Here is a 111,883-nt window from a genome sequence, read left to right on the forward strand (position 1 = left end):
CGGGGGCTTCGTGTCTGGCCCTGTGCGGTGGGGTGCGTTCGACCGACCCCACCCATCCCGCCGGGGCCCCGCTCCCGCCTTCGGGCGCCTCGACGCACTGGCCGCAATGATTGCGCTGGCGAAAAAGCCGCACCGCGCCGTCGTCCTCACCACCGCGAATGCGCTTTTGCAACGCATTCCACCGGCTGAACTCGTCGAGGCGCAGACCTTCCACGCCAAACCCGGCAACCAGATAGACATGAACGTGCTGGTGTCGCGGCTGGAGAATTCCGGCTTCGAGCGAGTGCCGACGGTGCGCGGCATCGGCGAATTTGCGGTGCGCGGCGGCATTCTCGATCTCTTCGCGCCCGGCTGGACGGAGGCACTGCGCCTCGATTTCTTCGGCGATACGCTGGAATCGATCCGCGTCTTCGACACCGCAACCCAGCGCACCATCGGCCAACGCAAATCGATGGCGCTGCAGGCGATGAGCGAGGTGGCGCTGACGCCGGAAACTATCAGCCGCTTCCGCCGCGCCTACATCGAAGCCTTTGGCGCGCCCTCCCGCGACGATGGGCTCTATGCGGCGGTCAGCGAGGGCAGGCGGTTTGCGGGCATGGAGCACTGGCTGCCGTTCTTCTATGAGCGGCTGGAAACCGTGTTCGATTACCTGCCGGATGCGCCTGTGGTTTTCGACCATCTGGCGCATGAGGCACTGGCCGAGCGGCATACGCTGATTCTCGATCATTACGAGGCGCGCAAAAAACAGGCCGACGGCGCCTTGAAGGACGCGGTGCCCTACAAGCCGGTGCCGCCGGATCTGCTCTATCTGTCGCCCGAGAACCTGATTGCCTCGCTTGGCCCGCGCGAGGCGATAGATTTCACGGCCTTCGACGCGCCCGATGCCGGCGCGAACAAGGTGTTCCATGCCGGCTCGCGCCACGGCCGCAGCTTCGTCGAGGAACGCGCCGATCCTAACGCCAACATTTTCGACGTCGTCGTCAAACACATTTCCGACGAGCGCGCTGGACGCCGCCGTGTCGTCGTCGCCGGCTGGACTGAAGGTTCGCTCGACCGGCTCGGCCAGATCCTGGTCGAGCATCACCTTGGCAATCTGAAGCCGGTGGCGACGCTTGCCGAAGCCGAAAAGCTTGAGCCGGGGCGGGCGGGACTGGCCGTGCTGCCGCTCGAATCCGGCTTCGAGACAGAGAAACTGGTCGTCGTCGCCGAGCAGGACATTCTCGGCGACCGGCTGATCCGGCGCTCGAAGCGCAAGAAGCGTGCGTCCGACTTCATCGCCGAGGCTTCGGCCTTGTCGTCAGGCGATATCGTCGTCCATGCCGACCATGGCATTGGCCGTTTCATCGGGTTGCGTACCATCGAGGCGGTTGGTGCGCCGCACGATTGCCTTGAGATCCACTATGCCGGCGACGATCGGCTATTCTTGCCGGTGGAAAACATCGAGCTGCTGTCGCGCTATGGCTCGGATTCGGCCGAGGCGACGCTCGACAAGCTTGGCGGCGGCGCCTGGCAATCGCGAAAGGCGCGGCTGAAGAAACGCCTGCTCGACATGGCCGGGCAGCTGATCCGCATTGCCGCCGAGCGGCAAATGCGGGCAGCACCGGCGCTGGTGCCGGCGGAAGGCCTCTATGGCGAGTTTGCAGCGCGTTTTCCCTATGAGGAGACCGATGACCAGCAGACCGCGATCGATTCAGTCATGGATGATCTAGGCGCCGGAAAGCCGATGGACCGGCTGATCTGCGGTGACGTCGGCTTCGGCAAGACCGAAGTTGCACTTCGCGCCGCCTTCATTGGGGCGATGGAAGGCTTTCAGGTGGCCATAGTAGTGCCGACGACATTGTTGTCGCGCCAGCATTTCAAGACTTTCTCGCAGCGCTTCTCCGGCCTGCCGATCCGCGTCGCCCAGGCCTCGCGGCTGGTCGGCGCCAAGGAATTGGCGGAGACCAAGAAGGGCATCGCCGAAGGCCAGATCGACATCGTCGTCGGCACGCATGCACTGCTCGGCTCGTCGATCTCGTTCAAGAATCTTGGTCTGCTGATCATCGACGAGGAGCAGCATTTCGGCGTCAAGCACAAGGAGCGGCTGAAGGATCTGAAGACCGACGTCCACGTTCTGACTTTGTCGGCGACGCCGATCCCACGCACGCTGCAGCTTGCCTTGACCGGCGTGCGCGAGTTGTCGCTGATCGCTACGCCGCCGGTCGACCGCCTGGCGGTGCGCACCTTCATCTCGCCCTTCGATCCGCTGGTCATCCGCGAGACGTTGCTCAGAGAACGCTACCGCGGCGGCCATTCCTTCTACGTCGTACCGCGCATCAGCGATCTCGCGGAAATCCATGATTTTCTGCGCGAATCTGTACCTGAGCTGAAAGTGGCGGTGGCCCATGGCCAGATGCCGCCCGGCGAGCTCGACGATATCATGAATGCCTTTTATGACGGCCAGTACGACGTGCTGCTGTCGACCACCATCGTCGAATCTGGCCTCGATATTCCGACTGCCAACACGCTGATTGTGCATCGCGCCGACATGTTCGGCCTGTCGCAGCTCTATCAGTTGCGTGGCCGCGTCGGCCGTTCGAAGGTGCGCGCCTATGCGCTGTTCACTCTGCCCGCCAACCGCAAGCTAACCGATACAGCCGAGCGTCGGCTGAAAGTGCTGCAGTCGCTCGATACGCTAGGCGCCGGTTTCCAGCTGGCCAGCCACGACCTCGACATCCGCGGCGCCGGCAATCTGCTTGGCGAAGAGCAGTCGGGCCACATCAAGGAGGTCGGCTTCGAGCTCTATCAGCAGATGCTGGAGGAGGCGGTGGCCGAAGTGAAGGATTCCGGCGAGGTGCAGGACGGCGGCTGGTCGCCGCAGATCGCCGTCGGCACGGCGGTAATGATCCCGGAAAGCTATGTCCCGGACCTGCAGCTGAGGCTCGCGCTCTATCGTCGTCTTGGCGATCTCGAAAACACGGAAGAGATCGATGCTTTCGGCGCCGAGTTGATCGACCGGTTCGGGCCGCTGCCGGAAGAGGTTGAACATCTTTTGAAGATCGTCTTCATCAAGGCGCTTTGCCGCAAGGCCAATGTCGAAAAACTCGACGCCGGGCCGAAGGGCGTCGTCATCCATTTCCGCAAGCGGGAATTCCCCAATCCGGTCGGGCTGGTCAAGCTCATCGGCGAACAGGGCTCGCTGGCCAAGATCCGACCCGACCAGAGCGTCGTCTTCAGCCGTGACTGGGCGACGCCCGAGAAGCGGCTGGCTGGCTCAGCGGTTGTCATGACGCAGCTGGCGCGGCTGGTGGAGAAGGCGGCGTAGCAGCGCGTCGCTGGTGCTCTGGGCACAGCCGCACCGGCACTTTCGCAGTGCCGTGCTCATTCGCCACGCGACCACTTCCGGTCTAGAATAGGAAATCGGCTTCGTGTATGGAGCCGCGACCCCATATGGGGCGGATTGGCGGGCGATGGCGTCCGTGTGAAAGAGCGTTAGGTGCTTCGATGACGAAATGGTCGCCGAATTCGTGGAGAGCTAAGCCGATCCAGCAGGTTCCTGCCTATCCGGATCTTGCCGCGCTGAGGAACACGGAAGCCCAGCTTGCCACGTTTCCGCCGTTGGTTTTTGCAGGTGAGGCACGCAAGCTGAAGAAGCAGCTTGCAGCCGTCGCTGCCGGTGACGCATTCCTTCTGCAGGGCGGCGATTGCGCCGAGAGCTTCGCCGAACATGGCGCCGACAATATCCGCGACTTCTTCCGCGTCTTCTTGCAGATGTCGGTGGTGCTGACCTTCGCCGGCGCCCAGCCGGTGGTGAAGGTCGGCCGTGTCGCCGGCCAGTTCGCCAAGCCGCGCTCGTCCGACAATGAGACCAAGGGCGGCGTGACGCTGCCGAGCTATCGCGGCGACATCATTAACGGCATCGAGTTCGACGCCAAGTCGCGCATTCCCGATCCTGCAAGACAGGAGATGGCGTACCGCCAGTCGGCGGCGACGCTCAACCTTTTGCGTGCCTTCGCCCAAGGTGGCTATGCCAGCCTGGAGAACGTGCATCAATGGATGCTTGGCTTCGTGTCCGACAGCCCGCAGGGGGAGAAGTACGAGTCGCTCGCCAACCGCATCACCGAGACGATGGACTTCATGAAGGCCGTCGGCATCACCTCGGAGACCAATTACGCGCTGCGCGAGACCGACTTCTATACCAGTCATGAGGCGCTGCTGCTCGGTTATGAAGAGGCGCTGACTCGCGTCGATTCGACTTCGGGCGACTGGTACGCCACCTCTGGCCACATGATCTGGATCGGTGATCGCACGCGCCAACCCGACCATGCGCATGTCGAATATTGCCGCGGCATCAAGAACCCGCTCGGGCTGAAATGCGGTCCGTCGCTGACGCCGGATGGCCTCTTGCAGCTCATCGACCTGCTCAATCCGGAGAACGAGCCCGGCCGGCTGACGCTGATCGCGCGCTTCGGTTCCGACAAGGTCGCCGATCATTTGCCGAAGCTGGTGCGCGCGGTGCAGAAGGAAGGCCGCAGCGTGGTGTGGTCGTCCGACCCGATGCATGGCAACACCATCGAGGCCGCCGGCTACAAGACACGGCCGTTCGACCGCATCCTGAAGGAGGTGCAGACCTTCTTCGAGGTGCACCGCGCCGAAGGCACGCATCCGGGCGGCATCCATGTCGAGATGACCGGCAAGAACGTCACGGAATGCACCGGTGGCGCCCGCGCCATCACCGCCGAAGAGCTGCAGGATCGCTACCACACCCATTGCGATCCGCGCCTCAACGCCGACCAGGCGATCGAGCTGGCCTTCCTGGTGTCCGACTTGCTCAAGAAGAGCCATCCGGTGCAGCACAAGCAGGCCGTCAACGGCTGATACGATCTGAACTGTGATGTCATTGAAGAAGCGCCGGGCGAAAACCGGCGCTTTTTGTATTCAATCCCGCCGGGTGTCGCATTTGCTCGTGCCTAACGCGCGCAAAACTGGAATCCTGCCAGGCGATGGCAATTGCATCGGGAGGCCGACATGGCTGACAGTCACAGCGGATCATGCTTGTGCGGGGCAGTGCGGTTCCAGACACGAGGACCGCTACGCGGTGTCATCTACTGCCATTGCTCGCAGTGCCGGAAGCAGAGCGGGCATTTTTATGCGGCGGCCAACGTTGCCGACCGCGACATCACAATCACCGACGCGGAGAACATCACCTGGTACGAGGCCTCTTCGTTCGCCAGGCGCGGCTTCTGCAAGACATGCGGCTCTCTGCTGTTCTGGAAGCCGAGCGATGACGGCTATGTTTCGGTCATGGCAGGGCTGTTCGACGCGCCAACCGGGCTTCAAGGAGAATGCCATATCTTCGTCGGCGACAAGGGCGATTATTACGCCATCGATGATGGGCTGCCGCAGTTCGAGAAGTCGACACCGTCGATCAAGGTGGCAGGCGACTGATTTTTGAAGGGGTCGCCTTATTCCCTTGGTCCAGCCATTGCGCTAATCCCCTGCCGGTGATTCCGAAGGGTTTTGGCATGCAGCGGCTGATCGACGCTTTTTACAATTCGTTGCGGGCGTTTCGCAAACTGGCGGCCAGCGAGGAGGCCTTCCAGCTGGAGCTGACACTGCTCGTGCTTGCCTTGCCGCTCGGCTGGTTCCTTTCGGAATCGTGGCGCGGCTATGCGTTGCTGATCGGCGCGGTGCTGCTCATGATCATGATCGAGGTGTTGAACACCGGCATCGAGGCGGCATGCGACGCGTTCAGCCGCGAATTCAACATCGATATCCAACTGGCCAAGGATTGCGGTTCGCTGGCGGTGCTGATTTCGGTGGTGATCGCTGCCGGCGTCTGGGGCGTCGCCGTCATCGAGCGGATCCTCGGGGTACCGATCTGAGGTTTCAGACACTACATGCCGTCACTGCATTTCTCGTTTTGACCATGATCTTTTCCGAAAACCGGTACCACTTTCGGGATCATGGTCTGAGGAGAACCGATATGGCCGATACCGCCGGATTTCTGCTGCTCGAACGTGAGGGCCTGCCGGACGATCTGCGCTGGCTGGTTGAAAAATTTCCACGCGAGGTCTGGCAGGCGCATGCCAACATCCACGGCATGGCCAATATGTGGCTGCAGCGGCACGACATGGTTCGCGCCGCGCCTCAACCATTTCCTCGGCAATCTCGACGGCCATCACAATGTCGAGGACCATCATTATTTCCCGGTCTTCGCCAGGGCCGAGACCCGTCTGAAGCGCGGCTTCGAGATTCTCGATGCCGATCACCACACAATCCATGAGGGACTGGAGCGCAATGCCGAGGCGGCAAATGCCTTCATCCGCACGCTTCAGGAGAGCGAAGACAAACAGCGTTTCGCCGCCGATGCCTATGCCGACGAGAACAGCCGGCTGATCGCCATGTTGACCAGACATCTTGCCGACGAGGAAGACCTGATCATCCCGCTGATCCTGGAAAAGGGTGACCGTGCGCTCGGCATAGATTGACGATCAGCTTCCCTTGCGAAGCTCCTTCTTGGCGAGGAAGTGCGACGCCAGCCAGCCGAGGATAGCCACAACGAGGCCGATTGCCAGAGCGATCAGCAACCGCTCGTGGCGGGCCAGCGCCTGGCCGACGATGTGCTCCGCGCCCAGCCCGAAGACATAACCGACAGTGCAGAACAGTGCCGCCCAGACTACCGACGAGATGGCGTTGAGGATGATGAAGCGCGCCGCGGCGATGCCCGACAGCCCGGCCGCGATTCCGCCGACCAGTCGCAGGCCATAGATGTAACGGTTCGACAGCACGAAAATGTTGGGATGAGAGGTGACAAGGCGGTAGGCGTGGCTGAAGCCCGGCCGGGCTCGGAGCCTGATCACGAATTTATGGTCGGCGAAGCTCCGTCCCAAGATGAAGAACAACGTGTCGCCACCGAAGGCGCCGAGCGCGGCTGCGAGAAACGCCTGCCACGGGACGAAGACATGCTGATGCGCAAAAAAACCGCCAAGAATTGCGGCGCTTTCGCCCTCGGCGACGCAGCCCAGAAAAACCGCGACCAATCCATATTGCTCAATGAGACGATGGATGACTTCCGTCATGAAGACGTTCGCTGCTTCGACAGAATGTCGTCGATGCGCTTCACCTGCTCGGCCAGCCGGGCGATCTCGTCTCGCATGCCGATGATCTGGCTGTGGCGCAGTTCGTCGAGCTTTTCGTGTAACGCCATGATCTCGATCTCGGCCTTGAGATTAACCTCATAGTCGTGGGCGGCGTCGATTCGATCGCGCTCCGTCTGGCGGTTCTGCGCCATCATGATCACTGGCGCCTGCAGGGCGGCAACCATGGAAAGCACGAGATTGAGAAAGATGAAGGGATACGGATCGAAGGCGGCGCGCGACAAGAGCCAGACATTGCCTGCCGTCCACAGGATCAGGAAGCCAATGAATGCCAGGATGAAGGACCACGAGCCGCCGATCCGTGCGATGGTGTCGGCCAGGCGATCTCCAAACGTCTGGTGAAAGGCGACGGCCTTGTTGGTGTCCTTGGAGATCGTGGTGCGCTCGAGCGTAGATTGCAGTACCCGGCTTTCGAGCGCGCTGAGGCCGTCCGGCTTTCGCTTCAGCCAGCGGCTTGCCAGGTCCTCGATCGTTTTGTTCATCGTCGCCTCCGTCGTCAGCGATGAGGTAGAAGCTGCCGGTTCATACGGGAAGTGGTAGATTGACGCGATGGGGTCAGGAAACAATGGTGGATTTTCAGAAAATTCGCGCCCGTGCAGCGAAGCGCAAAGGCGGTGAGGCAGCGCTGACGTCGCTGCTGGGTCCTATGCCCGACAATGCCGCGGTGGCAAAAATTGCGGACGACCGGATCCTGTCGACCATGGCCGAGCGGGTTTTTGCCGCCGGCTTTGTCTGGCGGGTCATCGAGCAGAAATGGCCGGGTTTCGAGGAAGCATTTCTTGGCTTCGAGCCGAGGCGGCTGCTGTTCCAGCCTGACGATTTCTGGCACGATCTCACAGCCGACAAGCGCATCGTCCGCAATCCGCAGAAGATCAAATCCGTACGCGACAACGCAGCCTTCGTCGCGCGCGTGTCGAAGGAGCATGGCAGCTTCGGCAAGTTCCTGGCCAATTGGCCGGCGGATGACCAGGTCGGATTGATGGCCTATCTCGGCAAGCATGGCAGCCGGCTCGGCGGCAATACCGGCCAGTATTTTCTGCGCTGGCTGGAGTGGGACGCCTTCATCGTCTCGGCCGACATGACGGCAGCGCTGCGCGACGCCGGGCTCGACCTCGCGCAGAGCCCGACATCGAAGAAGGACCTGGACAAGATCCAAGTGCAGATAAACGCCTGGGCGGCGGAAACCGGGCTGCCGCGCCGGCACATTTCGCGCATTCTGGCAATGTCGATCGGCGAGAACCATCCGCCGGAAGCCTTGCGCGAATATATGGGCGAATAGGATCGACTGTTTGGTCCAAACGAACGCCATTGCTCGACGAATTTTGCCGCGCTAAACCCACGGGCATGACAGACAAGACCGCTCCAGACATATTGCGCATCGCCGTCGCCCAGCTCAATCCGACGGTCGGCGACGTCGCCGGCAATCTTGCCAAGGCACGCGAGGCGAGGGCGGATGCCGCCCGCCAAGGCGCCGACCTCGTGCTGTTTACCGAGCTTTTCCTTGCCGGCTATCCGCCTGAGGATCTGGTGCTGAAGCCCGCCTTCCTGAAGGCCTGCGAGCGGGCGGCGGAGGATTTCGCCGGCGATACCGCCGACGGCGGCCCGGGTTTCGTCATCGGCACGCCGTTGAAGCGCAAGACCGGCACGCACAATTCGATCATCTTTGCCGATGGCGGCAAGATCCGTGCCGAACGCTACAAGCTCGATCTGCCGAATTACGGTGAGTTCGACGAGAAGCGCGTCTTCCAGGCCGGCCCCGAGATCCAGGGGCCGGTCAATTTCCGCGGCGTGCGCGTGGGAGTGCCGATCTGCGAAGATATCTGGGGCGAGGTTGCCGTCTGCGAGACGCTGGCCGAAAGCGGCGCGGAAATCCTGCTGGTCCCGAACGGCTCGCCCTATTACCGCGGCAAGGTCGACGTCCGCCACCAGATCGTCATCCGCCAGGTCATCGAATGCGGACTGCCGATTATCTATGCCAACCAGCTTGGCGGCCAGGACGAGCTGGTTTTCGATGGCGCATCGTTTGCCATAGGTTCTGACAAGACGCTGGCCTTCCAGATGAGCCAGTTCGAGGAGACGGTCAACGTCACCACCTGGAAGCGAAAGAATGACATCTGGGTCTGCTCTGACGGACCGATGTCGAAAATCCCGGAGAAGGAGGAGGCCGACTACCGCGCCTGCATGTTGGGCCTGCGCGATTACGTCAACAAGAACGGCTTCAAGAATGTCGTGCTCGGCCTTTCCGGCGGCATCGATTCGGCGATCTGCGCGGCACTTGCCGTCGATGCGCTGGGCGAGGAACGGCTGCGCGCCGTGATGATGCCTTACCGCTACACTTCGAAGGACTCGCTGAAGGATGCCGAGGACTGCGCCCGCGCACTCGGCTGCCGCTACGATATCGTGCCGATCTTCGAGCCGGTCGAGGGCTTCCTGCACACGTTGACACAGCTTTTCGAGGGCACCAAGGAAGGCATCACCGAGGAAAACCTGCAGAGCCGGGCCCGCGGCACCATCCTGATGGCGATTTCCAACAAATTCGGCTCGATGGTGGTCACCACCGGCAACAAAAGCGAGATGTCGGTCGGCTACGCGACGCTCTATGGCGACATGAATGGCGGCTTCAATCCGATCAAGGACCTCTACAAGATGCAGGTCTATGCGCTGTCGCGCTGGCGCAACGCGCATATGCCGCCGGGTGCGCTCGGTCCGTCCGGCGAGGTGATCCCGAACAACATCATCGACAAGGCGCCCTCGGCGGAACTGCGAGAGAACCAGACGGACCAGGATTCGCTGCCGCCCTATCCGGTGCTCGACGACATATTGGAATGTCTGGTCGAAAACGAGATGGGTGTCGACGACATCGTTGCGCGCGGCCATGACCGGGCGACGGTGACGCGCGTCGAGCACCTGCTTTACGTCGCCGAATACAAGCGCCGGCAGGCGGCACCCGGCGTGAAGATCACCAGGAAGAACTTTGGCCGCGACCGCCGCTATCCCATTACCAACCGGTTCAGGGATGGCGGGTAGGCGATTGGCTGCATAACGGTTTAGCCATGGCCAACCTTGAAATCAGCTTCGACCTGTCGCGGATCGATTTCCGGGCGACGTCCGACATTTTGAAGGAGAGCTATTGGGGCAGTGGCCGCAGCGACGAACAGCACCACCGCGCCTTCGCCAACTCACTGTGCGTCGGCGCCTATGTCGGCGGCAATCAGGTCGGCTTCGGCCGGGCGATCACCGACCGTACGGTATTTGCCTATCTCGCCGACATAATTGTCTGGCCGGGGTATCGCGGACAAGGCATCGGAACCCGGCTTGTCCAGGCGCTTATCGACCACCCGGACGTCAAGACGGTCACGCATTGGAGCCTGTCGACCAACGACGCCCATGCGGTTTACGAGAAGCTCGGCTTCAGGCCTTCCACCGACGGCCGCTATATGCGCTTCGACCGATGAGGGCGCACAACCCGCGATTGTTGCAAAATCGTCTCACTGCTTGGACCAGATGCGCTTTGGGCTATCTAGTGACTTGGCGCGGCGTTGAGGCGTCTCTATAAACACCTCTCCGCGATTCCCCTTCAGGAGGAACCGAATGCCAGGATTTGACATCGTTATGCGAGGCCGCGAAGCCTAGGTCTTGGTCAGCGCGCCGCGAGATAGCCTCGCGGCAAGGTTGAACCGAGGCAGGTATTTCGCCGCTGCCGGTCGCCGCCCCTCTACAGGGCCGCCAAATACGCCAAACCTCCGCATCTCCGGGCGCCTAACGGCGCCGACGCGGTATTTCAATTTCTACTTTCGTGGGATCGGGCTCGTTTGCGCCCGAATGACATCATGACTCGTTTTCGAATAGATTTGCGCGCGGGCGCCTTTCGCAGCGTTCTTGGCTTCACGCTCAGCCATTGGCGGCGTCAGCCGTGGCGGCTTGCCGGCATTATGGGCACGTTCCTGCTCTCGACCTTGGCCGACGTGCTGACGCCGCTCTATTCCGGCCGGCTGGTGGATGCCGTCGCCAGCAGTGCTGCGGCCGACGATGTTGCGTGGAACGCGGCGACAGCGGCCTTTTCGATGCTGGTGGCCCTGGCGCTCACCGGTGTCGTGCTGCGCAATCTCGCCTTCATGGCCATTGTCGAGCTGACGTTGAAGATGATGGCGGATATCGCCGCCGACGCCTTCCACCGCGTCCAGCGCTTCTCCACCGACTGGCACGCCAACAGCTTCGCCGGATCGACGGTGCGCAAGATAACGCGCGGCATGTGGGCGCTCGACCTGCTCAACGACACGATCCTGATCGCGCTGCTGCCATCGGTCGTCATGCTCGTCGGCTCGACGCTGCTGCTTGGCTGGTTTTGGCCGCTGATGGGTGCTGTCGTCGCCACCGGTTCGGTTCTGTTCATCGCGGTGACGACGATGCTGTCGCTTGGCTATGTCGCGCCCGCGGCAAGGCTTGCCAATGCGTGGGATACACGGCTCGGCGGCTCGCTGGCCGACGCGGTGAGCTGCAACGCCGTGGTCAAGGGTTTTGGCGCCGAGGAACGCGAGGAGACGCGGCTTGCCGAGGTCGTCGCCAAATGGCGCGGCCGCACGCGCCGCACCTGGATGCGCGGCACTGTCAACGGCACCACGCAAGGGACGATGCTGCTGCTTTTGAGGGCAGCGGTCATCGGGTTCTCCCTGCTGTTGTGGTCGTGGGGGCAGGCGAGCGCCGGCGACGTCGCCTTCGTGCTGACCTCATTCTTCGTGCTGCAAGGCTATTTGCGCGACATCGGCACGCATATCCGCAATCTGCAGCGCTCGATCAACGACATGGAGGAACTGGTCGACTTCCAGTCCGAACCACTCGGCATTGAGGATCGGCCCGGCGCCAAACCGATCCGGATCACCGATGGCCGTATCACCTTCGACAATGTCACGTTCCATTATGGCAGCCACCGCCTGCCGCTCTATCGCGACTTTTCGGTGGACATCGCGCCGGGCGAACGGGTTGGGCTGGTTGGCCATTCGGGCTCCGGCAAGACGACATTCGTCAAGCTGATCCAGCGCCTCTACGACGTGACTGCGGGCAATATCCTGATCGACGGCCAGGATATTGCCAATGTGGCGCAGGCGTCGCTGCGCGCACAGATCGCGATTGTCCAGCAGGAGCCGATCCTGTTTCACCGGTCGCTGGCCGAAAACATCGCCTATGCCCGGCCGGCCGCCACGCAGGCCGAGATCGAGCACGCGGCGCGATTGGCCAGCGCGCATGACTTCATCGCCAATTTGCCGAAAGGCTATGGCACGCTGGTCGGCGAGCGTGGCGTAAAGCTATCGGGTGGTGAGCGTCAACGCGTTGCAATCGCACGCGCCTTTCTTGCCGATGCGCGCATTCTCATCCTGGATGAGGCAACGTCGAGCCTCGATTCGGAATCGGAGGTGCTGATCCAGCAGGCGATGGAGCGGTTGATGGTCGGCCGCACGACGCTGGTCATTGCCCACCGGCTGTCGACGGTGCGGGCGCTGGACAGGCTTTTGGTGTTCGATCGCGGCCGCATCGTCGAAGAGGGCTCGCATGACCAACTGATCCGGCTGCAAGGCGGCATCTACCGCCGGCTGTTCGAACGCCAGGCGCTTGAGCTGACCAAAGGCATGGTGATCTGACGGTTGCGGCGCCGCGCGTCCTGATGGACGCGTGGCGCTGCAGTCTTTTCTTCGCCTTCGTCATGTTCTATGTCTGCCGCAGAGCGCGGGGGCGCGTCTTGTCAACAGCAAAACCATCCGGTACGCCCCGCTCATGACAGTTACCGTCCGTTTCGCCCCGTCACCGACCGGCCGCATCCATATCGGCAATGCGCGCACCGCTCTGTTCAACTGGCTGTTCGCCATCAAGAACAAGGGCCGCTTCATCCAGCGCTTCGACGACACCGACGTTGCCCGTTCGACGCAGGAATTTTCCGACGCCATCCTTTATGACCTGCATTGGCTGGGCATCTTCCCCGACGCCACGGAGTATCAGTCGCGGCGGGTCGAAGTCTATGATGCCGCACTGCAGAAGCTGAAGGAGGCGCGCCTCGTCTATGCCTGCTATGAGACGCCCGAAGAGCTCGACCTGAGGCGCAAGGTGCGCCGCACGCGTGGCCTGCCGCCAGTCTATGGCCGCGAGGCGCTGACGCTGGCACCCGAGCAGGTGGCGGAATATGAGGCCGATGGCCGGCGGCCGCACTGGCGCTTTCTGCTGCCCAACTTCAGCAGCGATCCGCTGCAGCCGGAGCGCACCGAAATCCACTGGAACGACCTGGTGCGGGGCGAAGAGACCGTCGACCTCGCCTCGCTTTCAGACCCGGTTCTGCGGCGTGAGGACGGCACCTACCTCTATACATTGCCTTCGGTTGTCGACGACATCGACATGGGCGTCAGCCATGTCATTCGCGGCGACGACCACGTCACCAATACCGGCGTCCAGATAGCCCTGTTCCGAGCACTTGGCGCGGAGCCGCCGGTGTTCGGCCACCACAATCTCCTGACAACGGCATCAGGCGAGGGACTTTCGAAGCGCACCGGCGCGCTGTCCATCCAGAGCCTGCGTGAGAGCGGCATCGAGCCGATGGCGATCGCTTCGCTGGCGGTGCTCGTCGGCACCTCGGAAAACGTCGTGGCGGTGCCAACGATGGCCGAGCTAGCCGAGCGCTTCGATCCGGCTGCAACATCGAAATCCGCCGCCAAATTCGACCCGGACGAGCTCTTCGTGCTCAACCGCACGCTGCTGCATCACATGCCGTTTTCCGAGGCGCGCGACCGGCTGATCGTGCTCGGCATCTCCGGCGAACAGGCCGAGCCTTTCTGGCTGGCGGTGCGCGGCAATCTCGACAGGCTGGCCGATGCGGCGATCTGGTGGCGTACGCTTCGAGACGGTCCAGAGGAGCCGGCGGAGTTTTCCGACGATGACCGCGACTTTCTTCGCCAGGCGTTCGAACTGCTGCCGGAGGAGCCTTGGAACGGCACCGTCTGGAAAAACTGGACCGGCAAGATCCGAGAGGCGAGCGGCCGTAAGGGCAAGGCGCTGTTCATGCCGCTCAGGCTGGCGCTTACGGGACAGCCTTCGGGTCCGGAGCTTGCAGATCTGTTGCCGCTGCTGGGTCGGGAAGGAACGTTGGCCCGACGACCCTGACCTTGCGCTGTTCCGGCGGCGGCAGCGACGTCGGCGAAGGCACGGGCTTGACGGCAAGGCGTCTGATCGCCTCACGGTCGAGGCCGTCTTGCGCGTTGGCCAAGGACTCCGGATCGGCGCCCGGATCAGGCCTGGCAACCGGCAGCGGAATGAACGGGGTACTCTCTACATTCGCCTCAGATTGTTCCCGGGTTGGCGGGTTGCCGGCAATGATCTCGAAATTCTGCGCGGCATTGCAGCCGCAGGCCGGCGGCCGCGGCATGTCGGACTGCTTGTAGAGGTAGGCCGTCGGCAGTTTGATATAAGGCCTGCCGGTCACCGAAGACGTCATGGACGCCGAATCGCCATTCATGCCGCGCGTGTAGAAAACCTGCATCTCGGTGCCGGGGCAGCTCGATTCGCAATTCTTCTGATCGCGCTCGAAATCGCCCAGCGAGGCAGCATTCGACATCGGGAAGAAATAGCCGTCGCAGGTCCGCACGCACATGGTGCGGAATTCGCCTCGCGGCTGCCCCAAGTCGTCGGCGTTGTTGAGCATGGTGCGGATGTTGCCCGGCTGGCTTAGCTCTTCGGCCTGGCTGGGCCCTTCAGGCTGGTCGGGCGCGCCCGGTTCACTTGCGTCACTGCCCAAAAGCTGGTCGAGCAGGTTTCGCTTGCCGTTTTCACGGCTGGCTTCGCGGACCGGCGCGGGCGTCCGCGCCGCATCATCGCGGCAGCCATTGGCGTAAAGCAACGTCAATATGCGCGCGCGATCGCGTCGCGAACCACCGCCGGCAAGGTCGGCGCGCTTGGCCTGCAGGGCGTCGAGATTGGCTGCCATGCGATCGATGGTGGCGTCGAGTGCCGCGCATGCGTTGGCCGTTGCGGCGAGACAGCGAAAAGCCGCAGCCGGCGCTGCTGGCCTGGCTGACGGCCTTTGAAATCTGCTGGCGCTGCCGGACGATTGCGTCGTCATATTTCCTGAACAAGGCCGGTTTGCCGCCGCCACCACGAGAAGCGGCGGCAAGATCGGCTTCAAGCTGGCGGCAGAGGCGCGGAGCGGGCTGCGCCTGAGTGACGGCAATGTCGCACAGTAGCAGGGCACCGAGCAGCGCGGCGGCACGCGTCAGCTTCCAACATGCGCCCGTCATCCCTCCGAAACTCCGCCTGTCTGCCGTTCTGAAAGCTACCGCGCTTGCGGTTAACCGTTTGTTTAGCATACCGCCGATTCCGGCTTCAGCCCAAATGCGCGATGGCTTGCGCCTTGTGCGGGGCTTCGATCACGACGAGTGCTGGCATGTCGACCACGCCACACGACGTATTCGGACAGAGCCAGAACCGCGACATCCTGCTGCTGCACGAAAAAGGCGTATTCGCCCAGAAGAATGCCCGGATCCAGCAATGCCCGGAGGCTTGGCATGACCGCGATTACCCGTCGAGCCGCACTGCAATTTGGTCTTTTGTGCCTGGCGATGCCGGTTGCCATGGCGCAGGAAAAGCCCATCACGCCGGATTGGGGTACCAAATTGGTCGAAGCTGCCCGTGAGCAGATCGGCGTCACCACACTCTACGATCCGACCTATACACGCCTGGCCTATCCGGGCGGGGACGTTGAGCCCGAGCGGGGTGTGTGCACGGATGTCGTGATCCGTGCCTATCGCCGCGCCTTCGATTTCGATCTGCAAGAATTGGTGCATGAGGATATGCGGGCCAATTTTGCCGCCTATCCGAAGGCTTGGGGCCTGAAAGCGCCGGACCGCAACATCGACCACCGCCGTGTGCCCAATCTTGCGGTCTATTTCGAGCGGCGCGGTGCCGCCTTGCCCGTCAGCCAAGACCCCGCCGACTATCGGCCTGGGGATCTTGTCGCCCAGATGCTGCCGGGCAATCTGCCGCATATTGCCATCGTGTCGTCCAATCGCTCCACTGTGGTGCCGACAAGAAGGCTGGTTATTCACAATATCGGCGGCGGCGCCAAAGAAGAGGACACTTTGTTTGCCTTCAGGCAGACAGGACATTTCCGGTTCAGGCCAATCTGAGAAAGCCCGCGGCTACCCCAGATCGACGATGGCTTGCGCCTTGTGCGCGGCTTCCACCACGGCCAGTGCCGTCATGTTGACGACGCCGCGCGACGTGACCGACGGAGTCAATATGTGCGCCGGGCTATCGGTGCCGAGCAGGATCGGGCCGACATGCAGCGCGTCCATCATTGTGCGCAGCGCCGTCAGTGTGATGTTCGCCGAATCGAGATTGGGGAACACCAGCAGATTGGCTTCGCCTTTCAGCCGCGAATGCGGATAGACGCGTTGGCGCAGCTGCTCCGACAATGCCGAGTCGGCATGCATCTCGCCGTCGCATTGCAGGTCTGGCGCGATGCGCGCCAGGATCGCCGCCGCCTGCCGCATCTTCATGGCGCTTGGCGAATCGCGGGAGCCGAAATCAGAATGCGACAGTAGCGCTGCCTTGGGCTCGATGCCGAAACGCTGAATCTCCTCGGCCGCCAGAACGGTCATTTCCGCAATCTCCTCGGCGGTCGGGTCGACCGAGACATGGGTATCGGTGAGAAAGATGATGCCGCGCTGCGAGATCAGCATGGAAAGCGTCGACAGGTCGCGATCCCTAATGCCGGCGCGTGGCCCGATGATCAGCGTGACGTTTCGCAAATGGCGCTCGAAACGGCCTTCGAGGCCGCAGACCATGGCGTCGGCGTCGCCGCGCTTCAGGGCAAGGGCGGCGATCACCGTATTGTCGGTGCGCACCATGGTGCGCGCCGCTTCCGTAGTCACCCCACGCCGGCCGGCAAGCTCGATCAAAAGGTCGACATAGTGGCGGTAACGCGGATCGTCTTCCGGGTTGATCAAGCCGAAATCGTCGCCCGGCTTGATGCGCAGCCCGTAGCGCTTCAGCCGCACCTCGATGACATGCGGGCGGCCGATCAGGATCGGTTCGGCAATGCCTTCCTCGAGCACGACCTGGGCGGCGCGAAGCACGCGCTCGTCCTCGCCGTCGGCATAAATGACGCGTTTGGCGCTCGACATCTTGGCCATCGAGAACACCGGCTTCATGACCAGGCCGGAGCGGAAGACGAAGCGGTTCAGCTTGTCGATATAGGCGGCGAAATCGGTGATCGGCCGGGTCGCGACGCCGGTCTCGCAGGCTGCCTTAGCGACGGCAGGGGCAATGCGCAGGATCAGCCGCGGATCGAAAGGCGAGGGGATCAGGAACTCCGGACCAAAGATCGGCGTCTCGCCGGAATAGGCACGCGCGGCAACGTCGGACGGCTCTTCGCGGGCAAGCGCTGCAATCGCTCGCACAGCAGCCATTTTCATCTCTTCGTTGATGGCGCTTGCGCCGCAATCCAGCGCGCCACGGAAGATATAAGGAAAACAGAGTACGTTGTTGACTTGGTTGGGGAAATCGGAGCGGCCCGTGCAGATCATCGCGTCGGGCCGCGCTGCCTGCGCCGCTTCCGGCATGATCTCGGGATTGGGATTGGCCAGCGCCAGGATGAGCGGCTTGGGCGCCATATGGTGCAGCAATTCCGGCTTCAGCACGCCGGCGGCAGACAGGCCGAGAAACACGTCGGCGCCGGGCAGAACGTCGGCCAGCGTGCGCGCCTCGGTGTCCTTCACATAGGGGTCTTTCCAGCGGTCCATCTCCTCGACACGGCCTTTATGGGCGACGCCGAACCGGTCGGTGACCCAGATGTTTTCGACCCGCGCGCCGAGCGAGACCAGAAGGTTGAGGCACGCAAGCGCCGCAGCGCCGGCGCCTGACGTGACTATCTTGATGTCCGAGATGGACTTGCCGGCGAATTCCAGCCCATTGAGCACAGCGGCGGCGACGATGATGGCGGTGCCGTGCTGGTCGTCATGGAAGACCGGTATGCCCATGCGGGCTTTCAACTGTTCCTCGACTTCGAAGCATTCGGGCGCCTTGATGTCTTCCAGGTTGATGCCGCCGAAGGTTGGTTCCAGCGCCGAGATCGTCTCGACCATGCGCTCGATGCCCGGTGCATCGATCTCGATGTCGAAGACGTCGATGCCGGCGAATTTCTTGAACAGCACCGCCTTGCCCTCCATCACCGGCTTGGAGGCGAGCGGACCGATATTGCCGAGGCCGAGCACCGCCGAACCGTTGGTGACAACGCCGACCAGATTGGCGCGGGCTGTATAGTCGGCAGCGGTTGCCGGATCGTCGCGGATTTCAAGGCAGGGGGCGGCGACACCCGGCGAATAGGCAAGCGCCAGGTCGCGCTGGTTGCCGAGCGGCTTCGTCGCCTGGATTTCAAGCTTTCCGGGACGGGGGTGCTTATGGAAATAGAGCGCTGCTTCGTCGAGGTCGGATCGGGCCGCCTTCTTGCTTTCGCCTGTCATGACGGCCGCCTCCTCAGTTCAGTCCGTTTGGTGTTTTGAGTCTCTTAGCATGCAGCCGAGGCTTTTCGAGAGGTGATATCTCGCAAGCGCGACGCTCTGCCTCGCATTACCCTAACTTTGCGATCTGCTGTGGAAGATGTTTGCGACGAAGTAGTGCTGCGGCGAGCTATGTCGGCGCCGGTTCGAATGATCATTATGTGTGGAGGGCGGTCGCTTAGTTCTCGACGATAAAGGTGCCGTCCGTGTCTTGGTAGACGAACAACTCGACGGCGTCGTGCTTTTGACGGTCGGTCGAGATCGCGACGAAGTCATCCCCTTCCAAGTGAAAGGTAATCTCTTGATCGGTAGATGTGACGCGTTCGATGTGCGAACCGCTTGCTGCGTCACTCATGCGCAGCGACACCTCTGAATAGGCGGTAAGGCCGGTGCCGTCGGAGAAAAGAACAGTAATCCCGTACCCTTCTTCACTTCTTCCAACGGACCGTATCGACTTGCCGATCATTCTTTCTGCGAAGGTTTTCACAGTACTCCTCCCGATCCGTCGTTAGGAGAAACAGGATCAGTCGGTGGCAGGCGAACCTTGGCTTTAGCAATCATCCATTCGACTACTTCGACGGAAACCTCGGGCTGACCTAAGGTAATCGTCATCTTTCCATCAATGTCCGAGAAAAAAATCTCGCCCACTATGTGATTGTCCTGGTCGACGAGCTCCAGGTACATGCCATCCCGTTGAACATCACTGCCAATCGTTGCTTCATAATTCCGCCCGGCCAGTTCAACCATGCCGCCAGTATCTGCGAAAGACGCAAGGCCCGCAATGGATGGAAAGCGGACGCTACAGTCCCGTCGAAAGGCGGCTCTGCAGCGCTTGCTCCTCTTCTCGCGAAAGGGGCGCGCTCTCGTCTGACAGGAAGAACAGAACCTCCAAGAGGCCCTCGTCCGCAAAGTTGAAGTCGTCGCTCATGATCAGCGCATCGGCAACATAGGCGGCGGCTTGGACCGGGAGCGTGCCGTCCGCCAGCCCGTTAACCAGCACGTCCACATGCCGACGGTCAATGATCGTATTTGGCCCCTCAGTGCTGATGACATGCCCCACGGAGCCAGGCTTGGATGCGGCGGTCACGCATTCGGTCACTTCGGCTTCAATCTCCTGCCAAAGCTCGTCCGGTAGTTTGTCGCCGTTGAGGAAGGATACGAGGGACGAGTGTTGCATTGGCGGAGCTTATGCTGATGGCTACAACGTCCGCAATGGGTCGTTTCCCGCCGTTCCCAGCGGATACCAAAGCGTCAGATACCCACTAAAACGCGCTGACATAGAGGCCGCCGTCCACCGGTATGTTCTGTCCGGTCAGATAGCCGGCATGGACCGAGCACAGGAAGGCGCAGATCTGGCCGAATTCCTCCGGCGTGCCGAGTCGCTTGGCCGGAACATTGGCCGCTGCTTGCGCCTTGCGCGCGGCGGCGGCGGCCGGATCTTCGGGCGTGCCGGCCTCGTGCGGGCCGCGCAGCCGGTCGGTATCGAGTTTTCCCGGCAGCATGTTGTTGATCGTCACATTGCGGTCGATCACCGTGCGCGCGACGCCGGCGAGGAACGAAGTGAGGCCGGCGCGGGCGCCGGACGACAGGTCGAGGCCGGGGATAGGCACATAGACCGACAGCGAGGTGATGTTGACGATGCGGCCGAAGCCGCGCGCCGCCATGCCGTCGATCACCGCCTGAACCAGTTCGACTGGGGTCACCATGTTCTGGGTGACGCCTTCGAGGATCTTTTCGCGGTCGAGCGCACGGAAATCGCGAAACGGCGGACCGCCATTGTTGTTGACGAGGATGTCGGGATCGGGGCAGGCGGCAAGCAGCGCCTTCTGGACATCGGGCTTGGATACGTCGCCGACGATTTCGGTCACCTTGACGCCGAATTTCTCGCGCAGTTCAGCGGCAGTTTTGGCCAGCACGTCGGCGTTGCGGCCATTGACCACCAGATCGCAACCTGCCTCTGCCAGTGCCATGGCGCAGCCGCGTCCCAAGCCTTTGCTCGAAGCGCAGACGATGGCCTTCTTGCCGCGAATGCCGAGATCCATGGTGGTTTTCTCCTCTGATTGCCGCGGCAACCTACCCGTATGGCTGGACCAATCGCAACCGTCATACGCTTGTTGCATAAATCGGGGCATAGCCTCACGCGAAAGCAACGGTGACAAATGATGTCCGGCGCAGAGCCCCGCACTTTCCGCAGCATGTTCATCTCCGACGTCCATCTCGGATCGAAGGCGGCGAAGGCCGAGTTCCTGATCGATTTCCTGCGCCATCACGATGCCGATATCATCTATCTCGTCGGCGACATCGTCGACGGCTGGCGCTTGAGACGGAGCTGGCATTGGCCGCAGAGCCACAATGACGTCGTCCAGAAGTTGCTGCGCAAGGCCCGCAAGGGCGCCAGTATCACCTACATCGCCGGAAACCATGACGAGTTCGCACGCCAGTTCCAGGGCGTTCATTTCGGCGGCATTGTCGTCGCCGACCGCGCCATCCATGAGACCGCCGATGGCAAACGCCTTCTTGTCATCCATGGCGACCAGTTCGACACCGTCGTCCATAATGCGCGCTGGCTGGCCTATCTCGGCGACTACGCCTATGACGCGGCGATGCTGGTCAACCGCGTCATCACGCGCCTGCGCCAGGTGCTCGGCCTGCCTTACTGGTCGTTCTCGTCCTGGGCCAAGGTCAAGGTCAAGAAGGCGGTGAATTTCATCGGCTCGTTCCAGACCGTGCTGACCGAGGAGGCGCGCCGCTCGCATGTCGACGGCGTGATCTGCGGGCACATCCACCATGCCGCGATCGAACGCTATGAGGACGTGCAATACATCAACACCGGCGATTGGGTGGAGAGCTGCACGGCGGTGGTCGAGCATTTTGACGGCCGGATGGAGATCCTGCACTGGGCGCATGTCCTGCCGGAGACTCCGGTCGGCAGCGAGGTGCTCGTGCCGATCGACATCAAGGGCAGGGCAGTCCAGGCGGCTTGACCAAATCCGGCCGCATCTCGCTTCAATCGGTTAGTCCAGCGGTTTCATCGACTTTTTCGCCGTGTTAAGCAGCGGCAGGTGTGGCGGGCCGACCCGGCTGAGTGCCGTGCCGACGGATCGCCTGTCAATGTCCTCGCTGCCGCCGCTTTCGCCCGAACAGCTCGTCAAGCCACGCCATTTCGAACTGCGCATGAGCTTGATCTTCTTTACGCTCTTCGTTCCGCTCGGGACGCATGTGCCGTATTTCCCGCTGTGGCTGCAGGCGAAGGGGTTCCATGCCGAACAGATAGCCGTGATCCTGGCCGCGCCGATGTTCCTGCGCGTGGCGACGACGCCTTTTCTTACTGCGCTGGCAGACAAAGCGAGCGACCGCGCCAATGTCTATGTTGCGCTGGTCGCCGCATCGCTGATCCTGTCCGCCGGCTACCTCCTGCCGCCGACCTACGCAACGGTACTTGCCGTGTCGCTGGCCCTGACGGTCGTCTGGACGCCGCATTCGCCGATTGCCGATTCGCTCGCCCTTTCAGGTGTTCGCCGCTTCGGCTCGAATTACGCAAGCATGCGCAAATGGGGCTCGATCTCCTATCTCTGCGCCAATCTCGCCGGCGGTTTCATCCTGTCGGCGAGCGGTGCCCAGGCTGTCCCGGTGATCATCTTCGCGGCGCTGTGTGCCGCGCTAGCCGCCGGACTGATTGCGCCGCGCCTCGGCCGTCCACGCCGCGCCTCGCCGCTTTCGGCCGCCGATATCCAGCAATCGGCACCGAAACTCCTCAACCGGTACTTCCTCTATTTTTCGACAGGCGTCGGCGTCATCACCGCCAGCCACGCATTTCTCTACGGTTTCGTGTCGATCTACTGGAAGTCGATCGGCATCAGCGATTCGGTTGTCGGGCTTCTGTGGGGGTGGGGCGTCGTCGCCGAGATATGCATGTTCGTCGTTTTCACCCGCGCTTTCGCCTCCTTCTCGGTCGTCTCGATCATGCTGATTGCCGGGATTGGCGCGATCGTGCGCTGGTTCGCCTTTCCGCTGATCTGGCCGCTTGGGCTTGGCGTTGGCGGGTTTTTCGCGATCCAGACGCTGCACGCGGTTTCGGTGGCGCTGGTGCTGATCGGCCTGCAAAAGATGATCGGTGAGACGGTCGCGGAAGAACGCACCGGGGCGGCGCAAGGCATCGCCTACTTCTCCAATGGCTTCTTCATGGCGGCGGCGACGCTGATTTCCGGTCCTCTTTACGACCGCTTCGGCGCGAATGGCTTCTTTGCGATGATCCCGATCGCCCTGACGGGCCTGGCTCTGATCGGACTTGCCGCGCGTTCAGCCCCACAGCGCCCGCTCGGGCGGTGACACCAGCGAACCTTGGTAGACGAGACCGGGAACGCGGTCGCGGGCCAGCAGCAGCGGACCGTCGAGATCGACGAAATCGGCATCCTGCGCCAACAGCACGGCCGGCGCCATCGCAAGCGATGTGCCGATCATACAGCCGACCATGACACCAAGACCCAGTTCGCGGGCGCGGTCGCGAAGCACGAGTGCAGCGGTCAGGCCACCCGATTTGTCGAGCTTGATGTTGACGGCGTCGTAAAGGCCGACAAGCGCTTCAAGGTCCTTCGCCTCGTGCACGCTTTCGTCGGCACAGATCGGTACCGGATGCGCGATGTGGCGAAGAATACCGTCATGTCCCGCCGGCAGCGGCTGTTCGATCAAGGCGATACCGTGCTCGGCGGTAAAGGCGAGGTTTGCGACGATATTGTCGTCATTCCAGCCCTCATTGGCGTCGAGAATGATTCGGCTGTCGGGTGCTGCCGCCGTCACTGCACGGATGCGCGCAATGTCGTTGTCGCCGCCGATCTTGACCTTGAGTAGCGGGCGCTGGGCGTTAGCGCGGGCCTGCGCCGCCATCGCCTCCGGCTCGGCGAGCGACAATGTATACGCCGTCTCAAGCGGTCGTAACGGAACGGTTCGTATCGTATGCGCCACCGGTGTTCCGCTGATCTTCGCTTCCAGGTCCCAGAGCGCGCAGTCGATGGCACTGCGTGCCGCGCCGGCAGGCATGGCATCGAGCAGGGCGATGCGGCTGATGCCGCGCGCGATCTCGCTGCGCATCGCCTCGATCGCGTCGCGCACACCCTCCATGGTCTCGCCATAGCGCTTGTAAGGGACGCATTCGCCGCGTCCTGTACGGCCGTTTTCGGTGATGGCGCAGGAAATCACCTCCGCTTCGGTCTTCGAGCCGCGCGAAATGGTAAAGGTCCCGGCTATCGGAAAGCGCTCGGCCTCGACCGAAATGACACGCGCCATATTTTTCTGCTCCAGCTGTGCGACAAGGAGGATATCGGCAAATCGACAGGTCGGCCCCGTCAGGCTAAACAGGACGCCATGTTGACCATCCGCAAACGCGACGCAAGCGGCCCTGCCAAGGAGCCCGACCACCAGCCGCGCATTGCGATCGGCGAGGAGGGCGACGTTCTCGGCTGCGCTTTCTCGGGAACCTGGACGACACGTACCGTTGCCCTGGTCGATGCCGAGATGCGTAAGATCGAGAAGCGCGGCGGCTTCAAGACGCTGGCGCTCGACCTTTCACAAATCGAGAAGATGGACACTGCCGGGGCGTGGCTGATCGACCGCCTGGTCAGCAGCTTCGAAAAGAAGGGCGTCGAGATCACGATGCAGGGGCAAAGCGAGATTGCCTCGATCCTGCTAGGCGCCGTCGGTGATGCGGTCAGACGCGAGCCCGAATCAGGTCCGGCAAAGCCGCCCAACTTCATCATTCGCGGGCTCGAGGCGGTTGGCCGGCGCGTTTATGAGATGCGCGACGATTTCCTGGCCGCAATGAATATCCTCGGCGCCACGATACGCGGCTCGCAGATGAAGCTTGGCCGTGGCCATGCCGTCAACATGGCGGCGATCTTCAACCAGATCGATCGCATGGGTGTCGGCGCCATACCGGTAGTCGTGCTGATGTCGGCCATCGTCGGTGCGATCGTCGCCCAGCAAGGCGCTTATCAGCTCAGCTATTTCGGCGCCGACATCTTCGTCGTCGACCTGGTCGGGGTGCTGATCCTGCGCGAGCTCGGCGTGCTGATGACGGCGATCATGATCGCCGGCCGCTCCGGCAGTGCGATCACCGCCGAGATCGGCTCGATGAAGATGCGCGAGGAGGTCGATGCGCTGAAGGTGATCGGTCTTAATCCAATCGGCGTGCTGGTGTTTCCGCGGCTGGTCGCGCTGGTCGTCGCGCTGCCTTGCCTGACGATCGTCGCCAACTTTGCCGCGTTGGGCGGCGGCATTTTGGCTGCATGGCTCTACTCCGATATTGCACCGGCAGCGTTCATCGACCGGCTGCGTGTCGCAATCGACCTCAGCACCATCTTTGCCGGCCTGATCAAGGCGCCGTTCATGGCCATGATCATCGGCATAATCGCCTCGGTCGAGGGCATGAAGGTTGGCGGCAGCGCCGAATCGCTTGGCCAGCATGTGACCGCCTCAGTGGTGAAGTCGATCTTCGTGGTCATTATCCTCGACGGGCTTTTCGCCATGTTCTATGCAGCGATCGAGTTCTGAGATGGCGCTGCCGGGCACAAACACGACCAAGGTGGCGGCGAAAGCCAAAGAAGACGAGATCGTGCTGTCGGCGCACGACGTCACGGTGTCGTTCGCCGATCAGGTCGTTCTCGACAAATTATCGCTCGATATCTGGCGCGGGGAGATTCTCGGCTTCGTCGGTGCCTCCGGTGCCGGCAAATCTGTTCTCTTGCGCACCATCCTTGGCTTGACGCGCAAGCAATCGGGAACAATCAAACTGTTCGGGGTCGACGTCGAGAGGGCAACCGAAAGGGAGCGCCTTCGCATCGACATGCGGCTTGGCGTGCTGTTCCAGCATGGTGCGCTGTTTTCGGCGCTGACCGTCCTCGAAAACGTCCAGGTGCCGATGCGCGAATATCTCGATTTGCCGAAGAAGCTGATGGACGAACTTGCCATGCTCAAGGTCGAGCTGGTCGGATTGCCGCCGGATGCGGCGCAGAAATTCCCCTCCGAGCTCTCCGGCGGCATGATTAAGCGTGCTGCGCTGGCGCGCGCTCTGGCGCTCGATCCGGATATCGTCTTCCTCGACGAACCGACTTCCGGGCTCGATCCGATCAGCGCGGCTGAGTTCGACGAATTGGTCGTCAAACTGCGCGATACGATGGATTTGACCGTGTATATGGTCACGCACGATCTCGACACGCTGTTTACCGCGTGCGACCGCGTGGCGGTGCTTGGCAACAAGAAAGTGCTGGTCGAGGGCACGACCGACGACATGCTCAGGAGCGAGGAACCCTGGGTAAAATCCTATTTCCGCGGAAAACGCGCCCGGCAACTTGATCTTGCGGCGCGCGCATAGCCATAAGTGAGCAATGGAAACCAGGGCCAACTACGTCATTGTCGGCATTTTCACGCTGGCCGCGATCCTCGCGGCTTTCGCTTTCGTCTATTGGACGGCGGCAATCGGCGAAAAGGGTGAGACGACGGTGCTGCGCGTGCGCATTCCAGGCTCCGCTTCGGGGCTCGGCCGTGGCAGCTTCGTGCTGTTCAATGGCGTCAAAGTCGGCGACGTGCGCCGTGTCTATATCGACGTCGACAATCCGACCGCTGCTATCGCCGACACCGAAATAGACCGGAATACGCCTATCACCAAGTCGACGCAGGCCGATATCGGGCTTGCCGGCCTCACCGGCCAGGCCAACATCGAACTCAAGGGCGCCGACCCCAAAGAGCCAAAACTTCTCGACGAGGCGGAAAAGGAAGGCCGTGTCGCCGAGATCGTTGCCAACCCGTCGGCGGTCACCAATCTGCTACAGACAGCGCAGAACATCTTCACCCGCGCCGACAAGGTCCTTTCGGAGCTCGAAGGCTTCACCAAGGATGTTCGCGGGCCGCTGACGCAGACCGTCAACAATGTCCAGACCTTCTCCGATGCACTGGCCAGGAATGCGGACGGCGTCGACAAGTTCCTGGCCAGCGTCAGCTCGCTGGCGGACGAACTGAAGGGTGTTTCGGGCAAGCTCGACGGCACCCTGAAGGCGGCGGAAGGGCTACTCAACGCCGTCGACAAGGACCAGATCAAGAGCATCGTCGCCAATGTCGACACGGTCACTTCCAACCTCAAGGAAACCAGCAAGCAGTTCGACACGGTCATCAAGAACGTGGACACCGCGGTAGGCTCGATCAACGAGTTCGCCCAGAAGACGCAAGGCACGCTGGCCAAGGTCGACGGCGTTCTCGACGGCATCGATCCGGCTGAGGTTCGCACCGCGCTGGCCAATATCCAGAAGGCCAGCGAAAACGCCAACGAGGCTGCCGCCGACATCGCCAAGGTGACCAACAAGTTCGCCAACCGGGCCGACGACATCGACGAAACCATCAAAGACGCGCACCAGCTCGCAGGACGCCTCAACGATGCCTCGGTGCGAGTCGACGGTATCCTTGCCAAGGTCGACAAACTGCTCGGCTCCGGTCAGGCCGACGGCGTCATGGCCGATGCCAGGGCGACGCTCAAATCGTTCAAGCAGGTCGCCGACACGCTGAACGCCCGCCTCGGCACCATCACCGACAATCTGGCGCGGTTCTCGGGACAGGGGCTGCAAAACGTCGAATCGCTGGTCCAGGACAGCCGTCGTTCGATCAACCGCATCGAAGAGGCGGTGACCGACCTCAGCCGCAATCCACAGCGGATCCTGTCCGGCGGCGAGGGTGAGGTCCGGCAGTTCGACGGCAGGGTGCGCCGTTGACTTCGGCCTGCGCCCACCGCAAGAACATAGCTTGCGGATGCGCGTTGTTTCCACGATCCGGGGGGGATCGCGTTTGAAGTCGATCAGTTCAGGCAGCGTCAGATCGAGTGGGTTCAAGACCGGAGCGGCACTGCTGGCGCTTTCGCTCGCCGGCTGCGCGGCGCTGGGCGGCAAGCCGGCGCCGCTGGATACGTTTGAGCTTTCGGCGCCGTCGCTGGAAGCGCGTGCCCACAGCCGTCGCCAGATACTCATCGCTCAGCCATCGGCGCTCAAGGCGCTGGACAGCCAGAACATCGTCATTAAGCCATCGCCGCGATCGATCCAGTATCTCAAGGGCGCGCAATGGGCCGACCGGCTGCCGATGATCGTACAGGCGCGGCTGGCAGAGACGTTCCAGCGCTCGGGCAGCTTCACCGGCGTCGGCAAGCCAGGCGAGGGGCTGGCGATCGACTATCAGGTGATCGTCGAGATCCGCTCGTTCGAGGTGCGTGTCGACGGTGGCGAACATGCCGAGGTCGAGCTGTTCGTGCGCCTGTTGAACGATCGCAACGGTGAAGTGCGCGCTTCGAAGACGTTTAGCGCAATCGCGCCCGTTTCGGGCAATGGCAACCAGGCCTATGTCGGCGCGCTCGATGCCGCGTTCGGCGATGCGGCAGGGCAAATCGTCCGCTGGACGGACACCGTGATCTGACACAGCCGGAACTGCCGGCACGGCACTCTACAGCGCCAATGGAATTCAGTACGGCATGAAAAAGGCGGGAAATCCGCCTTTTCGTTTGTTCTCTGTCGCCCGCTTAGTGCAGGCGGCCGCTGGCGTGGGCCAGCATGGTGTAGACCTTGCCGGTATCCGACGTCAGGTAGGTCTGCGCCATGATGTTGTCGCGGTCGTTGCGCGACACGTCCTTGAGCAGCTTTTCGAAATCGTCGCAGTAACGATCGACAGCAGCGCGGAACTCCGCCTCTGACTGATATTTGCGGCGGATCTCGTCGAACGTCTGCTGGCCCTTCAGCGTGTAAAGTCGGCGCGTGAAGACGTCGCGCTCGCCGCGCCGGTAGCGGTTCCACAGCTCGATCGAGGCATCGTGATCGATGGCGCGTGCGATATCGACCGAGAGCGAGTTCAGCGATTCCACGACATGAAGCGGCGAACGCGCAGCGGGAGCCGGGCGCGGCGCTTCGGCAGGCGCTGCCGGCTTGGCGTCGTCTTCGCGTGATGCACCGGTCAGGAGGTCACGCACCCAACCGCCCTGCGGCGTGCGGCCGTTGGGGTCGCGCTGGCGCGGCGCTTGGTCTGCGGGACGTTCGAGGTCGAGCGTGCCGCGCAGCGCCGTCTCGCCCGAAGGCGCCTGTGGTGCACGGCGCTGTTCTGGAGCCGGAGCCGGGCGACGTGGCGGTTCGGCGGGGCGTGCGGCAGGCGCTTGCGGCGTCGGACGCAGGTTGCGCTGTTCCGAACTGTCGGTGCTGCGGCCAGATTTGGCAACGATTTCAGAAAGTTCCTTCAGCGCGTTGATCTGCTCTGAAACGGCACGGCGGATAGCCGTGGTTGATTCCTTTGCCTCTTCCGGCATCTCGATGACGCCTTTCTTGAGCTCGGCGCGGGTGAGGTCGAGCTCGCTCTTGATCGAGCCGGCGGTACGCCGCATCTCCTCGGTCGCATCAGCAAAGCGCTTGGTGGCCGAATCGACCACTTCGGAAATCGCGGTACGGATCTTGTCGGCGGATTCCAGCGTCTTGCCTTCGGCGTTCTGCAGCGTCTGGCCGACCAGATTCTCGAACGAGCGCATGACCCTTTCGAGATCTTCCGATTTCTTGACAAGGCCGACCGCGAGGTCCTCCAGTGACGATTGCCTTTCGAGCGTGTGCTCGAGATTGCTCTGGGCCGAGCTCAACAGGTCCGAGGCACTGGAAAGCAACCGGCTGTGCTCGTCGAACTTGGTGGCGATAGAGGCAACCTCGCGCAAGGTCGAGGACGACAGCTCGGTGAGCCGCGTCGTGTTCGAATCGACCAGGCGCGCCGAGCTGGCGAAGGTCTGCGCGGTCTTTTCGGTAGTCGCTGCGAAGCTTTGCGTGCTGCCGGTCAGGCGTTCGTCGACCTGGCCGAGATTGGTCGCCGCCTGCTCGATCAACTGACCGAGCTGCGAGCTGGAGGTGGTCATGCGGCCGATGAGGTCGGCAACGCTGTCGGCAAGCGTCGAGCGCGCGCCTTCGACGGCCGACAGGGTTTCGGCCGTACGGCTGGCGAGGGCGTCGACGAGGGCGGCGTTTTGAGTGCGCAGCTTCTCGGTCGCACGTTCGGTGACCTCTTCCATGCTCTTTTGCAGCTCGGAGCCGCCCTGGGCGAAGCGCTCGACCAGAGGCCGTGCCGTCTCGTCCAGGATTTTCGATATTTCGGCCGAACGTGCCGCAAGCATCGTATTGAGCTCGCGAGTATTGGCACCGATGGTCTTTGCAGCGTCATTGGTGCTCTGGCCGATATGCTGGCCGACCGCGGTGAAGGTTTCGGCGATCGAGTTGGCGCGCGAGACCAACTGCGCCTCGGCATTCGAGACCTGTTCGTTGAGCTTTTGGCCCATTGTCTCGGCGGAGTAGGCGAGGCGGTTCTCGACGCTGGCGACCTGCTCCTCGACGCGGACCGCTGTGGCGGCGGCACTCGATGCCAGGCGTTCGTCGGCACCGGCAAGCAGTTGCTCGATTTCACGGGCATGGACGGCGAGTTCCTGGCCAGTCTGCCTGGCGCGTTCGGCAACCCGCTGCTCGGTGCTGGTGAAGGCACCGACAATGGTGTCGGCATGTTCGCCGATGGCGGTGCTGCTGTCGGCAATGCGGGACACCAGACGATGATCCGCCTCCTCGAAGATGCGGCCGATCTCGGACGCACGGGCCGAAAGTGCTTCGGAGCCTTCGGCAATGCGCGAAATAAGTTGCTGGTCGGCGGCATCGAAAATGCGACCGAGATCCGACGCGCGTGCCGCGAGCGCTTCGGCGGATTCGCCGATGCGCACGCCCAGCCGCTCGTCGGCCGTTTCGAAATTGCGCAGGATGTCGCCGGCACGTGCCGCCAGCGACTGGGCCGTTTCGATGGCGCGAGAGACCAGCCTGTGGTCCGCCGCGTCGAAGGTGCCGGCAATCTCTGTTGCTCTGGCTGCCAGCTGATCGGCCGTTTCCTGGGCACGCGCGAGCAAGCTGTTCGACGTGTCGTCGACGCGGGCAATCAGTGCGCTCGACGTATCCTCGGCGCGGGCGGCGAGGCGACGATCCGCCTCTTCAAAGGTGCGGGCGATGTCCTCCGCCCTGGCGAGCAGGGCGGCCGAGGTCTGCTCGGCGCGCTCGGCGATCTTGCGGTCGGCATCGCTGAATGCCGCGCCCGCCTGCTCATGCAGCGCGCTGGTAACTTCCATGACCTTCTCGCGCAGCGCGCCGGCGACGAAGACCGCGCTTCTTTCGAGCACACTGCGCACGTTGTCGACACCCGTCGACAGCGCCCGCTCCATTGTGCTGGCGCGCTCTTCAATGATGCCTGTCTGCCGGCTGAACGCCTGCTCGATCTTTTCTACGTCCGCAGCGATCGCATCGGAGATGTCGGTGCTCCTGGCGGCGATCTGGTCGATATGGCCGGACAGCGAACGGTCGACATCCTTGCGCGTTTCGGCGAGCCTGGAGAGATCGTCCTGCAATGCGCGGGTCAGCATGTCGCGGCCCTCGCTCAGCTTGCCGACATGACCGGCGACGATCTCGTCGACTTCGCTGCGGCTCATTGCAAGCCTCTCCAGATCGGCTTCCAACGCGCGCCTGAGGATGTCGCGGCCTTCCGCCAGTTTCTCAACCTGGCCGGCAACCAGCCCATCGATGCTCGAGCGGCTTTCCGCCAGCTTGGCGAGATCGTCCTCGAGCGCCTTCGACAGGGTCGAGCGGTCCTGGACGAGCTTCTCTGCGTGGGTTGCGACAAGGCTGTTCACGTTGCCGAGATCGGCTTCCAGCGCACGCGAAAACTGCGCGCGATTGTCGGTCAATAGCTGCGACTGATCGGCGATGGCGCCCCTGATCGTGCTGAGATCGGCCTCCAAGGCGCGCTTGAGGATGTCGCGGCCTTCGGCCAGCTTCTCGACCTGGCCGGAAACCAGTCCGTCGATGCTCGAGCGGCTTTCGGCCAGCTTGGTAAGATCGTCTTCCAGCGCGCGCTTGAGGATGTCGCGACCCTCGGCCAGCTTCTCGACCTGGCCTGCGACCAGCCCGTCGATGCTCGACCGGCTCTCTGCCAGCCTGGCAAGATCGTCCTCGAGCGCCTTCGACAGGGCCGAACGGTCCTCGGCGAGCTTGTTCATATGTTCGGAGACGACGCCCCGCACGGTCTCGAGATCGGTCTCCAGTGCCCGCGACAGCTGACCACGATCCTCCGCCAGCTTCTCGGATTGGCCGGCGATGACATCCTTGACAGTGCTCAGATCGGCTTCGAGCGCACGCTTGAGGATGTCGCGGCCCTCTGCAAGCTTTTCGACCTGGCCGGCAACCATCACATCGATGCTCGAGCGGCTTTCGGCCAACTTGCCGAGATCGTCTTCGAGCGCCTTCGAAAGGGTCGAACGGTCTTCGGCGAGCTTGTTCATGTGATCGGAGACAACGCCCCGCACGGCCTGCAGGTCGCTCTCCAGTGCCCGCGACAGCTGGCCACGGTCTTCCGCCAGCTTTTCGGACTGGCCGGCGATGACGCCCTTGATCGCGTTCAGGTCCGATTCCAGCGCGCGCTTGAGGATGTCGCGGCCTTCGGCCAGCTTCTCGACCTGGCCGGCAACCAGCCCATCGATGCTCGACCGGCTTTCGGCCAGCTTGGCAAGATCGTCTTCAAGCGTCTTCGAAAGCAGGCTGCGGTCATCGGCGAGCCTGCCAGAATGATCGGCGATCAGGCTCCTGATGTCGGACAGGTCGTTATCGAGTGACTGGGAAAGGCCGCTGCGGTCTTGCGCCAATTTCGCCGAATGCGCCTCGATGAGGCCATTGATGCCGGCGATGTCGGCTTCCAGCGCGCTGGCGAGTATGGCGCGACCCTCGGCGATCTTTTCGACCTGACCGGCGACGAGGCCGTCGATGCTGGCGCGACTCTCTGCCAGCTTGCCGAGGTCGGCCTCGAGCGCGCGCGAAAGGATGCTGCGGCCTTCGGCGAGCTTGCCGACGTGCCCGGCAACCATTTCATCAATTATCGTACGAGCTTGCACGAGTTTTCCGGAGTCTTCGTTCAAGGCCTGGGCAAGCCTGTTGCGACCCTCTTCAAGGCTTTCGAGATGGCTGCCCAGCGAAGCGTCGATCGCTGCGCGCGATTCGTTGACCTTGCGCAGATCCTCTTCAAGGGCGCGCGAGATCAGGCCGCGGCCTTCGGCTAGCTTCTGCACCTGGTTAGCCACCGCTGCGTCGATTTCGGCGCGACCTTCGGCGAACTTCGCCAGATCGGCCTGCATTGCCGCCGCCATCCGGTCGCGGCTTTCGGAAAGCTTGCGGCTGTGGTTCTCGACGGCTTCCTCGATGCCGGCGCGAGCATCGGCAAGCCGCTGGATGTCCGTATCGAACGAACGCGATACGACATGGCGCGCCGCTTCCATGCGCCCGGCAAAATCGCCGGCGCGGGCTTCAAGCATGGTCGAGGTCGATGAAATGATGTCGGCCATGTCGGCGCCGATCTGGGTCTTGCCCTGATCGATCATCGCCGACAGCGTCTCCTTGCTATCCTGGAAGGTGTGGGCGATTTCGCGGGCGCGCTCGACCAGCGTCTCGTTGATCTGGCGTGCGCGAGCCTCCAGCGCGGCGTTGAGCTTCTGCGTGCCGGTGTCGAGCGCCTCGGCGCGGGTCTGGAACTCGCTGATCAGCGCCTGGCCACGTTCAGCAAGCGTCCGCTCGATGCCGTTGAGGCTGGCTTCGAATTCCGAATTGAGTGTGCGGGCGGCACCGCCGAGCAGCGACACCATGCCGCTCGTGCGGTCGTCGAGCAGGTCGGTCAGTGACCGCGTCAGGCCATCGGTGGTGTCCGTCAGCTTGGCGATCCGGGTGTCGAGCAGGCTGGCGAAGGCCTCGCCCGACGTCGACAGCCGATCGGTGATCGATTCGAGCCGGCCTTCCACCGAATCGAAGATCGACAACGAGCTTCCGTTGATCCTGTCGATCAGCGTATCGCCGGATTCGTTGATCGTCATCGACAGCTTGGTCGAGGCGTTGAGAATGCTGTCGCGAATGATATCGCTGGCGGCGTTGATCTCGTCTTTCAGTGTCTCGTGGGCGCCGCTGATCGAGGCGCGCACGCGCTCGGCATGGGTGACGACCGCTTCGCGCTCGCTGCCCAGCCCGTCGACCAGCGAGCGGATGCGGGACTCGTTCTCTGAATAGGAGCGCTCGATCTGGTTCACCTCGCTGTGGACCAGCGTTTCGAGCTCGACGGCACGCGCAAGCGTGCGTTCGATGCCTTCGCCCATGGCTGCCACCTCCCGGCGAACCGCTTGGCCGATCATCATGACGCGATCCTGGGCAAGATTTTCCGGCTCGGCCAGACGGAAGGCCACCTCGGTCATCGACTGCGCGGCAAGGCGCATCTCCTGAGCGCGGCGAATCATCACTGCGAATGCCCAGAACAGGATGACGGGCACGATTGCCGCGACCGCCAGGCCGATCAGCTCCGGACGGGCGAAAAACTGATCGAAGGTGCGGATGTTCCAGATGCCAGGTCCGAACAACAGGTTCGCAAGGCCGCCAGCGCCGGCGATCCAGGCCAGCGAAACGAAAGCCACGACCCAGTAGATCGTGTTCGAGGCGCGCCGATTGAGGGTGTGCAGGAGCGTCTTATAGTCTTTTTGACGATCGTCGTTGGCCGGCGAGAAAGCTGCCGGCTGCGAGCCATTGCGCGTTGCGACAGGACGCAACTCAGCCGGCTTGGCCTTTGGCGCGGGTTTTGCGATCTGGCTTTGATTGGCGGCAGGTGCCGCGTTCTGGGTCTGGTCCGGGGCAGGCGCTTCGTTCTGGCTGCGACCTTCGCGCGCCAACTCGTCGGCGGCTTGCGATATTTGCGCTTCGAGATCTTCCATGGATGCAGCCATGTCGAAGTCGCCGCCGGCATCGCCGCTCAGATCGATATCAAGTGCCTTTTCAAGTTCCCTGGCTACGTCGCTGTCGAGCGTTCTTGTCGTCGTTGGTTTCTTCGCCATGCCTTCGCTACCCTGTACAAGCTGCCGCGGGACTTATGGTTCTGCTTATTGATTCTGCCTAGCGTGTCCCGCGCAGGAGGCTGAAAATGGACCTGTCGTATCGTAATGACACAGCCGGGTAAAGAAAACATGCATTCCGCCCGATACGTAAAACTTTAAATATAAGGTTAACACAGCCGTGATTCCGGCGCCGTTATCGCGACATTTTTCCGGGCCAATCATTAACCCGTTGTCCACCGGATACGCCTAGTTTTTGCGGCGGTCGAAGAACGGAGTCTCAAAGTGATACGTGGCGAAAACGGCATTGCCTTCTCGATGCCCGGCGGCGACGTGTCGGGGACAGCCGGGGCGCGGCCGATCGACCTGGCGCATCTTGCGCGCCAGACGATGGGCGATCGGAGCCTCGAGCAGGAGGTGCTGGCTCTGTTCGTGCAGCAGGCGCTGTCGGTGCGCGACAAGATCGTCGAAGCGGATGTCAGGCAGCGGCTGCTATTGGCACACGGGCTCAAAGGCTCGGCGCGCGGGGTCGGCGCCTTCGCCATTGCCGATTGCGCCAGCGCGATCGAATGCCGGCCCGAAGACGCCAGCACGCTGAAGCGGCTTGGCTCGCTGATCGAAGAAGTGCGCGACTTCGTCGCCGCCATCAGCCGATAGGACTTATCCCAAAGACGCCACGCACGGGCGCTTTCGCGCCGCAGTTGACTTGTCCGGCAGAGTGATTATGTCGGCTCAGACTCCCTTCAGGTGACAAATGACCAAGCTGACCTTCATCGCCCATGACGGCACGCATTTTGACGTGGATGCCGAAAACGGCTCGACCGTCATGGAAAATGCGATCCGCAATGCGGTGCCGGGAATAGAAGCGGAATGCGGCGGCGCCTGCGCCTGCGCGACCTGCCATGTTTATGTCGACGAAGCCTGGACGGCGGAGGTCGGCGAGCCGGAAGCCATGGAAGAGGACATGCTGGATTTCGCCTACGAGGTCCAGCCGAACTCGCGGCTGTCATGCCAGATCAAGGTGCGCGACGCCCTCGACGGGCTGGTCGTGCGCGTGCCGGCCCGCCAGGGCTGAAGCCGATTTTTGCGGCTGCCGCTTGGCAGCGGACCAATGGTCATGCAGTGTCGCGCCGTTTTCCCATAAAGGCGCATGCTTCATGACCGCTATCACCAAGACGGACGTACTCATTGTCGGGGCAGGGCCTGTCGGCCTGTTTGCCGTATTCGAGCTCGGCCTCTTCGACATGAAGTGCCATCTGATCGACATCCTCGACCGGCCCGGCGGGCAATGCGCCGAACTCTACCCGGAAAAGCCGATCTACGACATTCCGGCTTGGCCCTCGATCTCGGCGCAAGGCCTGGTCGACAAGCTGCTTGAGCAGATCGCGCCGTTCAAGCCCGAATTCACCTATAGCCGCATGGTTTCGAGCCTGGAAAGATTGGAGGACGGCAGCTTCCGCGTCATTACCGACGAAAACGAGGTGTTCGAAGCCAAAATTGTGGTGATTGCCGCCGGCGGCGGTTCGTTCCAGCCGAAGCGCCCGCCGATTCCAGGCATCGAACCCTATGAAGGCAAGAGCGTGTTCTACTCGGTGCGCCGGATGGAGGACTTTCGCGGCCACGACCTCGTCATCGTCGGCGGCGGCGATTCGGCGCTCGACTGGACGCTGAACCTGCAGCCGGTTGCCAAGAGCGTGACGCTGGTGCACCGGCGGCCCGAATTCCGTGCAGCGCCCGACAGCGTCAACAAGATGTATGCCATGCAGGAGATGAAGCAGCTGGAATTCCAGGTCGGACAGGTGACTGGCCTGACCGGCGCCGACGGCCAGCTCGCCTCCGCCACCATCAAGGGGCCGGAGGGCGATATCAAAGTGCCGTGTACGCGGATGCTGCCGTTCTTCGGCCTGACGATGAAGCTCGGCCCAATCGCCGAATGGGGCCTCAACCTCCACGAGAACCTGATCCCGGTCGACACCGAAAAATTCCAGACGTCGGTGCCCGGCATCTTCGCCGTCGGCGACATCAACTGGTACCCCGGCAAGCTGAAGCTGATCCTGTCGGGCTTCCACGAGGTCGCCTTGATGGCGCAAGCGGCCAAGCGCATCGTCAGCCCCGGCGAGCGCATCGTTTTTCAGTATACGACCTCGTCAACCAGTCTGCAGAAGAAGCTCGGCGTGATCGACTGAGCCTCGCCATATTTTCGTCGGGCCGGTCTACTCCGCCAGGGCTGGAGCCACAGCCTCGGCATGGCCGCGAAGCGTTTTCTCCGGCATCAGCCAGAGCGTGATGAGCGACAACAGCAAGATCGCGGCCGCGGCAAGAAAGATCATCACGAACGGCATGGCCGAGGCGATATGGCCGGCCGGCTGCGTGCCTTCGCTGGCCAGCGGCAGCCCGTAACCAAGGGCGACGGCACCGAGCATAGCGACGCCAAGCGCGCTGCCCAGCGAGCGCAGGAAGGTGAGAACGCCGGTCGCTACGCCAAGGTGCATGCGATCGACGGCGTTCTGGACCGAGACGGTGGCAACCGGAAAGGTCGTGCCTGTACCCAGGCCTACGCAGGTCGTCAACACCTCGACGAGCAAAAGTGAGGCATGCCCGGCGACCAGGCTGAGCACGCCGAGGCACAGGATCGAGAAAACAGTTCCGATCATGGCAATGCGCTTATAGTGGAAAAAGCGCGGGATCATTCGCGCGCTGAATGTCGCACCGGCCACCGTGCCGAGCATCAGCCCAAGCAACGCGGTGCCCGATTGACTGACCGACAGGCCGACGACCGATTGCAGGTAGACCGGCAGATAGACCGACAGGCCGACATTGGCGGCCTGCAGTAGGAACATCGACAATGTGCCGGCGAGAACGATCGGATTGCCGAGCACTTCGAGCGAGATCAGCGGTTCGGCCGCGCGCATGAGCCGCAGCGCGAACGCGCTCCAGAACACCGCCGAGCAGGCGAGCAGTCCAAGGATTTCAGGCGACAGCCACGGATACTCGCTGCCGCCCCAGTTCAAGGCAAGCAGCAGCAGCGAGGTGGCCGCGACCAGAAGCAGCGCGCCGAGGCCGTCGATGCGGTGATGTTTTGCGGCGATCGGCAGCTTCTTGAGCGGGTTGTTGATGATCGCCATGGCCAGCAGGCCGAGCGGAATGTTGATCCAGAAGATCAGCGACCAATGCAGATGTTCGGCGAAGGTGCCGCCGAGGAGCGGCCCCGCGATGCTGGCGACGGCCCATGTGCCCGAGATCCAGGCGGCGTATCGGGCCCGCTCGCGCGGCGGCACGAGGTCGCCGATCACGGTCTGCGTCAGGGCGAACAGGCCGCCGCCACCGGCGCCCTGGATCGCCCGGCCGACAACCAGGACCAGCATGTTAGGGGCCGTGGCGCTGACCAGCGAGCCGGCGAGAAAGATCAGGATTGCAGCATAGACGGTCGGCCGGCGACCATAAATATCGGAGATCTTGCCGTAGAGCGGCGCCACGGCGGTCGCGGTCAGAAGATAGCCGGTCACGATCCATGGCAGATATTCGGCATGCCCGAGCAGACGGGCCATCGTCGGCATCGCCGGCGCGACGATGGTCTGGTCGAGCGCCGCCAGCAGCATCGACAAAAGCACGCCGCCGATGATGGCGTTTTTCTCGGTTTCGGTCAGCGGCGCGCTGGTTTCCACCATCGTTTGCTTGTCGACAGCCTGGTCCATATCCGTTCATCCATTATGCCTGCGTGCACGTCCGCGACGGGCTGGGAAGCATCTAGGTACGCCGATTGGCGTTTGCCGGAGGCTGATCCCTGCGAACCTGGCATATGTCGTTCGCTATAGGCCGATTTCGACAGCGGCTCGAAAGTTTTCCGAAGCTGGCACTATGTTTCGGCAAAATTGGCTTTGTCCGACGACGCGGAGTTCAGCCGGGAGCGAGCCGGCCGTTCTCAATGCGCTCGATGCGATAGTGCAAAAGCCGCAGGATGCGGCTTTGGAAATTGGCGCTTTCGACGCGATCGAAGCGCATCTGGTCCTGGTCGTGTTTGGCAAGCATGGCCGCAGTGATTTTTGCGGCCTTGGCCTTTGCCAGTTCGCAGGTCTTTTCCGGGTAGCTCGCCTTCAAGGCGTCTTCTAGTTCGCGGCCGTGGTTCTTGGCAATCTCGACGTGGCGTTCCTCATGGCGCTTGATGTCGGCGGACAACGTATCCCAGAACAGCCTGACGCCGGCATCGGCTTTGCGCGGGCGGCGCCACTCAGGAAGGATGACCTTGACCTTGACGGTGACGACAGCGTCGGCAATCCAGCACGAGCCCGGCTTTTGCGCATAGCTGACGCGGGTGGTGAACGCCATCTGGGTAGCTCCCGGATGCCGCGACCCGGTGCTTTTCACCTGAGGCCCGAGTTTCGACAGCTGGGTCTCGATGTCGTCGAGCGTCCTGCCGCCGATCGGGAAATAACTATATGTCTTGACGAGAGTTGCAGCGCCGGCCGGGAATGCGGTCAGAGCGAGCATCAGGGCGCAGAGGAGGGATCGTTTCATCGTGTTGCCTCTTTCCCCACCTTGCTTTACCGCCGTCCTCGGCGCAACGGAATTGATCCCCCGCCACGCCGCGAGATCGAACATGGTTGATGGGCAATGATGACAGGGCGATGGCAATTGGCGCACGGACGCCATCTCGACCTTGGCGGCAAGGCCGTGGTCGTCGGCATCCTCAACATCACGCCGGACAGTTTTTCCGACGGCGGCCTGTTCGATGCGCCGGAAAAAGCAGTGGCCCAGGCGCGCCGCATGGTCGAGGAGGGGGCCTCCGTCATCGATGTCGGCGGAGAATCGACACGTCCCGGGGCGTCTGCGGTCTCCGCAAAGGAAGAGCAGGCTCGCATATTGCCGGTCATCGAGGCGCTCGCGACGTCTGGCGGAACGCTGATCTCGGTCGATACCTATCGCGAGGATACGGCCCGGCTTGCCGTCCAAGCCGGCGCGCATATCGTCAATGACGTCTGGGGCCTGCAGCGCGAACCGGGCATTGCCCGCGTCGCGGCCGAAACCGGCGCTGGCCTTGTCGTCATGCACACGGGACGGGACCGGCAGAAACTGCCCGACGTGATTGCCGATCAGCTCTTCTTCCTCAGGAAGTCGCTAGAAATCGCGCGGCGGAGCGGTGTTGCCGACGATCATATCGTGCTCGATCCGGGCTTCGGCTTCGCCAAGGAGACGGCAGCGGAAAATCTTGACCTGATGGCACGGTTTTCCGAGCTTCATGCGCTGGGTTTTCCACTGATGGCCGGCACATCGCGAAAGCGCTTTATCGGCACCGTCACCGGCCGCGACGCAGCCGCAAGAGGCGCCGGGACCGCGGCCACCAGCGTTATCCTGAGGCTCAAAGGCGCGCATCTCTTTCGCGTCCACGATGTCGCAATCAACGTGGATGCGCTGGCCATCGCCGATGCTATGCTGGCACGTGAGATCGGGGAAAGCTGAGCCATGTATGTCATCCGCATGAAGAACTGCGCCTTCTTTGCCCGGCACGGTGTGCTGGACGAAGAAGAGACGCTCGGCCAGCGCTTTTATGTCGATGCGGCACTCACGGTGGATCCCGGGCAGGCGCTGGTCGAGGATTCCATCGAGGACACCGTCAATTACGGCATCGCCTTTGCGGTCATCGAGAAGATCATTACCGGCGAACGGCGCTTTCTGATCGAAGCGCTGGCGCTCGAAGTGGCGAGGGCGCTGACGGCGCGGTTTCCGCAGATCAAAAAGGCCGAAATCACCGTGCGCAAGCCAAACGCCCCGGTGCCGGGTGTGCTCGATCATGTCGAGGTGACCGTTGTCTGGCCAGAATAGTAATAACAACAACACCGTCTATCTCAGCCTTGGCGGCAATCTCGGTGATCCGGCGAAGTCGATGGCTGCGGCACTGGGCATTCTGGATGCCAACGAGAGAACGCGCGTCGTTGCCGTTTCGTCGCTCTACCGCACGCCGCCCTGGGGCAAGCTCGATCAGCCGGATTTCCTCAACGCGGCGGCCGAAATCTCGACCGCGCTCGCGCCACGGGCTTTGCTCGACCTTTGCCTCGACGCCGAGCGAAAACTGAAGCGGGTGCGCGAGGAGCGCTGGGGTCCACGCCTGATCGATATCGACATTCTGGTGTTCGGCGACCGCATCATCCACGAGACCGGACTGGAGGTGCCGCATCCGCGCATGCTGGAGCGCGCCTTCGTGCTGGCGCCGCTGGCAGAAATTGCGCCGGAGCTTGTGGTCGACGGCAAAAGCGTATCGGAACGGCTGGCCGCCGTCGACACATCGGGCATTGAACGGCTGCCGTCAGGCCGGGATTGGTGGAAAACCTGACGCTGCCGCCATCGGTGCCTGAAATCAGCCGGAGAACCCACCTCCGTCGAGGAACATTTGTTCGTCCGGTGTCGTCTCGCGGCCAAGCATCCTGTTTCGATGCGGAAAGCGGCCGAAGCGCTGGATGATGTCGCGATGCTCGATCGCATATTTCAGATAGATCGGGGCTTTGGCGGCGGTAAGCTCTGCCGATTTGAGCTGATCGGCGAGGTCCTCCGAATGCTCATAGGGCAGATAGAGAAAAACGCGGAGCTCTTCGTCGAGTGCCAGGTCATGGCCGGCAGCGATCGCTTTCCCGGCGAAATGCCGCGCCAGCGGGTCCGTGGCGTACATGTGGCCGGTGGCGCGAAAGCAGTTTCGCGGAAACTGGTCGAGCAGGATCATCAGTGCCAGCGACCCTTCGGCGTGTTCGGACCAGCCGTCGCATTCGCGGCGGGCGGCGGCAAAGTGCAGATCGAGAAACCGGGTGCGGAAGTCGGCATCAAAGGCGTCGTTCTTCTCGAACCACGCGTCCTCCCCGGCGTCGCGCCAGAATCTGGTGATGGAGACAGCGCGCTCGTCCAGTTCGTTCATCATTCGCGTCTTTCCAACGTTTAATCGGCCGGTTCGGATTTCTGCAGCACGCCGGCGGTCTCCTCGTTGAGCGCCTGGCCCACGCGCCGTGGCGTGCTGAGCGGCGTCGGGATGGGGGTGCCGATATTGCCTTTGAGGAAGCGCCGCCCGGCGCGGATGCCTTCTGCCTGTTGAAGTTCGAAACGGGCAGCATCGCGGCGGCGGACGTCCTCGACTACCTCGGCGACCTCTTCCGGATCGACGCCGAGAGCTTCCAGTGTCGAGCCGCCGAAGACAAGCGCCGATTCGAACGTCTCGCGGAGCTGATAGTCGACGCCGGCACGAATGAGCTGCAACGCCGTGCCGCGGTCGAAAGCCCGCGCCAGCACCGTCAGCAACGGAAACTCCGCCTTGATGAGCTCGGCGATGCGCACGGCGGCATCGGGCTTGTCAACGCAGATCAGCACGGCGCGTGCGCGCCCGGCTCCCGCGGCACGCAGGATGTCCAGCCGCGTGCCGTCGCCGTAATAGACCTTGAAGCCGAAATCGGCCGCTGCCTGGATCATCTCGACCTCATTGTCGATGATCGAGACGTCGATGCCGCGCAACAAAAGCGGCTGGCTGGCGATCTGGCCGAACCGGCCAAAGCCGATGATCAGCACGCTGCCGGTCAGGCCGTCGGCGACATCGACGCCTTCAAGCGATTGCTCGTCGCGTGGCGTCAGATACCGCAATGCTATGATCGCTAAGGGCGTCAGCACCATGGAAATGATGACGATGGCGGTCAGCATCGCATTGGCCTGGCTATCGATGATACCGACAGCCGCCGCTGCGGAATAGAGGACGAAGGCGAATTCGCCGCCTTGCGCCATGAAGACCGCGCGCTCGAGCGCTTCCCGGTGGCCGGTTTTGAGAATGCGGGCGACGATATAGATGCCGATCGCCTTCATCATCATGTAGGCGACGACATAGATGGCAATGAGCTGCCAGTTGACGACGACCACATGCAGGTCGAGCGACATGCCGACGGCGAGGAAGAACAGCCCGAGCAGAATGCCGCGGAACGGTTCGATGTCGGCCTCCAGCTGATGGCGGAAGGTCGATTCCGACAAAAGCACGCCGGCCAGGAAGGCGCCCATGGCCATCGACAGGCCGGAAAGCTGCATGGCGAGCGCCGACCCGAGCACGACCAGAAGGGCGGCTGCGGTCATCACCTCACGGGCGCGCGCATCCGCCAGGATACGGAAGAACGGATTGAGCAGATAGCGTCCTGCAAGCACCAGCCCGACGATCGCGGCAAGGCCGATGCCGACCTCCGTCAACCGATCCGACAGGCTCATATCGGCGCCGCCCGGCGCGAGGAAGGCGATCAGCGCCAGCAATGGCACGATGGCCAGGTCTTCCAAAAGCAGGACCGAGACGATGCGCTGGCCCTTGGGCGTGGCCAGTTCGCCGCGTTCTTCCAGCAATTGCATGACGATTGCCGTCGAGGTGAGTACGAAACCGGCGCCGGCGACGAAGGATTGCGCGATCGGGAAACCTCCCGCAAGGCCGACGCCGGTCAGCAGGACCGCGCAGACGCCGACCTGCAGCGCGCCAAGCCCGAAAATCTCGCGGCGCAGGCCCCATAGCCGTGACGGCTGCATCTCCAGCCCGATGATGAACAGGAACAGGACGACGCCGAGTTCGGCGACATGAAGAATGGCTTCCGATTCGGAAAAGATGCGCAGCCCGAACGGACCGATCACGACGCCGGCCGTCAAATAGCCGAGGATGGAGCCAAGTCCCAAACGCCTGAAGATCGGCACCGCAACGACGCCGGCGGCGAGCAGCGCCACCACCTGGATCAGATCGCCGTTCGATGCCTCTGCCGCCATGCCTGCCGTTCCGCTCTCTTGCAACAAGCGGCCAAGATAGGGGCTTCGGGGCGGATCGAACAGTGCGAATCCGGCGCGTTGTGAAGGCGATATTGCAGGCGCACTGAACAGGATAATGGGCTCCCGCGCGTTGCTTGTTCCAGCAATCCGGCGCTAAGGACGCCCGGCTTCGGCCAGTGAAGGGCGAGCGACGATCAAGTCGCGGCCCTTTTTTGAGGAGATGACTGACATGAAGACGTTTTTGCTGCTTGCCGTTGGCATCGCGGCACTTGCCGGTTCTGCCTGTTCGAAGGCGCCGGAGTGCACGACCGAGATGCTGACCAAGAAGGCCCAGGACATGACTGCGGCACTTCAGGCTGCGATTACCAAAAATCCGGCCAAGGCAGCCGACCTCGGGGCCAAGGTCCAGGCGGTCACAACCAAATATCAGAGCGGCACGACAGCGGCTGAGGCCTGCAAGGCCTATGACGAAGTGATTGCCGCGATCAAGGACTGAGCGCCCATTTGCATGTCAAAGAGGGCGGCGCCGTTTGTCTGCCGCCTTTTTTCATGCCGGGGCTCAGTTCGGAGAGATGGAGCCAACTTCTACCGTATCGACCCGCTTCAACTTCATGCCGATGACCGGGACCAGCTGCTGGTCGACGCGCACGGCAACGGTCACCGTCATCGAATTGTCGTCGGGGACAAGCGCCTGCATCACGCCGCGCAACTGATTGCGATTGATGGTGAAAACCACCTTGTGCACATCGACGACATTGCCGCCGATAATGTCGAGGCCGGAGCCGGCGGCCCCGCCCATAAAGCTGCCCTTGTAGCCCTGCCGGCCCTTGTGTTCGATCGTTGCCGACATCTGCTGGGTGAACATGCCTACCCGGCAGCCGCCGTCGAGCGACATGCCGACCTTGCCGTCAGGCGTCGAGCCGATGAAGCTGCAGGTGAATTTCGTGCCCTTGTATTTGCCGGCAACGATTTCCCCGGGGCCGACCCATTTGCCTTCGACCGATCGAAAGAACTGCTTGTCCGGTTCCGCCGCCGAGGTCTTTCCGGCAATGCCGACGGTTGAGACAAGCGCGAGCGCCACGGGCAGCCCGCTGGACAGAATAACGCTTTTCATCGACGACACCCGGCAACAAAGAGACTGGTTTGGACGCTTCCGACCATGGACAAGATTGGTTAATGCTTTGTCACCCCAAGGCAATAGTCACGTTCCGGAAGCGGATGTTTCTTTTTCTTTCTTTGCTGCAAAGGAGGTCAGCGCGGAGAGGAAATCGCCCAATCCGGGCCGCCTGACCGCGTAAAAGGGCAGGGGCCTTGCGGTTTCCATCGCTGCAATGCCGATGCGCGCAGTCATCATGCCGTTGACGACGCCTTCGCCGAGCTTGGCCGAGAGCCGGGCGGCAAGGCCGTGGCCGACGATCTGCTGGACGAAACTGTCGCCGACGGCGATCGACCCGGTGACCGCGAGATGGGCCAGAACGCTGCGCGCCAGGCGAAAAAAGCCAAGCGTGCCGGGGCGGCCGCCATAAAGCTCCGACAGCCGGCGAATCAACCGGCCGGCTTCGAACACGACATAAGCGACGTCGACCAGCGCGCGGGGGCTGACCGCGGTCACCAGGGAGACGCGCTTCGCCGCTTCGAGGATCATCACCCTGGCGCGGGCATCGAGCGGGCCGAGTATCTCGATCTCGGCCAGCCGTACCAGATTGCCGCCGTCAATGATCTCGCCGCGCAATTCGGCCAGCGAGCGCCTGCCGGCCGCGGTTTCAGGCTTGGCCGAGACAAAGACCGACAACTCGTCGACCACGGCGCGGGCGGCCTTCGGATCGTCACGGGCAATCGCATCGAGCGCCCGCTTCTGCAACTTTTCGACCTCGGCAAGGCGGGCAATCGCCATGAATTCGCGCACGAGGATGATCAGAAGCGCCAGGATGGCGATCGCGGCCATAGCGGCAGCCAGCCAGCCCAGCCACTCGGCGCGCTCGAACAGGTCGCGAATCAGCTGGTCGGTCCAGAGGCCGACGGCGAACGAAACCAGAACGCCCAGCGCGCCGAAGAACAGGCTGCCAAGCGGCGAACGTTTTCGCGGCGCAATCGCCGGCGGCGGTTCGGCAGCGACGATATCAGCCTCGTCGAAGACGTCGATCTCCGCCGGTGTGACCACGGCAAGATCCGCCGTCACGGTACGCGGCTTTCGCGCCGGCGCGGCCTCGGACGCAGCATGGTGAGCCGTCGAATCTTCCTTCTGCTGGGGCTCCGGCTCTATGCGAAAGGCCGCCGGTCTGCGGGGCGCACTCATGCGAGATGATCTCCGATCAGGAACTGCAGCGCGCGGTCGAGCCTGATATGCGGCAGCGACAGCGTGACGCCCTCGGCGGTGCGCTCGAGTTTCGGCGGGCGAAAGCGCACGAAGCGGATCGCGGGGTCGTCATTGTTCTGCCGGCGGGCCGATTCGGAAACGTCGAATAACGCATCAACTTTCTCCGGCAAGTCCCCGGGAAATATGGCTGTTTCGGTCTTTCCGTCAAAGGTTTCGCCGTTGATTTTTTCGCCGCGCAATGGCGTGCCGATAATGACCGGCAAAGTCTCGCGGCCCTGCTTGACCGTGCCTTCACGGGTCGCGCGCATGGCCGCCATGGCGACGACGTCGACGTCGGTGCCGGTGAAATTCGCCCGCGCCACGGCTCGGTCGGCTAGCCGCCGCACGATGGCCTGCAGGCGGTCGTGGCTTTCGTGGTGCAGATGGTCGGCCTTGGTCGCGGCCACCAATATGCGGTCGATGCGCCTCGAAAACACGTCGGTCAGGAAGTTGCCCCGGCCGGGCCGGAAACAGGACAGGATTTCGGTGACCGCGCGCTCCAGATCGGCCATCGCACCGGGGCCGGCATTCAATGCCTGCAATGCGTCGATGAGCACGATCTGGCGGTCGAGACGCGTGATGTGTTCGCGAAAGAACGGTTTGACGACATGCGTCTTGTAAGCCTCGTAGCGCCGCTCCATCATAGCCTGCAGCGATCCCGAGCGGGCGCGCCGGCCGCCCAGATTCGGCAGCGGCGCGAAGGTGAGAGCGGGCGAGCCTTCAAGATCGCCGGGCATCAGGAAGCGGCCGGGCGGCAAGGTCGAAAGCGCCCGCTCGTCGAGTTTGCAGGCCTTGAGATAGGCCGCGAAGCTCTCAGCGAGACGGCGCGCCGTCATCTCGTCGGCCTCGGCGTTGGGGTCGACCGGATTGGAGAGCGCCCGCCATTCCCGCGAAAGGTCGACACGCACCGGCAACACGGCCATCTCGAAGGCCTCACGCGAAAAATCGGCGTAGGACTTGCCGAGCAGCGGCAGGTCGAGCAGCCATTCGCCGGGATAATCGACGATGTCGACCGACAATTTGCCGGCGGAAAACATGCGGCTCCAGCCAGAGGCCGATTCGTATTCGATGGTGAGCCTCAGTTCGGAAATCGCACGCGTCGAATCCGGCCAGATGCGGTCGTCGACAAGAGCTGCGATGTGATCCTCGTACAGGAAGCGTGGTACCGCGTCGTCCGGCTGCTCTTCGAGAAAAGCCCGGGCGATGCGCCCAGATTTTTGTGCCTCAAACAGCGGCAAGCGTCCGCCATGGACCAGATTGTGCACAAGGGCCGAGATGAACACCGTCTTGCCGGCGCGGGACAGCCCGGTCACGCCAAGACGCAGCGACGGAGCGAAAAGCCCGGCAGCGCGGCCTGACAACGTATCCAAGGCAATCTTCGCCTCGTCGGTGAAAGTCGTCAGCGATGATGCCAAAATCTGTTCTCGCGGGCCGGTCAGGATCCGATATAGGCTTTGATGGGCGGCTTTGAAATGGCCTCAGATATCGGCAGGCGTCAGGAAGGCTTCGAGATAGCCGGCGCCCGGCGCAGCCTCGGCAAGACTGCCGTAGAACCGGACCACCGCAAGTGCGGAGGTCGGGAAGCCGTGGTTCAGCATGGCCCGCGCGGTCTCGTCGCCGTCGCCTGAGAGCGCCATGGCGAGATCCTCGATCATCGGATTGTGGCCGATGACGAGCAGGGCCTCCAGCCCGCCATTCTGCCGGATGGCAGTGAGGTACGCGGCGGCATCGTCGCTGTAGAGGGTGTCACAGAACAGCACCCGGCCCGTGTCCGTATGGCCAGCCAAGCTTTCCAGCGTCTGGCGGGCGCGCTTGGCGCTTGAGCAAAGGGTGCGGGCCGGTGCGTATTTGCGGGAACGCATCAGCACGCCCATCGCTTCGGCATCGGCGAAGCCGGATGGATCGAGCGGGCGGTCGAAGTCAGCCACGCCAGGCAGCGCCCAGCCGGCCTTCGCATGCCTCAGCAGGTAAAGTCTGGTCACCGGATCCCCGTTGTGCCGGGCACCGAACCCGTCAGCACGCCGCAGGATTTGCCATCAGAAGAGCTCCGTGCGCAATGGCAAGCGACCCTCAAGCATAGCGAATCATGTACGAATTCGGTCGTATTCTTCGCAAAAAGGGCATCGCCGATGGTGGTTTGTCCGAGACTAACAATTGCGTGAAACTGTCGTCGATTGACCTTGTGCAGCTTTCGGTCCGCGAATATATAGGCGCCAAATTTGGGGTTTGTTGGGTGAGTCGAATGAACGACATCGTTACCGCCGATTACGTACCCTCCGAAGACGAGCCGTTCATGAACGAGCGGCAGAAATCCTACTTTCGCATGAAGCTCGTCACCTGGAAGAACGACATCTTGCGCGAAGCGCGCGAAACTCTCGAAATCCTGCAGCAGGAAAACGCCAACCACCCCGACCTCGCCGATCGCGCCTCCTCGGAAACCGACCGCGCCATCGAACTTCGCGCCCGCGATCGCCAGCGAAAACTCATCTCCAAGATCGATTCGGCCCTCCAGCGCCTTGACGAAGGCACTTACGGTTATTGCGAGGAGACGGGCGAGCCGATCGCGCTGAAGCGGCTCGACGCGCGCCCGATCGCCACCTTGTCGATCGAGGCACAGGAGCGCCATGAGCGGCGCGAGAAGGTCTACCGCGACGACTGAGTCGCCGGGAAAAACAGCGGCATCGGTAAAGCGTTCAAAATGGCCGGTTTTCCGGCCATTTTCATTGGCCGTTCGCTATCGGCCTATCTTTTCTGATTGGACAACTCGCCGAGGAGCTTCGTCATCTCGTCGTCGAGAGAGGGCGACGCCTTCGCCACCGGCTTGCTCGGCGTTTGGCTGAAGCGTGGCTCGTCGAGGGAAACCTCCAGCTCCTTCATCAGCGCATCGTCAATCGACTCGTGCTGTGCCGGCGGCTCGTATCTTGCCGGGGGGTCCTGCCTTGCCGGCGGCTGCGCATGCCGCGAGGCATTGGCGTTGACGGATCCATAACTTGGCAACGGCGTGACGTTCGATGCCGGTTTCGGCGCCGGCGCCGGCATTGTTGCCGGCATCGTCGCCGTCTGGCCGGCTCGGACAGGGGTCGCGGTTACGCCTGCCGGCTGCGGTGGCGCTTGCCTCGCCGGCGCGGCTGTGATCGAAGCCGACCTTGCTGCCGGCTGGTGGCCGTTGTCTCCGGTCAATGCCGGGCGCCGCAGCGCCGAGAGCCTGATGTCGCGCTCGACGACGACGTCGGTCGGACCACCGATCAAGAGCAGGTGCTCGATATCGTCGCGGCGCACCAGCACCAGCCGCCGGTGACTGTCGACCGCTGTGGCATCCATGACAGCCAGCCGCGTCTTGCGGTTCCTGCCGCCGGCGACGAATGTCCCGAACGTCAGGCTGCGGACCAGCCTGATGATAAGAAGAATGATGAGCAGAAGGACAAGTACTGCAAACGTCCATAGGATTGCTGCGGCATAACCAGGACCCGCCACGCCATCCAGCCATTGCAGCATTGGTTCCCCCAAAATCAGCTTTCGAAGAGAGGCGACACTAGACTGTTGCGGCAGGCCACCGCAAGTTGCCTTTCACGCTTCGTGAACAGCTTGAAACGCCGGGAGCCGAACGGCGTCATTTTTAACGGACATCTGCAGCCGGGCCTTTTCCCAACCCTGAGAATATGATTCAACCGACACCGGAATTCACGAGCAGGGGGCACATGGCCAAGGAAGCGCGCGGCGATTTCTATCCGGTACCTATCGTCGACCAGAACACGCGGCCGGGAGCGGTCACCCGGCTCATCGTCTTCATCGTCGTCCTGACTGGGGCAGCGATCGTCTTCGGCCTTTTCCGCGAGCGCCTTGGCGATCCATTCCTGCTCGGCATGCTTGGCGTGCTGGCGATGATCGGCGTCGGCTTTCTATTCGCCACTGCGATCGGCTTCGTGCACATCACGCCGCGCTCGACAAGCGACGAACTGTCGAAAGCTTTCGTCGATTCGATGTCGCAAGGTCTCCTGGTCACCGACACCAAAGGCCGTATCATCTACGCCAACCGGACCTATGCCGATATGACGGGTGCCGAGTCGGCCGCCGACCTCAAGACCGTCGAAGGTTTGCTTTCAGACGTTCCCGAGGCCTCGGTGACCATATACCGGCTGGCGTCCGGCCTGCGTGATGGCCAGCCTGGCGACGGCGAGTTTCGGCTCGCGCAGTCCATTCGGCCAGGCGCCGAACCGGGCGCTCGCTGGTACCGCGTTCGGGCCCGCGCCTTCAGCGTTCCCGGCCAGCGGCTGCCCATGCTTGCCTGGCAGCTTGCCGACATCTCGCAGGAACGGGCCGAGCAGGAGCGGTTCTTTCTCGACCTGCAAAAGGCGATCGATCACCTCGACCATGCGCCGGCCGGTTTCTTTTCGGCCGACCAGGAAGGCCGCGTCACCTATATCAACGCGACCCTTGCGGAGTGGCTGGGCATCGACCTGGCCAGCTTCACTCCCGGCGCCATCACGCTGCCGGAGATCGTCGCCGGCGACGGCATGGCGCTGGTCCGTTCGGTCAAGGCCGACGCTGGTACCACGCGCAATGCCGTTATCGACCTCGATCTGACGACGATGACCGGCGAGGCGCTGCCGGTGCGCTTCATGCATCGTGTCTCGGCCAGCCGAGAGGGGCTCAACGGCCCGACTCGCACCATCGTGCTCAACCGGACGCAAGGCGAGGACGCTTCGGCCGACCTCCGCGCATCGGAAATACGCTTCACGCGGTTCTTCAACTCGACGCCGATGGCGATAGCCGGCGTCGACCATGCCGGCCGCATCCTGCGCACCAATGCGCCGTTCCTGTCGCTGTTTTCCTCGGTCGTCGACCGCGATGCGGTCGATCGGCGTGTGCGGCTGGATACGGTGATCCACGAGCGCGACCGGCCGGCTTTCGCCGCGGCCTTTGAAAAGGCACGCCAGCAACAGGCTGACATCGAGCCGATCGATACGGTGCTGCCCGGCAATGAGGAGCGCCACATACGCTTCTACGTCAACGCGGTCGCAGACGGTACCGGTGGCGAGGGCGCCGAGGAATCGGCCATCGTCTATGCCGTGGAGACCACTGAGCAAAAGGCCCTCGAGGGCCAGATGGCGCAGAGCCAGAAGATGCAGGCGGTCGGCCAACTCGCCGGCGGCATCGCGCATGATTTCAACAATGTGCTGACCGCCATCATCATGGCCTCGGACCTGCTTTTGACCAACCACCGGCCGTCCGATCCGTCGTTCCCGGACATCATGAACATCAAGCAGAATGCCAACCGGGCGGCCTCGCTGGTGCGGCAGTTGCTGGCCTTCTCGCGCAAGCAGACGCTGCGGCCGGAGGTGCTCAACCTGACCGACGTGCTCGCAGATCTAAGGATGCTGCTTGCCCGGCTGGTCGGCAACGACATCAAGCTCAAAATCGACCATGGCCGCGACCTGTGGCCGGTCAGGGTCGATATCGGGCAATTCGAGCAAGTGGTGGTCAATCTGGCGGTCAATGCACGCGATGCGATGCCGGCCGGCGGCGAGCTCACCGTACGCACCCGCAACGTCAGCGCCGGAGAGTGCAAGACCTTTTCCTACCGCGAACTTACTCCGGCCGACTATGTGCTGGTCGAGGTCGAGGACAGCGGCAGCGGCATCGCGCCTGATGTGCTGAAAAAGATCTTCGAGCCCTTCTTCACGACAAAGGAGGTTGGCAAGGGAACCGGCCTCGGCCTGTCCATGGTCTATGGCATCATCAAGCAAACAGGCGGCTTCATCTTCTGCGATTCCGAAGTCGGCAAGGGATCCGTGTTCCGCATCTTCCTGCCGCGGCACATTGCGGAGGCAAGGAAGGCGGGCGAGGCTGGAGAAGTGCCGGCCGCCCCTGCCAAGATCGCCGACTCAGCCAAGGATCTGTCGGGCTCGGCCACGGTGCTGCTGGTCGAGGACGAGGACGCCGTGCGCATGGGCGGCATGCGGGCGCTGAAATCGCGCGGCTACACCGTCCACGAGGCGTCGTCGGGCGTCGAGGCGCTTGAAGTCTACGAAGCGCTCGGCGGCAAGGTCGACGTCGTGGTGTCGGACGTGGTGATGCCGGAAATGGATGGCCCGACGCTGCTTGGCGAATTGCGCAAACGGCAGCCCGACATCAAGTTTATCTTCGTGTCCGGCTATGCCGAAGACGCGTTCGCCAAGAACTTGCCGGCCGACGCGCATTTCGGCTTCTTGCCGAAGCCGTTTTCGCTCAAGCAATTGGCCACGATCGTAAAGGACATGCTGGAATCCTGACCCTTCCAACGCTCCGCTTGCGCAATGTCGTGAGACTGCCATGATTGCAGGCGAAACGGGCGACGGGTTTTGGAAGCATGCCGTGACGCCACACAACGAGGCTAGCAAAGGCGACTACGCAAGCACGGTGCTGCTGCCGGGCGACCCGCAGCGCGCTGAATGGATGGCGGAGACCTTTCTGGAAGCGTCGCGCTGCGTCAACCGCCGCCGCGGCGCGCTCGGCTTTACCGGGTTGTTTCGCGGCAAGCCTGTCAGCGTCCAGTCCACCGGCATCGGCGTCCCGTCATTCCTGGTCTACGTGCACGAGCTGCTGGATTTCTACGGTGCGAAAACGTTGATCCGCACCGGCACCTGCGGCGGCCTGACCGCCGAGATGGCGCTGCGCAGCCTGGTGATCGCACAATCGGTGCGCGGCGAAAATGCGGAGAGCGGCCAGGTTTTTGGTCTCTATCGTGCCGATGCCGGCCCCGATCCTGCATTGTTGGCCCAGGCGTTGGCCCGGGCTTCGGAACTCGGGATCGACCATCGGGCCGGGCTGACGATCTGCAGCGACATTTTTTATCATCCGCTGGGGCGCGAACGCTTTGCCGAAGCACAGGCACAGGGGGCGCTCGCCGTGGATATGGAAACCAGCGCACTCTACCGCATTGCGGCCGATTTCGGCGCCCGGGCGCTGTCGATCCTGACCGTCGTCGACAATGTGGCAACCGGCGAGCAGACCGACTATTCCGAACGCCAGGGCCTTTTCACCGATATGACCCGGCTGGCGCTCGACATGGCGGCGGAGAGCTAGGCGGCTTCTACTTCGGAGTACGGAACCTCGCCAGGTTCCGTACTTTTCAACGCTTCGTGCAGGTCGAGGCGGTAAAGGCGCCGTCTGGCTGCTTCATGATGATATCGAAGGACGGGGTGGTTCCGCTTTCCAGCGTCGCCTGCGTAAGCGAGATCGAGTTGCCGCCACTGGTGTAGCCGCCCAGCGGACCCAGCCAGGTGATCACGCCGTCTGCATCCATCTGGTAATTGTAGCTTTGCGGCGCGATGCCGAAGCTCACCGGACCGCTATAGACGTTTCCCTTGATGGTGATGTCGCCGAGGCTGAGGAACATGCCAAGCAGATAGACTTCGCAATGATAGGAGCCGTCCGGCAGCTTGCCGTCGCTGAAGCCGGCGCGCGCTACGGTCGTCGCCGCCAGCAGAAGCATGGCGGTGAAAATGCAAGAAGCTCTGAAGGCCATGGAGTCCCCCGTTAAGGGTTCGAACTTGCCTCATTTCGCTGCGGCGCTGCAATCCTCGCCAGCGCTCATATGATGCTGCTCAAAATTCGGGCATTGGCCTATATGTGAGTAAAACTTAGGCTGATACGAGTGATCTTTTCTCATTTCAAACCTGGCAGGGGAGGTTCATCTCCTGCGGCTAATACATTAACCGACTGACAGGGCTGGGAAATCTCAAACACTCCGATCTTTCGCCGGTGATTGGCACAGCCGTTGCATGGTCCTGTTCCGATGCAGTTAACCAGCTTGGGAGTTTAAAAGTATGAGGGGCAGTTTCTCGACAATAACAAAAATGTTTTCGGCCGGCGTGGTCACCGCCGGCCTGCTGATGAGCATTCCCGCCAGGGCGGCCGACGACACCATCAAGGTCGGCATCCTCCATTCGCTGTCGGGAACCATGGCGATCTCGGAGACGACGCTGAAGGACGCCATGCTGATGCTCATCGAAGAGCAGAATGCCAAGGGCGGCCTGCTCGGCAAGAAGCTCGAGGCGGTGGTCGTCGATCCGGCTTCCAACTGGCCGCTGTTCGCAGAAAAAGCGCGCGAGCTGATCTCGAAGGACAAGGTCGCCGCGGTGTTCGGCTGCTGGACCTCGGTGTCGCGCAAATCGGTGCTGCCGGTGTTCAGCGAGCTCGACAACATCCTGTTCTACCCCGTCCAGTACGAAGGCGAGGAAAGCGAGCGCAACGTGTTCTACACCGGTGCGGCGCCGAACCAGCAGGCCATTCCGGCCGTCGATTATCTGATGAGCGAGGATGGCGGTTCGGTGACGCGCTGGGTTCTCGAAGGCACCGACTACGTATACCCGCGCACCACCAACAAAATCCTCGAGGCCTATCTGAAGGCCAAGGGCGTCGCTGCGGAAGACATCATGGTCAACTACACGCCGTTCGGCTTCTCCGACTGGCAGACCGAAGTCTCGGCGATCAAGAAATTCGGTTCGGCCGGCAAGAAGACCGCCGTCGTCTCGACCGTCAACGGTGACGCCAATGTGCCGTTCTACAAGGAACTCGGCAACCAGGGCATCAAGGCCGAGGATATTCCGGTCATGGCCTTCTCGGTTGGTGAGGAAGAGCTTGCCGGTCTCGACACCGCGCCGCTGGTCGGCCATCTCGCCGCCTGGAATTATTTCGAGAGCGTCGACACACCCGAGAACGCGAAGTTCATCGCCGACTGGCACAAATTCATCAAGAACGACAAGCGCACCACCAACGACCCGATGGAAGCCCATTATATCGGCTTCAACATGTGGGTGAAGGCGGTCGAGAAGGCCGGCACCACCGATCCGGACAAGGTCATCGACGCCATGGTCGGCGTCTCGGTGCCGAACCTGACCGGCGGTTATTCGACGATGATGCCGAACCATCACATCACCAAGCCGGTGCTGATCGGCGAAATCCAGGCCGACGGCCAGTTCGAAACCGTCTCGCAGACGCCCGGCCTGGTGATGGGCGACGAGTGGTCCGACTATCTGCCTGACTCCAAGGACCTGATCTCCGATTGGCGCGCGCCTCTGTCCTGCGGCAACTTCAACGTTGCCACCGGCAAATGCGGCGGCAAGGGAACCAACTGATCCTCCCGGTCTGTCCTCCCAGACCCGCAAGCCTCCGGGCAGGCTCCTCCTCCAGCCTGCCCGGAGGCGACATTCAATCTTCAAGAGCCACCAGAAACCAATGATCCTGATCCGCGCGATTGGCCTGATGCTGCTCCTTCTCCTGGGGACGCTGCTGCCGTCGAACGCCAGCGAAGCAGATCTGCGCGTGGTCATCGCCAAATTCGCCACCGCCGCCAATTTTCCGGCGATAGAAGCCGTGGTGCGCGAGCTTGCGGCTTCCGGCGATCCAGCCGTGGAACGGTCGCTTGCCGCGCTTGCGGAGGGCAGCCTTTACGTGCGCAAGGCCGATTCACTGGTCTTTGTCGGCAAGGAGAGCGGCGACGGCATCGAGCTGCTCGATGCGCTCACCGGCGAAAGATCGGGCGAAGCTGCCAAGGCCGACATCACCAAGATCAAGGTCAACAACACGCTGCGCCGCGTCATTCGCGATGCATTGGGCACACTGACGCTTGGCTCCAAGGATCCGGCCGTGCGCATTGCCGCTGCCGACACAATGTTCAAGACGCCGGACGCGGCAAACATCGAGCCGCTCGACACCGCCATCGCCAATGAGAGCGTGGCAAGCGTCAAGGCGCTGCTAGAACAGGCCCGCGCCGCGTCGGTTCTCGTTTCAGACAGGCCGGAGGCCGACAAACTGGCGGCGATCGCGCTCATCGGTGCGCGCGGCGACCGCGATGCGGTGTCGCTGCTCACGTCGGTAGAGGCCAATTCCGAAGGTGCGGTGAAGGACGCGGCGACGGCTGCGATCGCCAACATCAATTCGACGCTGGCGCTGTGGGATGCCGGCCAGAACGTCTGGTACGGCATATCGCTTGGATCGGTGCTGCTGCTGGCGGCGATTGGCCTGGCCATCACCTTCGGCGTCATGGGCGTCATCAACATGGCGCATGGCGAGATGGTCATGCTCGGCGCCTACACGACCTTCGTCGTGCAGGAGGTTATCCGTAATTCCTTTCCCGGCCTGTTCGACTGGTCGCTGGTCATCGCCCTGCCGCTGGCCTTCCTGGTGGCGGCGCTCGTCGGCCTTGTCATCGAGCGCGGGCTGATCCGCTACCTCTACGGTCGGCCGCTGGAAACCCTGCTGGCGACGTGGGGGGTCTCGCTGATCCTGCAGCAGGCCGTACGCACCATCTTCGGGCCGACCAACCAGGAGGTCGGCAACCCGTCATGGATGTCCGGCTCGTTCAATATCGGCCAGCTTGCCGTGACCTGGAACCGGCTCTGGATCCTCGTATTCGCGCTCGGCGTGTTCGCTGTGCTGCTCTACGTGATGAAACGCACGCCTTGGGGGCTGCAGATGCGTGCCGTCACCGCCAATCGCCGCATGGCCGCCTCGATGGGCATCAGGACGCCGTGGGTGGACGCCCTGACGTTTGCACTCGGCTCCGGCATTGCCGGCATCGCCGGTGTCGCGCTCAGCCAGATCGACAACGTCTCGCCCAATCTCGGCCGCGGCTACATCATCGACAGCTTCATGGTTGTCGTTTTCGGCGGTGTCGGCAATCTCTGGGGCACGCTGGTCGGCGCCTTCTCGCTCGGCATCGTCAACAAGTTCCTCGAGCCTTATGCCGGAGCGGTGCTCGGCAAGATCGTCGTCCTGGTGCTGATCATCCTGTTCATCCAGAAACGCCCGCGCGGTCTGTTCGCGCTAAAGGGCAGGTCGGTGGAAGCATGATCACGGGACGCTTCTTTGCCGCCGGCGCCGACCGCCGCGTCGCCATCACCATCTTCATCCTGCTGGCGGTTGCAATCGTCGTGCCGCTGCTCAATCTTGCGGTCTCGCCGACAAGTGCGTTTTACGTGCCGTCCTATATCGTCGCGCTCACCGGCAAATACCTCTGCTATGCACTGCTCGCCTTGGCGCTCGATCTCGTCTGGGGCTATTGCGGCATCCTCTCGCTCGGCCACGGCGCCTTCTTCGCACTCGGCGGCTATGCGATGGGCATGTATCTGATGCGCCAGATCGGCTCGCGCGGCGTCTACGGCAATCCGCTGCTGCCGGATTTCATGGTGTTCCTTAACTACAAGGAACTGCCATGGTTCTGGTATGGTTTCGACCATTTCTGGTTTGCCGCGATCATGGTGCTTGCGGTGCCCGGCCTGCTCGCCTTCATCTTCGGCTGGTTTGCCTTCCGCAGCCGCGTCACCGGCGTCTACCTGTCGATCATCACCCAGGCGATGACCTATGCGCTGCTGCTTGCGTTTTTCCGCAACGACATGGGTTTCGGCGGCAATAACGGCCTGACTGATTTCAAGGACATTCTAGGGTTCAACGTGCAGGCCGACATGACGCGGTCGGCGCTGTTCGCGGCCAGCGCCGTCATGCTGGCGTTTGCCGTCTTCGTCACCTGGGCAATCGTCGGTTCCAAGTACGGCAAGCTTCTGATGGCGGTGCGCGACGCCGAAAGCCGCACGCGCTTTCTCGGCTGGCGGGCGGAGAACGTCAAACTGTTCGCCTTCACCGTGTCGGCGGTGATGGCCGGCATCGCCGGTGCGCTTTACGTGCCGCAGGTCGGCATCATCAACCCTGGCGAATTCGAGCCGTCCAATTCGATCGAGGTGGTGGTGTGGGCGGCCGTTGGCGGGCGCGGCACCATCGTCGGGCCGATCATCGGCGCGCTTCTGGTCAATGCCGGTAAATCCTGGTTCACCGGCGTGCTGCCTGAATTCTGGCTGTTTGCGCTGGGCGGACTGTTTGTCGCCGTCACGCTGTTCCTGCCCAAGGGCATCATCGGCATGTGGGATTCCTGGCGCGGCAACGCCAAGGCGCTGCGGGCGGCCTCGGTTGCCGAGGAAGTCGGCATCGATCCCGATGCGCCGGTGCCGCCGAAAACCGACCGCTCGGCGGCGAGAAGGCCGGGCGACTGGTCGGCCTCCGGCGCCGAACCGCAGCCGGCGGAGTGATGGCCTGATGTCGAAGAGCAACACCATCCTCTATCTCGACGGCGTGTCGGTTTCCTTCGACGGGTTTCGCGCCATCAACAACCTTTCGCTGGTGCTCGACAAGGGCGAGATGCGGGCGATCATCGGCCCCAACGGCGCCGGAAAGACGACGATGATGGACATCGTCACCGGCAAGACGCGGCCCGACGCGGGTGAAGTTTTCTTCAACGGTGAGGTCGACCTAACCAAACACGACGAGGCCGAAATCGCCATGATGGGCATCGGCCGTAAATTCCAGAAGCCGACCGTCTTCGAAAGCCACACTATCGAGGACAATCTGATGCTGGCGCTGAAAGGCCCGCGCTCGATCTTCCCGGCACTGTTCCATCGTCGCTCGGCCGCGGACGTGCGGCAGATCGACGACATCCTCGGCATCATTCGGCTTGGCGACAAGCGTGACGAACTCGCCGCCAATCTGAGCCACGGCCAAAAGCAATGGCTCGAGATCGGCATGCTTCTGGCGCAGGATCCGAAGCTGCTGCTGGTCGACGAACCGGTTGCCGGCATGACTGACGCCGAGACCGAGGAAACCGCGCGGCTGCTCAGGGACATCGCGCGCGACCATTCTGTCATCGTCGTCGAGCACGACATGCATTTCGTGCGCGAGCTCGGCGTCAAGGTCACCTGCCTGCACGAAGGCTCGGTGCTTTCCGAGGGCAGTCTCGACTTCGTTTCGGCCGACGAGCGCGTCGTCGAAGTCTATCTGGGGAGATGAACATGGTCTGGCGCGTTCCGTTCCATCATTTCGACCTTTCGTTCTTCACGCGTTGGAGAAAGCGCTGACCATGCTCGAAGTCTCCAATGCCACGCTGCACTACGGCGCTGCCCAGGCGCTGCGCGGCGTCTCGCTGAAGGCCGGCGCCGGCAAGATCACCTGCGTGCTCGGCCGCAACGGCGTCGGCAAGACCAGTTTGATGAGATCGATCGTCGGCCATCACCGGCTGACGAGCGGAAGCGTTGCCTTCGAGGGGAAGGCGCTCGACCGGAGCGCGGCGTATGATCGCGCCCGGTCGGGCATCGCATTCGTGCCGCAGGGCAGGGAGATATTTCCGCTGCTTACGGTGCGGGAAAACCTCGAATCGGGTTTTGCGCCGTTGAAGCGCGCCGATCGCAACATTCCCGGTCATGTCTTCGAATTGTTTCCGGTGCTGAAGCAGATGCTCGCGCGCCGCGGCGGCGATCTTTCCGGCGGCCAGCAGCAGCAGCTTGCCATCGGCAGGGCGCTGGTGATGCGGCCGAAGCTGCTGGTGCTCGACGAGCCGACCGAAGGCATCCAGCCGTCTATCATCAAGGACATCGGCCGCGCCATCCGCTATCTGCGCGACCAGGCCGGTATCGCCGTGCTTCTGGTCGAACAATATCTCGACTTCTGCCGGGAATTGGCCGACGAGGTCAACATCATGGACCGCGGTCAGATCGTCCATACCGGCCCCGCCGAGGATCTCGACCGGGCGGACGTCCGCAAATTCCTGACTGTCTGAATTCTTATTGATTCCGTTACTTTGCAACTCTGGCGCGCTGCAGATTGCGTGCTAGATTTTGCTTGGCCTTGGTGAGTCGGCCGCTTTCCGTACCAGTTTCAACTTGGCAGATCAGGGGAAGGCGCGGCTGCGTCCGCACGCTTGCGCGCAAGCCCTTCCAGCGATCTGTTGTCGTCCAACATTTCGGGTGCTTGGGAGCCAGGGCCAATCAATGGAGCGCTATGTCGAGGACTACCAGAAACGACGGCTCACGGAGCGCGTCGATATCCTAACAGCCATCAACATTCTGAAATCGCAGGGGTATGACCACGACGAACTCATCGCGGAGATCACCAAGGTCTTCTATGTCGATCTCGATGCCTTTAACGAGATCGTCAGGGTTGATCGGCGTCCGGACGAACGCGCCGCATAGCCGGTAATTGAGGGCCCGGCCAGGCAGACCACCGACAGCGGGGCGTCAGCCTGCGACCCGCTTCATCAGCGCGATGGCGCCGAATGGAGCGCGGACCTTGCCCTCTGTGATGAAGTAGACGAACACATCGCGTGGCTTGACCGGCGCGTCGGTTGAAGGATCGGCGCGCGACAGGTCGGCCGGCACCTTGCCTTCCGCCCAGGTTTTTGCGCGCGCCGCCCATTCGTCGAGCGCCTTTGGCGTATAGCAATCGGGATTGTCGTCGCTGCCGGTCTGCAGCCGCGCATAGATGAAATCGCCGGTAACGTCGGCAATGCCCGGATATTTGGCGTGGTCGGCATAGACGATGGCGGCCTTGTGCTTTCGCGCCAAGGCGGCGAACTCCGGCACGACGAAGCTGTCGTTGCGCACCTCGACCGCGTGGCGCAGCGCAACGCCGTCCTGCTTTTCCGGCAACAGCTTCAGGAAGGCCTCGAAATCGTCCGGGTCGAATCTCTTGGTCGGCGCGAACTGCCACAGGATCGGCCCGAGCTTGTCGCCAAGTGCCGCGACGCCCGACCCGAGGAAGCGCATGATCGATTCCCCGGCCTCGCCGAGCACGCGGCGGTTGGTGACGAAGCGGTTGCCCTTCAGCGAATAGACGAAACCATCCGGCGCCTCGTTGGCCCATTTGACGAAGGTCGGCTCCTTGAAGCTCGAATAATAGGTGCCGTTGACCTCGATAGTGGGCACCTGCCGGCTGGCATAATGCAGTTGCTTGGCCTTCGACAATTTGTCCGGGTAGAAGGACGTGTCCCACGGCTCGAAGGTCCAGCCGCCCATGCCGGCGCGGATTGTTCCTGATTGAGTCATGGTCGTCCTCCCGGTTTGCAGAAAAGGATCACGCGATGGCGGTCGTCTCGACGGCTTTCGCCATGTCGACGATCGTCCATCCTGGCCGATATGGATTGGGCCGGCGACCCGTTTCGCGAAAGCCGTAGCCTTATACAACGAAACGTTCCGTTCCATTCTGGCATTGGTGTAGAGTCGGATTTCAGGCAAGCTCCACAGGCGCGTCCGTTGCTCGGCCCAGTCGAGCAGCCCGATGCCGAAACCCTTGCCCTGAAAGGCGGGCGCAACGGCGACGCTGAAGATCATTGTATGGTCCGCATGTCGTTCGAGAACGATCAAGCCGGCCGGCTGTCCGTCCTGCTCCGAAAGCCAGACCTCGCCGCGTTCTATGCGCGGCGCATAGTCCTCGGTGACGAGGATCGGCGGCGCTCCGAACAGGGCAGTGTAGGGCGCGTAGGCGTCGGTGGTGAGCGAGATCACCGTGGGGAGATCATCGGCCCGAGCGGCTCTCATGATCAAAACTGGCCCGCGCCGGCAGCGGCCGCAATCACCTTGTCCATGCCGGCCGCTATCGCGGCGACGGCATTGCGACTGGCGTCGCCCAAGCCGTGGCGCTCAGCGAGCCAGTGCGCGTCATTGTAGGAGAGCCAGACCTTGCCTTGCTCGTCCTCCCAAGCCAGTGCCTTGACCGGTAGATCGATGCCGGCAAGCTGCCGGTCCTGCATCAGCGGCGTGCCGCCTTTCGGGTTGCCAAAAATCAGAAGCTGGGTCGGACGCAGAGAAGCTTCGACACTGCGCGCACCGGCGGCGTGGTCAATGCGGGCGAAGACCAGCAATCCTGCACGTTCCACAGTGCCGACCAGGCGATCGATCGTTTCGGCCACGCCGAAGCGGCTTTGGACCGTGATGAGACCGTTCTTTGCCATCACTCCGCCGCTTCGCGCTTGCCTCCGGGGCGCCGCTCCAGCAATTCCCTCAGGAACTGCCCGGTATAGCTGCGTTTTTCGCGAACGATGTCCTCAGGCGTGCCGGACGCTACCAGCTCGCCGCCGCCGTCACCACCTTCGGGGCCAAGATCGAGCACCCAGTCAGCGGTCTTGATCACCTCTAGATTGTGCTCGATGACAACGACCGTGTTGCCCTGGTCGACCAGCTCGTGCAGCACTTCAAGCAGCTTGGCGACGTCGTGGAAATGCAGGCCGGTGGTTGGCTCATCGAGAATGTAGAGCGTCTTGCCGGTCGCCTTGCGCGACAGTTCCTTGGCAAGCTTGATGCGCTGCGCCTCGCCGCCCGACAAAGTCGTTGCCTGCTGGCCAACATGGATGTAGCCGAGGCCGACCCGTTTCAGCGTCTCCAGCTTGTCGCGCACACCGGGCACGGCGGCGAAGAAATCGACGCCTTCCTCGACCGTCATGTCGAGAACGTCGGCGATTGATTTGCCCTTGAACAGGACGTCGAGCGTCTCGCGGTTGTAGCGCTTGCCGTGGCAGACGTCGCAGGTGACGTAGACGTCGGGCAGGAAGTGCATCTCGATTTTGATGACGCCGTCGCCCTGGCAGGCCTCGCAGCGGCCACCCTTGACGTTGAACGAGAAGCGGCCCGGCTGGTAGCCGCGCGCCTTGGCCTCCGGCAGGCCGGCGAACCAGTCGCGGATCGGCGTGAAGGCGCCGGTATAGGTGGCAGGGTTGGAGCGCGGGGTGCGCCCGATCGGCGACTGGTCGATATCGATGACCTTGTCGAGGAATTCCAGCCCCTCGATTCGGTCATGCTCGGCCGGATGCTCGCGCGAGCCCATGATGCGGCGCGACGCCGCCTTGAACAGGGTCTCGATCAGGAAGGTCGACTTGCCGCCGCCGGATACGCCGGTGACGGCGGTAAAGGTGCCGAGCGGGATTTCGGCGGTGACGTTCTTCAGGTTGTTGCCGCGCGCGCCGACGACCTTCAGCCGGCGGTTCTTCTTGGCCTCGCGCCGAACCGCCGGCGTCGCCACTTCGAGCTCGCCCGACAGATACTTGCCGGTGATCGAGGCGGGGGTCGCCATGATCTGCTGCGGCGTGCCCTGCGCGATGATGTGGCCGCCATGGATGCCGGCCGCCGGGCCGATATCGACGACGTAGTCGGCATGCAGGATGGCGTCCTCGTCATGCTCGACGACGATGACCGTGTTGCCGATGTCGCGCAGATGCTTCAGCGTGTCGAGCAGGCGGGCATTGTCGCGCTGGTGCAGGCCGATCGACGGCTCGTCGAGCACATAGAGCACGCCGGTCAGGCCGGAGCCGATCTGCGAAGCCAGCCGGATGCGCTGGCTCTCGCCGCCCGACAACGTGCCGGAGTTGCGCGACAGCGTCAGATAGTCGAGACCGACATCGTTGAGGAAGCGCAGCCGCTCGCGGATTTCCTTGAGCACGCGCACCGCGATCTCATTCTGCTTGTCGTTGAGCGATGCAGGCAGGTCGGTGAACCACTGGTCGGCCTTGCGGATCGACAGCTCGGTGACCTCGCCAATGTGCTTGCCGGCGATTTTGACCGCGAGCGCCTCGGGCTTCAGCCGATAGCCGCGGCAGGCCGGGCAGGGCGTGGCCGACATGAAGCGCTCGATCTCCTCGCGCATCCAGGCGGATTCCGTTTCCTTCCAGCGGCGCTCGAGGTTGGGGATGACGCCCTCGAAGGTTTTCGTCGTCTTGTAGGAGCGCAGGCCGTCATCGTAATGGAAGGTGATTTCGCGCTCGCCGGTGCCGTGCAGGACGGCTTGCTTTGCCTCCTCGCTCAAATCCTTGAACTTGTCGCCGAGCTTGAAGCCATAGGCAACGCCCAGCGCTTCCAGCGTCTGCGCATAGTAGGGCGAACTCGACTTCGCCCAAGGGCTGACGGCGCCGGCCCGCAGCGAGACATTCTCGTCGGGCACGACCAGGCTGGCATCAATGGCGCGTTGGCTGCCGAGCCCGTCGCAGGTCGGGCAGGCGCCGAACGGATTGTTGAAGGAGAATAGCCTGGGCTCGATCTCGGGAATGGTGAAGCCGGATACCGGGCAGGCGAACTTTTCCGAGAACAGCATGCGTTCATGCGTCTCGTTCTTCGATTTGTTGACCGAATCCTCGCCGGTCTGGCTGGCGTCGAGCGGCTTGTCGGCAAATTCCGCCACCGCCAGCCCGTCGGCCAGCTTCAGCGCGGTCTCGATGGAATCGGCGAGCCGCGTCGCCAGATCGCCGCGCACGACGATGCGGTCGACGACGACGTCGATGTCGTGCTTGTACTTCTTGTCCAGCGCCGGCACGTCGGCGATCTCATAGAAGACGCCATCGACCTTGACGCGCTGAAAACCCTTCTTCTGCAGCTCCAGCAGCTCCTTGCGGTACTCGCCTTTGCGGCCGCGCACCATCGGCGCCAGGATGAACAGCCGGGTGCCTTCCACGACTGCAAGCACCCGGTCGACCATCTGCGAGACCGTCTGGCTCTCGATCGGCAGGCCGGTGGCCGGCGAATAGGGTACACCGACGCGGGCGAACAAAAGCCGCATATAATCGTAGATCTCGGTGACGGTGCCGACCGTCGAACGTGGGTTCTTCGAGGTGGTTTTCTGCTCGATGGAGATGGCTGGCGACAGGCCGTCGATCTGGTCGACGTCCGGCTTCTGCATCATTTCGAGGAATTGCCGTGCATAGGCCGAAAGGCTCTCGACATAGCGGCGCTGGCCCTCGGCGTAGATGGTGTCGAAGGCAAGCGACGACTTGCCCGACCCCGACAGGCCGGTCATGACGATCAGGCTGTCACGCGGCAGGTCGAGATCGACATTCTTCAGATTGTGTTCGCGTGCCCCGCGAATGGAGAGATATTTATGGTCGGCCATCGCCGGTCGCCGCCTCAGAATCTGGAATTCGTGGGATGGGCGGGTTTTCCCGACCACCCCCTATGTAGGCAATTTCGCCGCCTTTTCGAGAGACGCCACAACTCTCGACCAAAGCGTTTAACCGCCTTTCGCGCGAACGGGCAAGCGGAAAGAACAAAGGCCGAACACGCTCCTGACAAAAGCTGCCCGTGGGGCCGGCTTCCCAAAACGTCTCGCGATCACATTTTTCGGTAATCGGCTATTCAAGGTTGACGTCCCTGCACCGTGGGGGCAGACTCCAGACGTCAACGAAGCCGGCCGTCTTTCGATGGCCTCGCGGCCTGGGGCTAGCCTGCGAGACGCCGCGGGTTATGCGATGAGCGCTTCGACGACGACAGTCGCAACCAACAGAAGGAGAGCAGAGGCATGACTCCACCGGATTGTTCGTTGAGGCTCCACGTGTCGCTGGAGCCGCGGCAGGTATAAGTGGCCAGGGTCAGGCGTTTTCGCTGCCCGCCAAACGGACCTGCTGATCCCCATAAAATCAGAGACTGCTAGTCGGATCGTCGGCTGAATGCCGCGAAGCATCCGAAATAAAATGCCGGCAGTACACTCCCGGCAATTTGGATTTCAGATCCAAGAAGCCCCGTCAGTTGCAAACGCAATGGCGGGGCTGTTCGTTTGAAGCGCAATATTTGTGGTTCACACCAGGCGAGCTTAGCGGCTGGAGGGCCTGATCCCGCCGGTAGCGACATCGATGGTGATGCTACCGGAAATCCGAACGTCGGTATCGCCAATCTTGAAGGTGCCGTTGCCGCTGCCTGGAGCCATATCGTCAGGCTCAGGCCGCGGCGCTGGCTCGGCGATGCGATAATCGCTGGTCACACCGGGCAGGGCGCCCTTTTGCGAAGACATCGAATTATCTTGGGCAAGTGCCATACCCACCAGCATGTTCGTGCCGGCTACGGTAGCGATAGCAAGGCATAACAGGCTGGACGAGCGGCTGGCGGTCATCGCCGGACTATAGTGCCGCGATAGCGGCAAGACCAGACCGATGTCGCTGAAATTGCGGGCGCTCAATCGCGTCAGTTCCGTCCGCCGGCCCGGCTCGTTCATGCGGCCTGCTTGCGAGTGTCGAAAACATGGTCGACGAGGCCCCAATCCTTGGCCTCCTGCGCGGTCATGAAAAAGTCGCGGTCGAGCGTGCGTTCCACTTCTTCGTAGGTGCGGCCGCAATGGCGGGCGTAAAGATCGGTCATGCGCCGCTTGGTGCGAAGGATGCCCTCGGCATGGCGCTGGATATCGGAGGCTTGGCCCTGGAAACCGCCGAGAGGCTGATGCAGCACGATGCTGGTGTTGGGTAGCGCGATCCGCCGCCCCGGTGTGCCGGCCATCAAAAGGAACGAGGCCATCGAGGCGGCGAAGCCCATACAAACCGTGGAGACCGGGCAGCTGATATACTGCATCGTATCGTAGATCGCGAAACCGCTGGTCACCACGCCACCCGGCGAGTTGATGTAGAGCGAGACCTCCTTGTCGGGATTGTCGGATTCCAACGACAGAAGCTGGGCGCAGACCAGCGCCGAGGTGCCGTCGTCGATCGCCCCGTTGATGAAGACGATGCGCTCGCGCAGCAGCCGCGAAAAAATGTCGAAGGCGCGTTCGCCGCGGCTCGACTGCTCGATCACCATTGGCACCAGATTGGCAAGGCCGCTCATCGGTTCTCTCCGTTGACTGTTGTCGTTCAGGCCGCGCGCAGGAAGAGGCGCGGCGTGTTTGCGGCGATCTGCTTGTGTCTGGGAGTGCGCGCTTCAAACGAAAGCCGGCAACCGGCGCCTGCCATCGCGATCTCCGGCACTGCTGCCCGAGCAAAACCATCATGGACGATGCGCAGATGCGTGCCGCCGGAAACGGTGCGGTCGAGCGTAAAGGTGACGATGCTGTCCACTGGGCTGTCGTTCATTGCGCTGTCCAGGGGGCTGCCGGGCGGCACCTGCGTATCGCCGGGCGCCGGCCGCTCCCGCCAGGAATAGCGCAGCAGCCGTCCGGGATCCGCGTCGAGGATTTCGCACTCGATCGGCGCATTCGGCGCTTTAAAGGCAAAGCGGTTGCCGATTTCGGGCTTGATGTCGTTCGGCATCATCCAGGCCGCGAGCAGGTCCGGCACCGTCAGCGCCCGCCACACCTTTTCCGGCGGTTCGGGCAGCTCGCACTCGAACTCGATCTTGTCTGCGGCCATTTCGGCGCGTTCTGTGCCTCGGCTGGTCATTGGTCCATGTCCTTCAAAACCGTCTTGAGTCTTTCGATGCGCTCTGGCCAGAACGCACGGTAGCGTTCGATCCAGCCGAGCAGTGGCGCAAGCCCCTTCGGATCGACGCGGTAATAGGCATTGCGACCGGCCCGGCGCTCGACCACGAGGCCGGCGCCGCGCAGCACTGCGAGATGTTGCGATACCGCCGGCTGCGATACCGGTATGCCAGTGCGCAGTTCCGACACCGTCATCTCGCCGTCGGCGAGCCGCTCATAGACGGCGCGACGCGTTGGATCCGCTAGTGCCCGAAAAATGTCTGCTTCGATCATGCCGAAAGCATAAGTCAATACTTATCGGTTTGGCAAGCCGTGTTTTTTAAGACAGGCGGTGTTTTTTAAGACAGGCGAGGTTTTACAAACTCGCTGGAGGCCAGCGTCTCACCATGTCGGGGGATCCGTTGAACGTCGCCTCGAAAACTGGTGACGCGAGCACAGCATGAATATGAAGCAATTCGGAGCCGACGTTTCGGAAGCCATGTTGCCTGTGCGCGGCAACAACAAGCGACTGTCCGGCAGTCAAGACGAGATGCTCTTCGTCGATCCACATCTCGGCCCTGCCAGCGATGACGGTAAGCACTTCCTCGACCGGGTGCCAATGTGTCGGGGCGCCAACCGCGGGTTCGACCCATTGTTCGAATATGCAAAGTTGAGTTGCGCCGTTGCAGGCCGAGACATGCATGCGGGTCTTTACTCCCGTCCGCCATTCTTCTTGCGGCTGATCGTCGTGCGCAACCATCTTCATGCGTTCGCCTCGATCCCATGGTCTGTGGAAATTCGACGCCAAGACACTACTTCTTACTGACAACTATTGACAGTGCAGGGCCTCTCCTATAGAACGAAAAGAGAACAAAAACCTTGTGGGAAAAGGCAGCGACGACAGGCAGGGATTGTCCATAGCCTGTAAGGTGCGGCGACAAAAATTCGGTTTCGGATGAGCGCGGAGAAGTATCATGGCGGGTAGCGTCAACAAGGTCATTCTGGTGGGCAACCTCGGGGCGGACCCTGAAATCCGCCGCTTGAATTCGGGTGACCCGGTCGTCAACATCCGCATCGCGACGTCGGAAAGCTGGCGCGACAAGACATCCGGAGAGCGCAAGGAAAAGACCGAGTGGCACAATGTCGTGATCTTCAACGACCAGATCGCCAAGGTGGCCGAGCAGTATCTGAAGAAGGGCATGAAGGTCTATGTCGAGGGCCAGCTGCAGACGCGCAAATGGCAGGACCAGACCGGCAATGACCGCTATACGACCGAAGTCGTGTTGCAGAAATTCCGCGGCGAGCTGCAGATGCTCGATGCGCGGGGCGAGGGCGGCGGCCAGGTCGGCAACTATGCCGGTGGTGGTGCGAGCCGCGGTTCCGATTTCGGCCAGTCCGGCCCGGGCGAAAGTTTCAATCGCGGTGGCGCCAACAAGGGCGGCGGCGGTGGTTCGTCGCGCGAGCTGGACGACGAAATCCCGTTCTGATTTCTCGGGGCGGACTGCCCTTGCGACGAAAAGCGCCGGCACCTTGGCCACGAAATGGCGTCCCGAAAATCTGTCTTGGATTTTCGGGACGTTGTGCGTTTGAGCGGTGAAAGGACGTATCAGGTGAAGGCAAGGGTCAAATGGGTCGAGGAGCGCACTTTCGTTGGCGAGTCCGCCAGTGGGCACAAGCTGGTGCTAGGCACTGCGTTCGGGCCGGAGGGCAAGACGCCGGGGCCGAGCCCAATGGAACTGGTGCTGATCGGCACTGGCGGCTGCTCGGCCTATGACGTGGTCCATATCCTCGAAAAGGGGCGCGAGGCGGTCGAAGATTGCGTGGTCGAACTCGATGCCGACCGTGCAGAAGCCGATCCCAGGGTGTTCACCCGCATTCACATGCATTTTGTCGTCAAGGGCCGGGCGCTATCACACGACAAGGTGAAGCGGGCGATCGGGCTTTCGATCGAGAAATACTGCTCGGCCTCGGCAATGATGGCCAAGACTGCCGAGATTACCCACGACTTCGAAGTCATTGAAACGACAGCGAAGTAGGGCTGTTCCTACGTCGCCATCAGCGCCTTGATGCCGTCGGCGACGAACTGTACGGCGAGCGCCGCCAGGATGACGCCGAGCAGCCTTGTCAGGATCGAACGGCCGGTTTGGCCGAGGATACGGTCGATGCGCTCTGACAGCACGAACACCAGGTAGGTGATGACGAGGCAGATGGCGATGATGCCGACAAGGGCTGTCTGCGCGCCCAAACCCTGAAACGAGCTTGAGAGCAGGACGGTCGCCGAAATCGCGCCGGGACCGGCAATAAGCGGGATCGCCAGCGGAAAGGCGGCGATGTTGTGGATCATGTCCCTGGTGATGGCGACGTCGCCGATCTTCTCCTTGCGGTCCTGCCGGCGCTCGAACACCATTTCGAAGGCGATGAAGAACAGCAGAAAGCCGCCGGCGACGCGGAAGGCCGGCAGAGTGATGCCGAAGACTGACAGGATCGACGCGCCGGCGATTGCGAACAACGCCATTACCAGGAAGGCGATGACCGAGGCGCGCACGGAGACCTGGTTGCGCTCCTCGCGGTTCATGCCGCGGGTCACGGCGAGGAAGAGCGGCGCCAGGCCGGGCGGATCGATCGTCACCAGTATGGTGACGAAGGCGTTGAACAGGCTGTCGAAGCTCGGCATGCTGACCCTCCCCGCCGGCAAAGCCGGATAACGGGATTGGTAGAGCAAAGCGGAGGCAGTGGAAACCGTGCGGATCAGGGGCTGACGGCCCGGCGCGCCAGAAACTCGACTTCGAGACGCCAGGTGGCGCCGTCGTCCTGTGAGCGTTCGCCCAGCCAGCGGAACGAATTTTCGGTGATGCGCGAAAAGCTCCAGCGCACAGCAGATCCGGTGCCGTCTGCGCCTTGCTGGATGATGGTGTCGCCCTCGGCACGGCCGAGCTGGCGGCTGTAGTACTGATTGCGCGGATCGCTCCAGAAGATGTGCCAGGCGTCAACGCCGGGATCGTAGACGCGCAACGTTGTGCCATAGAAGGTCCATTTGCCGAGCGAGGGCGAGGGGCCGGCGTCACGGGCAGGCAGGATCCATACGTCCTGGATCGCGCGGCCTTCGAGCGCCCAGCCGAAATGCACTTCGCCGCGCCCGGTCAGCACCTGACCGTCCTCGAGATGGCGCGTGGCGTCGAACGTCCAGGCGCCGACGAAGCGGCCATAAAGATCCAGTTTCTCGGCAAGGGCCGGTACGGGCCCTTCGCTATGCAGGGCCTTGGCAAAGGAATTGGACATGGCTTCGCTCTCATCTTGTCAGGAGGGCAAGCATAGAGGCCGACAGGGGTTCTGTGCTTGGGAAAAGTTGCTATGTTTCGGCGATGACGACGAGCGCGCACAGGCTGGCGTCGGGCCGAGGCTGGCAGGTGTCGGATGTCATCTGCACCGCCAGCGCCGCCGACAGGCCATTCGAGGAGGAGCATCGGGATTTCTGCGTTGCCGCCGTAACCAACGGCACCTTCCGCTATCGTGCGCGCGAGGGCACGGCGATGCTGGCGCCGGGCGCGCTCCTGCTCGGCAATCCCGGCACATGCTATGAATGCGGTCACGAGCATGGCGCCGGCGACCGCTGCCTCTCCTTCCATTTCGGACCGGCCTATATGGAGCGGATCGTCGCCGACGTGCCGGGCACGAAGACGCTCGATTTCGGCACGCCGCGCCTGCCGCCCTTGCCGGCGCTGGTGCCGCTGCTTGCCGAAGCGGAGGCGGCGCGCGAGATGGCCGACACCGGCGCGTTCGAGGAACTCGCCCTGCGCATTGCCGGTGCCGCGGTGACAGCGGCTTGCAGCGCCACGGATCGGGGACGGACGCCGAGCCGCCGTGACCAGAAGCGTGTTGCCGAAGCGGTGCGGCGCATCGAAGTCGATGCCGACCGGCCGATCTCGCTTGCCGAACTCGCCGACGAGACCGCCACCAGCCCTTACCATTTCCTGCGCACCTTCCGGCACGTCGCCGGTATGACGCCCTACCAATTCCTGCTGAGAGCGCGGCTGCACAGGGCAGCCGTGCGGCTCCGGACGTCGGATCAGACGATTTCGGCGATTGCCTTTTCGGCGGGATTCAACGATCTATCAACCTTCAATCGTCGTTTCCGGCGGCTGATGGGCGAGGCGCCGGGTACTTATCGCGCCCGCCGGCGACGCCCGTGAAAGGGTGCCACGGCCATATCGTCGCAATTGGTTTATCCTTTTGAATTTGCCGCTAAAAACCACACTGGAAAACTGCCGCGATTGTTGGAGTTTCAGGCTGGCTTCCTATATAAGCACCAAGTGATTCCTGATTAGATTGTGATCCGATTTGACCGACCAAAAAACACCGCGCGGCGCCGACGGCGGCCCCACCGGCATCGAGCCGATATCCATCATCGAGGAGATGCAGCGCTCCTATCTCGATTACGCCATGAGCGTGATCGTCAGCCGCGCGCTGCCGGACGTGCGCGATGGCCTCAAGCCGGTGCATCGCCGCATCCTCTACGCCGCCTATGAGAGCGGCTATCACTGGAACCGCAAATATGTGAAATCGGCACGCCCGGTCGCCGACGTGATGGGTAAATACCATCCGCATGGCGACGCCTCGATCTACGACGCTTTGGTGCGCATGGCGCAGGATTGGTCGCTGCGCGTGCCGCTGATCGACGGGCAGGGCAATTTCGGCTCGATCGACGGCGATCCGCCGGCGGCGATGCGCTACACGGAATCGCGGCTGACCAAGGTCGCGCATGAGTTGCTGGAAGACATCGACAAGGACACCGTCGATTTCCAGGACACTTACGATGCGTCGGGCAGCGAACCGAAAGTCCTGCCGGCGCGCTTTCCGAACCTGTTGGTCAACGGCTCCGGCGGTATCGCCGTCGGCATGGCCACCAACATTCCGCCGCACAATCTGGGCGAGGTCTGCAACGGCGCCATTGCCCTCATCGATAATCCAGCGATCGACCTTCCGGCACTGATGGAGATCATTCCGGGGCCGGATTTCCCGACCGGCGGCATCGTGCTCGGCCGCTCCGGCATCTACAGCGCCTATTCGACCGGCCGCGGCTCCATCGTCATGCGCGGCCGCGTCAACGTCGAGGCGCGCGGCAACGATCGTGAATCGATCGTCATCACCGAGGTTCCCTATCAGGTGAACAAGGCGTCGATGATCGAGAAGATGGCCGAGCTGGTGCGCGACAAGCGCATCGAAGGCATTTCCGACATTCGCGACGAGAGCGACCGCCAGGGCTACCGCGTCGTCATCGAACTGAAGCGCGACGCGGTCGCCGATGTCATCCTCAACCAGCTTTACCGCTTCACCCCGCTGCAGACGTCCTTCGGCGCCAACATGGTGGCACTGAACGGCGGCAAGCCGGAATTGCTGACGCTGACCGACATGCTGAAGGCGTTCGTCGCCTTCCGTGAGGAGGTGATCAGCCGGCGCACAAAATTCCTGCTGCGCAAGGCGCGCGACCGCGCCCATGTGCTGGTCGGCCTTGCCATCGCTGTTGCCAACATCGATGAAGTCATCAAGCTGATCCGCAGCGCTCCGGACCCGCAGACGGCGCGCGAGCAGTTGATGGAGCGGCGCTGGCCTTCGGGCGACGTGGAATCGCTGATTCTTCTGATCGACGACCCGCGCCATCGCATCAACGAGGACGGTACCTACAATCTCTCCGAGGAGCAGGCGCGCGCCATCCTCGAACTGCGGCTGCAGCGCCTGACCGCGCTCGGCCGCGACGAGATCGCCGACGAGCTGAACACGATCGGCGACGAGATCAAGGACTACCTGGACATCCTCTCGTCCCGCGCCCGCGTCCAGCAGATCGTCAAGGACGAGCTCATCGCCGTGCGCGACGAGTTCGGCACGCCGCGCCGTACCGAGCTCGCCGAGGGCGGGGCGGACATGGAAGACGAGGACCTGATCCAGCGCGAGGACATGGTCGTCACGGTCAGCCATTCCGGCTACATCAAGCGCGTGCCGCTATCGCTCTACCGGGCGCAGCGCCGCGGCGGCAAGGGCCGCTCCGGCATGTCGACCAAGGAAGAGGATTTCGTCACCCGGCTGTTCGTCGCCAACACGCACACGCCGGTGCTGTTCTTCTCCTCGCGCGGCATCGTCTACAAGGAAAAGGTCTGGCGCCTGCCGATCGGCAACCCGCAATCGCGCGGCAAGGCGCTGATCAATATGCTGCCGCTCGAACAGGGCGAGCGCATCACCACGATCATGCCGCTGCCGGAGGATGAGACGAGTTGGGGCGAGCTCGACGTCATGTTTGCCACCACGCGCGGTACCGTGCGTCGCAACAAGCTGTCGGACTTCGTCCAGGTCAACCGCAACGGCAAGATCGCCATGAAGTTGGACGAGGAGGGCGACGAGATCCTCGGCGTCGAGACCTGCACCGACAATGACGACGTGCTTTTGACGGCAAGTTCCGGCCAGTGCATCCGCTTTCCGGTCAGCGACGTACGCGTCTTCCAGAGCCGCAATTCGGTCGGCGTGCGCGGCATTGCGATGGCCGATGGCGACCGGGTGATCTCGATGGCGGTGATCGAGCATGTCGATGCGCCGCCGGCGGAACGTGCCGCTTACCTCAAGCGGGTGGTGGCCGAACGCCGGCTCGCTGCTGACATCGCGGCCGGCGAGGAGGAAGAAATCCAGCTCACCAATGAAGAGGTCGGCGAAGAGGCGGAGCTTTCCGACGACCGCTATGAATTCCTCAAGGCGCACGAGCAGTTCGTGTTGACGGTGACGGAATATGGCTACGGCAAGCGTTCATCGTCCTACGATTTCCGCCTGACTGGCCGTGGCGGCAAGGGTATTCGCGCCACCGACGTCTCGAAAACGGCTGAAATCGGCCGCCTGGTGGCGACCTTCCCGGTCGGCAATGACGATCAGATCATGCTGGTTTCGGATGGCGGCACCGTTATCCGTGTTCCAGTGAACGGCATTCGTTTCGCCAGCCGCGCCACCAAGGGCGTTACCATCTTCAATACCGCAGAGGGCGAGAAGGTCGTTTCGGTGGAGCGAATTTCAGAACCGCAAGCGGATGAAGAGATCGAAGAGAGTGTCGATGCTGAAAGCGGCGCTGTTGCCGATGCCGAAGGTAGGGAGCCCGATACTTCCGTCGAGTGAGTTTGCCACGACGACGCCAGCCCTATGAGCCGACGTGTGAAGACACCCCGCAATCTAGAAGTGGCGATAAGGCTTGCGGTTGCCGAAGCCTTCGAACCGCTTGGTATTGGCCTTGGCGCGGACGCGCTGTGCTTCCTGATGCAACCCGAATACGGTAGCGATCAGCATGGCGACGGTCATTGCGGTGGCGAGGATGTAGATCAGCATGTGCGTGTTCTCCTGCGCCTAACAACGATTAGATGGGTGTTTGGTTTCATCTTCTGCAGCGGCAACTTAGTGAACACTGCGTGAAGCTGTTGTGAGCGGCACATTCATCTGTCGTTCACGTCGGCCAAAAGGTTCACGGGGCGGGCTGGCGATCGGATTTGCCTTTAGGGGAGAGGCTCGCTAGAAGCACCTGCCATGACCGAACGCATCGCCCTTTATGCCGGCTCTTTCGACCCGCTGACCAACGGCCATCTCGACGTGCTGAAGGCGTCGCTGGCCGTGGCGGATACAATCTATGCGGCGATCGGCATCCATCCCGGCAAGAAGCCGTTGTTTTCCTTCGAGGAACGGGTTGGCCTGATCGAAACGGCCGCGAAGGCGGAATTCGGCAGCGACGGTGCGCGTATCAAAGTAGTCGCCTTCGACGGGTTGGTGATCGATGCGGCCAGGAAGCATGGCGCCTCGATCATCATCCGCGGCCTGCGCGACGGCACCGATCTTGACTATGAGATGCAGATGGCCGGCATGAACGAGACCATGGCGCCGGAGCTGCAGACCGTGTTCCTGCCCGCCAGCCCTTCAGTGCGCACCATTACCGCCACACTTGTGCGCCAGATAGCTTCGATGGGAGGCGACATCCGCCCCTTCGTGCCGGCGGCCGTGGCCGGCGCGCTCACCGCCAAATTCGCGAAATAAATGCATGTCACCCAAAAGTGGAACCCGGCTTTGGGTAACGACATGCATGAACGAAGATATTCGGAGAAAGATCCCATGCAGCTGAAAAAGCTTGCCTTCTTGCTTGCCGTGCTTGCCGGTCTTGTGACCGCATCCGTGTCGGCCTTTGCCGCCGATCCGGAAAACACCATGATCGTAACGCTGAAGGACGGCGACGTGACCATCGCGCTGAGGCCCGACCTTGCGCCGAAGCACGTCGCGCAGATCAAAAAGCTGGTGCGCCAGGGCGCCTACGACAACGTCGCCTTTCACCGCGTCATCGACGGCTTCATGGCGCAGACCGGCGACGTCAAGTTCGGCAACATGAAGAGCGGCTTCAATGCCGACGCTGTCGGCACCGGCGGCTCCGATCTTCCTGACCTGCCGGCCGAATTCTCCAGCACCGAGCACTACCAGCGCGGCGTGGTCGGCATGGCCCGCTCCGACGATCCGAATTCCGCCAATTCGCAATTCTTCATCATGTTCGCGCCGGCACCGCCGCTCGATGGCCAGTACACCATCGTTGGCAATGTCGTCAGCGGCATGGAGCTGGTGGACCACATCAAGAAAGGCGACGAGGCGCAGAACGGGACGGTGACCGACCCCGATCGCATGATCAAGGTGCGCATCGCCGCGGACGGCAAGTAACCCCAATTGTTCAAAAGGATATTTCTGACATGGCCGAAATCAAGGACCGCGAGAACGCGCTTATCATGGACACGACCAAGGGCAAGGTCGTCATCGAATTGTTTCCAGATCTGGCGCCCGGCCATGTCGGCCGTATCAAGGAACTGGTACGCGAAGGCGCCTATGACGGCGTGGTCTTCCACCGCGTCATCGACGGCTTCATGGCGCAGACCGGCGACGTGAAGTTCGGCAATTCCAACAAGCCGTCTTTCGCGCCATCGCGCGCCGGCACTGGCGGTTCCGACAAGCCCGATCTGAAGGCCGAGTTCTCCAACGCCAACCACGGCCGCGGCACCTGCTCGATGGCGCGCTCGCAGAACCCGAACTCGGCCAATTCGCAGTTCTTCATCTGCTTCGACGATGCCGCCTTCCTCAACCGCCAGTACACGGTATGGGGCCAGGTCATCGAAGGCATGGACAACGTCGACAAGATCAAGCGCGGCGAACCGGTGCAGGATCCTGACAAGATCGTGTCGCTCAAGGTCGCGGCCGACGTGAAATGACGGGCCGGGCTGTCGCGGCCATCGCATTTGTGCTCGTCGCGGCTGCCACCCCGGCGCTGGCGACGGAATCGATCGTCTGCAGCGCCGACGGCGGCGCGGCATCGATTGATGTTTTGATGGGACACACGGCCGTCATTGCGGTCGCGCGTGTGTGGCTGGATGCCGGCGGCAAGACATGGACCACGGACGGACAGGCAGGCTCAACGAAAGTCATCGTTGGACAGGCATTCGAAGACGACGAGCGCATGCTGATCGATCTCACTGATGAGGGCCTCAGCTCGATCGTCGCCAAATTGCGGCTGGTCAAGGCCAGCGAGCAGTCCAGCTTCGCAATGGGCGGTACGCTGAGCATAGACAGTGTCGGCGCCTGGGCGGTGACCTGCCCGGAACCTTGAGGCGGGGATTTCTTGCGCGTCGACCTTTTCGACTTCGATCTGCCGGAGGAGCGCATCGCGCTTCGCCCAGCCGAGCCGCGCGACAGTGCCAGGATGCTGGTGGTCAGGCCGGGTGAGGGGCTCGAGGACCGGACGGTGCGCGACCTGCCGTCCCTGCTCAAGGCCGGTGATGTGCTGGTCTTCAACGACACTAAGGTCATTCCGGCGCAGCTGAAAGGCATCAGGCGGCGCGGCGAAGCAGCAGCGCAGGTCGAAGCCACGCTGCATATGCGGATGGCGCCCGACCGGTGGCTAGCCTTCATGCGTCCGGGCAAGCGCATCGCCGCCGGCGATCGCATCCATTTCGGTCATGACGCCAATTCCTGCTTTCTCGGCCAGCTCGACGCGACAGTGATCGAGAAGGGAGAAGGTGGCGAGGTGCTGCTCGGCTTCGACCTGTCAGGTCCGTTCCTCGACGAGGCGCTGCACGCTGTCGGCCACATTCCGCTGCCGCCCTACATCGCCTCCAAGCGTGACGACGACGAACGCGACCGCAGCGATTACCAGACCATTTATGCCAAGGAGGAGGGCGCCGTGGCCGCGCCGACGGCAGGGCTGCATTTCACGCCGGAGCTGTTTGCGACGCTCGACGCCAAGGGCATAGAGCGCCGTTTCGTCACGCTGCATGTCGGCGCCGGCACGTTCCTGCCGGTGAAGGCGGACGACACCGCCGACCACAAGATGCACGCCGAAACCGGTTCGGTCAGCCCGGAAACCGCCGAGGCGCTGAATGCGGCGAAAGCAAAAGGAGGGCGCATTATCGCCGTCGGCACGACATCGCTGCGCTTGTTGGAGAGCGCGGCTGGCGAGGACGGCAGGCTGGCCGCATGGTCAGGCCCGACAGACATCTTCATCACGCCCGGCTATCGCTTCAAGACCGCAGACATGCTGATGACCAATTTCCATCTGCCGCGTTCGACGCTGTTCATGCTGGTTTCGGCCTTCTGCGGTTTGCAGACGATGCGGGCGGCCTATGCGCATGCCATCGAGAATCGCTACAGGTTTTATTCCTATGGAGACGCAAGTCTTCTGTTCAGGGAGGATAGTAATGGACGATGACCTGGAAACCTTCGACCGGGAAGCCTTGATCGACGAGGTCAGGAAACTGCGCGCCGGCATCCGCCAACACCGCGACGCCACCGGCCATGATCTGTGCTGGCATCATCCCGACCTCTGGTCACTTTTGCCCGAAAAGACCGAGCCGGCGATTGCCGTGCCGCCGTGGCCGAAATTCATGCGCGGCTGCATCCGCTACCGGCAATCACTCGACAAGCAGGCCCCGGACGCGCCGGTATTCGACAAGGAGTTCGATGGCTAGGGAATTCAATGACTGACGCATTCACCTTCAAGGTGCTGGCGACCGACGGCAGGGCGCGGCGTGGTGCAATCACCATGCCGCGCGGGGAAATCCGCACGCCTGCCTTCATGCCGGTCGGTACCGGCGGCACGGTGAAGGCCATGTATATGGATCAGGTGCGCGGCGTCGGCTCGGACATTATCCTCGGCAACACCTACCACCTGATGCTGAGACCCGGCGCCGAGCGCGTGGCTCGGCTCGGCGGCCTGCATGAATTCGCCCGCTGGCCGCATCCAATCCTGACCGACAGCGGCGGCTTCCAGGTGATGTCGCTGTCGAAGCTGCGGAAACTGACCGAGAACGGCGTTACCTTCCGTTCGCATATCGACGGCGGCGCCTACGAGATGTCGCCGGAGCGTTCGATAGAGATCCAGGGGCTGCTCGATTCCGACATCCAGATGCAGCTCGACGAATGCACGGCGCTGCCGGCCAAGCAGAACGAGATCGAGCGTGCCATGGAGTTGTCGTTGCGCTGGGCCGAGCGTTGCAAGACGGCATTCGGCGAGCAGCCCGGCAAGGCGATGTTCGGCATTGTGCAAGGCGGCGACGTGCCGGATCTGCGGCTGCGCTCGGCGCAGGCGCTGAAGGCAATGGAGCTGAAGGGCTATGCGATCGGCGGGCTGGCTGTCGGCGAGCCGCAAGCGGTGATGCTGGAGATGCTCGACATCACTTGCCCGGAGCTGCCGGCTGACCGGCCGCGCTACCTGATGGGCGTCGGCACCCCGGACGACATTTTGAAGTCGGTGGCGCGCGGCATCGACATGTTCGACTGCGTGATGCCGACGCGGGCAGGGCGCCACGGCCTTGCCTACACACGGCGCGGCAAGGTCAATCTGCGCAACGCCCGCCATGCCGACGATCCGCGTCCGCTCGATGAGGAAAGCGACTGCCCGGCCGCACGCGACTATTCGCGGGCCTATTTGCACCATCTGGTGCGCTCGCAAGAGGCGCTTGGGGCGATGCTCCTGACCTGGAACAATCTGTCCTATTACCAGCAGCTGATGCGCGACATTCGTGAAGCGATCGAGGCTGGCAGGTTCGCCGAACAAGCCGAGATCATCACGCAGCAATGGGCAAACGGTGACCTCGCCGTCCGGTAGGCATGCTCGCCAGGAATCCGGCTCCAGGGAGGAGTTGCCCCTGCCATGAACTGTTTTGAAACGACTGCCTAATAAGCATTGCCGGACGACATCGGGCGAGGATCAAGAACCTGTTCGTTTCGGGGCAAGTTTCAGTTCCTGGCACGACGGTGCGGACGAACGGCATCGCTTCGCCTTCGTCTTCGTCCTCCGTGGCGGTCCAGCAATGGACGGCGGGGTCGTTGCTTGCCGCTCTGATGATCGCCGTGACCGGTCTGGTCTTGCGCTTGCTTGGCGCGCGCGGCGACCTTTGGCTGGACGAGATCTGGAGCTTTGCGCTGATCGAGCCGCTGACGTCGATCGACCAAATATTCTGGCGCGTCAATCACGACAACAATCATTTCCTCAACTCGGTCTATCTCTATCTCATTGGCCCCGATGCTTCGCCGCTGATCCAGCGAGGTCTGTCGATAGCATTAGGTATTGCGACGATCGCTGCGGCGGCAGCGAGCGCCGCATCGCGCGGACGAAGGGCGATGATTGCCACAAGCCTGTTGTTTGCCATGAGCTACCCCATGGTCCATTACGGCTCGGAGGCGCGCGGCTATGCCGGCCTTGTGCTGTTCACGCTGCTTTCGGTGGTTTTTCTGGAGCGCCGGCTCGACAATAGACGGTGGTCTGGTGCGGCCTTGGCAGCGGCGATCCTTTTCGGCTTCCTGTGCCACCTCACCATGATCGGAATGGTGGCGGTCCTCGCAATCTGGACCGCCTGGGTCGCCTGGCAGCGTACGGCGAAGGTCGGCCGTGTCGTTGCGGACCTGGCGTCGATCTTCCTGCCGGGCTTGCTTGCCGTGCTGCCGCTGGCTGTCGGCGTGTTTGTCGGCTGCAGGCTGTTCGGCTTCAGTGTCGGCGGTGTTTCGCCGTTCTCGATTGCCGCCTTCGCGCAGGGCTATGGCGGGATGATCCGCTCTCTGTTCGGGCTGCCACCCTGGTTCGGCGACGGGCCCTACATCGTTGCCGCCTGCGGTCTTGTCGGCCTCTCCGCCGGTGTCTGGCGCGGTCGTCGAGCCAGCCTTTATGCCATCGGGATTATCGGACTGCCTTTGCTCATGGCGGCGGCGCATCTGCCCAACCTCGAGTTCCCACGCTATTTCATCATCAGCGGAACATTGCTGCTGCTCTGGGCCGGCGAGATGATTGGCCACGGCCTGGATGCTCGCGGGACTGCAAGGCTACTTGCGATGGGAGCGCTGGCGATCGTGGTGAGTGGAAGCATTTCGTCGCTGCTTCAGTTCTATCAATATGGACGCGGCTCCTACGCCGCTATCGTCGATGAAATGACCAGGAATGGCGCAACCACCTATGCCAGCGACGGCAATTTCCGTACCCCCATTGTCGTCGACTATTTTGCGGCGCGAATGGATCGTCGGGCATTGCTGGTTCCAGACGACGGGATGTGCACCGAACGGCCCGCCTGGCTGGTCCTCGAGGGGGACGTGGACAAACAAGCCGAACATGTCGAACCGACGGCCGCATGCACTCTGGCCTATGAACGGGCCGATGCGTCGAGGCATTGGGGGTTTTCAGGCCTGAGCTGGACGCTCTACCGGCGACAGGATTGAAACACCCCTTTAGGTGCTGAGCGACGTGGACGCACGCAGGCTGCAGCCGGTGATCCGAAAGCTGCCGTCAGGCTGTAGTTCGAGCGTGTAAACCGCCTCGTAGTCCTTGCCATCCGGGCCGACGATGAGCACTTGCTGGATGATCGAGGTCGGGCTCGTCTCGCGAACCTTGCCGAAGGAGTAGGTCTGCGGTTGGCGCACCGGCGGATAGCCTTTTGTCACCATGTCCATGAAGGTATCGACGGTCGGAAAGATGCGTTTCACATTCGGTGCGGCAAAGCTGTAGGCCGTCATTCCATCATTGGCGATGAAGGCCCTCAACTGCCCATCGATGACCGTCTGCGCCGCTTTGACTTCGGCATCGCCAGCGAAGGCCTGGGATGCGAAAATGAATGGAACGACTGCGAATGCGAAAAACGCGCGGCGCATGGTCTGTCTCCGTTGTCCCTGAGAAATCGCTGCCTGAAGGTACATGATACCATACGCTTTGCAGTGCTTCAGGGTTTCAGCCGAGCGCAAACATTCGGCGTGGCAGTCCGTGTCCGAGCCGAGAAAGCATTGTCGGGGCGAGACAGCCTGAGCGATTGCCGATGCTTGAAAGCCGGGCGGCAGTCTGCCACAAGGGCCGCTCGATTAGAGCGTGCGATGTTGGGCAGGACCAGGCAATGAAGGCATTTTTCGTGCAGATAAAGTGCGATCTGGGCAAGGCCTACGACGTTGCCAGCGCCCTGGCCGATGCCGAGATTGCTTCGGAGATCTACTCGACAGCCGGAAACTACGACCTGCTCGCCAAATTCTATGTCGACGACGAGGAAGACATCGGCCACTTCGTCAATGAGAAAGTGCAGATTCTCCCGGGCATCAAGGATACGTTCACGGTCGTCACCTTTCGCGCGTTTTGATCTCCATCCGACATTTGCCCGGACACCAGGCAAAGCCTGATCAAGGCCCTATTGGTGCTGCCTTAATTTTAGGCAAGTGCGATATACTGATCGCCGGCGCCCAACAAATCACCGATTGCGCTTGATTTTCTCCAGCGAGGCCAGTGAAATGGCGCCACAGGGGAGTATGCGATTGGCAGCGTTCGATGAAATGCTTCCGGAAGTTTCCGGGCTGAGAAAACCGTATTCGGCTTACGATCGCTGGCTGAAGGAACAGGACCCGGCCAGACTTACCGAGAAGATGCAGGACGCCGAACGCGTCTTTCGCAAGACAGGCATCACTTTCGCCGTCTACGGCGAGCAGGAAGCATCGGAGCGGCTGATACCCTTCGATATCGTTCCGCGCATCATTTCGGGCAATGAATGGCGACGGCTGACGCAAGGCATAGAGCAGCGCGTCCAGGCGCTGAACGCCTTTCTCGACGACATCTACCATCGCCAGGAGATCTTGCGCGCCGGCCGGGTGCCGAAGGAGTTGATCGCCAAGAACGAGGCGTTCCTGCCCGAGATGATCGGCGTGCGGCCGCCGGCCGGCGTCTACACCCACATCATCGGCGTCGACATCGTACGCATCAGCGAGAACGAGTTCTACGTGCTGGAGGACAATGCGCGCACGCCGTCCGGCGTCTCCTACATGCTGGAGAATCGCGAGACGATGATGCAGCTCTTCCCCGAGCTGTTCCAGCAGATCAAGGTGCGGCCGGTTGAGAATTACCCGCAGCTCTTGCGCCAGTCGCTGGCGGCAGTGCGGCCGCAAAGCACCAAGGGCGCGCCGACCATTGCCGTGCTGACGCCGGGCAGCTTCAACTCAGCCTATTTCGAACATGCTTTCCTTGCCGACCAGATGGGCGTGCAGCTTGTCGAGGGGCAGGATCTGCGCGTCGTCGATGGCCATGTCGCGATGCGCACCACCGAGGGCTACAAGCAGATTGACGTGCTTTACCGGCGTGTCGACGACTCGTTCCTCGATCCGCTGACCTTCCGCCCCGACTCGGCACTTGGCGTGCCGGGCATTATGGACGTCTACCGCGCCGGCAACATCACGATCGCCAATGCGCCGGGAACCGGCATCGCCGACGACAAGGCGATTTATTCCTACATGCCCGAAATCGTCGAATTCTATACCGGCCGCAAGGCGATCCTCGGCAACATCCCGACCTGGCGCTGCTCGGAGCCGGACAGCCTGAAATACGTGCTCGAACACATTGACGAATTGGTGATCAAGGAAGTCCACGGCTCCGGCGGTTACGGCATGCTGGTCGGTCCGGCGGCGACCATGAACGAATGCGAGGATTTTTCCAAAAAGCTCGCGGCAAAACCGTCGAACTACATTGCTCAGCCGACGCTGGCGCTGTCGACCTGTCCGATCCTGACGGACAAGGGGCTGGCGCCGCGCCATGTCGATCTGCGCCCCTATGTGCTGGTTTCCGACCGTATCCAGATCGTGCCCGGCGGGCTGACCCGAGTAGCGCTCAAGGAAGGCTCGCTGGTCGTCAATTCCTCACAAGGGGGCGGCACGAAAGATACGTGGGTGTTGGATGATTAGAGTGGAAGTAGTGAATAGTGAATAGTGAATAGTGAATAGATAAGGATATGGGTCGTTAATGTTGGTGAAATGCCCTGAAGTGAAGCGCGCGGAATCGTGCCCTGGAATCTGGATAGTCACCATTCACCATTCACCTTTCACTATTCACCACAGGACCGCCTGACATGCTTCTCGGCCGCACCGCCAACGGGCTCTACTGGATGAACCGCTACATCGAGCGGGCGGAAAACATGGCGCGATTGGTGGATGCCGGCCTGCGCATGGCGCTGACTCGTACTCAGAACGCTTCGGAGGAGTGGAATTCGGTGCTGCTCAGCGCCGGTTCGGACGCCAGCTTCACGCAGAAATATTCCGACTACACCGCCGCCAATGTCGCCGACTATCTGCTGCGCGACACATCGAACCCGTCGAGCACGATGTCGTCTATCGAAACGGCCCGTAACAATGCCCGCATGGTGCGTACCGCACTGACGCGTGAAACCTGGGAAAGCATCAACGAAGCCTGGATGTCGCTGAAGCGGATGCTGGCCAAGCCGATCGACGAGCGCGACCTGCCCAACGCGCTCGACGCAATCAAGCGCGAGACGGCGCTGATCCGCGGCTCGTTCTACGGCACGATGCTGCGCAACGAGATTTTCGATTTTTCGCAGCTCGGCACTTATATCGAACGCGCCGACAACACCGCGCGCATCCTGGATGTGAAATACTACGTTTTGTTGCCGTCGATCTCCTGGGTCGGCTCGACGCTCGACAACTACCAGTGGGAATCGATCCTGCGCTCGGTGTCGGCGCACCGTTCCTATCGCTGGGTCTATGATGCCGACTACAAGCCGAGCAACATCGCCGATTATCTGATCCTCAACGTCCGCATGCCGCGCTCGCTGACCTTTTGCTACCGCTTCCTGACGGAGCATCTCAAATTCCTGGGTGACGACTATGGGGAGCGCCACGCCTGCCATGCGACGGCTGCCAAGACCCAGGCCATGCTGACGGCCGGGTCGATCAAGGATATTTTCGATGCCGGCCTGCACGAATTTCTGGCCAATTTCATCCGCGACAACACCAGGCTCGGCGACGAGATCGCGCAGGATTACCGGTTCTATTGAGCATGACCCTAAAAAGCGGAAACCGGTTTTCGGAAAAGCTCATGCTCCAGGGACGAGTGCGATGCGGCTGAAGATCACCCACCGGACGGAATACCGCTACGATGCGCCGGTGCATTATCTGTTGCAGCGTTTGCGGCTGCTCCCGGTGAACGGGCGCACCCAGACGGTACTGTCCTGGGCGCTGAAGATCGAAGGCGCACGCGAGGAAGTGCGCTTCACCGACCATTTCGGCAATGATACCCGGCTGTTGAGCGTCGAGGGCGAGCGCGACTTCATCACCGTCGAAGCAGCCGGCGAAGTGGTGACGCGCGACACCGCTGGCGTCTGCGGACCGCACCAGGGTTTCGCGCCGCTCTGGCTGTTCGGCCAGGAAACGCCGCTGACGATGATCGGCAGCGGCATTCGCGAGCTTGCTGCCTCGGTCGGCAAGGGTACCGACATCGAAAGGCTGCACCGGTTGATGGCGGTGATCGGCGAGCGCGTCGCTTATACGCCGGGCAGCACCAACGTGACGACGCCGGCCGAAGAGGCCCTGGCGCTCAAGACCGGCGTTTGCCAGGACCACAGCCACATCTTCGTTGCCGCGGCGCGTGCCATGGATTTTCCGGCCCGCTATATCAGCGGCTACCTGATGATGGATGCGGCCATCGAGCAGGTGGCAAGCCACGCTTGGGCCGAGGCGCATGTCTCGGGCCTCGGCTGGGTCGCCTTCGATGTCGCCAACGGCATTTCTCCGGACGAGCGCTATGTGAAGGTGGCGACCGGCCGCGATTATCGCGACGCCACGCCGGTATCTGGAATTCGGCTGGGACAGGCGGAAGAACAGCTTGCGGTCACCGTCACCGTGGAGCAGTAATCCCCGGCAAGATTGTTGCCAAAGAGATTCGATGACCTATTGCGTCGGCCTGAAGATCGATCGCGGGCTCGTGTTCATGTCGGACACGCGCACCAACGCCGGCATGGATTCGATCTCGACCTTCAGGAAGATGCATGTCTGGGAAGAGCCGGGCGAGCGCGTCATCGTTTTGATGTCGGCCGGCAATCTGGCGACGACCCAGGCCGTGGTCAGCCTGCTCGACGAACGCACCAAGGCAGTGGCGGAGCGCCGTGCCACGCTGCTCGAAACGCCCTCCATGTACCAGACAGTCCGGTTGGTCGGAGACACCGTCAAGGAGGTCATCGCCAGTTCGTCGCCGGCTGGCGAAAAGGCGGATTCCTACTTCAACGCCTCCTTCATCCTCGGCGGTCAGATCAAGGGCAGCGCGCCGCGCCTGTTCATGATCTATCCGGAAGGCAATTTCATCGAATCGACCGACGACACGCCGTTCTTCCAGATCGGTGAGACCAAATACGGCAAGCCGATCATTATCCGCGCTTATGAAAGGACGATGAGTTTCGCCGAGACGGTGAAGTTGCTGCTGGTGTCGTTCGACTCGACGCTGAAGTCGAACCTGTCGGTCGGCCTGCCGCTCGACCTGCTGTTCTATGAAAAGGACACTTTCAAGGTCGGCCTCAAAAAGCGAATAACCCAGGACGATCAATATTATCGTACGATCTCGGATAGCTGGTCGAACGCGCTGAAGACCGCCTTTGCCAGTCTGCCTGATTTTCCCGAATGAAAACCTTCGTTTTTCGTGCTCTTTGATCGCGGCTCGATGAGGCGCCACGGAGGCGAAGAAGATGAATAGCAACGAATTCCGCGAGTGGTCGCTGCGAGCGGCTGAATGGGGCGTCGACTACAGAAACAGCCTTCGCGAGAGACCGGTGCGGCCGCTTGTCGAGCCGGGCGAAATCTTCAAAAGCGTCGATGCCGCGCCGCCGGAAGACGGTGAAACGATGCAGGCAATCTTCGCCGATTTCGAACAAAAGATCCTGCCTGGCATGACGCACTGGCAGCATCCGCGTTTCTTCGCCTATTTCCCGGCCAATGCGGCACCGGTCTCCGTCGTGGCCGAGTATCTGGTTTCCGCGATGGCTGCGCAATGCATGCTCTGGCAGACCTCGCCGGCGGCAACCGAGCTCGAGACGCGGGTCGTCGATTGGATGCGGCAGGCGCTTGGTTTGCCGGAGGGATTTTCCGGCGTCATGCAGGATTCGGCTTCATCGGCGACGCTTGCCGCCGTGCTGACCATGCGCGAGCGCGCGCTCGACTGGCAAGGCAACAAGAACGGCTTGCAAGGGCAGCCGGTCGTGCGGATCTATTCTTCCGACCAGGTCCATACTTCCATCGACCGGGCGATCTGGGTGTCGGGGATCGGCGAGGCGAACCTCGTGCGCATTCCGGTCGCCGGACGCTTCCGCGCCATGCAGACGGCGGCTCTGGAAGCCGCGATCGTTACCGACCGCGAAAACGGCATGCTGCCGGCGGGCATCATCGCCAGCGTCGGCGGCACAAGTACCGGCGGCACCGACAATGTGGCGGCTGTTGCCGAGGTGGCGAAGCGGCACGGGCTCTACCTGCATGTCGATGCCGCATGGGCCGGCTCCGCCATGATCTGCCCCGAGTTCCGGCATTTCTGGACCGGCGCCGAAAATGCCGATTCCATCGTCTTCAACCCGCATAAATGGTTGGGGGCACAGTTCGATTGCTCGATGCAGTTCATCCGCCAGCCGGAAGACCTGGTCCGCACGCTGGCGATCAAGCCCGAATTCCTCAAGACGCATGGCCGCGACGGGGTCATCAACTACTCCGAATGGTCGGTGCCGCTCGGCCGAAGATTCCGCGCGCTGAAACTTTGGTTCCTGCTGCGTGCGCATGGCTTGGAAAATCTGCGGACCATGATCCGCAACCATGTCGCCTGGAGCGAGAGCCTCGCCGCGCGGCTGGCTCGGGAACCGGATTTCGAGATCGTCACGGAACCGATGCTGTCGCTATTCTCATTCCGCCATCTCGCGGCTGCGGCCATCGACTCTGACGAGCGCAATTTGCGGTTGGTCAGCGCGATCAACGATGACGGCCGCATTTACCTGACGCAGACCCGGGTGGACGGGCAGGTGGCGATCCGCTTTCAGGTCGGGCAGTTCGAAACGACTGCGGCGGACGTCGATACTGCTTTCGAGGTCATCACTGAGATCGCGCGAGGGCTGAGTTGATACCCTCGTCGAGATTGCGCCGGAGCTTTTCTCTCTGCAGTCGCCCGATTTTCATTAGCCGGCCCATACCTGTTCATGGCTTTCGTTTTCAGCTATAGACGAGAAAAACGAAAATGAGAGGTTGCTAGATGTATCTGTCGCCGCGTCATTCCGAAATCATCCAGATGGCCAAGGACCATGGCCGCGTACTGGTCGAGGAACTGGCGACGCATTTCAACGTGACGCCGCAGACGATCCGCAAGGATCTCAACGATCTCTGCGACCAGCGGCTCTTGTCCCGCATCCATGGCGGGGCATTGTTCCCCTCCGGCATCGAGAACATGGAATATGAGGCTCGGCGCAAGATCGCCGCCGAGGAGAAGGAGGCGATCGGCCGCGCAGCAGCCCGGCTGATCCCCGACAACGCGTCTCTGTTCATCAATATCGGGACAACGACGGAAGCTGTCAGCAAGTCGCTGCTCGATCACAGCGGCCTGATGGTCATCACCAATAACATCAATGTTGCCAACAGGATGCGCATATATCCTTCGATCGAGGTGGTGATCGCTGGCGGTGTCGTGCGCGGTTCCGACGGCGGTGTGGTCGGCGAGGCCGCGGTCGATTTCATCAGGCAGTTCAAGGTCGATTTTGCGGTGATCGGCGCCTCGGCCATCGACCATGACGGCGCACTGCTCGACTTCGATTTTCGCGAGGTGAAGGTGGCTCAGGCGATCATCGCCAACGCCCGACATGTGATCCTGGTGTCGGACCAGACCAAATTCGAGCGCACCGCGCCCGTCCGCATCGGCCATCTGTCGCAGGTCAACACCTTTATCACCGATCGTTGCGACATCCCGTCGGTGCGTAAGATCTGCCGGGAGGCAGAAGTTCAGCTGATCGAAACGTCGCTATCCTAGAGATGCCGTTGCGGCATCTTCCGCCTATCATATTTCGTTTGACATTCGTTATCATTTCGAAATAATTCCTCTACGGTTTCGCAAGAACCCAAAAATGCTGCAATGCGAAATCGAGGGAGGATTCTTTGAGCGCATCACCGATTCATGACATTTTCGTCATCGGTGGCGGCATCAATGGCTGCGGCATCGCCCGCGATGCCGTTGGACGTGGCTTTTCGGTTTTTCTTGCCGAGATGAACGATCTGGCCAGCGGGACCTCTTCCGGCTCGACCAAACTGATCCATGGCGGCTTGCGCTATCTCGAATTCTACGAATTCCGTCTGGTGCGCGAAGCGTTGATGGAACGCGAGGTCCTGTGGAAGAACGCGCCGCATATCATCTGGCCGATGCGCTTCGTGCTGCCATACGCCAAGGGACTGCGTCCGGCCTGGCTCATCCGGCTCGGGCTTTTCCTCTACGACCATATTGGCGGGCGCAAATTGCTGCCGCCGACGAAAACGCTGGACATGGCCAAGGATCCGGCCGGCAAGCCGCTGAAGCCGCTGTTTCGAAAGGCGTTCGAATATTCGGACGGTTGGGTCAACGATGCCCGGCTGGTTGTGTTGAACGCCCGCGACGCTGCCGAGCGCGGCGCAACCATTCGAACCCGAACAAAGGTCGTCAGCGCACGCCGCGAAGGCAATCTCTGGACGGTCAGGCTTGAAAATGTGCGGACCGGCGATACCGAGGAGGTCAAGGCGCGGCTGCTGGTCAATGCCGCCGGCCCGTGGGTCGATCAGGTGCTGTCGGCCACCGTCGGCTTGAACGACGTGCACAATGTCCGCCTCGTACAAGGCAGCCATATCGTCGTGGGCAAGAAATTCGACGACCCACGCGCCTATTTCTTTCAGAACAAGGACGGGCGCATCATTTTCGCCATCCCTTACGAGGACGAGTTCACGCTCATCGGCACCACCGACCGTGACTATCCCGGCGATCCGCACAACGTCAGGATCAATGACGCCGAGATCGACTATCTCTGCGCTGCGGCAAGCGAATATTTCGCGCAGCCGGTCAAGCCGTCGGATATCGTCTGGACCTATTCCGCGGTGCGACCGCTCTACGACGATGGCGCCTCAAAGGCGCAGGAAGCCACCCGAGACTATGTGCTGAAGGCCGATGGAGGCGAGGGTGCCGCCCCGATCGTCAACGCCTTTGGCGGCAAGATCACGACCTACCGCCGATTGTCGGAATCGATGCTCGAGAAGATCGAGGGTTTTCTCGGCAAGCGCGGCAAACCATGGACGGCAAACGCGCCGCTGCCCGGCGGTGACTTTCCCGTCACCGGCTTCGATGCCGAGGTGGCGAAACTGAAAACGGCGTACCCGTTCCTCGACGCCCGGCTGGCCCGCCGGTTGACCCGGCTCTACGGCACCCGCGCAAGGAAGCTGCTGGGCCTCGCCAAGTCGAACGTCGATCTTGGCCGCAACTTCGGCGCCGATCTCTACGAAGCCGAGGTGCGCTACCTCGTCGAAAACGAATGGGCGATGACTGCCGAGGATGTATTGTGGCGCCGGACCAAGCGCGGCCTGCGTCTCAGCCGTGAGCAGGCGGCAGTGCTCGACGAGTTCATGCGCGGAATAAGCCGGCAGCACGTAGCGGCTGCCGAATAGGAACGGCCGACTGATGCAGAAAGCCTGGGAGGAGGCATCATGCTTGAACTGAGAAACGTGACGAAGACGGTGGGTGCAGCGGAACATATCCGCGACGTCTCGCTGACGCTTCAGCACGGCTCGCTCAACGTCCTGCTCGGGCCGACGCTCTCCGGCAAGACCAGCCTGATGCGGCTGATGGCGGGCCTCGACGTGCCGACCTCGGGCTCGGTCTGGTTCGATGGCAAGGATGTCACCGGCATGCCGGTGCAAAAGCGCAACGTCGCCATGGTCTACCAGCAATTCATCAATTATCCGGCGATGACGGTCTACGAAAACATCGCCTCACCGCTGCGGGTGGCCGGCACGGATCAGGCAACGATCGACAGGGAGGTGCGCAATGCCGCCGCCCTTCTCAAACTAACGCCCTATCTCGACCGGACGCCTCTCAGTCTGTCGGGCGGCCAGCAGCAGCGCACCGCGCTGGCCCGCGCCATCGTCAAGAATGCCAGCCTCGTGCTGCTCGACGAGCCGCTCGCCAATCTCGACTACAAGCTGCGTGAAGAATTACGCGCGGAACTGCCGAAAGTCTTCGCGGCCGCCGGTACAATCTTTGTTTATGCCACGACCGAGCCGCACGAGGCTTTGCTGCTCGGCGGCAACACGGCAACGCTTTCCGAGGGCAGCATCACCCAGTTCGGGCCGACCATCGAAGTGTTCCGCAAACCGGTCGATCTGGTGACGGCGAGAACCTTCGCCGATCCGCCGCTCAACACCATCGTGCTTGCCAAGAAGGGCCTGGATTTCCTGCTCGAGGGCGGCGTGAAATTGCCGGTGCCGGCGGAACTCTTCGGCATTGCCGATGCGATCTATACGATCGGCTTCCAGCCGCATCATCTGTCCCTCGATCGGCCCAACGCCGCCGCAGTGCCGGTGCGCGCAAAGGTGACGATCACTGAGATCACCGGATCGGAAAGCTTCATCCATCTCGATTTTGCCGATGCGCGCTGGGTCATGCTGACCCACGGCATTCGCGACTTCGAGCCGGACGAGGAGGTCGAGGTGTTCATCGACCCGCGCCACATCATGGTCTTCGACGAGCACGGCCGCGCCGTGGCCGCGCCGAAGCTGGCGGCCTAGGAGGAAGCGATGGCGCGCATCGATGTCAATCATATCCGCCACTCCTATCTGCAGAACCCGCGCACGGATGCCGATTTCGCGCTGAAGGAAGTGCACCACACGTTCGAGGATGGCGGCGCTTATGCGCTGCTCGGCCCATCCGGCTGCGGCAAGACCACGCTGCTCAACATCATTTCGGGATTGCTGCATCCCTCGCATGGCCAGCTGCTGTTCAACGGCAGGGACGTGACCAATCTGTCGACCCAAGAGCGCAACATTGCGCAGGTCTTCCAGTTCCCGGTGATCTACGACACGATGACCGTCTACGACAATCTGGCATTCCCGCTGCGCAATCGCGGCGTGCCGGAGGCCGACGTCGACCGCAAGGTGCGCGAGACGCTGGAGATGACCGGGCTGGCCGATATGGCCAAACGAAAGGCGCGCGGACTGACCGCCGACCAGAAGCAGAAAATCTCGCTCGGACGCGGGCTGGTGCGCTCCGACGTCAATGCCATCCTGTTCGACGAGCCTTTGACCGTCATCGACCCGCATATGAAATGGGTGCTGCGCTCGCAGTTGAAGCAGCTTCACCGCCGCTTCGGCTACACCATGGTCTATGTCACGCACGACCAGACCGAGGCGTTGACCTTCGCCGACAGGGTGGTCGTCATGTATGACGGCGAAATCGTGCAGATCGGCACACCGGCGGAGCTGTTCGAGCGCCCGCGCCACACCTTTGTCGGCTATTTCATCGGCTCGCCCGGCATGAATGTCATGCCGGTGGCGATCGACGGCAAGACAGCGAAGCTGGGCTCGCAGCAGATCGAACTGCCGGGCGTGCCCAAGGCGGGCGGCGGCGCCATCGAGCTCGGCATCCGTCCCGAATATGTGCGCCTGGGCAGCCAGGGCATGGCCGTCCGGGTCAGCAAGGTCGAGGACGTCGGCCGCCACAAGGTGGTCCGTGCCAATCTCGAAGGACGCGAGATCGCCGCCGTCATCGGCGAGGACGAGACAGTTCCGGCTGATCCGAAGGTGCGGTTCGACCCGGCCGGCATCAACATCTATGCCGATTCCTGGCGCGTCGAGATGGGAGCCTGAAGTGGAAAAGACCTGGAACAACAGAGCCTGGTTCCTGGTGCTGCCGGTGCTGCTGCTGGTGGCGTTCTCGGCGGTCATACCGCTGATGACGGTCGTCAATTATTCGGTGCAGGACACTTTCGGCAATAACGTCTTCTTCTGGGCCGGCACGGAATGGTTCGAGGAACTGCTTTCCTCCAGCCGCTTCTGGCAGGCGATGATCCGCAACCTTGTCTTCTCCTTCATCATCCTGGCGATCGAAGTGCCGCTCGGCATCTTCATTGCGCTCAATATGCCGAAGAAGGGTTGGGGCGTGCCTGTTTGCCTTGTTTTGATGGCGTTGCCGCTGCTGATCCCGTGGAACGTCGTCGGCACCATCTGGCAGGTGTTCGGGCGCAACGACATTGGCCTGCTCGGCTATTACGTCAACGCGCTCGGCATCGACTATAATTATGTGCAAGACCCATATGACGCCTGGGTCACGGTCATCATCATGGACGTCTGGCATTGGACCAGCCTCGTCGTTCTGCTCTGCTATGCCGGCCTGGTCTCGATCCCGGATGCCTTTTATCAGGCGGCCAAGATCGACGGTGCCTCGCGCTGGGCGGTGTTCCGTTACATCCAGCTGCCGAAGATGAACCGCGTGCTGCTGATCGCCGTGCTGCTGCGCTTTATGGATAGCTTCATGATCTACACCGAACCGTTCGTGGTGACCGGCGGCGGACCCGGCAACTCGACGACCTTTCTTTCGATCGATCTCGTCAAGACGGCGCTCGGCCAGTTCGACCTCGGCCCGGCGGCGGCGATGTCGCTGGTCTACTTCCTTATCGTCCTGTTGTTGTCATGGGTGTTCTACACCGTGATGACCAATTACGACGCGGAGCGCTGAGATGAGCCGCGCTGACGAAAGAGCCGACAGAGTGAGCGAGACGACAGCTTCGGAAGGGCTTGCCAGCCCGCTACGGCAGGACGAGATCGCACGGCTGATGCGCCGTCGCGGCGAGGAGTCGCGCTGGTGGTGGATCGTGCCGACGCTCTACATCATCGTTCTGCTTTTGCCGATCTACTGGCTCATCAATATGAGCTTCAAGACCAATGGCGAGATCGTCTCGTCGCTGACGCTCTACCCGCACGCACCGACATTGGCGAATTACCGCACCATCTTCACCGACGCGTCCTGGTATTCGGGCTACATCAACTCGATCACCTATGTGGTTATGAACATGGTGATTTCGGTGGCTGCGGCACTGCCTGCTGCCTATGCCTTTTCGCGCTATCGCTTCCTCGGCGACAAGCATCTGTTCTTCTGGCTGCTGACCAACCGCATGGCGCCGCCGGCGGTGTTCGCGCTGCCATTCTTCCAGCTTTATTCGGCCTTCGGCCTTATCGACACCCACATCGCCGTGGCTCTGGCGCATTGCCTGTTCAACGTGCCGCTGGCGGTGTGGATCCTCGAAGGCTTCATGTCGGGCGTACCCAAGGAGATCGACGAGACCGCCTATATTGACGGCTATTCGTTCCCGCGCTTCTTCATCAAGATCTTCATGCCGCTGATTGCGAGCGGCATCGGCGTGGCGTGCTTCTTCTGCTTCATGTTCTCGTGGGTGGAGCTCTTGATCGCCCGTACGCTGACGACAACCGATGCCAAGCCGATCGCCGCGACCATGACCCGCACCGTTTCGGCCGCCGGCATGGATTGGGGGCTGCTCGCCGCAGCCGGCGTGCTGACGCTGATTCCCGGCGCGCTCGTCATCTGGTTTGTGCGCAACTACATCGCCAAGGGCTTTGCCCTGGGGAGGGTATGATGGAGCAGGTCGACAGAAGCCCATGGTGGTGGGCCGTGCTGCTTCTCGCCCTGGTCGTCGTGGCCTGGGTGGCACTTCAAATCGATTTCGTGGCAATAACGGTAGGCTTCAGCGATCCGGCTAATATCCGCCTGTGGGGATTTAACTTCTCGTCCAACCTCGATTTTTCGTGGATGGCCTGGACGTGGCCGACCGCGGCCTTCTTTGGAACCATCTTTCTGCTGCTTTGCGGCATGGCGGCGTGGGAATACTTCTCGCCGGGCGGCAATCCGCGCGTCGGCGTGCTGCGGTTCGAAACGACGCGCGGCGACCGCCTGTTCCTGTCGCTGCTTGGCAGCGCCTTTATCCATCTCGCTTGGCTGGGTCTAGTCGGACCCAATCTGTGGTGGGCTCTCGCTCTCTCCGTGGTCTACGCCGTCGGCGTGTTCCGCTACGTATAGAGGGGGAAACTGTTGGAACGGCGGCGTGCCGGCCGCCGATCCAGATCGCACTTTGAACTTTAACAGTGGAGGAAATACATGCGACGGCAATTCTTGACATCAACAACTGCGCTTGTCCTGTTGCTCGGGGCAAGCAATGCCTATGCCGGAATGGACGAGGCCAAGGCCTTCCTCGATAAGGAAATCGGGCCCCTTTCGACGCTTTCGCGCGCCGACCAGGAAGCCGAGATGCAATGGTTCATCGATGCCGCGAAACCTTTCGCCGGCATGGATATCAAGGTGGTTTCCGAAACCATCGCCACGCATCAGTATGAATCGCAGGTGCTGGCGCCGGCCTTTACGGCCATCACCGGCATCAAGGTTACGCATGACGTCATCCAGGAAGGCGACGTCGTCGAGAAGATCCAGACCCAGATGCAGACCGGCCAGAACCTCTATGACGGCTGGGTCAACGATTCCGATCTGATCGGCACGCACTGGCGCTACCAGCAGGTGCGCAACCTGACCGACTGGATGGCAGGCGACGGCAAGGATGTCACCAACCCGAATCTCGACCTGAAGGATTTCATCGGCACTTCGTTCACCACCGCGCCCGACAAGAAACTCTACCAACTTCCCGACCAGCAGTTCGCCAACCTCTACTGGTTCCGTTACGACTGGTTCAACGACGAGAAGAACAAGGCGGACTTCAAGGCCAAATACGGCTACGACCTCGGCGTGCCGGTGAACTGGTCGGCCTATGAGGACATTGCAGCGTTCTTCACCGGGCGTGAGATCGACGGCAAGAAGGTCTACGGCCATATGGACTATGGCAAGAAGGACCCGTCGCTCGGCTGGCGGTTCACCGACGCCTGGCTGTCGATGGCCGGCAATGGCGACAAGGGCATTCCGAACGGTCTGCCCGTCGACGAATGGGGCATCAAGGTCGACGAGAATTCGCGTCCGGTCGGTTCCTGCACGGCGCGCGGCGGCGACACCAATGGTCCGGCTTCTGTCTATGCCATCCAGAAGTACCTCGATTGGCTGAAGGCCTATGCACCGGCGGAAGCCCAAGGCATGACCTTCTCCGAATCGGGGCCAGTTCCGGCGCAGGGCGCGGTTGCCCAGCAGATCTTCTGGTACACCGCCTTCACCGCCAGCATGGTCGACGCCAGCGCCAAGGCGGTGCTGAACGACGACGGCACGCCGAAATGGCGCATGGCGCCGTCGCCGCATGGCGTCTACTGGAAGGACGGCATGAAGCTCGGCTATCAGGACGTCGGTTCCTGGACGCTGATGAAGTCGACGCCGACCGACCGCGCCAAGGCCGCCTGGCTCTACGCGCAGTTCGTCACCTCGAAGACGGTCGACGTGAAGAAGAGCCATGTCGGCCTGACCTTCATCCGCGAGAGCACGATCCACGACAAGAGCTTCACCGAACGTGCGCCAAAGCTCGGCGGCTTGATCGAGTTCTACCGCTCGCCGGCGCGCGTCCAGTGGTCGCCGACCGGCACCAACGTGCCGGACTATCCGAAGCTGGCACAGCTCTGGTGGCAGGCGATCGGCGATGCTTCGTCGGGTGCCAAGAGCGCGCAGGAAGCGATGGACTCGCTCTGCGCCGAGCAGGAAAAGGTGATGAGCCGCATCGAGAAGTCGGGCGTCCAGGGCGATATTGGTCCGAAGATGGCCGAAGAGCATGACCTCGCCTACTGGAATGCGGACGCGGTCAAGAAGGGCAATCTCGCTCCTCAGCTCAAGATCGAGAACGAGAAGGAAAAGCCGGTCACCATCAACTACGACGAGCTGGTGAAGAGCTGGCAGCAATAGGACCGTTTGATGCGGGCGTCCGCGCCCGCATCGCCATACTCAGGGGAGGCGGCATGTTGCCGTCTCCCCTGTTTGCGTGAACGGCTCCGCGCCATCTGGCGTCGAGACATTGCAGCACCTTTGAACTCGCTTCGACGGGAGAGAGAATGACCGGATATATCCTTGCAATCGACCAGGGGACGACATCGAGCCGGGCGATCCTGTTCGACGACAAGATGATGGTCGTCGGCAGCGGGCAAAAGGAATTCACCCAATATTATCCGGCCTCCGGCTGGGTCGAGCACGATCCCGAGGATATCTGGTCGAGTGTCGTGGAAACGGTGAAAGCCGCGCTGAAGACAGCCGGCCGCAACGCAGCGGAAGTCGCCGCGATCGGCATCACTAACCAGCGCGAAACCGTCGTCATCTGGGACAAGGAGACCGGCAAGCCGATCCACAACGCGATCGTCTGGCAGGACCGCCGCACCGCGCCGCTATGCCAGAAACTGAAGAAGCTGGGGCTGGAGAAGAAATTCACGAAAAAGACCGGCCTGCTGCTCGATCCCTATTTCTCCGGCACCAAGATCGCCTGGATGCTGGACAAGGTGAAGGGCGCCAGAAAACGCGCCGAGAAGGGCGAACTGCTGGCTGGCACCATCGACAGTTTCCTGATTTGGCGCCTGACTGGCGGCAAGGTCCACGCCACTGACGCCACCAATGCCTCGCGCACACTGGTCTACAACATCGAACAAAACGCTTGGGACGACGAGCTGCTGGCCATTTTCGGCATACCTGCAAGAATGCTGCCGCAGGTGAAAGATTGTGCCGATGATTTTGGAATCACCGACAAAAGCCTGTTTGGTGCAGAGATCAGAATCCTCGGTGTGGCCGGCGACCAGCATGCGGCGGCGATCGGCCAAGCCTGTTTCGAGCCAGGCATGATGAAATCCACCTACGGCACCGGTTGCTTCGCGCTGCTCAACACCGGCAGCGATCTGGTTCGTTCGAAGAACCGGCTTTTGACCACCATCGCCTACAGGCTGAACGGCAAGACCACCTACGCTCTGGAAGGCTCGATCTTTATCGCGGGCGCCGCCGTGCAATGGCTGCGCGACGGCATCAAGGTAATCGGCAAGGCCGAGCATAGCGGCAAATTGGCAGCGGAAGCCGATCCGACGCAGAACGTCTATCTGGTGCCTGCTTTCGTCGGGCTCGGCGCGCCCCATTGGGATGCCGAAGCGCGCGGCGCCATCTTCGGGCTGACCCGCAATTCGGGGCCGGCGGAATTTGCCCGCGCGGCACTGGAATCCGTTGCGTTCCAAACACGCGACCTGCTTGACGCCATGCGCAAGGACTGGAAGGCCGCCTCGGCCAAGACCGTGCTCAGGGTCGATGGCGGCATGGTGGCGTCGGACTGGACCATGCAGCGGCTGGCCGACATTCTCGATGCGCCGGTAGACCGGCCGACAATTCTCGAGACGACCGCGCTTGGTGCGGCATGGCTGGCCGGCTCGAAGGCCGGTGTCTGGCCGAAGGCGCGGGAATTCGCCAGGAGTTGGGCGCTCGAGCGCCGGTTCAAGCCGGACATGGATGCTTCGACACGTGCGGCCAAGCTGGCCGGTTGGCGCCACGCTGTGCGCAGGACGCTAAGTACGCAATAGGCAGGGATGCCCCGATGCCCCGGGATTCGCACTAATGAAAAACCCGCGCCGTTTCGGGCGCGGGCTTGCAGCCTCTAATCTGGGACTCAGTAAGGCGACCGGCACTGCCGGCGCGGACCGTAGTTGGGCTGGTAAGTGTTGTCAGAAGCGCGATAGCTCCGATAACGGTCATAGCACCACTGCACGTGGGCATCGCCACGATACACACGATTCTGGTTGACGATCGCGCCGGTAATCAGCGCTCCGGTAGCAAACGCAGCCAGCGGGAACCAGAAATCGCCGTGACGGCGATAGCCGCGACGATATTCGCGATAGCCGCGATGGCCGCGCCAATACATGCCGTCGTCACGCGCAAAACTGCGCCGGGAGAAATCGCGACGCGAGAAATCGCGATTGAAACTCCGGTGCCTCCGCCACGGCTCGTACTGGACGGTCTGGACATTCGAGGTGAGCCCCGGGGCCGGGGGCGCATAGCTGGGCTGAGCGTTGACTGGCACGATCTCCGCTGCAGCGAATGAGATCGAAAGAGTGGTCGCCAGCAGGCCCGACATGATCCTATTCATGGTCTTCTCCTTGAAACGCATGTCCCTTATCGCGGGAAACGGGCAGGCTGCGCAAATTGTTCCGCCAAAAATCCCAAGTTGCTGATCCGCAAAGGTTCTTCCGATTCGTTGCTTGCGCTTGTCCCGCAAAGCGCGAGCTTCGGTCTTGCGCGAGAACGAGGCCGTTCCGTCGACGCCGAAGCGCTCCGCAAGGCATGATGACACTGCAGGACAGTCCGGTTTGCGAGCCGTCTTTTTCCGGTTGACCGGCAGAGGCACTCTCCCTATGTTCCGCGCAATTTCGAGGGCGGCCTTTCTGAGCCCGCGGGAGCGCGTAGCTCAGCCGGTAGAGCAACTGACTTTTAATCAGTAGGTCATGGGTTCGAATCCCATCGCGCTCACCAAAATCAAGATTGCCCAACCCGGAGACATAGGTAACAGATTGTACCTAAGACATGGGTGACAACCTCGTGCCGAACGCATGCAGTGGCTTTAGCCGCCCGCTCCATCGTCCATCATCGTGCCGGTGAGCGCCTCATAGGCTCTGCTGCACAGCTGTGAATGCGGACAATCCTTCACGATAAGCACTGGCGCCACGGTGAGAACTGCTGCGGCAAGGATTTGCAGGCAAGGACCGACGGCGCTTACCTTCCTGCCCAACACGCCGGCCAAGAAAAAGTAGAGACCCTGGGCCATGCAGGCTGCGGTCAGAATGCCCCGAAGCGTGCTGGTCGCTCTTGCGAAGGGCGTTATGTAGCCATCAGGAAAACCCAGCATGCCGAGATCGGCGGACCATTGCAGCGCCAGCATGACGCTCAGCGCTGACCAGATGAGGGCCGTCGTGCGAGTGAACAGCGTCTGCTTTGGTTTGTTGCTCGGATCGGCCATCGGGATCACGTCGGAATTGCGTGCCGGGACATGCGCAAGCTCTCGGTCAAATCAGCGAGACATTACCGCCGGCATGGCGCGTCGAGGCGCTCGGCCCGACGCCAGTGGCGGTAGACGAGATCATCCGCCACACCGGCCTGCATCCCGCCCAAGTGTTCATGGTGCTGCTGGAGCTCGACCTAGCCGGACGGCTCGAGCCGCCCGACTTTTCGGCAACGCCGCCGCCGCGCGAGGACGACCGCGACCGCGTCGGCTCCTCAAGCGGCGATGTCCTTGGGGCCCAGGCGCCGACCAGCGGGGCGATCGCACTGGTGATATCGGCGGCCTCGGTGACAAGGGTTGCGCCGTCCTTGAGCAGGCCATTGGCGCCGGCAGCGCGCGGATCGAGCGGCGAACCGGGAACGGCAAAGACCAGCCGGCCCATCTCGCCGGCAAGCCGGGCGCTGATCAGTGAGCCGGAGCGCTGTGCGGCCTCGACCACCACCAATCCCAATGCAGCACCGGCGACGAGCCGGTTGCGGCGCGGAAAATCCTGTGCGCGCGGCTGCCAGCCAAACGGCATTTCGGAAATGATGGCGCCGCCGCACTCGGCGATCTCGTCGCACAGGCCGGCATTTTCGGGCGGGTAGGGCAAATCGAGGCCGCCGGCGAGCACGCCGATTGTGCCAGTCGCAAGGCTGCCATGGTGCGCGGCCGTATCGATGCCGCGCGCCAGGCCGGAGACGATGCCATAGCCGTCGCGGCCGAGATCCGCCGCCAGCATCCGCGCCATTTTGATGCCGGCCAGCGATGCGTTGCGAGCGCCGACGATGGCGACCGCTGGCAAGCGGAACACCGCGCTATTGCCCCTGACCGCGAGCAGCGGCGGCGGATGATCCATGCTTTTCATCAGCGGCGGATAATCCGCCTCGCCGATGCCGACGAAGCGGGCGCCAGCCCGCCGGGCGGTCTCCAGCGCCGCCTCGGTCTCGGCAATGGACGGGATGCGGACGATTTTTTTGGCGCCACCCGAAATCATCAGCTCGGGCAGCATCGATAGCGCTGCTTCGGCCGAACCGAACCGGTTGATCAGGTCGCGAAAGGAAGCCGGGCCGACATTCGGCGTGCGGATCAGACGAAGCCAGCTCAGCCGCTGCCGGTCGCTGAGGCGCGGCCCGGCGTCGGGCTCGCTCACTCGTTGGCCCCGATCTTACCCTCGGTGCCGGCAAGCAGCCGCGCAATGTTGGCGCGGTGCTTTACGATGACGATTAGGCTCATCGCCGCGAAAAGCCCGGCAATCTGCGGCGTGCTCAGGAAATACAGCGCCATGGGCACCACGACTGCTGCCGTCAGTGCCGCAAGCGAGGAGAAGCGGAACAGGAAGGCCACCGCCAGCCAGACGACGGCGAAGATCAGCGCCGCCTGCCAGGCAAGGCCGATCAGCACGCCAAGGTAAGTGGCGACACCCTTGCCCCCCTTGAAGCCGAGCCAGACCGGAAAGAGATGACCTAAAAACGCGCCGAAGCCGGCCCAAAGTCCGAGCTCGGGCGCAAAGCGGCCTGCGATCAGCACCGCCGCGGTGCCTTTAAGGGCGTCGAGCAGAAGCGTGGCCGCGGCCAAGCTCTTGTTGCCGGTGCGCAGCACATTGGTGGCGCCGATGTTGCCGGAGCCGATGTTGCGCACGTCGCCGAGGCCGGCGGCACGGGTGATCAGCAGGCCAAACGGGATCGAGCCGAGAAGATAGCCGAACACCAATGCCAAGACGGGACTGTAAGCCATTGTTCCCCCGAACTTTCCTTGGCTGAGCGGATTTTAAGCCGTGACGCCTGTTTTCGTCCTAGGCCGAAAACACTGTGCGGCCCGCCACCATCGTTTGCAAGACCTTGCCTTGCAGTCGTGCGCCTTCGAAACAGGTGTTTTTCGAGCGTGAGCGGATGCCGCTCTCGCTGACGACCCATGGCTCGTCCAGATCGACGAGCGAAAGGTCGGCCAATGCCCCCGGTTTCAGCGTGCCGCCGGGCAGGCCGAACAATCTTGCCGGCGCGGTCGACAGTGTCTCGACCAGCCGGAGCAGCGTCACGTCGCCATTGTGATAGAGCCGCAGCGCTGCGCCTAGCAGCGTTTCCAGGCCGATGGCGCCGGCCGCGGCATCGGCAAAGGGAAGGCGCTTGGTGTCGACGTCCTGCGGGTCGTGCGAGGAGACGATGAGATCGATGGTGCCGTCCTTGATCGCTTCGATCATCGCCAGCCGGTCTTCCTCCGCGCGCAGCGGCGGCGTCAGCCGGAAGAAGGTGCGGTACTCGCCGACATCATTCTCGTTGAGCGACAGATTGTGGATCGACACGCCTGATGTGACATTGGCGCCATCGGCTTTCGCGCGTGCTACCGCGCTTGCCGCCATAGCCGTCGAAATCTTGGCAGCGTGATAGGCGCCGCCGGTCAGCCGAGCCAACGCGAGATCGCGCTCCAGGGGGATCGATTCGGCTTCGCGCGGAATGCCGGCAAGGCCAAGCCAGCTTGCGTAAAGGCCTTCGTTCATCACGCCGGCCGAAGCGAGGTCGGCGTCTTGGGTTTCATGCGCGATGACGCCACCGAAATCGCGCGCATAGGTCAGCGCGCGGCGCATCACCAGCGCGCTGGCAATAGAATGCCGGCCATCGGTGAAGGCGACCGCGCCGGCCTCGCGCAGCAGGCCGAATTCGGTCATCTCGCGGCCTTCCAGCCCCTTGGTGATCGCTGCTGCCGGCAAGATGTTGACGATTGCGGTGTCCTTGGCGGTGCGCAGCACGAACTCGACCAGTGCGACATTGTCGATCACCGGGTCGGTATCGGGCATCATGACGATTGAGGTGACGCCGCCGGCCGCCGCAGCGATGCTCGCCGAAGCAATGGTCTCCCGGTGTTCACCGCCGGGTTCGCCGATGAAGACGCGCGCGTCGATCAATCCGGGGATGATAGTCTTGCCGGCGCAGTCGATGATGGTGGCGCCGTCGGGCGCGCCCTGGTTCAAGGCCGCCTTGCCGGCGGCAACGATTTTGCGGCCTTCGACGATGACGGTGCCGACCTCATCGACGCCGCGCGACGGGTCGACGATGTGGGCCCGGCGGAAGACCGTTATGCTCATCAGGCGCGGCCCTCGTGGTTTCGACGGGGGTCGAGCAGCGCTTCCATAACCGCCATGCGCACGGCGACGCCCATCTCAACCTGTTCCTGGATAACGCTTTGCGGGCCGTCGGCGATCTCGGAGGCGATCTCGACGCCGCGGTTCATCGGGCCGGGATGCATGACCAGCGCACCGTCCTTGGCCGCCTTCAGCTTCTCCGCGTCGAGGCCGAAATAGCGGAAATATTCGCGCACCGACGGTACGAAAGCGCCTTCCATGCGTTCGCGCTGCAGGCGCAGCATCATCACCACGTCGGCGTCCTTCAGACCCTCGGCCATGGAACGGGTGACGATGACGCCCATCTTCTCGATGCCGGCGGGCAAAAGCGTCGAAGGGGCGACGACCCTGACCTGGGCACCAAGCGCGTTGAGCAGGATGATGTTGGAGCGGGCCACGCGCGAATGCAGGATGTCGCCGCAGATCGCCACGATCAGCTTCGGCAACGGACCCTTGACGCGGCGGATAGTCAGTGCGTCGAGCAGCGCCTGGGTAGGGTGCTCATGGGCGCCGTCGCCGGCATTGACCACCGAACAGCCGACTTTCTGGGCGAGAAGTGCTGCCGCGCCGGCCGATTGATGGCGGATGATCAATATGTCGGGACGCATGGCATTCAGCGTCATCGCCGTATCGATCAGCGTCTCGCCCTTTTTCACCGACGAACTCGCTACGGACATGTTCATGACGTCGGCGCCGAGCCGTTTGCCGGCCAGCTCGAATGACGATTGCGTACGGGTCGAGGCTTCGTAGAAGAGATTGATCTGGGTGCGGCCGCGCAGCGTCGATGTCTTCTTGTCCGACTGCCGCGAGATGGCAACGGCCCTGTCCGCCCGGTCGAGCAGAAGCTCGATGTCGGCAGGGGAAAGATCGCGGATGCCCAGAAGATGGCGGTGGGGATAAAGCGGCAGGGACGATGCGTCGGTCATCTCAAGTCGCTGCTATAGGGGGGAGGCTCCGCGGCTGCAAGCACCGGCTTGGGATTGGATTGGTTCTCCCCGGTATTTTCGTCGCGCGCCGCTGGCCATAGGCTATAAACCGCCTTGGCTTTGGATTCGCAGCCTTCAGGTGATAAGGACGAAGCGTGACTGACGACGTGACCAACCAGCCGCCGCCGCTGGCCGGCGGCAACGCCTGGCGGGGCGATCCGTTGCTGATCCAGCTTGCCGAGCGCTTTTCCGATCCGGTGCGCAAGGACCTCGACGGGCTTGGCCGTTTCGTTCTGACCCATGAGGCGCAGGAACTGGCCCGTCTTGCCAATGTCGAGATGCCGAAGCTCAGGACCCATGACCGCCAGGGCCGGCGCATCGACCAGGTCGAGTTCCATCCCGCCTATCACGCGCTCATGCGCCGCTCTGTTGCCAACGGGCTGCATTCGTCGGTCTGGGAGAATGGCGACGCCGAGATCGGCCGCCGCCACCAGGTGCGCGCTGCACGCTTTTACCTCACGGCTGAGCTCGAGACCGGACATCTCTGCCCGATCACCATGACCAGCGCTTCGCTGGCAGCGCTGATGGCCAGCCCGAAGCTGTTTCGCGAATGGGCGCCTCGGGTGACGACGCGCAAATACGATCAAAGCCAGAAGCCTCCAGTCGAAAAAGCCGGGCTGACGCTCGGCATGGGCATGACCGAGAAGCAAGGCGGCACCGATGTCCGTGCCAACGTCACCAGCGCCGAGCGCGCCGGCAGCGGGTTTTATCGCCTGACCGGCCACAAATGGTTCATGTCGGCGCCGATGTCGGATGCCTTCCTGGTGCTCGGACAGGTGCCGGAGGGACTGTCGTGCTTTCTCGTTCCCCGCCTGCTCGGCGACGGATCCGGCAACGGTTTCCGTTTTCAACGGCTGAAGGACAAGCTCGGCAACCGATCCAATGCCTCGTCGGAGGTGGAATTCGTCAATGCCATCGGCGAGATGGTCGGTGAGCCCGGCGCGGGCGTGAAGACGATCATGGACATGGTGACCCTGACGCGGCTCGACTGTGCCGTCGCCTCATCGGCGATCATGCGGGCCGGACTGGCCGAGGCTGTCCACCACACGCGCCACCGCAAGGTGTTTGGAACCAATCTGATCGAGCAGCCGCTGATGCAGCGTGTGCTGGCCGATATGGCGCTCGACGTTGCCGCCGCTACCGCGCTGTCGTTCCGGCTGGCGCGCTCCTTCGACGAGGCGGCCGGCGACCGCGGCGAGGCGGCCTTCGCCCGCGCCATGACGCCGGTCGTCAAATACTGGGTCTGCAAGATTGCGCCGCCGCTGCTCTATGAAGCGATGGAGTGCCTCGGCGGCAATGGCTATGTCGAGGAGGGGCCGCTCGCCCGCTACTATCGCGAAGCTCCGGTCAACGCGATCTGGGAGGGATCCGGCAACGTCATGGCGCTCGATGTGCTACGTGTGCTGGGGCGTGCACCCGGCCTGTTCGATGACGTGCTGGCCGGCATCGACCGCGATCTCGGCGCCGGCGGACGCGGCACCGTCGGCGTGCTCAAGGCGGCAATGCAGGTCGCTGCAACCGACGAGGGCTCGGCGCGGCTCTTGACCGAGCAATTGGCATTGTCGGCGGCGGCAGCAGAGCTTCGCAGGCTGGGGGCAGGGCGGATCGCCGACGCCTTCGTCGAAACGCGCCTCGCCGGCCAGTGGCGCAATACCTATGGCATGATCGATTCCCGCCATGATGCGCGCATGATCATCGATACGCTCTACCCGCCGATCAACTAAGGGCCGTCGCCCAATTCGCTGCCGCTCTCGCGACCCTGTGGATGATCGTTAACCTTAACGAATGGTTTCCATTGCGGCGGCCGATGGCAAAGCCCAGTGTTATGGTTAAGGCAAGGATTGTTCAGCTTGAGCGGCTTTGCCCTGCGAAGCAGGAGCGTCATGCGGCATATTCTGAGCTCTTTTCTGGCATTGCATTGGGCGGCCGTTTTCGCCCTGCTGGCGTTCATTTGCATCGACGGGAATCGAGGCGTGGCGACGGCCCTTGGCGTACTGGGCGTTCCCGTCCAGAACACTCGATCTGCCGATCTCGAAAACGCCGTCGTCGTGGCGCCGCTCGCCGTGGCACTGCTTGTCGTCGCGGTGCTGTTCTGCTGGGCCTTTGTTGAAGCACTGACCAGCGACACGACCAACCCGGATCCCGCCGATAGCGTCATGCGAATCGCCTTCATTTCCGCCTTGGGCGTGCTGTCGCTGATCGTCATCGGCGGCGCCGCGCAAGGCATCAATGGGCTGTTCATGATTGTCGCGGTGCAATTGGCGGCACTTCTGGCGTCCTATGTCGCGGTGCTCGCGGAGCGGCGGTCGACCGTTGCCGCGGCAGCTCCAGGGACCGGCGAAATCCGAGCGGCCGCGCATGTCATGGCCAAGGCAGCGGCGCATAATTCCTCGCTTGCCCGCATTTCCGGCCGGCTGGATTCGAGGGATGACCGCTGATGCGCACCTTGTTCGCGCTGTGGGCGGCTCCGCTCCTCTTGTTTTGGGGCTGGTTCTTTCTGTCGCTCAACGACATCAATTTCGGCTATGTCGTGCTGAGCCGCCAATTACACGATCTCGTCTTCCAGCTCTATGGACAGATGCTCGGCGTTGATCCGGCGCTTATTCCGGGGATGGTGGCGAAAGCTTGCGTGTTCGATGGGCTGCTGCTGGTGGCGTTCTGGGCATTTCGCCGCCGCAAGGCGATTGGTGGCTGGATCACGGCGATGCGCAACCGCTATTTCGACCAGGCATCGACGCCGAGCGCCTGAAGCCGGTCGAGAACACCCTGGAGGATAAAAGCGGCCGCAGCAGAATCGATCTTGCCGGCGCGTTTCTTGCGGGAAAAATCCATCTCGATCAGCGTCCGCTCGGCCGCCACCGTCGACAGTCGTTCGTCCCAAAAGAGGAAGGGCAGATCGGTCAATCCAGCCATATTGCGGACGAAAGCGCGGGATTTTTGGGCGCGCGGGCCTTCGGAGCCGTCCATGTTGATGGGGAGGCCGATCACCACGGCCCCGGCATTCTCCTTCTGCAACAGAGCGAGCAGCACTGCGGCATCGAGCGAGAATTTCCTGCGCATGATGACGGGGCGCGGGTGGGCGAACGACAAGCCGCGGTCGGAAACCGCCACGCCGATTGTCTTGTCGCCGAGGTCGAGACCGGCCAGGGTCTTGCCGCCGCCGAGCCGGGCCGGCAACTCCTCGATGGTGATGATGCCCAACGGCTTTTCCTTTGACCGCGACGCCGCACGTCCTATACGCGCAAAGCGTGCGCGGCACTTTAATTTCGCCGTCGGCGTTCTATCCTCTACCGAAGCAAAAATCGAGGAAAGCATTGATGAAACTGACCTGGTACGGACATTCGGCATTCCGAATCGAAATCGAAGGCGCGAAAATCCTCATCGACCCCTATCTGGTCGGCAATCCATCATGGACGGGCGGCTGGGAAGGGCCGGCCGAAGGGATCACGCACGTGTTGCTCACCCATGGCCACAGCGACCACATCAGCGGCGCCATCGAAGTGCTCAAGAAGAGCAGCGCGATGCTGGTCGCCAATTTCGAGATTTGCATGTACCTGGTCGGCAAGGGCGTCGGTGACAAGCAGATCAATCCCGGCAATATCGGCGGCACTGTCGATTGCGGCGGCTTCACCACCACCTTCGTTCAGGCTCTGCATTCATCGTCCTTTCCGGGCGAGGGTGGCCAGAATACCTATCTCGGCAATCCGGGTGGGCTCGTTCTGCACTTTCCCGAGGACAAGACGCTTTATCATATGGGCGACACCGACATTTTTTCCGACATGGCGCTGATCAACGAGTTGCACGAACCGAAGATCGGCATCGTGCCGATCGGCGACCGCTTCACCATGGGTGGCGCGGTAGCAGCCCTTGCCTGCCAGCGTTTCTTCAAGTTCGAGACGGTCGTTCCCGCTCACTTCGGCACATTTCCGATGATCGATCAGACCGCCGACAAATTCGTGGCCGGGCTGGATGGATCGGGTGTGAAAGTTGCGTTGCCGAAGATCGGCGAGACGATTACGCTGTAAAGAAAGCCGGTCCGGAACAATACGATGCGCTTGAGAAATTCTCTTTGCCTTTCCATGCTGGTTGCCGCGTCGCCGACGCTGGCCGCAGAAAATTTCATCGAGGGCGTCTATCTGCAATCGGAGGACCTCTGCGCGCAGGCCAAAAAGGATACGCTGCAGACGGTGATCGAGGGTGGCAATATCGTGCTGTCGGCAAATGGCCTGGAAAGCATCGAATATAATTGTGAATTCCTGCAGATCACCAAAGCGACACGCTCACCAAGCTGGGCGGTGATCGCTATATGCCAGGAGCCGGGCTACGTCTTTCCCGATGTTCTCTCACTGACACAGATGAGCCCGAAGCAGATCGACCTGGTATCGGTTCGGCCTGCCGCCGACGAAGGCGAGCAGAGCGGCAACGGCGGCAGTTATTTCCTCTGCGACGGCGTGGCGATGCCATAGGGCAGTTGATGGCACGATGCATGTTGCGCGGCACGCGCCGCGCCGCTATAGCGCTGGTTTTCCCCGAGGCACAAACATGTCCGTTGATATAAAAACCGTGAAGCGCGTCGCGCATCTTGCCCGTATTGCGGTGAGCGAGGAGGATGCAGAGCGCATGACCGGCGAATTGAACGCCATTTTGGGCTTTGTCGAGCAGTTGAACGAGGTCGATGTTTCCGGCGTCGAGCCGATGACCTCAGTCACGCCGATGGCAATGAAAAAGCGCCAGGACGTCGTCACCGACGGCGGCAAGGCAGCCGACATCGTCGCCAATGCACCGGCGACCGAAGAGAATTTCTTCCTTGTGCCGAAGGTCGTGGAGTAGCAGGCTGATGGCAATCGACATCGCGGCTGAGACGCCGCTGCAGGACGATGTGCGTGGGCTGGTCGAGGAGCTCAACGCCACATTGCTGGAGCTGACGCCGCCGGAGCATTGCTACCATTTGACGGTCGAGCAGATGGCGGACCGCGACACGACCGTCTTCATCGCCCGGGACAACGGCCTTGCCATCGGTTGCGGCGCACTGAAGCGCCACGATGCTGTCGTAGGCGAGGTCAAGCGCATGTATACGCGACCTTCGCATCGCGGCCACAAGATCGGCGCGAAGATTGTCGAGCGTATCGAGGCGCTGGCGCGCCAAGAAGGGCTTAAGCGTCTGGTGCTGGAGACGGGCGACCGTCATCCCGCCGCCTGGACCGTCTACGAACGCGCCGGTTTTTCGCGTTGCGGGCCGGTGCTGAATTATCCCGATTCCGAGTGGTCGGTGTTTTACGAAAAGAGCCTTGCCTGATGAGCGACCTGACCCAGCTGACGATTTCGCAGGCCCGCGCCAAATTGCGCTCCAGGGAGATCACCGCCACCGAAATCACCGAGGCTTATCTATCGGCGGTCGAGCGAGCCAATCCGGCGCTCAATGCCTACGTCGTGGTCACCGACGACAAGGCGCGCGACATGGCCAAGGCCTCCGACGCGAAACTGGCCAAGGGCGAGGGCGGGTCGCTCGAGGGTATCCCGCTCGGCATCAAGGATTTGTTCGGCACCGAAGGCGTCCACACCCAGGCCTGCAGCCATGTGCTGGACGGCTTCAAGCCGCGCTACGAATCGACGGTCACCGCCAATCTGTGGGCGGATGGCGCCGTCATGCTCGGCAAGCTCAACATGGACGAGTTCGCCATGGGCTCGTCCAACGAGACCTCGTATTACGGGCCGGTCATCAACCCGTGGCGGCGTTCGCGCCTCGACACGGTGGTGATGCCGACGACACATCAGGGCGAGGGCGGCTTCGTTTCGGCGGGCGGCACCAGGACCGCGCGCACGTTGGACAATGCCCAACTGGTGCCGGGCGGTTCGTCCGGTGGCTCCGCATCAGCGGTCTCGGCCTTCCTCTGCGCCGGCGCCACCGCCACCGATACCGGCGGCTCGATCCGCCAGCCCGCCGCCTTCACTGGCACAGTCGGCATCAAGCCGACCTATGGCCGCTGCTCGCGCTGGGGGATCGTAGCCTTCGCCTCGTCGCTCGACCAGGCCGGGCCGATCGCGCGCGACGTGCGCGATGCCGCGATCCTGTTGAAGTCGATGGCTTCGGTCGACCCGAAGGACACGACGTCCGTCGACCTGCCGGTGCCGGACTACGAGGCGGCGATCGGCCGCCCGATCAGGGGCATGAAGGTCGGCATTCCCAAGGAATATCGTGTCGACGACATGCCCGCGGAGATTGAGGCGCTGTGGCAGAAAGGCATTGCCTGGCTGCGGGATGCTGGTGCCGAGATCGTCGATATCTCGCTGCCGCATACCAAATACGCGCTGCCGGCCTATTACATCGTGGCGCCGGCCGAAGCCTCGTCCAACCTCGCCCGTTACGACGGCGTCCGCTATGGCTTGCGCGTGCCCGGCAAGGACATTGTCGATATGTATGAAAAGACCCGCGCCGCCGGCTTCGGGCGGGAGGTCAAGCGCCGCATCATGATCGGCACCTATGTGCTTTCCGCCGGCTACTACGATGCCTACTATCTACAGGCGCAGAAGGTTCGAACCCTGATCAAGCGTGACTTCGAAAATGTGTTTGCAGCAGGCGTCGACGTCATCCTGACGCCGGCAACGCCTTCCGCCGCCTTCGGCATCGCCGACGAGGACATGGCCGCCGACCCGGTCAAGATGTATCTCAACGACATTTTTACGGTGACGGTGAACATGGCCGGCCTGCCCGGCATAGCGGTTCCGGCTGGGCTCGACGCCAAGGGGCTGCCGCTCGGCCTGCAGCTGATCGGCCGGCCCTTCGACGAGGAAACGCTGTTCCAGACTGCCCATGTCATCGAAAAGGCGGCCGGCACATTTCAGCCGGAAAAATGGTGGTAAGATCGTTTCTCATCTGAGGGGGGTGAGGGATGTTCTTCTATGTCTCCAAGGTTCTCGGGTTCTTCGTCGAGCCGTTGAATCTCGCGATCTTCCTGCTGCTGGCGGGGCTGGTCGCGGCGATGTTCGGGCGGCGACGGTTGGCGACCGCCGGCAGCGCTCTTGCCTTCCTCATTCTGGCGGTTTCGACATGGAGCCCGCTCGGCCCCATGATGCTCAATCGGCTGGAGGAACGCTTCCCCAGGCCGCCGCTGCCGGAAAAGGTTGACGGTATCATAGTGCTTGGCGGCAGTCTGGATGGCGCTGTCAATCTGGTGCGTGGCGGCTATGAAATGAACTCCAGCGGCGACCGGATGGTCGAGGCGGTCGTGCTGGCGCGGCGCTTTCCGACAGCGAAAGTCGTTATCTCCGGTGGCAGCATCGAAACGTTCCGCGGCGGCGAAGGCGATGCAGATACCGCGCCGCGTCTTTTTGCCGCTTTCGGCGTGGCGGCCGATCGGCTGATCCTCGAGAACAAATCCCGCAGCACCTACGAGAACGCTGTCTTTACCAGGGAACTGGTGACGCCGAAATCGGGCGAAACCTGGTTGCTGGTGACCTCGGCCTTCCATATGCCACGCGCCAAGGCGCTGTTCGACAAAGCCGGCTTTTCGACCGTTCCGTGGCCGGTCGACTATCGCACTTCCGGCAAGGAAAGCATCGGCACCTTGCCTTATCCCGGCGACCGGCTGGAGGTCACCACTGTTGCGATCCGCGAATGGATAGGGCTCACCGCCTATTGGCTGTCGGGCCGCATCGATCGGCCTTTCCCCGGACCGGGCGGCTGACCGAGCACCACCTGCCGCGCCGCCGAGAAAAACTGGCGGCGCACCAGTACCGCCAGAAGCAGCAGCGTCGATAGCACGAAGACGGTGGGATCGACGAACCAACCGAGATAGCCGATCGAGAAGAACACGCCGCGCAGGCCCGAATTGAAATGCTTTCCGGCCAGCATGTTCATGCGCGCGGCACGCCACACCGCCGTTTCGGTGACCGGATTGCGCGACGCCTCGCCATGTGGAATCGGCACGGCGCCGATCAGGATCGAGCAATAGTTGAACAGCCGGTAAGCCCAGCCGAACTTGAAGAAGGAAAAGGCCAGGATCAGCACCAGCCCGAACACTTTTGTCTGGAAGGCCGCGCGTGAGGACGTGGCGCCAAACGGCAGGTCGCTGAGCACGGTCAGAACCTGATCGGAGGCGCCGAGCAGGGCAAAACAGCCGCCGATCGCAATCAGCGAACTGGAGGCAAAGAAGGCGGTCCCCTGTTGCAGCCCGCTCATGATAGCGGTGTCGACGATGCGGATCTCGCGTTCGGCCATGGTCCGCATCCAGGCCTCGCGCTGCGCGTTCATAGCCCTCGTCAGCGACATGCGGCTGACCAGCATTCCGTCGGCGGCGAGCGTATGCAGCACCCACGCGGCAAGGAAGAACCCCAGCGCCGCAAGGTCGGCCATCGATAGATGAAAGGAATCGCTCATGCGTTGCTTTTACCACAGGCGGAGGGGACGCTTCGATGGCCGAAGCTGGAATGTCGCTGCCGGAGCAAACGAGGTCGGCAGGCGCAGCGCGGCGGTCCTTAAAACAGCGGAAAACATCATGGGAATTCCTATATGTAGATCTCAACAGGGTCCCAGGAGAAAACGCCCACGTGTTCCTTTCGGTTTTCGACTTGTTCAAGATCGGCATCGGCCCATCGAGTTCGCACACGATGGGGCCGATGACGGCCGCGCGGCGGTTTCTCGACGAGATTGCGGGAGACGACTGGCCGCGCCCGGCCGGCGCCAAGGTCGACCGGATCGCGGCCAGCCTGCATGGCTCGCTCGCCTATACCGGCATCGGCCATGGCTCCGATCGTGCCGTGGTGCTCGGCCTCGCCGGCCAGACGCCGCAGACGGTGGATCCCGACCTAGCAGACGGCAT

Annotated in this window: 108 protein-coding genes, 1 tRNA gene and 4 pseudogenes (1 of these 113 cut by a window edge); 71 read left to right on the forward strand and 42 right to left on the reverse strand. The window is 62.4% G+C overall.

The features are described from left to right. Positions 1-106 precede the first annotated feature (106 nt). The 4 genes from mfd (at position 107) to NKI25_RS20830 (ending at position 5,864) form a co-directional block, all read left to right on the forward strand. Positions 107-3,304 (forward strand): transcription-repair coupling factor, encoded by a 3,198-nt coding sequence (gene mfd / locus NKI25_RS20815; RefSeq protein ID WP_352999246.1) that lies wholly within the window; start codon positions 107-109, stop codon positions 3,302-3,304. A 179-nt stretch (positions 3,305-3,483) separates the two neighbouring features. Next, on the forward strand, positions 3,484-4,857 hold the full coding sequence (locus tag NKI25_RS20820) for a class II 3-deoxy-7-phosphoheptulonate synthase (RefSeq protein ID WP_352999247.1): 1,374 nt from the start codon (positions 3,484-3,486) through the stop codon (positions 4,855-4,857). Positions 4,858-5,007: 150 nt separating this feature from the next. Then, entirely contained in the window at positions 5,008-5,427 is a 420-nt protein-coding gene (locus tag NKI25_RS20825) for a GFA family protein (RefSeq protein ID WP_352999249.1), read from the forward strand. 77 nt (positions 5,428-5,504) lie between these two features. Continuing rightward, positions 5,505-5,864 (forward strand): diacylglycerol kinase, encoded by a 360-nt coding sequence (locus NKI25_RS20830; RefSeq protein ID WP_352999251.1) that lies wholly within the window; start codon positions 5,505-5,507, stop codon positions 5,862-5,864. A gap of 11 nt (positions 5,865-5,875) precedes the next feature. Here NKI25_RS20830 and NKI25_RS20835 read toward each other — a convergent pair whose 3' ends face one another. After that, on the reverse strand, positions 5,876-6,067 hold the full coding sequence (locus NKI25_RS20835) for a hypothetical protein (protein WP_352999253.1): 192 nt from the start codon (positions 6,065-6,067) through the stop codon (positions 5,876-5,878). On the opposite strand from NKI25_RS20835, the pseudogene NKI25_RS20840 reads away from it, so the two are divergent. Then, positions 6,008-6,470: pseudogene (locus NKI25_RS20840) on the forward strand (hemerythrin domain-containing protein). The gene NKI25_RS20835 and the pseudogene NKI25_RS20840 sit on opposite strands and share 60 nt — an antisense overlap. Before the next feature lie 3 nt (positions 6,471-6,473). Here NKI25_RS20840 and NKI25_RS20845 read toward each other — a convergent pair. Both NKI25_RS20845 and NKI25_RS20850 read right to left on the reverse strand, forming a co-directional pair. After that, a complete protein-coding gene (locus NKI25_RS20845; RefSeq protein ID WP_352574954.1) occupies positions 6,474-7,061 on the reverse strand; it encodes a DedA family protein in 588 nt (195 codons plus the stop codon). Further along, on the reverse strand, positions 7,058-7,621 hold the full coding sequence (locus tag NKI25_RS20850; protein ID WP_023680015.1) for a DUF1003 domain-containing protein: 564 nt from the start codon (positions 7,619-7,621) through the stop codon (positions 7,058-7,060). Before NKI25_RS20850 ends, NKI25_RS20845 begins: the two co-directional genes overlap by 4 nt. A gap of 83 nt (positions 7,622-7,704) precedes the next feature. On the opposite strand from NKI25_RS20850, the gene NKI25_RS20855 reads away from it, so the two are divergent. From NKI25_RS20855 to gltX, 5 genes are all read left to right on the forward strand, one after another. Further along, positions 7,705-8,418 carry a DNA-3-methyladenine glycosylase I gene (locus tag NKI25_RS20855; RefSeq protein ID WP_023680014.1) on the forward strand — a complete coding sequence of 238 codons (714 nt, stop codon included), beginning with the start codon at positions 7,705-7,707 and terminating at the stop codon, positions 8,416-8,418. 65 nt (positions 8,419-8,483) lie between these two features. After that, entirely contained in the window at positions 8,484-10,166 is a 1,683-nt protein-coding gene (locus tag NKI25_RS20860) for an NAD+ synthase (RefSeq protein WP_352594483.1), read from the forward strand. Positions 10,167-10,192: 26 nt separating this feature from the next. Continuing rightward, positions 10,193-10,594, forward strand: coding sequence for a GNAT family N-acetyltransferase (locus NKI25_RS20865; RefSeq protein ID WP_352455666.1), 402 nt, complete (start codon positions 10,193-10,195; stop codon positions 10,592-10,594). A gap of 375 nt (positions 10,595-10,969) precedes the next feature. Further along, positions 10,970-12,775, forward strand: a complete 1,806-nt coding sequence (locus NKI25_RS20870) for an ABC transporter ATP-binding protein (RefSeq protein ID WP_352594482.1) — start codon at positions 10,970-10,972, stop codon at positions 12,773-12,775. Positions 12,776-12,908: 133 nt separating this feature from the next. After that, positions 12,909-14,282 carry a glutamate--tRNA ligase gene (gltX, locus tag NKI25_RS20875; protein WP_352594481.1) on the forward strand — a complete coding sequence of 458 codons (1,374 nt, stop codon included), beginning with the start codon at positions 12,909-12,911 and terminating at the stop codon, positions 14,280-14,282. Here gltX and NKI25_RS20880 read toward each other — a convergent pair. Then, positions 14,200-15,412, reverse strand: a pseudogene (locus NKI25_RS20880) (DUF2865 domain-containing protein). The gene gltX and the pseudogene NKI25_RS20880 overlap by 83 nt on opposite strands. Before the next feature lie 267 nt (positions 15,413-15,679). Here NKI25_RS20880 and NKI25_RS20885 point away from each other — a divergent pair. Continuing rightward, positions 15,680-16,300 carry a DUF1287 domain-containing protein gene (locus NKI25_RS20885; protein ID WP_352999259.1) on the forward strand — a complete coding sequence of 207 codons (621 nt, stop codon included), beginning with the start codon at positions 15,680-15,682 and terminating at the stop codon, positions 16,298-16,300. Between the two features lie 12 nt (positions 16,301-16,312). Here the strand turns inward: NKI25_RS20885 and NKI25_RS20890 are convergent, their stop codons facing one another. The 5 genes from NKI25_RS20890 to NKI25_RS20910 all read right to left on the reverse strand — a co-directional run bounded on the left by NKI25_RS20890 (position 16,313) and on the right by NKI25_RS20910 (position 20,715). Continuing rightward, the gene (locus NKI25_RS20890; RefSeq protein WP_352999261.1) at positions 16,313-18,637 is read right to left on the reverse strand and encodes an NADP-dependent malic enzyme; all 2,325 of its coding nucleotides are present in this window, start codon (positions 18,635-18,637) and stop codon (positions 16,313-16,315) included. A 214-nt stretch (positions 18,638-18,851) separates the two neighbouring features. Beyond that, the gene (locus tag NKI25_RS20895; RefSeq protein WP_352568772.1) at positions 18,852-19,160 is read right to left on the reverse strand and encodes a hypothetical protein; all 309 of its coding nucleotides are present in this window, start codon (positions 19,158-19,160) and stop codon (positions 18,852-18,854) included. Next, positions 19,157-19,420, reverse strand: a complete 264-nt coding sequence (locus NKI25_RS20900) for a hypothetical protein (RefSeq protein WP_352568771.1) — start codon at positions 19,418-19,420, stop codon at positions 19,157-19,159. Before NKI25_RS20900 ends, NKI25_RS20895 begins: the two co-directional genes overlap by 4 nt. A 52-nt stretch (positions 19,421-19,472) precedes the next feature. Next, positions 19,473-19,772, reverse strand: coding sequence for a hypothetical protein (locus tag NKI25_RS20905; RefSeq protein ID WP_352999263.1), 300 nt, complete (start codon positions 19,770-19,772; stop codon positions 19,473-19,475). Positions 19,773-19,935: 163 nt separating this feature from the next. Continuing rightward, the gene (locus tag NKI25_RS20910; RefSeq protein WP_352448726.1) at positions 19,936-20,715 is read right to left on the reverse strand and encodes an SDR family oxidoreductase; all 780 of its coding nucleotides are present in this window, start codon (positions 20,713-20,715) and stop codon (positions 19,936-19,938) included. A 120-nt stretch (positions 20,716-20,835) separates the two neighbouring features. On the opposite strand from NKI25_RS20910, the gene NKI25_RS20915 reads away from it, so the two are divergent. Continuing rightward, positions 20,836-21,657 (forward strand): UDP-2,3-diacylglucosamine diphosphatase, encoded by an 822-nt coding sequence (locus NKI25_RS20915; protein ID WP_352568769.1) that lies wholly within the window; start codon positions 20,836-20,838, stop codon positions 21,655-21,657. A 127-nt stretch (positions 21,658-21,784) separates the two neighbouring features. Next, on the forward strand, positions 21,785-23,002 hold the full coding sequence (locus tag NKI25_RS20920; protein WP_352540619.1) for an MFS transporter: 1,218 nt from the start codon (positions 21,785-21,787) through the stop codon (positions 23,000-23,002). Here the strand turns inward: NKI25_RS20920 and dgcA are convergent. Continuing rightward, positions 22,973-23,956 carry an N-acetyl-D-Glu racemase DgcA gene (dgcA, locus tag NKI25_RS20925; RefSeq protein ID WP_352999265.1) on the reverse strand — a complete coding sequence of 328 codons (984 nt, stop codon included), beginning with the start codon at positions 23,954-23,956 and terminating at the stop codon, positions 22,973-22,975. The two genes, NKI25_RS20920 and dgcA, sit on opposite strands and share 30 nt — an antisense overlap. A gap of 78 nt (positions 23,957-24,034) precedes the next feature. Here dgcA and NKI25_RS20930 point away from each other — a divergent pair, with 78 nt between their 5' ends. From NKI25_RS20930 to NKI25_RS20945, 4 genes are read left to right on the forward strand one after another with little or no spacing between them, the layout of a single operon-like run. After that, positions 24,035-25,219 (forward strand): ABC transporter permease, encoded by a 1,185-nt coding sequence (locus NKI25_RS20930; RefSeq protein WP_352593552.1) that lies wholly within the window; start codon positions 24,035-24,037, stop codon positions 25,217-25,219. A gap of 1 nt (position 25,220) precedes the next feature. Beyond that, positions 25,221-26,039 (forward strand): ABC transporter ATP-binding protein, encoded by an 819-nt coding sequence (locus NKI25_RS20935; RefSeq protein ID WP_352999267.1) that lies wholly within the window; start codon positions 25,221-25,223, stop codon positions 26,037-26,039. A gap of 13 nt (positions 26,040-26,052) precedes the next feature. Next, positions 26,053-27,426, forward strand: coding sequence for an MlaD family protein (locus NKI25_RS20940; protein ID WP_023679998.1), 1,374 nt, complete (start codon positions 26,053-26,055; stop codon positions 27,424-27,426). A 37-nt stretch (positions 27,427-27,463) separates the two neighbouring features. Continuing rightward, on the forward strand, positions 27,464-28,117 hold the full coding sequence (locus NKI25_RS20945; RefSeq protein ID WP_352502487.1) for an ABC-type transport auxiliary lipoprotein family protein: 654 nt from the start codon (positions 27,464-27,466) through the stop codon (positions 28,115-28,117). A gap of 103 nt (positions 28,118-28,220) precedes the next feature. On the opposite strand, the gene NKI25_RS20950 is transcribed toward NKI25_RS20945, so the two are convergent. Further along, complete coding sequence (locus NKI25_RS20950; RefSeq protein WP_352999270.1) at positions 28,221-34,607, reverse strand: kinesin; 6,387 nt, start codon at positions 34,605-34,607, stop codon at positions 28,221-28,223. A 285-nt stretch (positions 34,608-34,892) separates the two neighbouring features. Here NKI25_RS20950 and NKI25_RS20955 point away from each other — a divergent pair, with 285 nt between their 5' ends. The 3 genes from NKI25_RS20955 (at position 34,893) to NKI25_RS20965 (ending at position 36,790) form a co-directional block, all read left to right on the forward strand. Further along, entirely contained in the window at positions 34,893-35,261 is a 369-nt protein-coding gene (locus NKI25_RS20955) for an Hpt domain-containing protein (protein WP_352593565.1), read from the forward strand. Positions 35,262-35,358: 97 nt separating this feature from the next. Next, positions 35,359-35,679, forward strand: coding sequence for a 2Fe-2S iron-sulfur cluster-binding protein (locus NKI25_RS20960; protein WP_023674833.1), 321 nt, complete (start codon positions 35,359-35,361; stop codon positions 35,677-35,679). An 82-nt stretch (positions 35,680-35,761) separates the two neighbouring features. After that, complete coding sequence (locus NKI25_RS20965; protein WP_352999272.1) at positions 35,762-36,790, forward strand: NAD(P)/FAD-dependent oxidoreductase; 1,029 nt, start codon at positions 35,762-35,764, stop codon at positions 36,788-36,790. A 27-nt stretch (positions 36,791-36,817) separates the two neighbouring features. Here NKI25_RS20965 and NKI25_RS20970 read toward each other — a convergent pair whose 3' ends face one another. Beyond that, positions 36,818-38,299, reverse strand: a complete 1,482-nt coding sequence (locus NKI25_RS20970) for an MDR family MFS transporter (RefSeq protein WP_352568757.1) — start codon at positions 38,297-38,299, stop codon at positions 36,818-36,820. Between the two features lie 202 nt (positions 38,300-38,501). Continuing rightward, a complete protein-coding gene (locus NKI25_RS20975) occupies positions 38,502-39,119 on the reverse strand; it encodes a DUF922 domain-containing Zn-dependent protease (RefSeq protein WP_023674836.1) in 618 nt (205 codons plus the stop codon). 96 nt (positions 39,120-39,215) lie between these two features. Here NKI25_RS20975 and folP point away from each other — a divergent pair, with 96 nt between their 5' ends. From folP to folK, 3 genes are read left to right on the forward strand one after another with little or no spacing between them, the layout of a single operon-like run. Continuing rightward, positions 39,216-40,061: a dihydropteroate synthase gene (folP, locus tag NKI25_RS20980; RefSeq protein ID WP_352593540.1), complete on the forward strand. Its 846-nt coding sequence runs from the start codon at positions 39,216-39,218 to the stop codon at positions 40,059-40,061. Between the two features lie 3 nt (positions 40,062-40,064). Next, the gene (folB, locus tag NKI25_RS20985) at positions 40,065-40,424 is read left to right on the forward strand and encodes a dihydroneopterin aldolase (protein ID WP_352568755.1); all 360 of its coding nucleotides are present in this window, start codon (positions 40,065-40,067) and stop codon (positions 40,422-40,424) included. After that, positions 40,408-40,932 carry a 2-amino-4-hydroxy-6-hydroxymethyldihydropteridine diphosphokinase gene (gene folK, locus NKI25_RS20990; RefSeq protein ID WP_352455684.1) on the forward strand — a complete coding sequence of 175 codons (525 nt, stop codon included), beginning with the start codon at positions 40,408-40,410 and terminating at the stop codon, positions 40,930-40,932. The genes folB and folK overlap by 17 nt, the downstream gene beginning before the upstream one ends. Positions 40,933-40,956: 24 nt before the next feature. Here folK and NKI25_RS20995 read toward each other — a convergent pair whose 3' ends face one another. Further along, positions 40,957-41,508, reverse strand: coding sequence for a DUF924 family protein (locus NKI25_RS20995; protein WP_502894566.1), 552 nt, complete (start codon positions 41,506-41,508; stop codon positions 40,957-40,959). 17 nt (positions 41,509-41,525) lie between these two features. Beyond that, the gene (locus tag NKI25_RS21000; RefSeq protein WP_352636778.1) at positions 41,526-43,361 is read right to left on the reverse strand and encodes a monovalent cation:proton antiporter-2 (CPA2) family protein; all 1,836 of its coding nucleotides are present in this window, start codon (positions 43,359-43,361) and stop codon (positions 41,526-41,528) included. Between the two features lie 229 nt (positions 43,362-43,590). Here NKI25_RS21000 and NKI25_RS21005 point away from each other — a divergent pair, with 229 nt between their 5' ends. Then, positions 43,591-43,857 (forward strand): hypothetical protein, encoded by a 267-nt coding sequence (locus NKI25_RS21005; protein ID WP_352568752.1) that lies wholly within the window; start codon positions 43,591-43,593, stop codon positions 43,855-43,857. A 63-nt stretch (positions 43,858-43,920) separates the two neighbouring features. On the opposite strand, the gene NKI25_RS21010 is transcribed toward NKI25_RS21005, so the two are convergent. The 4 genes from NKI25_RS21010 to NKI25_RS21025 form a co-directional block, all read right to left on the reverse strand. After that, positions 43,921-44,475 carry a hypothetical protein gene (locus NKI25_RS21010; protein ID WP_352568751.1) on the reverse strand — a complete coding sequence of 185 codons (555 nt, stop codon included), beginning with the start codon at positions 44,473-44,475 and terminating at the stop codon, positions 43,921-43,923. A gap of 87 nt (positions 44,476-44,562) precedes the next feature. Next, positions 44,563-45,657 carry a YcjF family protein gene (locus tag NKI25_RS21015; RefSeq protein WP_352568750.1) on the reverse strand — a complete coding sequence of 365 codons (1,095 nt, stop codon included), beginning with the start codon at positions 45,655-45,657 and terminating at the stop codon, positions 44,563-44,565. After that, on the reverse strand, positions 45,654-47,132 hold the full coding sequence (locus NKI25_RS21020; protein ID WP_352568749.1) for a YcjX family GTP-binding protein: 1,479 nt from the start codon (positions 47,130-47,132) through the stop codon (positions 45,654-45,656). The genes NKI25_RS21015 and NKI25_RS21020 overlap by 4 nt, the downstream gene beginning before the upstream one ends. A gap of 63 nt (positions 47,133-47,195) precedes the next feature. Further along, entirely contained in the window at positions 47,196-47,699 is a 504-nt protein-coding gene (locus NKI25_RS21025; RefSeq protein ID WP_352568748.1) for a SixA phosphatase family protein, read from the reverse strand. Positions 47,700-47,959: 260 nt separating this feature from the next. Here NKI25_RS21025 and dksA point away from each other — a divergent pair, with 260 nt between their 5' ends. Next, complete coding sequence (gene dksA / locus NKI25_RS21030) at positions 47,960-48,376, forward strand: RNA polymerase-binding protein DksA (protein WP_023674847.1); 417 nt, start codon at positions 47,960-47,962, stop codon at positions 48,374-48,376. An 83-nt stretch (positions 48,377-48,459) separates the two neighbouring features. On the opposite strand, the gene NKI25_RS21035 is transcribed toward dksA, so the two are convergent. Continuing rightward, entirely contained in the window at positions 48,460-49,212 is a 753-nt protein-coding gene (locus NKI25_RS21035; RefSeq protein ID WP_352785283.1) for a hypothetical protein, read from the reverse strand. A 203-nt stretch (positions 49,213-49,415) separates the two neighbouring features. On the opposite strand from NKI25_RS21035, the gene cckA reads away from it, so the two are divergent. Together cckA and NKI25_RS21045 are read left to right on the forward strand one after the other, a co-directional pair. After that, positions 49,416-51,989: a cell cycle histidine kinase CckA gene (gene cckA, locus NKI25_RS21040; RefSeq protein WP_023674849.1), complete on the forward strand. Its 2,574-nt coding sequence runs from the start codon at positions 49,416-49,418 to the stop codon at positions 51,987-51,989. An 82-nt stretch (positions 51,990-52,071) separates the two neighbouring features. Continuing rightward, on the forward strand, positions 52,072-52,782 hold the full coding sequence (locus tag NKI25_RS21045; RefSeq protein WP_023674850.1) for a purine-nucleoside phosphorylase: 711 nt from the start codon (positions 52,072-52,074) through the stop codon (positions 52,780-52,782). A gap of 46 nt (positions 52,783-52,828) precedes the next feature. On the opposite strand, the gene NKI25_RS21050 is transcribed toward NKI25_RS21045, so the two are convergent. Beyond that, positions 52,829-53,224, reverse strand: coding sequence for a hypothetical protein (locus tag NKI25_RS21050; RefSeq protein ID WP_023674851.1), 396 nt, complete (start codon positions 53,222-53,224; stop codon positions 52,829-52,831). A gap of 301 nt (positions 53,225-53,525) precedes the next feature. Here NKI25_RS21050 and urtA point away from each other — a divergent pair, with 301 nt between their 5' ends. The 6 genes from urtA to NKI25_RS21080 all read left to right on the forward strand — a co-directional run bounded on the left by urtA (position 53,526) and on the right by NKI25_RS21080 (position 59,714). Continuing rightward, complete coding sequence (gene urtA / locus NKI25_RS21055) at positions 53,526-54,836, forward strand: urea ABC transporter substrate-binding protein (protein ID WP_352782852.1); 1,311 nt, start codon at positions 53,526-53,528, stop codon at positions 54,834-54,836. Between the two features lie 100 nt (positions 54,837-54,936). Further along, complete coding sequence (urtB, locus tag NKI25_RS21060; protein WP_352999275.1) at positions 54,937-56,553, forward strand: urea ABC transporter permease subunit UrtB; 1,617 nt, start codon at positions 54,937-54,939, stop codon at positions 56,551-56,553. Continuing rightward, on the forward strand, positions 56,550-57,782 hold the full coding sequence (gene urtC, locus NKI25_RS21065; RefSeq protein WP_352999277.1) for an urea ABC transporter permease subunit UrtC: 1,233 nt from the start codon (positions 56,550-56,552) through the stop codon (positions 57,780-57,782). The genes urtB and urtC overlap by 4 nt, the downstream gene beginning before the upstream one ends. A gap of 7 nt (positions 57,783-57,789) precedes the next feature. Continuing rightward, the gene (gene urtD, locus NKI25_RS21070; protein WP_023674855.1) at positions 57,790-58,536 is read left to right on the forward strand and encodes an urea ABC transporter ATP-binding protein UrtD; all 747 of its coding nucleotides are present in this window, start codon (positions 57,790-57,792) and stop codon (positions 58,534-58,536) included. A gap of 70 nt (positions 58,537-58,606) precedes the next feature. Further along, the gene (gene urtE, locus NKI25_RS21075) at positions 58,607-59,302 is read left to right on the forward strand and encodes an urea ABC transporter ATP-binding subunit UrtE (RefSeq protein ID WP_126041867.1); all 696 of its coding nucleotides are present in this window, start codon (positions 58,607-58,609) and stop codon (positions 59,300-59,302) included. A gap of 211 nt (positions 59,303-59,513) precedes the next feature. Beyond that, complete coding sequence (locus NKI25_RS21080) at positions 59,514-59,714, forward strand: hypothetical protein (protein WP_023674857.1); 201 nt, start codon at positions 59,514-59,516, stop codon at positions 59,712-59,714. Positions 59,715-59,759: 45 nt separating this feature from the next. Here the strand turns inward: NKI25_RS21080 and NKI25_RS21085 are convergent, their stop codons facing one another. The 9 genes and pseudogenes from NKI25_RS21085 to NKI25_RS21125 all read right to left on the reverse strand — a co-directional run bounded on the left by NKI25_RS21085 (position 59,760) and on the right by NKI25_RS21125 (position 67,423). Then, positions 59,760-60,566 (reverse strand): DUF72 domain-containing protein, encoded by an 807-nt coding sequence (locus NKI25_RS21085; RefSeq protein WP_352666515.1) that lies wholly within the window; start codon positions 60,564-60,566, stop codon positions 59,760-59,762. A 28-nt stretch (positions 60,567-60,594) separates the two neighbouring features. Continuing rightward, positions 60,595-61,064 (reverse strand): annotated as a pseudogene (locus tag NKI25_RS21090) (GNAT family N-acetyltransferase). After that, positions 61,061-61,471, reverse strand: a complete 411-nt coding sequence (locus NKI25_RS21095; protein WP_352593519.1) for a DUF302 domain-containing protein — start codon at positions 61,469-61,471, stop codon at positions 61,061-61,063. Before NKI25_RS21095 ends, NKI25_RS21090 begins: the two are co-directional and overlap by 4 nt. Then, the gene (gene uvrA / locus NKI25_RS21100) at positions 61,471-64,392 is read right to left on the reverse strand and encodes an excinuclease ABC subunit UvrA (protein ID WP_352646465.1); all 2,922 of its coding nucleotides are present in this window, start codon (positions 64,390-64,392) and stop codon (positions 61,471-61,473) included. Before uvrA ends, NKI25_RS21095 begins: the two co-directional genes overlap by 1 nt. A 696-nt stretch (positions 64,393-65,088) precedes the next feature. Next, positions 65,089-65,487: a hypothetical protein gene (locus tag NKI25_RS21105; protein WP_352593513.1), complete on the reverse strand. Its 399-nt coding sequence runs from the start codon at positions 65,485-65,487 to the stop codon at positions 65,089-65,091. Then, on the reverse strand, positions 65,484-66,089 hold the full coding sequence (locus NKI25_RS21110; protein ID WP_352502501.1) for an ATP-dependent Clp protease proteolytic subunit: 606 nt from the start codon (positions 66,087-66,089) through the stop codon (positions 65,484-65,486). The genes NKI25_RS21105 and NKI25_RS21110 overlap by 4 nt, the downstream gene beginning before the upstream one ends. A gap of 26 nt (positions 66,090-66,115) precedes the next feature. Beyond that, entirely contained in the window at positions 66,116-66,610 is a 495-nt protein-coding gene (locus tag NKI25_RS21115; RefSeq protein WP_352646467.1) for an SRPBCC family protein, read from the reverse strand. Positions 66,611-66,636: 26 nt separating this feature from the next. Next, positions 66,637-66,951, reverse strand: coding sequence for an ArsR/SmtB family transcription factor (locus NKI25_RS21120; protein ID WP_352448759.1), 315 nt, complete (start codon positions 66,949-66,951; stop codon positions 66,637-66,639). An 82-nt stretch (positions 66,952-67,033) separates the two neighbouring features. Further along, the gene (locus tag NKI25_RS21125) at positions 67,034-67,423 is read right to left on the reverse strand and encodes a cupin domain-containing protein (RefSeq protein WP_352646470.1); all 390 of its coding nucleotides are present in this window, start codon (positions 67,421-67,423) and stop codon (positions 67,034-67,036) included. Positions 67,424-67,631: 208 nt separating this feature from the next. Between NKI25_RS21125 and NKI25_RS21130 the strand changes: the two genes are divergently transcribed. Both NKI25_RS21130 and NKI25_RS21135 read left to right on the forward strand, forming a co-directional pair. Further along, a complete protein-coding gene (locus tag NKI25_RS21130) occupies positions 67,632-68,144 on the forward strand; it encodes a single-stranded DNA-binding protein (protein WP_023674867.1) in 513 nt (170 codons plus the stop codon). Positions 68,145-68,267: 123 nt separating this feature from the next. Beyond that, entirely contained in the window at positions 68,268-68,693 is a 426-nt protein-coding gene (locus NKI25_RS21135) for an OsmC family protein (RefSeq protein ID WP_352455706.1), read from the forward strand. An 8-nt stretch (positions 68,694-68,701) separates the two neighbouring features. Here the strand turns inward: NKI25_RS21135 and NKI25_RS21140 are convergent, their stop codons facing one another. Next, the gene (locus tag NKI25_RS21140) at positions 68,702-69,331 is read right to left on the reverse strand and encodes a MarC family protein (protein ID WP_023674869.1); all 630 of its coding nucleotides are present in this window, start codon (positions 69,329-69,331) and stop codon (positions 68,702-68,704) included. A 74-nt stretch (positions 69,332-69,405) separates the two neighbouring features. Next, positions 69,406-69,936: a hypothetical protein gene (locus NKI25_RS21145; RefSeq protein WP_352593502.1), complete on the reverse strand. Its 531-nt coding sequence runs from the start codon at positions 69,934-69,936 to the stop codon at positions 69,406-69,408. Positions 69,937-70,019: 83 nt separating this feature from the next. Here NKI25_RS21145 and NKI25_RS21150 point away from each other — a divergent pair, with 83 nt between their 5' ends. Beyond that, positions 70,020-70,847, forward strand: coding sequence for a helix-turn-helix transcriptional regulator (locus NKI25_RS21150; protein WP_352593499.1), 828 nt, complete (start codon positions 70,020-70,022; stop codon positions 70,845-70,847). A 148-nt stretch (positions 70,848-70,995) separates the two neighbouring features. After that, positions 70,996-73,806 (forward strand): DNA gyrase subunit A, encoded by a 2,811-nt coding sequence (gene gyrA / locus NKI25_RS21155; protein WP_352620072.1) that lies wholly within the window; start codon positions 70,996-70,998, stop codon positions 73,804-73,806. A gap of 54 nt (positions 73,807-73,860) precedes the next feature. Here gyrA and NKI25_RS21160 read toward each other — a convergent pair whose 3' ends face one another. Further along, positions 73,861-74,013, reverse strand: coding sequence for a hypothetical protein (locus NKI25_RS21160; protein ID WP_352455711.1), 153 nt, complete (start codon positions 74,011-74,013; stop codon positions 73,861-73,863). Between the two features lie 195 nt (positions 74,014-74,208). Here NKI25_RS21160 and coaD point away from each other — a divergent pair, with 195 nt between their 5' ends. The 8 genes from coaD to NKI25_RS21200 all read left to right on the forward strand — a co-directional run bounded on the left by coaD (position 74,209) and on the right by NKI25_RS21200 (position 80,409). Further along, on the forward strand, positions 74,209-74,709 hold the full coding sequence (coaD, locus tag NKI25_RS21165; protein ID WP_023674874.1) for a pantetheine-phosphate adenylyltransferase: 501 nt from the start codon (positions 74,209-74,211) through the stop codon (positions 74,707-74,709). Positions 74,710-74,784: 75 nt separating this feature from the next. Beyond that, entirely contained in the window at positions 74,785-75,375 is a 591-nt protein-coding gene (locus NKI25_RS21170; RefSeq protein WP_352471695.1) for a peptidylprolyl isomerase, read from the forward strand. Between the two features lie 29 nt (positions 75,376-75,404). After that, a complete protein-coding gene (locus NKI25_RS21175) occupies positions 75,405-75,917 on the forward strand; it encodes a peptidylprolyl isomerase (protein WP_023674876.1) in 513 nt (170 codons plus the stop codon). Beyond that, positions 75,914-76,312, forward strand: coding sequence for a hypothetical protein (locus tag NKI25_RS21180; protein ID WP_352568726.1), 399 nt, complete (start codon positions 75,914-75,916; stop codon positions 76,310-76,312). Before NKI25_RS21175 ends, NKI25_RS21180 begins: the two co-directional genes overlap by 4 nt. A gap of 12 nt (positions 76,313-76,324) precedes the next feature. Beyond that, the gene (gene queA / locus NKI25_RS21185; protein WP_352999280.1) at positions 76,325-77,410 is read left to right on the forward strand and encodes a tRNA preQ1(34) S-adenosylmethionine ribosyltransferase-isomerase QueA; all 1,086 of its coding nucleotides are present in this window, start codon (positions 76,325-76,327) and stop codon (positions 77,408-77,410) included. Next, positions 77,400-77,669, forward strand: a complete 270-nt coding sequence (locus NKI25_RS21190) for a hypothetical protein (protein WP_352999282.1) — start codon at positions 77,400-77,402, stop codon at positions 77,667-77,669. Before queA ends, NKI25_RS21190 begins: the two co-directional genes overlap by 11 nt. 8 nt (positions 77,670-77,677) lie before the next feature. After that, positions 77,678-78,808 (forward strand): tRNA guanosine(34) transglycosylase Tgt, encoded by a 1,131-nt coding sequence (gene tgt / locus NKI25_RS21195; protein WP_352448774.1) that lies wholly within the window; start codon positions 77,678-77,680, stop codon positions 78,806-78,808. Between the two features lie 221 nt (positions 78,809-79,029). Further along, positions 79,030-80,409: a glycosyltransferase family protein gene (locus tag NKI25_RS21200; RefSeq protein WP_352999284.1), complete on the forward strand. Its 1,380-nt coding sequence runs from the start codon at positions 79,030-79,032 to the stop codon at positions 80,407-80,409. A gap of 9 nt (positions 80,410-80,418) precedes the next feature. On the opposite strand, the gene NKI25_RS21205 is transcribed toward NKI25_RS21200, so the two are convergent. Continuing rightward, complete coding sequence (locus NKI25_RS21205) at positions 80,419-80,838, reverse strand: DUF4864 domain-containing protein (RefSeq protein WP_352999286.1); 420 nt, start codon at positions 80,836-80,838, stop codon at positions 80,419-80,421. A gap of 236 nt (positions 80,839-81,074) precedes the next feature. Here NKI25_RS21205 and NKI25_RS21210 point away from each other — a divergent pair, with 236 nt between their 5' ends. The 15 genes from NKI25_RS21210 to glpK all read left to right on the forward strand — a co-directional run bounded on the left by NKI25_RS21210 (position 81,075) and on the right by glpK (position 97,509). Next, on the forward strand, positions 81,075-81,311 hold the full coding sequence (locus NKI25_RS21210) for an Lrp/AsnC ligand binding domain-containing protein (RefSeq protein WP_023674883.1): 237 nt from the start codon (positions 81,075-81,077) through the stop codon (positions 81,309-81,311). A gap of 172 nt (positions 81,312-81,483) precedes the next feature. Further along, positions 81,484-82,896 carry a circularly permuted type 2 ATP-grasp protein gene (locus NKI25_RS21215; RefSeq protein WP_352999288.1) on the forward strand — a complete coding sequence of 471 codons (1,413 nt, stop codon included), beginning with the start codon at positions 81,484-81,486 and terminating at the stop codon, positions 82,894-82,896. A 164-nt stretch (positions 82,897-83,060) separates the two neighbouring features. Next, complete coding sequence (locus tag NKI25_RS21220; RefSeq protein WP_352999290.1) at positions 83,061-84,002, forward strand: alpha-E domain-containing protein; 942 nt, start codon at positions 83,061-83,063, stop codon at positions 84,000-84,002. A gap of 61 nt (positions 84,003-84,063) precedes the next feature. Next, entirely contained in the window at positions 84,064-84,858 is a 795-nt protein-coding gene (locus tag NKI25_RS21225) for a transglutaminase family protein (RefSeq protein WP_352999292.1), read from the forward strand. Positions 84,859-84,889: 31 nt separating this feature from the next. Next, positions 84,890-85,621 carry a proteasome-type protease gene (locus tag NKI25_RS21230; protein WP_254817354.1) on the forward strand — a complete coding sequence of 244 codons (732 nt, stop codon included), beginning with the start codon at positions 84,890-84,892 and terminating at the stop codon, positions 85,619-85,621. A gap of 61 nt (positions 85,622-85,682) precedes the next feature. After that, positions 85,683-87,095, forward strand: coding sequence for a pyridoxal phosphate-dependent decarboxylase family protein (locus NKI25_RS21235; protein WP_352455719.1), 1,413 nt, complete (start codon positions 85,683-85,685; stop codon positions 87,093-87,095). A 128-nt stretch (positions 87,096-87,223) separates the two neighbouring features. After that, complete coding sequence (locus NKI25_RS21240; RefSeq protein ID WP_352999294.1) at positions 87,224-87,991, forward strand: DeoR/GlpR family DNA-binding transcription regulator; 768 nt, start codon at positions 87,224-87,226, stop codon at positions 87,989-87,991. A 125-nt stretch (positions 87,992-88,116) separates the two neighbouring features. Then, the gene (gene glpD, locus NKI25_RS21245; protein ID WP_352697699.1) at positions 88,117-89,643 is read left to right on the forward strand and encodes a glycerol-3-phosphate dehydrogenase; all 1,527 of its coding nucleotides are present in this window, start codon (positions 88,117-88,119) and stop codon (positions 89,641-89,643) included. A 39-nt stretch (positions 89,644-89,682) separates the two neighbouring features. Continuing rightward, the gene (locus NKI25_RS21250; RefSeq protein ID WP_254817350.1) at positions 89,683-90,762 is read left to right on the forward strand and encodes an ABC transporter ATP-binding protein; all 1,080 of its coding nucleotides are present in this window, start codon (positions 89,683-89,685) and stop codon (positions 90,760-90,762) included. 9 nt (positions 90,763-90,771) lie between these two features. Next, on the forward strand, positions 90,772-91,839 hold the full coding sequence (locus NKI25_RS21255) for an ABC transporter ATP-binding protein (protein ID WP_352455722.1): 1,068 nt from the start codon (positions 90,772-90,774) through the stop codon (positions 91,837-91,839). Position 91,840: 1 nt separating this feature from the next. Next, complete coding sequence (locus tag NKI25_RS21260; RefSeq protein WP_023674893.1) at positions 91,841-92,707, forward strand: carbohydrate ABC transporter permease; 867 nt, start codon at positions 91,841-91,843, stop codon at positions 92,705-92,707. 1 nt (position 92,708) lies between these two features. Next, positions 92,709-93,623, forward strand: coding sequence for a carbohydrate ABC transporter permease (locus NKI25_RS21265; RefSeq protein ID WP_352455723.1), 915 nt, complete (start codon positions 92,709-92,711; stop codon positions 93,621-93,623). Positions 93,624-93,796: 173 nt separating this feature from the next. Continuing rightward, positions 93,797-94,063: a DUF2160 domain-containing protein gene (locus NKI25_RS21270; protein ID WP_352999305.1), complete on the forward strand. Its 267-nt coding sequence runs from the start codon at positions 93,797-93,799 to the stop codon at positions 94,061-94,063. A 78-nt stretch (positions 94,064-94,141) separates the two neighbouring features. Further along, complete coding sequence (locus NKI25_RS21275) at positions 94,142-95,869, forward strand: ABC transporter substrate-binding protein (protein WP_352682868.1); 1,728 nt, start codon at positions 94,142-94,144, stop codon at positions 95,867-95,869. Positions 95,870-96,015: 146 nt separating this feature from the next. Beyond that, positions 96,016-97,509 (forward strand): glycerol kinase GlpK, encoded by a 1,494-nt coding sequence (glpK, locus tag NKI25_RS21280; protein WP_352999297.1) that lies wholly within the window; start codon positions 96,016-96,018, stop codon positions 97,507-97,509. 86 nt (positions 97,510-97,595) lie between these two features. Here the strand turns inward: glpK and NKI25_RS21285 are convergent, their stop codons facing one another. Then, on the reverse strand, positions 97,596-98,072 hold the full coding sequence (locus NKI25_RS21285) for a BA14K family protein (RefSeq protein ID WP_352593562.1): 477 nt from the start codon (positions 98,070-98,072) through the stop codon (positions 97,596-97,598). 307 nt (positions 98,073-98,379) lie between these two features. On the opposite strand from NKI25_RS21285, the gene NKI25_RS21290 reads away from it, so the two are divergent. After that, a tRNA-Lys gene (locus NKI25_RS21290) sits at positions 98,380-98,455 on the forward strand. Between the two features lie 88 nt (positions 98,456-98,543). On the opposite strand, the gene NKI25_RS21295 is transcribed toward NKI25_RS21290, so the two are convergent. The 5 genes and pseudogenes from NKI25_RS21295 to NKI25_RS21315 form a co-directional block, all read right to left on the reverse strand. Then, positions 98,544-98,939, reverse strand: coding sequence for a hypothetical protein (locus NKI25_RS21295; protein WP_352593467.1), 396 nt, complete (start codon positions 98,937-98,939; stop codon positions 98,544-98,546). Positions 98,940-99,126: 187 nt separating this feature from the next. Beyond that, a pseudogene (gene dprA, locus NKI25_RS21300) lies at positions 99,127-100,113 on the reverse strand (DNA-processing protein DprA); the annotation flags it as partial. Then, a complete protein-coding gene (gene plsY, locus NKI25_RS21305; protein WP_023674901.1) occupies positions 100,110-100,697 on the reverse strand; it encodes a glycerol-3-phosphate 1-O-acyltransferase PlsY in 588 nt (195 codons plus the stop codon). The pseudogene dprA and the gene plsY, both read right to left, overlap by 4 nt. A gap of 58 nt (positions 100,698-100,755) precedes the next feature. Then, positions 100,756-102,042 carry a dihydroorotase gene (locus tag NKI25_RS21310; protein WP_023674902.1) on the reverse strand — a complete coding sequence of 429 codons (1,287 nt, stop codon included), beginning with the start codon at positions 102,040-102,042 and terminating at the stop codon, positions 100,756-100,758. Beyond that, a complete protein-coding gene (locus NKI25_RS21315; protein ID WP_023674903.1) occupies positions 102,042-103,004 on the reverse strand; it encodes an aspartate carbamoyltransferase catalytic subunit in 963 nt (320 codons plus the stop codon). The genes NKI25_RS21310 and NKI25_RS21315 overlap by 1 nt, the downstream gene beginning before the upstream one ends. A 155-nt stretch (positions 103,005-103,159) precedes the next feature. On the opposite strand from NKI25_RS21315, the gene NKI25_RS21320 reads away from it, so the two are divergent. The 3 genes from NKI25_RS21320 (at position 103,160) to NKI25_RS21330 (ending at position 105,813) form a co-directional block, all read left to right on the forward strand. Then, on the forward strand, positions 103,160-104,788 hold the full coding sequence (locus tag NKI25_RS21320; protein WP_023674904.1) for a DNA alkylation response protein: 1,629 nt from the start codon (positions 103,160-103,162) through the stop codon (positions 104,786-104,788). Positions 104,789-104,947: 159 nt separating this feature from the next. Then, complete coding sequence (locus NKI25_RS21325; RefSeq protein ID WP_023674905.1) at positions 104,948-105,502, forward strand: hypothetical protein; 555 nt, start codon at positions 104,948-104,950, stop codon at positions 105,500-105,502. Further along, the gene (locus NKI25_RS21330; protein ID WP_023674906.1) at positions 105,502-105,813 is read left to right on the forward strand and encodes a DUF6105 family protein; all 312 of its coding nucleotides are present in this window, start codon (positions 105,502-105,504) and stop codon (positions 105,811-105,813) included. The genes NKI25_RS21325 and NKI25_RS21330 overlap by 1 nt, the downstream gene beginning before the upstream one ends. On the opposite strand, the gene ruvX is transcribed toward NKI25_RS21330, so the two are convergent. Then, positions 105,780-106,265, reverse strand: coding sequence for a Holliday junction resolvase RuvX (ruvX, locus tag NKI25_RS21335; RefSeq protein ID WP_023674907.1), 486 nt, complete (start codon positions 106,263-106,265; stop codon positions 105,780-105,782). The two genes, NKI25_RS21330 and ruvX, sit on opposite strands and share 34 nt — an antisense overlap. Before the next feature lie 116 nt (positions 106,266-106,381). On the opposite strand from ruvX, the gene NKI25_RS21340 reads away from it, so the two are divergent. From NKI25_RS21340 to NKI25_RS21365, 6 genes are all read left to right on the forward strand, one after another. Continuing rightward, on the forward strand, positions 106,382-107,089 hold the full coding sequence (locus tag NKI25_RS21340; RefSeq protein ID WP_023674908.1) for a metal-dependent hydrolase: 708 nt from the start codon (positions 106,382-106,384) through the stop codon (positions 107,087-107,089). Between the two features lie 24 nt (positions 107,090-107,113). After that, on the forward strand, positions 107,114-107,530 hold the full coding sequence (locus NKI25_RS21345) for a hypothetical protein (RefSeq protein ID WP_352593464.1): 417 nt from the start codon (positions 107,114-107,116) through the stop codon (positions 107,528-107,530). Positions 107,531-107,606: 76 nt separating this feature from the next. Beyond that, positions 107,607-107,894: an Asp-tRNA(Asn)/Glu-tRNA(Gln) amidotransferase subunit GatC gene (gene gatC, locus NKI25_RS21350; RefSeq protein ID WP_023674910.1), complete on the forward strand. Its 288-nt coding sequence runs from the start codon at positions 107,607-107,609 to the stop codon at positions 107,892-107,894. Positions 107,895-107,901: 7 nt separating this feature from the next. Then, the gene (locus NKI25_RS21355) at positions 107,902-108,360 is read left to right on the forward strand and encodes a GNAT family N-acetyltransferase (RefSeq protein ID WP_023674911.1); all 459 of its coding nucleotides are present in this window, start codon (positions 107,902-107,904) and stop codon (positions 108,358-108,360) included. Next, positions 108,360-109,925, forward strand: coding sequence for an amidase (locus NKI25_RS21360; protein ID WP_352593462.1), 1,566 nt, complete (start codon positions 108,360-108,362; stop codon positions 109,923-109,925). Before NKI25_RS21355 ends, NKI25_RS21360 begins: the two co-directional genes overlap by 1 nt. A 29-nt stretch (positions 109,926-109,954) precedes the next feature. Continuing rightward, positions 109,955-110,749 (forward strand): YdcF family protein, encoded by a 795-nt coding sequence (locus NKI25_RS21365; RefSeq protein WP_352999301.1) that lies wholly within the window; start codon positions 109,955-109,957, stop codon positions 110,747-110,749. Here NKI25_RS21365 and NKI25_RS21370 read toward each other — a convergent pair. Then, a complete protein-coding gene (locus NKI25_RS21370) occupies positions 110,698-111,441 on the reverse strand; it encodes a DUF599 domain-containing protein (protein ID WP_352593457.1) in 744 nt (247 codons plus the stop codon). The two genes, NKI25_RS21365 and NKI25_RS21370, sit on opposite strands and share 52 nt — an antisense overlap. A gap of 170 nt (positions 111,442-111,611) precedes the next feature. Between NKI25_RS21370 and NKI25_RS21375 the strand changes: the two genes are divergently transcribed. Continuing rightward, positions 111,612-111,883: the beginning of an L-serine ammonia-lyase gene (locus NKI25_RS21375; RefSeq protein ID WP_352448802.1), read on the forward strand. The gene runs 1,132 nt beyond the window's last position; only the first 272 of its 1,404 coding nucleotides appear in the window; its start codon is at positions 111,612-111,614; the stop codon falls past the right edge of the window.

It is taken from the genome of Mesorhizobium sp. M0808 (assembly GCF_040320025.1).
Lineage (GTDB): Bacteria > Pseudomonadota > Alphaproteobacteria > Rhizobiales > Rhizobiaceae > Mesorhizobium.

Excerpts from the sequence above, each read along its gene's own strand:
- urtD (WP_023674855.1), top strand. The coding sequence starts at position 57,790 with ATGTCGAAGAGCAACACCATCCTCTATCTCGACGGCGTGTCGGTTTCC.
- NKI25_RS20965 (WP_352999272.1), top strand. The coding sequence starts at position 35,762 with ATGACCGCTATCACCAAGACGGACGTACTCATTGTCGGGGCAGGGCCT.
- NKI25_RS20940 (WP_023679998.1), top strand. The coding sequence starts at position 26,053 with ATGGAAACCAGGGCCAACTACGTCATTGTCGGCATTTTCACGCTGGCC.
- NKI25_RS20900 (WP_352568771.1), bottom strand. The coding sequence starts at position 19,420 with ATGGTTGAACTGGCCGGGCGGAATTATGAAGCAACGATTGGCAGTGAT.
- NKI25_RS21140 (WP_023674869.1), bottom strand. The coding sequence starts at position 69,331 with ATGCCGAGCTTCGACAGCCTGTTCAACGCCTTCGTCACCATACTGGTG.
- NKI25_RS21010 (WP_352568751.1), bottom strand. The coding sequence starts at position 44,475 with ATGAAAAGCGTTATTCTGTCCAGCGGGCTGCCCGTGGCGCTCGCGCTT.
- NKI25_RS21370 (WP_352593457.1), bottom strand. The coding sequence starts at position 111,441 with ATGAGCGATTCCTTTCATCTATCGATGGCCGACCTTGCGGCGCTGGGG.
- gltX (WP_352594481.1), top strand. The coding sequence starts at position 12,909 with ATGACAGTTACCGTCCGTTTCGCCCCGTCACCGACCGGCCGCATCCAT.
- NKI25_RS20870 (WP_352594482.1), top strand. The coding sequence starts at position 10,970 with ATGACTCGTTTTCGAATAGATTTGCGCGCGGGCGCCTTTCGCAGCGTT.
- dksA (WP_023674847.1), top strand. The coding sequence starts at position 47,960 with ATGAACGACATCGTTACCGCCGATTACGTACCCTCCGAAGACGAGCCG.
- NKI25_RS21110 (WP_352502501.1), bottom strand. The coding sequence starts at position 66,089 with ATGAGCGGCCTTGCCAATCTGGTGCCAATGGTGATCGAGCAGTCGAGC.
- tgt (WP_352448774.1), top strand. The coding sequence starts at position 77,678 with ATGACTGACGCATTCACCTTCAAGGTGCTGGCGACCGACGGCAGGGCG.
- NKI25_RS21255 (WP_352455722.1), top strand. The coding sequence starts at position 90,772 with ATGGCGCGCATCGATGTCAATCATATCCGCCACTCCTATCTGCAGAAC.
- NKI25_RS21170 (WP_352471695.1), top strand. The coding sequence starts at position 74,785 with ATGCAGCTGAAAAAGCTTGCCTTCTTGCTTGCCGTGCTTGCCGGTCTT.
- NKI25_RS20890 (WP_352999261.1), bottom strand. The coding sequence starts at position 18,637 with ATGACAGGCGAAAGCAAGAAGGCGGCCCGATCCGACCTCGACGAAGCA.
- NKI25_RS20975 (WP_023674836.1), bottom strand. The coding sequence starts at position 39,119 with ATGAAACGATCCCTCCTCTGCGCCCTGATGCTCGCTCTGACCGCATTC.
- NKI25_RS21130 (WP_023674867.1), top strand. The coding sequence starts at position 67,632 with ATGGCGGGTAGCGTCAACAAGGTCATTCTGGTGGGCAACCTCGGGGCG.
- NKI25_RS21210 (WP_023674883.1), top strand. The coding sequence starts at position 81,075 with ATGAAGGCATTTTTCGTGCAGATAAAGTGCGATCTGGGCAAGGCCTAC.
- gatC (WP_023674910.1), top strand. The coding sequence starts at position 107,607 with ATGTCCGTTGATATAAAAACCGTGAAGCGCGTCGCGCATCTTGCCCGT.
- mfd (WP_352999246.1), top strand. The coding sequence starts at position 107 with ATGATTGCGCTGGCGAAAAAGCCGCACCGCGCCGTCGTCCTCACCACC.
- NKI25_RS21270 (WP_352999305.1), top strand. The coding sequence starts at position 93,797 with ATGGCCTGGACGTGGCCGACCGCGGCCTTCTTTGGAACCATCTTTCTG.
- NKI25_RS21340 (WP_023674908.1), top strand. The coding sequence starts at position 106,382 with ATGAAACTGACCTGGTACGGACATTCGGCATTCCGAATCGAAATCGAA.
- NKI25_RS21205 (WP_352999286.1), bottom strand. The coding sequence starts at position 80,838 with ATGCGCCGCGCGTTTTTCGCATTCGCAGTCGTTCCATTCATTTTCGCA.
- NKI25_RS20960 (WP_023674833.1), top strand. The coding sequence starts at position 35,359 with ATGACCAAGCTGACCTTCATCGCCCATGACGGCACGCATTTTGACGTG.
- NKI25_RS21175 (WP_023674876.1), top strand. The coding sequence starts at position 75,405 with ATGGCCGAAATCAAGGACCGCGAGAACGCGCTTATCATGGACACGACC.
- NKI25_RS21035 (WP_352785283.1), bottom strand. The coding sequence starts at position 49,212 with ATGCTGCAATGGCTGGATGGCGTGGCGGGTCCTGGTTATGCCGCAGCA.
- NKI25_RS21150 (WP_352593499.1), top strand. The coding sequence starts at position 70,020 with ATGACGACGAGCGCGCACAGGCTGGCGTCGGGCCGAGGCTGGCAGGTG.
- NKI25_RS21080 (WP_023674857.1), top strand. The coding sequence starts at position 59,514 with ATGGAGCGCTATGTCGAGGACTACCAGAAACGACGGCTCACGGAGCGC.
- NKI25_RS21005 (WP_352568752.1), top strand. The coding sequence starts at position 43,591 with ATGAAGACGTTTTTGCTGCTTGCCGTTGGCATCGCGGCACTTGCCGGT.
- NKI25_RS21220 (WP_352999290.1), top strand. The coding sequence starts at position 83,061 with ATGCTTCTCGGCCGCACCGCCAACGGGCTCTACTGGATGAACCGCTAC.
- dgcA (WP_352999265.1), bottom strand. The coding sequence starts at position 23,956 with ATGGCGCGTGTCATTTCGGTCGAGGCCGAGCGCTTTCCGATAGCCGGG.
- NKI25_RS21295 (WP_352593467.1), bottom strand. The coding sequence starts at position 98,939 with ATGGCCGATCCGAGCAACAAACCAAAGCAGACGCTGTTCACTCGCACG.
- NKI25_RS21240 (WP_352999294.1), top strand. The coding sequence starts at position 87,224 with ATGTATCTGTCGCCGCGTCATTCCGAAATCATCCAGATGGCCAAGGAC.
- urtA (WP_352782852.1), top strand. The coding sequence starts at position 53,526 with ATGAGGGGCAGTTTCTCGACAATAACAAAAATGTTTTCGGCCGGCGTG.
- NKI25_RS20860 (WP_352594483.1), top strand. The coding sequence starts at position 8,484 with ATGACAGACAAGACCGCTCCAGACATATTGCGCATCGCCGTCGCCCAG.
- NKI25_RS20930 (WP_352593552.1), top strand. The coding sequence starts at position 24,035 with ATGTTGACCATCCGCAAACGCGACGCAAGCGGCCCTGCCAAGGAGCCC.
- folB (WP_352568755.1), top strand. The coding sequence starts at position 40,065 with ATGTATGTCATCCGCATGAAGAACTGCGCCTTCTTTGCCCGGCACGGT.
- NKI25_RS20935 (WP_352999267.1), top strand. The coding sequence starts at position 25,221 with ATGGCGCTGCCGGGCACAAACACGACCAAGGTGGCGGCGAAAGCCAAA.
- NKI25_RS20835 (WP_352999253.1), bottom strand. The coding sequence starts at position 6,067 with ATGCGCCTGCCAGACCTCGCGTGGAAATTTTTCAACCAGCCAGCGCAG.
- coaD (WP_023674874.1), top strand. The coding sequence starts at position 74,209 with ATGACCGAACGCATCGCCCTTTATGCCGGCTCTTTCGACCCGCTGACC.
- NKI25_RS21160 (WP_352455711.1), bottom strand. The coding sequence starts at position 74,013 with ATGCTGATCTACATCCTCGCCACCGCAATGACCGTCGCCATGCTGATC.
- glpK (WP_352999297.1), top strand. The coding sequence starts at position 96,016 with ATGACCGGATATATCCTTGCAATCGACCAGGGGACGACATCGAGCCGG.
- NKI25_RS21325 (WP_023674905.1), top strand. The coding sequence starts at position 104,948 with ATGCGGCATATTCTGAGCTCTTTTCTGGCATTGCATTGGGCGGCCGTT.
- NKI25_RS21250 (WP_254817350.1), top strand. The coding sequence starts at position 89,683 with ATGCTTGAACTGAGAAACGTGACGAAGACGGTGGGTGCAGCGGAACAT.
- folP (WP_352593540.1), top strand. The coding sequence starts at position 39,216 with ATGATGACAGGGCGATGGCAATTGGCGCACGGACGCCATCTCGACCTT.
- NKI25_RS20885 (WP_352999259.1), top strand. The coding sequence starts at position 15,680 with ATGACCGCGATTACCCGTCGAGCCGCACTGCAATTTGGTCTTTTGTGC.
- NKI25_RS20950 (WP_352999270.1), bottom strand. The coding sequence starts at position 34,607 with ATGGCGAAGAAACCAACGACGACAAGAACGCTCGACAGCGACGTAGCC.
- NKI25_RS21235 (WP_352455719.1), top strand. The coding sequence starts at position 85,683 with ATGAATAGCAACGAATTCCGCGAGTGGTCGCTGCGAGCGGCTGAATGG.
- NKI25_RS21355 (WP_023674911.1), top strand. The coding sequence starts at position 107,902 with ATGGCAATCGACATCGCGGCTGAGACGCCGCTGCAGGACGATGTGCGT.
- NKI25_RS21105 (WP_352593513.1), bottom strand. The coding sequence starts at position 65,487 with ATGAACGAGCCGGGCCGGCGGACGGAACTGACGCGATTGAGCGCCCGC.
- NKI25_RS21360 (WP_352593462.1), top strand. The coding sequence starts at position 108,360 with ATGAGCGACCTGACCCAGCTGACGATTTCGCAGGCCCGCGCCAAATTG.
- NKI25_RS20995 (WP_502894566.1), bottom strand. The coding sequence starts at position 41,508 with ATGATGAACGAACTGGACGAGCGCGCTGTCTCCATCACCAGATTCTGG.
- NKI25_RS21275 (WP_352682868.1), top strand. The coding sequence starts at position 94,142 with ATGCGACGGCAATTCTTGACATCAACAACTGCGCTTGTCCTGTTGCTC.
- NKI25_RS21225 (WP_352999292.1), top strand. The coding sequence starts at position 84,064 with ATGCGGCTGAAGATCACCCACCGGACGGAATACCGCTACGATGCGCCG.
- NKI25_RS20910 (WP_352448726.1), bottom strand. The coding sequence starts at position 20,715 with ATGGATCTCGGCATTCGCGGCAAGAAGGCCATCGTCTGCGCTTCGAGC.
- urtE (WP_126041867.1), top strand. The coding sequence starts at position 58,607 with ATGCTCGAAGTCTCCAATGCCACGCTGCACTACGGCGCTGCCCAGGCG.
- NKI25_RS20920 (WP_352540619.1), top strand. The coding sequence starts at position 21,785 with ATGTCCTCGCTGCCGCCGCTTTCGCCCGAACAGCTCGTCAAGCCACGC.
- NKI25_RS21315 (WP_023674903.1), bottom strand. The coding sequence starts at position 103,004 with ATGACCGACGCATCGTCCCTGCCGCTTTATCCCCACCGCCATCTTCTG.
- NKI25_RS20865 (WP_352455666.1), top strand. The coding sequence starts at position 10,193 with ATGGCCAACCTTGAAATCAGCTTCGACCTGTCGCGGATCGATTTCCGG.
- NKI25_RS20855 (WP_023680014.1), top strand. The coding sequence starts at position 7,705 with ATGGTGGATTTTCAGAAAATTCGCGCCCGTGCAGCGAAGCGCAAAGGC.
- NKI25_RS21120 (WP_352448759.1), bottom strand. The coding sequence starts at position 66,951 with ATGATCGAAGCAGACATTTTTCGGGCACTAGCGGATCCAACGCGTCGC.
- NKI25_RS21310 (WP_023674902.1), bottom strand. The coding sequence starts at position 102,042 with ATGAGCATAACGGTCTTCCGCCGGGCCCACATCGTCGACCCGTCGCGC.
- NKI25_RS21085 (WP_352666515.1), bottom strand. The coding sequence starts at position 60,566 with ATGACTCAATCAGGAACAATCCGCGCCGGCATGGGCGGCTGGACCTTC.
- NKI25_RS21125 (WP_352646470.1), bottom strand. The coding sequence starts at position 67,423 with ATGAAGATGGTTGCGCACGACGATCAGCCGCAAGAAGAATGGCGGACG.
- NKI25_RS20850 (WP_023680015.1), bottom strand. The coding sequence starts at position 7,621 with ATGAACAAAACGATCGAGGACCTGGCAAGCCGCTGGCTGAAGCGAAAG.
- NKI25_RS21345 (WP_352593464.1), top strand. The coding sequence starts at position 107,114 with ATGCGCTTGAGAAATTCTCTTTGCCTTTCCATGCTGGTTGCCGCGTCG.
- NKI25_RS21285 (WP_352593562.1), bottom strand. The coding sequence starts at position 98,072 with ATGAATAGGATCATGTCGGGCCTGCTGGCGACCACTCTTTCGATCTCA.
- cckA (WP_023674849.1), top strand. The coding sequence starts at position 49,416 with ATGGCCAAGGAAGCGCGCGGCGATTTCTATCCGGTACCTATCGTCGAC.
- NKI25_RS20970 (WP_352568757.1), bottom strand. The coding sequence starts at position 38,299 with ATGGACCAGGCTGTCGACAAGCAAACGATGGTGGAAACCAGCGCGCCG.
- NKI25_RS20945 (WP_352502487.1), top strand. The coding sequence starts at position 27,464 with ATGCGCGTTGTTTCCACGATCCGGGGGGGATCGCGTTTGAAGTCGATC.
- NKI25_RS20830 (WP_352999251.1), top strand. The coding sequence starts at position 5,505 with ATGCAGCGGCTGATCGACGCTTTTTACAATTCGTTGCGGGCGTTTCGC.
- urtC (WP_352999277.1), top strand. The coding sequence starts at position 56,550 with ATGATCACGGGACGCTTCTTTGCCGCCGGCGCCGACCGCCGCGTCGCC.
- NKI25_RS21180 (WP_352568726.1), top strand. The coding sequence starts at position 75,914 with ATGACGGGCCGGGCTGTCGCGGCCATCGCATTTGTGCTCGTCGCGGCT.
- NKI25_RS21365 (WP_352999301.1), top strand. The coding sequence starts at position 109,955 with ATGTTCTTCTATGTCTCCAAGGTTCTCGGGTTCTTCGTCGAGCCGTTG.
- NKI25_RS21015 (WP_352568750.1), bottom strand. The coding sequence starts at position 45,657 with ATGAGTGCGCCCCGCAGACCGGCGGCCTTTCGCATAGAGCCGGAGCCC.
- NKI25_RS21145 (WP_352593502.1), bottom strand. The coding sequence starts at position 69,936 with ATGTCCAATTCCTTTGCCAAGGCCCTGCATAGCGAAGGGCCCGTACCG.
- NKI25_RS20820 (WP_352999247.1), top strand. The coding sequence starts at position 3,484 with ATGACGAAATGGTCGCCGAATTCGTGGAGAGCTAAGCCGATCCAGCAG.
- NKI25_RS20825 (WP_352999249.1), top strand. The coding sequence starts at position 5,008 with ATGGCTGACAGTCACAGCGGATCATGCTTGTGCGGGGCAGTGCGGTTC.
- NKI25_RS20915 (WP_352568769.1), top strand. The coding sequence starts at position 20,836 with ATGTCCGGCGCAGAGCCCCGCACTTTCCGCAGCATGTTCATCTCCGAC.
- NKI25_RS21190 (WP_352999282.1), top strand. The coding sequence starts at position 77,400 with ATGGACGATGACCTGGAAACCTTCGACCGGGAAGCCTTGATCGACGAG.
- NKI25_RS21000 (WP_352636778.1), bottom strand. The coding sequence starts at position 43,361 with ATGGCGGCAGAGGCATCGAACGGCGATCTGATCCAGGTGGTGGCGCTG.
- NKI25_RS21230 (WP_254817354.1), top strand. The coding sequence starts at position 84,890 with ATGACCTATTGCGTCGGCCTGAAGATCGATCGCGGGCTCGTGTTCATG.
- uvrA (WP_352646465.1), bottom strand. The coding sequence starts at position 64,392 with ATGGCCGACCATAAATATCTCTCCATTCGCGGGGCACGCGAACACAAT.
- NKI25_RS21050 (WP_023674851.1), bottom strand. The coding sequence starts at position 53,224 with ATGGCCTTCAGAGCTTCTTGCATTTTCACCGCCATGCTTCTGCTGGCG.
- NKI25_RS21330 (WP_023674906.1), top strand. The coding sequence starts at position 105,502 with ATGCGCACCTTGTTCGCGCTGTGGGCGGCTCCGCTCCTCTTGTTTTGG.
- NKI25_RS20845 (WP_352574954.1), bottom strand. The coding sequence starts at position 7,061 with ATGACGGAAGTCATCCATCGTCTCATTGAGCAATATGGATTGGTCGCG.
- NKI25_RS21115 (WP_352646467.1), bottom strand. The coding sequence starts at position 66,610 with ATGGCCGCAGACAAGATCGAGTTCGAGTGCGAGCTGCCCGAACCGCCG.
- NKI25_RS21095 (WP_352593519.1), bottom strand. The coding sequence starts at position 61,471 with ATGGCAAAGAACGGTCTCATCACGGTCCAAAGCCGCTTCGGCGTGGCC.
- urtB (WP_352999275.1), top strand. The coding sequence starts at position 54,937 with ATGATCCTGATCCGCGCGATTGGCCTGATGCTGCTCCTTCTCCTGGGG.
- NKI25_RS21265 (WP_352455723.1), top strand. The coding sequence starts at position 92,709 with ATGAGCCGCGCTGACGAAAGAGCCGACAGAGTGAGCGAGACGACAGCT.
- plsY (WP_023674901.1), bottom strand. The coding sequence starts at position 100,697 with ATGGCTTACAGTCCCGTCTTGGCATTGGTGTTCGGCTATCTTCTCGGC.